Source organism: Aeromicrobium sp. WCS2018Hpa-31 (genome assembly GCF_031843905.1).
In the GTDB taxonomy this organism is placed as follows: Bacteria; Actinomycetota; Actinomycetes; order Propionibacteriales; family Nocardioidaceae; genus Aeromicrobium.
In genome coordinates, this window is the sequence record NZ_JAVTJF010000002.1 from 110934 (window position 1) to 216710 (window position 105777).

General features: G+C 70.9%; 142 protein-coding genes and 1 tRNA gene (2 of these 143 running past the window's edge). 49 read left to right on the top strand and 94 right to left on the bottom strand.

All coding sequences use genetic code 11. The annotated features are described in order from the left end of the window. Both cysS and rlmB read left to right on the top strand, forming a co-directional pair. On the top strand, nt 1–1434 hold the 3' portion of the coding sequence (cysS, locus tag RQG84_RS02485; protein ID WP_311208697.1) for a cysteine--tRNA ligase. 12 nt of this gene lie to the left of the window's left edge; the window shows 1434 of its 1446 coding nt (coding positions 13–1446); its start codon lies beyond the left edge, outside the window; its stop codon occupies nt 1432–1434. After that, nucleotides 1434–2381 carry a 23S rRNA (guanosine(2251)-2'-O)-methyltransferase RlmB gene (gene rlmB / locus RQG84_RS02490; protein ID WP_055963255.1) on the top strand — a complete coding sequence of 316 codons (948 nt, stop codon included), beginning with the start codon at nt 1434–1436 and terminating at the stop codon, nt 2379–2381. Before cysS ends, rlmB begins: the two co-directional genes overlap by 1 nt. Nucleotides 2382–2878: 497 nt before the next feature. Here rlmB and galE read toward each other — a convergent pair whose 3' ends face one another. Then, nucleotides 2879–3895 (bottom strand): UDP-glucose 4-epimerase GalE, encoded by a 1017-nt coding sequence (gene galE / locus RQG84_RS02495; protein ID WP_311208698.1) that lies wholly within the window; start codon nt 3893–3895, stop codon nt 2879–2881. Between the two features lie 65 nt (nt 3896–3960). Between galE and RQG84_RS02500 the strand changes: the two genes are divergently transcribed. Next, on the top strand, nt 3961–4443 hold the full coding sequence (locus tag RQG84_RS02500; RefSeq protein ID WP_311208699.1) for an SRPBCC family protein: 483 nt from the start codon (nt 3961–3963) through the stop codon (nt 4441–4443). Between the two features lie 25 nt (nt 4444–4468). On the opposite strand, the gene RQG84_RS02505 is transcribed toward RQG84_RS02500, so the two are convergent. Beyond that, on the bottom strand, nt 4469–5356 hold the full coding sequence (locus RQG84_RS02505) for a phenylalanine 4-monooxygenase (protein ID WP_311208700.1): 888 nt from the start codon (nt 5354–5356) through the stop codon (nt 4469–4471). 245 nt (nt 5357–5601) lie between these two features. Here RQG84_RS02505 and RQG84_RS02510 point away from each other — a divergent pair, with 245 nt between their 5' ends. Genes RQG84_RS02510 through RQG84_RS02525 form a run of 4 tightly spaced genes read left to right on the top strand, consistent with a single transcriptional unit; the run spans nt 5602 to nt 7875 of the window. Then, nucleotides 5602–5931 (top strand): PadR family transcriptional regulator, encoded by a 330-nt coding sequence (locus RQG84_RS02510; RefSeq protein WP_311208701.1) that lies wholly within the window; start codon nt 5602–5604, stop codon nt 5929–5931. Continuing rightward, nucleotides 5928–6293, top strand: a complete 366-nt coding sequence (locus tag RQG84_RS02515; RefSeq protein WP_311208702.1) for a DUF1048 domain-containing protein — start codon at nt 5928–5930, stop codon at nt 6291–6293. Before RQG84_RS02510 ends, RQG84_RS02515 begins: the two co-directional genes overlap by 4 nt. Then, on the top strand, nt 6290–7072 hold the full coding sequence (locus RQG84_RS02520; RefSeq protein WP_311208703.1) for an ABC transporter ATP-binding protein: 783 nt from the start codon (nt 6290–6292) through the stop codon (nt 7070–7072). The genes RQG84_RS02515 and RQG84_RS02520 overlap by 4 nt, the downstream gene beginning before the upstream one ends. Further along, complete coding sequence (locus tag RQG84_RS02525) at nt 7069–7875, top strand: ABC transporter permease (RefSeq protein WP_311208704.1); 807 nt, start codon at nt 7069–7071, stop codon at nt 7873–7875. The genes RQG84_RS02520 and RQG84_RS02525 overlap by 4 nt, the downstream gene beginning before the upstream one ends. A 54-nt stretch (nt 7876–7929) precedes the next feature. Here the strand turns inward: RQG84_RS02525 and RQG84_RS02530 are convergent, their stop codons facing one another. The 3 genes from RQG84_RS02530 to RQG84_RS02540 are packed head-to-tail and all read right to left on the bottom strand — an operon-like array spanning nt 7930 to nt 9089. Next, nucleotides 7930–8499, bottom strand: coding sequence for a DinB family protein (locus tag RQG84_RS02530; RefSeq protein ID WP_311208705.1), 570 nt, complete (start codon nt 8497–8499; stop codon nt 7930–7932). 44 nt (nt 8500–8543) lie between these two features. Beyond that, nucleotides 8544–8708 (bottom strand): hypothetical protein, encoded by a 165-nt coding sequence (locus RQG84_RS02535; protein ID WP_311208706.1) that lies wholly within the window; start codon nt 8706–8708, stop codon nt 8544–8546. A gap of 15 nt (nt 8709–8723) precedes the next feature. Next, nucleotides 8724–9089 carry a carboxymuconolactone decarboxylase family protein gene (locus RQG84_RS02540; RefSeq protein WP_056556326.1) on the bottom strand — a complete coding sequence of 122 codons (366 nt, stop codon included), beginning with the start codon at nt 9087–9089 and terminating at the stop codon, nt 8724–8726. Nucleotides 9090–9169: 80 nt separating this feature from the next. Between RQG84_RS02540 and RQG84_RS02545 the strand changes: the two genes are divergently transcribed. Further along, nucleotides 9170–9424 carry a metal-sensitive transcriptional regulator gene (locus RQG84_RS02545; protein WP_055963293.1) on the top strand — a complete coding sequence of 85 codons (255 nt, stop codon included), beginning with the start codon at nt 9170–9172 and terminating at the stop codon, nt 9422–9424. 5 nt (nt 9425–9429) lie between these two features. On the opposite strand, the gene RQG84_RS02550 is transcribed toward RQG84_RS02545, so the two are convergent. From RQG84_RS02550 to RQG84_RS02560, 3 genes are read right to left on the bottom strand one after another with little or no spacing between them, the layout of a single operon-like run. Beyond that, entirely contained in the window at nt 9430–10725 is a 1296-nt protein-coding gene (locus RQG84_RS02550; protein ID WP_311208707.1) for a D-arabinono-1,4-lactone oxidase, read from the bottom strand. Between the two features lie 19 nt (nt 10726–10744). Then, nucleotides 10745–11938: an amino acid deaminase/aldolase gene (locus tag RQG84_RS02555; protein ID WP_311208708.1), complete on the bottom strand. Its 1194-nt coding sequence runs from the start codon at nt 11936–11938 to the stop codon at nt 10745–10747. Nucleotides 11939–11995: 57 nt separating this feature from the next. Then, on the bottom strand, nt 11996–12406 hold the full coding sequence (locus tag RQG84_RS02560; RefSeq protein WP_311208709.1) for a hypothetical protein: 411 nt from the start codon (nt 12404–12406) through the stop codon (nt 11996–11998). A 90-nt stretch (nt 12407–12496) separates the two neighbouring features. Between RQG84_RS02560 and RQG84_RS02565 the strand changes: the two genes are divergently transcribed. After that, a tRNA-Thr gene (locus tag RQG84_RS02565) sits at nt 12497–12572 on the top strand. Nucleotides 12573–12731: 159 nt separating this feature from the next. On the opposite strand, the gene RQG84_RS02570 is transcribed toward RQG84_RS02565, so the two are convergent. The 29 genes from RQG84_RS02570 to RQG84_RS02710 form a co-directional block, all read right to left on the bottom strand. Further along, nucleotides 12732–13037, bottom strand: coding sequence for a hypothetical protein (locus RQG84_RS02570; RefSeq protein WP_311208710.1), 306 nt, complete (start codon nt 13035–13037; stop codon nt 12732–12734). Between the two features lie 82 nt (nt 13038–13119). After that, nucleotides 13120–13542 carry a hypothetical protein gene (locus RQG84_RS02575; RefSeq protein WP_311208711.1) on the bottom strand — a complete coding sequence of 141 codons (423 nt, stop codon included), beginning with the start codon at nt 13540–13542 and terminating at the stop codon, nt 13120–13122. Nucleotides 13543–13562: 20 nt separating this feature from the next. Then, nucleotides 13563–15422 (bottom strand): peptidoglycan-binding protein, encoded by a 1860-nt coding sequence (locus tag RQG84_RS02580; RefSeq protein ID WP_311208712.1) that lies wholly within the window; start codon nt 15420–15422, stop codon nt 13563–13565. A 64-nt stretch (nt 15423–15486) separates the two neighbouring features. Then, entirely contained in the window at nt 15487–16143 is a 657-nt protein-coding gene (locus tag RQG84_RS02585; protein WP_311208713.1) for a hypothetical protein, read from the bottom strand. Next, on the bottom strand, nt 16140–16481 hold the full coding sequence (locus RQG84_RS02590; RefSeq protein ID WP_311208714.1) for a hypothetical protein: 342 nt from the start codon (nt 16479–16481) through the stop codon (nt 16140–16142). The genes RQG84_RS02585 and RQG84_RS02590 overlap by 4 nt, the downstream gene beginning before the upstream one ends. Next, nucleotides 16474–16860: a hypothetical protein gene (locus tag RQG84_RS02595; RefSeq protein ID WP_311208716.1), complete on the bottom strand. Its 387-nt coding sequence runs from the start codon at nt 16858–16860 to the stop codon at nt 16474–16476. Before RQG84_RS02595 ends, RQG84_RS02590 begins: the two co-directional genes overlap by 8 nt. 56 nt (nt 16861–16916) lie before the next feature. After that, the gene (locus RQG84_RS02600; protein ID WP_311208717.1) at nt 16917–20222 is read right to left on the bottom strand and encodes a fibronectin type III domain-containing protein; all 3306 of its coding nucleotides are present in this window, start codon (nt 20220–20222) and stop codon (nt 16917–16919) included. After that, nucleotides 20222–21376, bottom strand: a complete 1155-nt coding sequence (locus RQG84_RS02605; protein ID WP_311208718.1) for a hypothetical protein — start codon at nt 21374–21376, stop codon at nt 20222–20224. Before RQG84_RS02605 ends, RQG84_RS02600 begins: the two co-directional genes overlap by 1 nt. Nucleotides 21377–21380: 4 nt before the next feature. Then, nucleotides 21381–22238: a hypothetical protein gene (locus tag RQG84_RS02610; protein ID WP_311208719.1), complete on the bottom strand. Its 858-nt coding sequence runs from the start codon at nt 22236–22238 to the stop codon at nt 21381–21383. Nucleotides 22239–22248: 10 nt separating this feature from the next. After that, the gene (locus tag RQG84_RS02615) at nt 22249–23097 is read right to left on the bottom strand and encodes a hypothetical protein (protein WP_311208720.1); all 849 of its coding nucleotides are present in this window, start codon (nt 23095–23097) and stop codon (nt 22249–22251) included. Next, nucleotides 23094–25202, bottom strand: a complete 2109-nt coding sequence (locus RQG84_RS02620; protein ID WP_311208721.1) for a hypothetical protein — start codon at nt 25200–25202, stop codon at nt 23094–23096. Before RQG84_RS02620 ends, RQG84_RS02615 begins: the two co-directional genes overlap by 4 nt. 10 nt (nt 25203–25212) lie before the next feature. After that, a complete protein-coding gene (locus tag RQG84_RS02625) occupies nt 25213–25515 on the bottom strand; it encodes a hypothetical protein (protein WP_311208722.1) in 303 nt (100 codons plus the stop codon). Between the two features lie 116 nt (nt 25516–25631). Next, on the bottom strand, nt 25632–26102 hold the full coding sequence (locus RQG84_RS02630) for a phage tail assembly protein (protein WP_311208723.1): 471 nt from the start codon (nt 26100–26102) through the stop codon (nt 25632–25634). Between the two features lie 106 nt (nt 26103–26208). Continuing rightward, the gene (locus tag RQG84_RS02635; RefSeq protein WP_311208724.1) at nt 26209–26802 is read right to left on the bottom strand and encodes a hypothetical protein; all 594 of its coding nucleotides are present in this window, start codon (nt 26800–26802) and stop codon (nt 26209–26211) included. A 121-nt stretch (nt 26803–26923) separates the two neighbouring features. Then, nucleotides 26924–27331: a hypothetical protein gene (locus tag RQG84_RS02640; RefSeq protein ID WP_311208725.1), complete on the bottom strand. Its 408-nt coding sequence runs from the start codon at nt 27329–27331 to the stop codon at nt 26924–26926. Then, entirely contained in the window at nt 27328–27711 is a 384-nt protein-coding gene (locus RQG84_RS02645) for a DUF5403 family protein (protein WP_311208726.1), read from the bottom strand. The genes RQG84_RS02640 and RQG84_RS02645 overlap by 4 nt, the downstream gene beginning before the upstream one ends. Continuing rightward, nucleotides 27701–28054 carry a hypothetical protein gene (locus RQG84_RS02650; RefSeq protein ID WP_311208727.1) on the bottom strand — a complete coding sequence of 118 codons (354 nt, stop codon included), beginning with the start codon at nt 28052–28054 and terminating at the stop codon, nt 27701–27703. The genes RQG84_RS02645 and RQG84_RS02650 overlap by 11 nt, the downstream gene beginning before the upstream one ends. Beyond that, entirely contained in the window at nt 28054–28473 is a 420-nt protein-coding gene (locus tag RQG84_RS02655; RefSeq protein ID WP_311208728.1) for a Gp19/Gp15/Gp42 family protein, read from the bottom strand. Before RQG84_RS02655 ends, RQG84_RS02650 begins: the two co-directional genes overlap by 1 nt. 23 nt (nt 28474–28496) lie before the next feature. Continuing rightward, complete coding sequence (locus RQG84_RS02660) at nt 28497–28934, bottom strand: hypothetical protein (RefSeq protein ID WP_311208729.1); 438 nt, start codon at nt 28932–28934, stop codon at nt 28497–28499. Continuing rightward, nucleotides 28934–29977: a major capsid protein gene (locus RQG84_RS02665; protein WP_311208730.1), complete on the bottom strand. Its 1044-nt coding sequence runs from the start codon at nt 29975–29977 to the stop codon at nt 28934–28936. The genes RQG84_RS02660 and RQG84_RS02665 overlap by 1 nt, the downstream gene beginning before the upstream one ends. A 3-nt stretch (nt 29978–29980) precedes the next feature. Beyond that, on the bottom strand, nt 29981–30388 hold the full coding sequence (locus RQG84_RS02670) for a head decoration protein (protein WP_311208731.1): 408 nt from the start codon (nt 30386–30388) through the stop codon (nt 29981–29983). Nucleotides 30389–30422: 34 nt separating this feature from the next. Further along, complete coding sequence (locus tag RQG84_RS02675; protein ID WP_311208732.1) at nt 30423–31265, bottom strand: hypothetical protein; 843 nt, start codon at nt 31263–31265, stop codon at nt 30423–30425. Between the two features lie 101 nt (nt 31266–31366). Then, complete coding sequence (locus tag RQG84_RS02680; RefSeq protein WP_311208733.1) at nt 31367–32380, bottom strand: hypothetical protein; 1014 nt, start codon at nt 32378–32380, stop codon at nt 31367–31369. Continuing rightward, entirely contained in the window at nt 32377–34032 is a 1656-nt protein-coding gene (locus tag RQG84_RS02685) for a hypothetical protein (RefSeq protein ID WP_311208734.1), read from the bottom strand. Before RQG84_RS02685 ends, RQG84_RS02680 begins: the two co-directional genes overlap by 4 nt. A 9-nt stretch (nt 34033–34041) precedes the next feature. After that, complete coding sequence (locus RQG84_RS02690) at nt 34042–35772, bottom strand: hypothetical protein (RefSeq protein WP_311208735.1); 1731 nt, start codon at nt 35770–35772, stop codon at nt 34042–34044. Nucleotides 35773–35775: 3 nt separating this feature from the next. Beyond that, nucleotides 35776–36255, bottom strand: coding sequence for a hypothetical protein (locus RQG84_RS02695; RefSeq protein WP_311208736.1), 480 nt, complete (start codon nt 36253–36255; stop codon nt 35776–35778). Then, nucleotides 36248–36505, bottom strand: a complete 258-nt coding sequence (locus tag RQG84_RS02700; RefSeq protein ID WP_311208737.1) for a hypothetical protein — start codon at nt 36503–36505, stop codon at nt 36248–36250. The genes RQG84_RS02695 and RQG84_RS02700 overlap by 8 nt, the downstream gene beginning before the upstream one ends. Before the next feature lie 50 nt (nt 36506–36555). Beyond that, complete coding sequence (locus RQG84_RS02705) at nt 36556–36849, bottom strand: HNH endonuclease signature motif containing protein (protein ID WP_311208738.1); 294 nt, start codon at nt 36847–36849, stop codon at nt 36556–36558. After that, nucleotides 36849–37031: a hypothetical protein gene (locus RQG84_RS02710; RefSeq protein WP_311208739.1), complete on the bottom strand. Its 183-nt coding sequence runs from the start codon at nt 37029–37031 to the stop codon at nt 36849–36851. The genes RQG84_RS02705 and RQG84_RS02710 overlap by 1 nt, the downstream gene beginning before the upstream one ends. Before the next feature lie 372 nt (nt 37032–37403). Here RQG84_RS02710 and RQG84_RS02715 point away from each other — a divergent pair, with 372 nt between their 5' ends. The 10 genes from RQG84_RS02715 to RQG84_RS02760 all read left to right on the top strand — a co-directional run bounded on the left by RQG84_RS02715 (nt 37404) and on the right by RQG84_RS02760 (nt 42463). Beyond that, nucleotides 37404–37673, top strand: coding sequence for a hypothetical protein (locus tag RQG84_RS02715; RefSeq protein WP_311208740.1), 270 nt, complete (start codon nt 37404–37406; stop codon nt 37671–37673). Continuing rightward, a complete protein-coding gene (locus RQG84_RS02720; RefSeq protein ID WP_311208741.1) occupies nt 37670–38035 on the top strand; it encodes a hypothetical protein in 366 nt (121 codons plus the stop codon). Before RQG84_RS02715 ends, RQG84_RS02720 begins: the two co-directional genes overlap by 4 nt. Then, entirely contained in the window at nt 38032–38487 is a 456-nt protein-coding gene (locus RQG84_RS02725) for a hypothetical protein (RefSeq protein ID WP_311208742.1), read from the top strand. The genes RQG84_RS02720 and RQG84_RS02725 overlap by 4 nt, the downstream gene beginning before the upstream one ends. Nucleotides 38488–38632: 145 nt before the next feature. Continuing rightward, a complete protein-coding gene (locus tag RQG84_RS02730) occupies nt 38633–39247 on the top strand; it encodes an LPD29 domain-containing protein (RefSeq protein WP_311208743.1) in 615 nt (204 codons plus the stop codon). Then, on the top strand, nt 39244–39549 hold the full coding sequence (locus RQG84_RS02735; protein ID WP_311208744.1) for a hypothetical protein: 306 nt from the start codon (nt 39244–39246) through the stop codon (nt 39547–39549). Before RQG84_RS02730 ends, RQG84_RS02735 begins: the two co-directional genes overlap by 4 nt. A 118-nt stretch (nt 39550–39667) precedes the next feature. After that, a complete protein-coding gene (locus tag RQG84_RS02740; RefSeq protein WP_311208745.1) occupies nt 39668–40294 on the top strand; it encodes a hypothetical protein in 627 nt (208 codons plus the stop codon). 120 nt (nt 40295–40414) lie between these two features. Next, nucleotides 40415–40732 carry a hypothetical protein gene (locus RQG84_RS02745; protein ID WP_311208746.1) on the top strand — a complete coding sequence of 106 codons (318 nt, stop codon included), beginning with the start codon at nt 40415–40417 and terminating at the stop codon, nt 40730–40732. Nucleotides 40733–40825: 93 nt separating this feature from the next. After that, nucleotides 40826–40954 carry a hypothetical protein gene (locus RQG84_RS02750; protein ID WP_311208747.1) on the top strand — a complete coding sequence of 43 codons (129 nt, stop codon included), beginning with the start codon at nt 40826–40828 and terminating at the stop codon, nt 40952–40954. 263 nt (nt 40955–41217) lie between these two features. Continuing rightward, complete coding sequence (locus tag RQG84_RS02755; protein ID WP_311208748.1) at nt 41218–41454, top strand: hypothetical protein; 237 nt, start codon at nt 41218–41220, stop codon at nt 41452–41454. Between the two features lie 547 nt (nt 41455–42001). Next, entirely contained in the window at nt 42002–42463 is a 462-nt protein-coding gene (locus RQG84_RS02760) for an SHOCT domain-containing protein (RefSeq protein WP_311208749.1), read from the top strand. Between the two features lie 218 nt (nt 42464–42681). On the opposite strand, the gene RQG84_RS02765 is transcribed toward RQG84_RS02760, so the two are convergent. From RQG84_RS02765 to RQG84_RS02930, 34 genes are all read right to left on the bottom strand, one after another. After that, on the bottom strand, nt 42682–42963 hold the full coding sequence (locus tag RQG84_RS02765; protein WP_311208750.1) for a hypothetical protein: 282 nt from the start codon (nt 42961–42963) through the stop codon (nt 42682–42684). Beyond that, the gene (locus RQG84_RS02770) at nt 42960–43850 is read right to left on the bottom strand and encodes a hypothetical protein (RefSeq protein WP_311208751.1); all 891 of its coding nucleotides are present in this window, start codon (nt 43848–43850) and stop codon (nt 42960–42962) included. The genes RQG84_RS02765 and RQG84_RS02770 overlap by 4 nt, the downstream gene beginning before the upstream one ends. Before the next feature lie 134 nt (nt 43851–43984). Further along, nucleotides 43985–44143, bottom strand: coding sequence for a hypothetical protein (locus tag RQG84_RS02775; RefSeq protein ID WP_311208752.1), 159 nt, complete (start codon nt 44141–44143; stop codon nt 43985–43987). Further along, a complete protein-coding gene (locus tag RQG84_RS02780) occupies nt 44140–44427 on the bottom strand; it encodes a hypothetical protein (RefSeq protein WP_311208753.1) in 288 nt (95 codons plus the stop codon). Before RQG84_RS02780 ends, RQG84_RS02775 begins: the two co-directional genes overlap by 4 nt. A 23-nt stretch (nt 44428–44450) precedes the next feature. After that, on the bottom strand, nt 44451–44678 hold the full coding sequence (locus RQG84_RS02785; RefSeq protein ID WP_311208754.1) for a hypothetical protein: 228 nt from the start codon (nt 44676–44678) through the stop codon (nt 44451–44453). Between the two features lie 118 nt (nt 44679–44796). Then, the gene (locus RQG84_RS02790) at nt 44797–45423 is read right to left on the bottom strand and encodes a hypothetical protein (RefSeq protein WP_311208755.1); all 627 of its coding nucleotides are present in this window, start codon (nt 45421–45423) and stop codon (nt 44797–44799) included. Between the two features lie 26 nt (nt 45424–45449). Continuing rightward, nucleotides 45450–45938, bottom strand: a complete 489-nt coding sequence (locus tag RQG84_RS02795) for a hypothetical protein (protein WP_311208756.1) — start codon at nt 45936–45938, stop codon at nt 45450–45452. Further along, nucleotides 45935–46375 (bottom strand): hypothetical protein, encoded by a 441-nt coding sequence (locus tag RQG84_RS02800; protein WP_311208757.1) that lies wholly within the window; start codon nt 46373–46375, stop codon nt 45935–45937. The genes RQG84_RS02795 and RQG84_RS02800 overlap by 4 nt, the downstream gene beginning before the upstream one ends. After that, the gene (locus tag RQG84_RS02805; RefSeq protein ID WP_311208758.1) at nt 46372–46659 is read right to left on the bottom strand and encodes a DUF3039 domain-containing protein; all 288 of its coding nucleotides are present in this window, start codon (nt 46657–46659) and stop codon (nt 46372–46374) included. Before RQG84_RS02805 ends, RQG84_RS02800 begins: the two co-directional genes overlap by 4 nt. Further along, nucleotides 46656–47057: a hypothetical protein gene (locus tag RQG84_RS02810; RefSeq protein WP_311208759.1), complete on the bottom strand. Its 402-nt coding sequence runs from the start codon at nt 47055–47057 to the stop codon at nt 46656–46658. Before RQG84_RS02810 ends, RQG84_RS02805 begins: the two co-directional genes overlap by 4 nt. Before the next feature lie 125 nt (nt 47058–47182). After that, the gene (locus tag RQG84_RS02815) at nt 47183–47443 is read right to left on the bottom strand and encodes a hypothetical protein (RefSeq protein ID WP_311208760.1); all 261 of its coding nucleotides are present in this window, start codon (nt 47441–47443) and stop codon (nt 47183–47185) included. Next, nucleotides 47440–47613, bottom strand: coding sequence for a hypothetical protein (locus tag RQG84_RS02820; RefSeq protein WP_311208761.1), 174 nt, complete (start codon nt 47611–47613; stop codon nt 47440–47442). Before RQG84_RS02820 ends, RQG84_RS02815 begins: the two co-directional genes overlap by 4 nt. Next, complete coding sequence (locus tag RQG84_RS02825; protein WP_311208762.1) at nt 47610–48041, bottom strand: hypothetical protein; 432 nt, start codon at nt 48039–48041, stop codon at nt 47610–47612. Before RQG84_RS02825 ends, RQG84_RS02820 begins: the two co-directional genes overlap by 4 nt. Beyond that, on the bottom strand, nt 48038–48334 hold the full coding sequence (locus RQG84_RS02830) for a hypothetical protein (protein WP_311208763.1): 297 nt from the start codon (nt 48332–48334) through the stop codon (nt 48038–48040). Before RQG84_RS02830 ends, RQG84_RS02825 begins: the two co-directional genes overlap by 4 nt. 2 nt (nt 48335–48336) lie before the next feature. Next, a complete protein-coding gene (locus RQG84_RS02835) occupies nt 48337–49209 on the bottom strand; it encodes a hypothetical protein (RefSeq protein ID WP_311208764.1) in 873 nt (290 codons plus the stop codon). After that, on the bottom strand, nt 49209–50021 hold the full coding sequence (locus tag RQG84_RS02840) for a hypothetical protein (protein WP_311208765.1): 813 nt from the start codon (nt 50019–50021) through the stop codon (nt 49209–49211). Before RQG84_RS02840 ends, RQG84_RS02835 begins: the two co-directional genes overlap by 1 nt. A gap of 18 nt (nt 50022–50039) precedes the next feature. Next, nucleotides 50040–50618: a hypothetical protein gene (locus tag RQG84_RS02845; RefSeq protein ID WP_311208766.1), complete on the bottom strand. Its 579-nt coding sequence runs from the start codon at nt 50616–50618 to the stop codon at nt 50040–50042. Then, complete coding sequence (locus tag RQG84_RS02850) at nt 50615–51115, bottom strand: hypothetical protein (RefSeq protein ID WP_311208767.1); 501 nt, start codon at nt 51113–51115, stop codon at nt 50615–50617. The genes RQG84_RS02845 and RQG84_RS02850 overlap by 4 nt, the downstream gene beginning before the upstream one ends. Beyond that, nucleotides 51112–51609 carry a hypothetical protein gene (locus RQG84_RS02855; RefSeq protein ID WP_311208768.1) on the bottom strand — a complete coding sequence of 166 codons (498 nt, stop codon included), beginning with the start codon at nt 51607–51609 and terminating at the stop codon, nt 51112–51114. Before RQG84_RS02855 ends, RQG84_RS02850 begins: the two co-directional genes overlap by 4 nt. Then, complete coding sequence (locus tag RQG84_RS02860) at nt 51606–52523, bottom strand: AAA family ATPase (RefSeq protein ID WP_311208769.1); 918 nt, start codon at nt 52521–52523, stop codon at nt 51606–51608. Before RQG84_RS02860 ends, RQG84_RS02855 begins: the two co-directional genes overlap by 4 nt. Next, the gene (locus RQG84_RS02865) at nt 52520–52738 is read right to left on the bottom strand and encodes a hypothetical protein (RefSeq protein WP_311208770.1); all 219 of its coding nucleotides are present in this window, start codon (nt 52736–52738) and stop codon (nt 52520–52522) included. Before RQG84_RS02865 ends, RQG84_RS02860 begins: the two co-directional genes overlap by 4 nt. Then, on the bottom strand, nt 52735–52938 hold the full coding sequence (locus RQG84_RS02870; RefSeq protein ID WP_311208771.1) for a hypothetical protein: 204 nt from the start codon (nt 52936–52938) through the stop codon (nt 52735–52737). The genes RQG84_RS02865 and RQG84_RS02870 overlap by 4 nt, the downstream gene beginning before the upstream one ends. Then, entirely contained in the window at nt 52938–53237 is a 300-nt protein-coding gene (locus tag RQG84_RS02875; protein ID WP_311208772.1) for a hypothetical protein, read from the bottom strand. The genes RQG84_RS02870 and RQG84_RS02875 overlap by 1 nt, the downstream gene beginning before the upstream one ends. Beyond that, on the bottom strand, nt 53234–54997 hold the full coding sequence (locus RQG84_RS02880; protein ID WP_311208773.1) for a DNA cytosine methyltransferase: 1764 nt from the start codon (nt 54995–54997) through the stop codon (nt 53234–53236). The genes RQG84_RS02875 and RQG84_RS02880 overlap by 4 nt, the downstream gene beginning before the upstream one ends. Next, nucleotides 54994–55401, bottom strand: coding sequence for a hypothetical protein (locus RQG84_RS02885; protein ID WP_311208774.1), 408 nt, complete (start codon nt 55399–55401; stop codon nt 54994–54996). Before RQG84_RS02885 ends, RQG84_RS02880 begins: the two co-directional genes overlap by 4 nt. Continuing rightward, the gene (locus RQG84_RS02890; protein WP_311208775.1) at nt 55395–55832 is read right to left on the bottom strand and encodes a hypothetical protein; all 438 of its coding nucleotides are present in this window, start codon (nt 55830–55832) and stop codon (nt 55395–55397) included. Before RQG84_RS02890 ends, RQG84_RS02885 begins: the two co-directional genes overlap by 7 nt. After that, complete coding sequence (locus RQG84_RS02895) at nt 55829–56185, bottom strand: hypothetical protein (protein WP_311208776.1); 357 nt, start codon at nt 56183–56185, stop codon at nt 55829–55831. The genes RQG84_RS02890 and RQG84_RS02895 overlap by 4 nt, the downstream gene beginning before the upstream one ends. A gap of 176 nt (nt 56186–56361) precedes the next feature. Continuing rightward, the gene (locus tag RQG84_RS02900) at nt 56362–57207 is read right to left on the bottom strand and encodes a DUF2303 family protein (protein WP_311208777.1); all 846 of its coding nucleotides are present in this window, start codon (nt 57205–57207) and stop codon (nt 56362–56364) included. Further along, entirely contained in the window at nt 57204–57590 is a 387-nt protein-coding gene (locus RQG84_RS02905) for a hypothetical protein (protein ID WP_311208778.1), read from the bottom strand. The genes RQG84_RS02900 and RQG84_RS02905 overlap by 4 nt, the downstream gene beginning before the upstream one ends. Beyond that, nucleotides 57587–57838: a hypothetical protein gene (locus RQG84_RS02910; protein WP_311208779.1), complete on the bottom strand. Its 252-nt coding sequence runs from the start codon at nt 57836–57838 to the stop codon at nt 57587–57589. Before RQG84_RS02910 ends, RQG84_RS02905 begins: the two co-directional genes overlap by 4 nt. 86 nt (nt 57839–57924) lie before the next feature. Continuing rightward, complete coding sequence (locus tag RQG84_RS02915) at nt 57925–58428, bottom strand: hypothetical protein (RefSeq protein ID WP_311208780.1); 504 nt, start codon at nt 58426–58428, stop codon at nt 57925–57927. A gap of 15 nt (nt 58429–58443) precedes the next feature. After that, entirely contained in the window at nt 58444–58680 is a 237-nt protein-coding gene (locus tag RQG84_RS02920; protein ID WP_311208781.1) for a helix-turn-helix domain-containing protein, read from the bottom strand. Further along, nucleotides 58668–59012, bottom strand: a complete 345-nt coding sequence (locus tag RQG84_RS02925; RefSeq protein ID WP_311208782.1) for a hypothetical protein — start codon at nt 59010–59012, stop codon at nt 58668–58670. Before RQG84_RS02925 ends, RQG84_RS02920 begins: the two co-directional genes overlap by 13 nt. Nucleotides 59013–59482: 470 nt before the next feature. Then, nucleotides 59483–59743, bottom strand: coding sequence for a helix-turn-helix domain-containing protein (locus RQG84_RS02930; RefSeq protein ID WP_311208783.1), 261 nt, complete (start codon nt 59741–59743; stop codon nt 59483–59485). Between the two features lie 98 nt (nt 59744–59841). Here RQG84_RS02930 and RQG84_RS02935 point away from each other — a divergent pair, with 98 nt between their 5' ends. Continuing rightward, nucleotides 59842–60234, top strand: coding sequence for a helix-turn-helix transcriptional regulator (locus RQG84_RS02935; protein WP_311208784.1), 393 nt, complete (start codon nt 59842–59844; stop codon nt 60232–60234). A 571-nt stretch (nt 60235–60805) separates the two neighbouring features. Here the strand turns inward: RQG84_RS02935 and RQG84_RS02940 are convergent. From RQG84_RS02940 to RQG84_RS02980, 9 genes are all read right to left on the bottom strand, one after another. After that, complete coding sequence (locus RQG84_RS02940) at nt 60806–62170, bottom strand: tyrosine-type recombinase/integrase (protein ID WP_311208785.1); 1365 nt, start codon at nt 62168–62170, stop codon at nt 60806–60808. Continuing rightward, nucleotides 62167–62784 carry a hypothetical protein gene (locus tag RQG84_RS02945; protein ID WP_311208786.1) on the bottom strand — a complete coding sequence of 206 codons (618 nt, stop codon included), beginning with the start codon at nt 62782–62784 and terminating at the stop codon, nt 62167–62169. The genes RQG84_RS02940 and RQG84_RS02945 overlap by 4 nt, the downstream gene beginning before the upstream one ends. A 188-nt stretch (nt 62785–62972) precedes the next feature. Further along, complete coding sequence (locus RQG84_RS02950; RefSeq protein WP_311208787.1) at nt 62973–63239, bottom strand: hypothetical protein; 267 nt, start codon at nt 63237–63239, stop codon at nt 62973–62975. Then, a complete protein-coding gene (locus RQG84_RS02955; protein WP_311208788.1) occupies nt 63236–63871 on the bottom strand; it encodes a hypothetical protein in 636 nt (211 codons plus the stop codon). Before RQG84_RS02955 ends, RQG84_RS02950 begins: the two co-directional genes overlap by 4 nt. Then, nucleotides 63868–64428 carry a hypothetical protein gene (locus tag RQG84_RS02960; RefSeq protein WP_311208789.1) on the bottom strand — a complete coding sequence of 187 codons (561 nt, stop codon included), beginning with the start codon at nt 64426–64428 and terminating at the stop codon, nt 63868–63870. Before RQG84_RS02960 ends, RQG84_RS02955 begins: the two co-directional genes overlap by 4 nt. Then, nucleotides 64425–64601 carry a hypothetical protein gene (locus RQG84_RS02965; RefSeq protein WP_311208790.1) on the bottom strand — a complete coding sequence of 59 codons (177 nt, stop codon included), beginning with the start codon at nt 64599–64601 and terminating at the stop codon, nt 64425–64427. Before RQG84_RS02965 ends, RQG84_RS02960 begins: the two co-directional genes overlap by 4 nt. 40 nt (nt 64602–64641) lie before the next feature. Further along, nucleotides 64642–64764, bottom strand: coding sequence for a hypothetical protein (locus RQG84_RS02970; RefSeq protein WP_311208791.1), 123 nt, complete (start codon nt 64762–64764; stop codon nt 64642–64644). Further along, a complete protein-coding gene (locus RQG84_RS02975) occupies nt 64761–65438 on the bottom strand; it encodes an SGNH/GDSL hydrolase family protein (RefSeq protein WP_311208792.1) in 678 nt (225 codons plus the stop codon). The genes RQG84_RS02970 and RQG84_RS02975 overlap by 4 nt, the downstream gene beginning before the upstream one ends. 374 nt (nt 65439–65812) lie before the next feature. Continuing rightward, nucleotides 65813–67027 (bottom strand): acetyl-CoA C-acyltransferase, encoded by a 1215-nt coding sequence (locus RQG84_RS02980; protein WP_311208793.1) that lies wholly within the window; start codon nt 67025–67027, stop codon nt 65813–65815. 134 nt (nt 67028–67161) lie between these two features. Between RQG84_RS02980 and RQG84_RS02985 the strand changes: the two genes are divergently transcribed. From RQG84_RS02985 to RQG84_RS03045, 13 genes are all read left to right on the top strand, one after another. Then, nucleotides 67162–68664 carry an AMP-binding protein gene (locus tag RQG84_RS02985; RefSeq protein WP_311208794.1) on the top strand — a complete coding sequence of 501 codons (1503 nt, stop codon included), beginning with the start codon at nt 67162–67164 and terminating at the stop codon, nt 68662–68664. Then, entirely contained in the window at nt 68661–69470 is an 810-nt protein-coding gene (locus RQG84_RS02990) for an SDR family NAD(P)-dependent oxidoreductase (protein WP_311208795.1), read from the top strand. The genes RQG84_RS02985 and RQG84_RS02990 overlap by 4 nt, the downstream gene beginning before the upstream one ends. After that, complete coding sequence (locus RQG84_RS02995) at nt 69467–70120, top strand: HAD family phosphatase (protein ID WP_311208796.1); 654 nt, start codon at nt 69467–69469, stop codon at nt 70118–70120. Before RQG84_RS02990 ends, RQG84_RS02995 begins: the two co-directional genes overlap by 4 nt. A 91-nt stretch (nt 70121–70211) precedes the next feature. Then, nucleotides 70212–71186, top strand: a complete 975-nt coding sequence (locus RQG84_RS03000) for a sugar ABC transporter substrate-binding protein (protein ID WP_311208797.1) — start codon at nt 70212–70214, stop codon at nt 71184–71186. 51 nt (nt 71187–71237) lie between these two features. Next, entirely contained in the window at nt 71238–72794 is a 1557-nt protein-coding gene (locus RQG84_RS03005; RefSeq protein ID WP_311208798.1) for a sugar ABC transporter ATP-binding protein, read from the top strand. Beyond that, complete coding sequence (locus RQG84_RS03010) at nt 72791–73795, top strand: ABC transporter permease (RefSeq protein WP_055963422.1); 1005 nt, start codon at nt 72791–72793, stop codon at nt 73793–73795. The genes RQG84_RS03005 and RQG84_RS03010 overlap by 4 nt, the downstream gene beginning before the upstream one ends. A 54-nt stretch (nt 73796–73849) precedes the next feature. Continuing rightward, nucleotides 73850–74668 carry an enoyl-CoA hydratase-related protein gene (locus tag RQG84_RS03015; protein WP_311208799.1) on the top strand — a complete coding sequence of 273 codons (819 nt, stop codon included), beginning with the start codon at nt 73850–73852 and terminating at the stop codon, nt 74666–74668. Continuing rightward, nucleotides 74668–75903, top strand: coding sequence for an acyl-CoA dehydrogenase family protein (locus tag RQG84_RS03020; protein ID WP_055963428.1), 1236 nt, complete (start codon nt 74668–74670; stop codon nt 75901–75903). The genes RQG84_RS03015 and RQG84_RS03020 overlap by 1 nt, the downstream gene beginning before the upstream one ends. After that, a complete protein-coding gene (locus tag RQG84_RS03025; protein WP_056579817.1) occupies nt 75900–76682 on the top strand; it encodes an SDR family oxidoreductase in 783 nt (260 codons plus the stop codon). Before RQG84_RS03020 ends, RQG84_RS03025 begins: the two co-directional genes overlap by 4 nt. 3 nt (nt 76683–76685) lie before the next feature. Further along, entirely contained in the window at nt 76686–77744 is a 1059-nt protein-coding gene (locus tag RQG84_RS03030) for a phosphotransferase family protein (protein WP_311208800.1), read from the top strand. Nucleotides 77745–77796: 52 nt separating this feature from the next. After that, on the top strand, nt 77797–78753 hold the full coding sequence (locus RQG84_RS03035) for a cyclase family protein (protein ID WP_056579818.1): 957 nt from the start codon (nt 77797–77799) through the stop codon (nt 78751–78753). Further along, complete coding sequence (locus RQG84_RS03040; protein ID WP_311208801.1) at nt 78750–79058, top strand: putative quinol monooxygenase; 309 nt, start codon at nt 78750–78752, stop codon at nt 79056–79058. The genes RQG84_RS03035 and RQG84_RS03040 overlap by 4 nt, the downstream gene beginning before the upstream one ends. A 67-nt stretch (nt 79059–79125) precedes the next feature. After that, a complete protein-coding gene (locus RQG84_RS03045; protein ID WP_055963443.1) occupies nt 79126–79794 on the top strand; it encodes a TetR/AcrR family transcriptional regulator in 669 nt (222 codons plus the stop codon). Between the two features lies 1 nt (nt 79795). Here RQG84_RS03045 and RQG84_RS03050 read toward each other — a convergent pair whose 3' ends face one another. Beyond that, entirely contained in the window at nt 79796–80800 is a 1005-nt protein-coding gene (locus RQG84_RS03050) for an NADP-dependent oxidoreductase (RefSeq protein ID WP_311208802.1), read from the bottom strand. A 2-nt stretch (nt 80801–80802) separates the two neighbouring features. Next, the gene (locus RQG84_RS03055) at nt 80803–81291 is read right to left on the bottom strand and encodes a MaoC family dehydratase (RefSeq protein ID WP_311208803.1); all 489 of its coding nucleotides are present in this window, start codon (nt 81289–81291) and stop codon (nt 80803–80805) included. 126 nt (nt 81292–81417) lie between these two features. Here RQG84_RS03055 and RQG84_RS03060 point away from each other — a divergent pair, with 126 nt between their 5' ends. The 10 genes from RQG84_RS03060 (at nt 81418) to RQG84_RS03105 (ending at nt 92071) form a co-directional block, all read left to right on the top strand. Then, complete coding sequence (locus RQG84_RS03060; RefSeq protein ID WP_311208804.1) at nt 81418–82233, top strand: alpha/beta hydrolase; 816 nt, start codon at nt 81418–81420, stop codon at nt 82231–82233. After that, nucleotides 82230–83018: an alpha/beta fold hydrolase gene (locus tag RQG84_RS03065; protein ID WP_311208805.1), complete on the top strand. Its 789-nt coding sequence runs from the start codon at nt 82230–82232 to the stop codon at nt 83016–83018. Before RQG84_RS03060 ends, RQG84_RS03065 begins: the two co-directional genes overlap by 4 nt. Before the next feature lie 89 nt (nt 83019–83107). After that, on the top strand, nt 83108–84067 hold the full coding sequence (locus RQG84_RS03070; protein WP_055963455.1) for a phosphotriesterase: 960 nt from the start codon (nt 83108–83110) through the stop codon (nt 84065–84067). Nucleotides 84068–84201: 134 nt separating this feature from the next. Then, complete coding sequence (locus tag RQG84_RS03075) at nt 84202–85401, top strand: GGDEF domain-containing protein (RefSeq protein WP_311208806.1); 1200 nt, start codon at nt 84202–84204, stop codon at nt 85399–85401. An 85-nt stretch (nt 85402–85486) separates the two neighbouring features. Then, nucleotides 85487–86842, top strand: a complete 1356-nt coding sequence (locus tag RQG84_RS03080) for a hemolysin family protein (RefSeq protein WP_311208807.1) — start codon at nt 85487–85489, stop codon at nt 86840–86842. Continuing rightward, the gene (locus RQG84_RS03085) at nt 86839–88248 is read left to right on the top strand and encodes an FAD-dependent oxidoreductase (protein ID WP_311208808.1); all 1410 of its coding nucleotides are present in this window, start codon (nt 86839–86841) and stop codon (nt 88246–88248) included. Before RQG84_RS03080 ends, RQG84_RS03085 begins: the two co-directional genes overlap by 4 nt. A gap of 93 nt (nt 88249–88341) precedes the next feature. Then, nucleotides 88342–89637 (top strand): glycosyltransferase family 4 protein, encoded by a 1296-nt coding sequence (locus tag RQG84_RS03090; protein WP_311208809.1) that lies wholly within the window; start codon nt 88342–88344, stop codon nt 89635–89637. 1 nt (nt 89638) lies between these two features. Beyond that, nucleotides 89639–90358: a bifunctional 2-polyprenyl-6-hydroxyphenol methylase/3-demethylubiquinol 3-O-methyltransferase UbiG gene (locus RQG84_RS03095; protein WP_311208810.1), complete on the top strand. Its 720-nt coding sequence runs from the start codon at nt 89639–89641 to the stop codon at nt 90356–90358. A gap of 7 nt (nt 90359–90365) precedes the next feature. Then, the gene (locus RQG84_RS03100) at nt 90366–91448 is read left to right on the top strand and encodes a prenyltransferase (protein WP_311208811.1); all 1083 of its coding nucleotides are present in this window, start codon (nt 90366–90368) and stop codon (nt 91446–91448) included. Next, nucleotides 91445–92071 (top strand): class I SAM-dependent methyltransferase, encoded by a 627-nt coding sequence (locus RQG84_RS03105; RefSeq protein ID WP_311208812.1) that lies wholly within the window; start codon nt 91445–91447, stop codon nt 92069–92071. Before RQG84_RS03100 ends, RQG84_RS03105 begins: the two co-directional genes overlap by 4 nt. A 184-nt stretch (nt 92072–92255) precedes the next feature. Here the strand turns inward: RQG84_RS03105 and RQG84_RS03110 are convergent, their stop codons facing one another. Further along, complete coding sequence (locus RQG84_RS03110) at nt 92256–93974, bottom strand: ATP-binding protein (RefSeq protein ID WP_311208813.1); 1719 nt, start codon at nt 93972–93974, stop codon at nt 92256–92258. A 129-nt stretch (nt 93975–94103) separates the two neighbouring features. Between RQG84_RS03110 and RQG84_RS03115 the strand changes: the two genes are divergently transcribed. Further along, entirely contained in the window at nt 94104–94889 is a 786-nt protein-coding gene (locus RQG84_RS03115; RefSeq protein WP_311208814.1) for a TSUP family transporter, read from the top strand. Between the two features lie 131 nt (nt 94890–95020). Here the strand turns inward: RQG84_RS03115 and ykgO are convergent, their stop codons facing one another. From ykgO to rpmE, 4 genes are all read right to left on the bottom strand, one after another. Next, entirely contained in the window at nt 95021–95143 is a 123-nt protein-coding gene (gene ykgO / locus RQG84_RS03120; protein ID WP_311208815.1) for a type B 50S ribosomal protein L36, read from the bottom strand. Between the two features lie 74 nt (nt 95144–95217). Continuing rightward, nucleotides 95218–95391, bottom strand: a complete 174-nt coding sequence (gene rpmF / locus RQG84_RS03125; protein WP_311208816.1) for a 50S ribosomal protein L32 — start codon at nt 95389–95391, stop codon at nt 95218–95220. 51 nt (nt 95392–95442) lie between these two features. Then, on the bottom strand, nt 95443–96573 hold the full coding sequence (locus tag RQG84_RS03130) for a GTP-binding protein (RefSeq protein ID WP_311208817.1): 1131 nt from the start codon (nt 96571–96573) through the stop codon (nt 95443–95445). Further along, nucleotides 96570–96869: a 50S ribosomal protein L31 gene (gene rpmE, locus RQG84_RS03135; protein WP_311208818.1), complete on the bottom strand. Its 300-nt coding sequence runs from the start codon at nt 96867–96869 to the stop codon at nt 96570–96572. The genes RQG84_RS03130 and rpmE overlap by 4 nt, the downstream gene beginning before the upstream one ends. Nucleotides 96870–96924: 55 nt before the next feature. On the opposite strand from rpmE, the gene rpmB reads away from it, so the two are divergent. Genes rpmB through rpsN form a run of 3 tightly spaced genes read left to right on the top strand, consistent with a single transcriptional unit; the run spans nt 96925 to nt 97636 of the window. Further along, a complete protein-coding gene (gene rpmB / locus RQG84_RS03140) occupies nt 96925–97161 on the top strand; it encodes a 50S ribosomal protein L28 (protein ID WP_055963502.1) in 237 nt (78 codons plus the stop codon). Next, entirely contained in the window at nt 97161–97331 is a 171-nt protein-coding gene (gene rpmG, locus RQG84_RS03145) for a 50S ribosomal protein L33 (RefSeq protein ID WP_311208819.1), read from the top strand. Before rpmB ends, rpmG begins: the two co-directional genes overlap by 1 nt. Next, a complete protein-coding gene (rpsN, locus tag RQG84_RS03150; protein WP_311208820.1) occupies nt 97331–97636 on the top strand; it encodes a 30S ribosomal protein S14 in 306 nt (101 codons plus the stop codon). The genes rpmG and rpsN overlap by 1 nt, the downstream gene beginning before the upstream one ends. A 19-nt stretch (nt 97637–97655) precedes the next feature. Here the strand turns inward: rpsN and RQG84_RS03155 are convergent, their stop codons facing one another. From RQG84_RS03155 to RQG84_RS03165, 3 genes are read right to left on the bottom strand one after another with little or no spacing between them, the layout of a single operon-like run. Continuing rightward, nucleotides 97656–98549 carry a glucosyl-3-phosphoglycerate synthase gene (locus RQG84_RS03155; protein ID WP_311208821.1) on the bottom strand — a complete coding sequence of 298 codons (894 nt, stop codon included), beginning with the start codon at nt 98547–98549 and terminating at the stop codon, nt 97656–97658. Then, nucleotides 98542–99408 carry a dihydropteroate synthase gene (gene folP, locus RQG84_RS03160; protein ID WP_257729122.1) on the bottom strand — a complete coding sequence of 289 codons (867 nt, stop codon included), beginning with the start codon at nt 99406–99408 and terminating at the stop codon, nt 98542–98544. The genes RQG84_RS03155 and folP overlap by 8 nt, the downstream gene beginning before the upstream one ends. Before the next feature lie 37 nt (nt 99409–99445). Then, nucleotides 99446–100342, bottom strand: coding sequence for a MerR family transcriptional regulator (locus tag RQG84_RS03165; protein WP_311208822.1), 897 nt, complete (start codon nt 100340–100342; stop codon nt 99446–99448). 114 nt (nt 100343–100456) lie between these two features. Here RQG84_RS03165 and RQG84_RS03170 point away from each other — a divergent pair, with 114 nt between their 5' ends. Then, a complete protein-coding gene (locus RQG84_RS03170; protein WP_055963520.1) occupies nt 100457–100747 on the top strand; it encodes a WhiB family transcriptional regulator in 291 nt (96 codons plus the stop codon). Nucleotides 100748–100867: 120 nt separating this feature from the next. On the opposite strand, the gene RQG84_RS03175 is transcribed toward RQG84_RS03170, so the two are convergent. Together RQG84_RS03175 and RQG84_RS03180 are read right to left on the bottom strand one after the other, a co-directional pair. Next, complete coding sequence (locus RQG84_RS03175) at nt 100868–102019, bottom strand: AI-2E family transporter (protein ID WP_311208823.1); 1152 nt, start codon at nt 102017–102019, stop codon at nt 100868–100870. After that, nucleotides 102019–102726: a uracil-DNA glycosylase gene (locus RQG84_RS03180; RefSeq protein WP_311208824.1), complete on the bottom strand. Its 708-nt coding sequence runs from the start codon at nt 102724–102726 to the stop codon at nt 102019–102021. Before RQG84_RS03180 ends, RQG84_RS03175 begins: the two co-directional genes overlap by 1 nt. Before the next feature lie 99 nt (nt 102727–102825). Between RQG84_RS03180 and RQG84_RS03185 the strand changes: the two genes are divergently transcribed. Next, on the top strand, nt 102826–104025 hold the full coding sequence (locus tag RQG84_RS03185; RefSeq protein WP_311208825.1) for an MFS transporter: 1200 nt from the start codon (nt 102826–102828) through the stop codon (nt 104023–104025). Nucleotides 104026–104070: 45 nt separating this feature from the next. Here the strand turns inward: RQG84_RS03185 and RQG84_RS03190 are convergent, their stop codons facing one another. Beyond that, nucleotides 104071–105507 (bottom strand): aspartate aminotransferase family protein, encoded by a 1437-nt coding sequence (locus tag RQG84_RS03190; RefSeq protein ID WP_311208826.1) that lies wholly within the window; start codon nt 105505–105507, stop codon nt 104071–104073. Next, nucleotides 105500–105777: the final stretch of an MFS transporter gene (locus RQG84_RS03195; protein ID WP_311208827.1), read on the bottom strand. It continues 1054 nt past the right edge of the window; the window shows 278 of its 1332 coding nt (coding positions 1055–1332); its start codon lies off the right edge, out of view — the gene reads right to left on this strand; the stop codon is at nt 105500–105502. Before RQG84_RS03195 ends, RQG84_RS03190 begins: the two co-directional genes overlap by 8 nt.

Sequence of the window (105777 nt, forward strand, 5' to 3'; positions counted from 1 at the left end):
CTGTACGACACCGCCACCCGGCAGCAGCGCGACCTCGACCCGGTCGTGCCCGGCAAGGTCGGCATCTACCACTGCGGCCTCACGGTGCAGGGACCGCCGCACATCGGGCACATCCGCAAGGAGGTCGTGTTCGACGTCCTGCGCCGGTGGCTCGAGCGCGCCGGCTACGACGTCACGATCGTCGCGAACGTGACCGACATCGACGACAAGATCCTGGCCAAGGGCGAGGAGCAGGGCCGACCCTGGTTCGCGGTGGCCTACGAGAACGAGCGGGCGCTGCACGCCGCCTACGAGGTGCTGGGCTGCCGGCCGCCCACCTACGAGCCCCGCGCCACGGGCGTGGTGCCCGAGATGATCGAGCTGATGGAGACGCTCATCGAGCGCGGCCACGCCTACCCCGCCGCGGACGGGTCGGGTGACGTCTACTTCGACGTCCGCTCCTGGGCCGACTACGGCGAGCTGAGCAACCAGAGCGTCGACGACATGCAGGCCGCCCCCGACGCCCCGGCCGACGGGAAGCGCGACCCGCGCGACTTCGCGCTCTGGAAGGGTCACAAGCCCGGCGACCCGGAGTCGGCGTCGTGGCCCACGCCGTGGGGCCGTGGGCGCCCGGGATGGCACCTCGAGTGCTCCGCGATGGCCGCCAAGTACCTCGGCACCGAGTTCGACATCCACGGCGGCGGGCTCGACCTGCGCTTCCCGCACCACGAGAACGAGATCGCCCAGTCGCGCGCCGCCGGACAGCCGTTCGCGCGCCTGTGGATGCACAACGCGATGCTCAACCTCAGCGGCGCGAAGATGTCCAAGAGCGTCGGCAACACGCTCATGGTGAGCGAGGTCGTCAAGCGGGTGCCGGCCATCGCGCTGCGGTACTACCTCGTGGCGGCGCACTACCGCTCGATCATCGAGTTCACCGAGGAGTCGCTCGCCGAGGCAGCCGTGGCGTTCGAGCGCATCGAGGGCTTCGTGCGGCGGGCCGACGAGGCCGTGCGCGCGGCGGGCGGCGACGTCGAGCCGGGTGAGGTCGGCGACGCCTTCGCCGCCGCCATGGACGACGACCTGGGTGTGCCGGCGGCGCTCGCGGTGCTGCAGTCGGGCGTCACGCAGGGCAACACCCTGCTCGCGTCGGCGGCCGACAGCCCCGAGCTGCGCACCGTGCTGGCCACGGTCCGCGCGCAGCTCGACGTGCTCGGGCTCGACCCGCTCGGCGAGCACTGGACGTCGGCCCAGGGTGCGGGGTCGGGCGCGGCCGAGGGTGCCCTGGCGCCGCTCGTCGACGCCCTGCTCGAGCAGCGCCAGGAGGCGCGGGCGGCGAAGGACTTCGCCACCGCCGACCGAGTACGTGACCAGCTGGCTGCGGCCGGCATCGAGATCGAGGACACAGCGCAAGGCCCCCGGTGGTCCGTGCAGAGCTGGTCCGTGAAGGGACGATGATGGCCGGCAACAGCCAGCGCCGAGGCGCGATCAAGAAGACCGGCAAGGGCAACCCCACCGCCGGGTCCGGCGGCCGACGCCGCAAGGGCCTCGAGGGCAAGGGCCCCACGCCGCGTGCCGAGGAGCGCCCCAACCACAAGGCGTACAAGATGGCGCGCGCCACCGACAAGCGCGAGGCCGCGCGCCCCAAGCGCAAGAACAGCGACGGCGGCCCGGAGTGGGTGGCCGGACGCAACAGCGTCGTCGAGCTGCTCCGTGCCAAGGTCCCGGTGGCCGGGCTCTACATCGCCGAGGGCGCCGAGCGCGACGAGCGGATCCGCGAGATCTTCAAGCTGGCCGCCGACCAGCACGTGTCGCTGCTGGAGATCGGCCGCATCGAGATGGACAAGCTCACCGGTGGTGCCGTGCACCAGGGCGTGGCCGCCAAGCTCAACGCCTACGACTACGCGCACCCCGACGACCTGCTCGCGCGTGCTGCCGAGCAGGGCGTCCCACCGCTCATCGTCATGCTCGACGGTGTCACCGACCCCCGGAACCTCGGAGCCGTGGTGCGGTCGGCGTCGGGCTTCGGAGCCCACGGCGTCGTCATCCCCGAGCGTCGGGCCGCGCAGATGACGGCCGCGGCCTGGAAGACGTCGGCCGGGGCGGCGGCGCGGGTTCCCGTGGCGCGTGCCACCAACCTGACCCGTCAGCTCAAGGCCTACCAGGAGGCCGGGCTCATGGTCGTCGGCCTCGCTGCCGACGGCGACGTGGCCCTGCCCGACCTCGACCTCGCCGACGGTCCGCTCGTCGTCGTGATCGGCAGCGAGGGCAAGGGCATCTCCCGCCTCGTCGGCGAGACGTGCGACCAGATGGTCTCGATCCCCATGGCCTCGAGCCTGGAGAGCCTCAACGCCGGTGTGGCCGCGGGCATCGCGATGTACGCGATCGCGCAGCGGCGGGTCTGAGGGCCCTGCGGCTGCGCTGCGGCGGGTCGGTGAGGTCCTGCGGCTGCGCCCCGTCGGGTCGTTCTCGGCCTGCGGCTGCGCTCCGTCGGGTCTGAGGTCCTGCGGCTGCGCTGCTGCAGCTCGTCGTGGGGGCGGTCTCCGAAAGGGCCTCGACGGAACGGGGGCGCCGGGCTCGATCGGGCTTCCCGGCCGCGGGTCCACGCGATCTGACGACTTCGTGTCGATTCCGCGCCGAGAAATCGACACGAACTCGTCAAAACGCGTGTTCTGGACAGTTCCGGGGCATCTGGACCCCGATCCGTGCCCCGGACGTGTCCGAAACGGGGTGACGGCCCGGGGGCTCGGTCGGGGCGCTAGGTCCGCTCCGTCGAGGCCCTTTCGGAGGCCGCCCAGGGCGCCGGCCGAAGCAGCGCAGCCCCGACCCCGCGTCTCGGACAGGTGCGGGGCACGTGGACCCCAGTTCTTGCCCCGGAAGTGTCCGAAACGGAGTGACTTGGTCAGGCGTCGTAGCCCTGGGGGTTCTGCGACTGCCAGGTCCAGGTGTCGCGGCACATGTCGTCGACGGTACGCGAGGTCGTCCAGCCCAGCTCCTGCTCGGCCTTGCTCGGGTCGGCCCAGAAGGCGGGCAGGTCGCCGGGACGGCGTTCGACGACGTCGTAGGGGATCTCGCGTCCGCTGGCGCGTTCGAAGGCGTGGATCATCTCCAGCACCGACGTGCCCTGACCGCTGCCGAGGTTCCAGGCGTGCACGCCCGGCTCGTCGGCGAGGATCGCGTCGAGGGCGACCACGTGGCCCTCGGCGACGTCCTGCACGTGGATGTAGTCGCGCTCGCACGTGCCGTCCGCCGTGGGGTAGTCGCCGCCGAAGACCGACAGCCGCTCACGTCGGCCCACCGCCACCTGGGCGATGAACGGCACCAGGTTGTTGGGGGTGCCCTGCGGGTCCTCGCCGATGCGGCCGGAGGGATGGGCGCCCACCGGGTTGAAGTAGCGCAGGAGCGCCACCCGCCAGGCGGGGTCGGCCGCGGCGACGTCGGTGAGGATGCGCTCGGTCATCACCTTCGTCTGGCCGTAGGTGCTCGAGGAGTCCAGGGGCTCGAAGTCCTCGACGTAGGGGACCGGTGCCTTCTCGCCGTACACGGTTGCCGAGGACGAGAACACGAGCGTGCGCACGTCGTGGGAGCGCATGGCCTCGAGGAGGGTGAACGTGGATCCCATGTTGTTGGCGTAGTACTCGAGCGGCTTCTGGGTGCTCTCGCCGACCGCCTTGAGCGCGGCGAAGTGGATGACGGCGTCGAACCCGCGTGCCAGCACCGCATGCGTCGCCGTGCGGTCGGTCAGGTCGACCTCGTGCAGAGCGACGTCGCGACCGGCGAGCTCGCCCACGCGACGCACCGCCTCGGCCTTGCCGTTGACGAGATTGTCGACCACCTCGACGTCGTGACCCTGCTCGAGGAGGGTGAGGACGGTGTGGGAACCGATGTAGCCGGCACCGCCGGTGACGAGGACACGCATGCCGCCACGCTACCCAGACGTGTCACCGACGCGCGCGGCCACGGTTCAGCAGGCAGGATCGACCCATGACCTGGTTCTCGGCGAAGCGCACGTCGTCCGCGGTCGTGACCGCCGACCGGGAGCGGGTGTGGGCGGTCTTGAGCGATCCCGACGCCGTGGCCGCGATGACGCCGCTGGTGCGGCGCATCGAGGTGGACGGTGACCACTGGAGATGGTCGATGGACGAGGTCCCGGGTGTCGGGGTCAGCCTCGCGCCGGCGTTCACCGTGCGCATGGAGGCGGACGAGCCGACGCGGATCGCCTTCACCCACGACCCACCCGCCGGCTCGCGGGAGCGCGCCGGGGTCGACGGCACCTACGTGCTGACCGAGCACGCCGAGGGGACGCTGCTCGACATCGAGCTCGAGGTCCGCGTGGATCTCCCCCTCTCCAAGCTGGCGAAGCCCGCGGTGAAGGCAGCGATGGACGGCGTGCTCGCGAGCATGGGACGCGGCTTCGGCCGTGCCCTGCTGGCCCGGCTCGACGCCCGCGAGGTCCCCCAGGGCTGACGCGCGACCCTCTCCCGGCGACGCCTCAGGCGGCCGTCGCGCGCAGGGCGGTGATCGAGTCGTCGGTGCAGGTGTCCCAGAACCCGCCGACCGCGTCCTCCACGTGGGCGAAGGAGTCCGCCGCGAAGAGCACGTCCTGGTAGTGGGTGATGTCGTAGTCGGTGGTGCCCATGGCCACGACGTCGAGCGGCTTGATCGTCATGCCGCGGAACTCCTCGATCTCGCCGGGGCTCGACAGGATGCCCGCGCCGAAGGCCTTCAGGCCGTCGGGCTCGTGCACCACGCCGAACTCGAGGGTGAACCAGAAGACCCGGCTGACGAACTCGAGCGCCTCGGCCGTCTCGACGCGACGGGCGGCCTGGCCGGCGGCCTCGTACAGGCGGGTGAACCGGGGGTCGGCGAGCGTGTTGCCGTGCCCGACGACCTCGTGCAGCACGTCGGGCTCGGGCGTGTAGAGCGGGACGGAGTGGTGGCGCACGTACTGGGTGGCCCAGAAGGCGTGGTCGGCGAGAGCGCCGTAGAAGTCGCGCAGCGGCACGAGCCCGGCGGCGGGGCGGTACCGGAAGCCGGTGATCGGCTCCAGCCGGTCGGACAGCTCCTCGAGCTGCGGCACGCGGTCGAGCGGGAGGTCGAGGGCGGCCTTGCCGTCGAGGAACTCGCGGCAGGCGTAGGTCTCGTGCTTGGCGAGGAGGTCCTCGCTCACGACGCGCCACACCTCGTGCTCGGCGTCGGTGTAGGGCGCCTCGGGGGCGGGCTCGCCGGGCTGCCACCGGTGGGCGAGCGTGGCCAGCAGGTCACGGCGCTCGCGGTACTCCGGGTCGTGCAGCCCGGGGTGGTCGGCGCCCAGCTCGACGGTCATGCGGCCGTCGTCGGTCTGCTTCACGGGGGCGAAGTACTGGCCTTCCTCGAACACGGGTCCTCCTGTCCGCGGTCCGTGGGTGCGGACCGCTGCGGGTGGGTGCGACGGCCGGGGTGGGGCCGTCGCGCACGCGGAGCAGGTGTGCGCCACGTCACAGCCCATCCAACCACGCGTCGCCGGGGCAGGGACTGCCGAGCGAGGTGGCGGTGAGCGAGTGAGCCCGGGAGGGCCTTGCCCGGGGCGGTACTCACTGTTACGTTGTACCGGTAGTCAGTGTCACTGAGTAGTGGGAGCGACGAATGGGCAAGCAGGAGACGGAGATGCTCAAGGGCATCCTCGAGGGCGTGGTCCTCGCGGTCCTGGCCGGGCGCCCGGCCCACGGGTACGACATCCGGGCCGACCTGCGGGACCGCGGCTTCAGCGACGTCGCCGAGGGCACCATCTACGCCCTGCTGCTGCGTATCGAGCAGCGCGGTCTCGTCGACGTGGAGAAGGTGCCGTCGGAGAAGGGCCCCCCGCGCAAGGTGTACGCGCTCAACCCCGAGGGCCGGTCGGCGCTCGAGGACTTCTGGCGGACGTGGACCGACCTCGCCGCCCGGCTGGACCGACTTCGTGAGGAAGGTGCATGACCGTGTGGATCGAGAGGATCGTCGGCGACCTCGCCGGCAAGAAGCAGTACCTGCAGTACAAGGCGCGGATCAAGGCCCTGCCTCCGGCCTACCGGACGGCTGCCAAGGGGCTGGAGCGCTACCTGCTCCACCTCGGCCCGTCCGACGACGGCGCGAGCCTCGTCGCGATGCTCGCCGATCTCGCCGACCTGCTCGAGCAGGCCTCGGCCGCTGGCACGCCGGTGCGCGACGTGGTGGGGGAGGACCCGGTGGAGTTCGCCGAGACCTTCATGCAGAACTACGGCGGTGGCAGCTGGATCCGCAAGGAGCGGGACCGGCTGGGCCACACCATCGACGAGGCGGTCGAGGAGGAGTCCCGATGACCTCCGTGGCCACGGAGGTCGCGATCCGTGTGCGTGGGATCAAGAAGTCGTTCGGCGAGGTGGTCGTGCTGCGCGGCGTCGACCTCGACGTCGCGCCCGGGTCGGTCACCGCTCTCCTCGGCTCCAACGGTGCGGGCAAGACCACGCTCGTGCGCATCCTCGCGACGCTGCTGCGTGCCGACGCCGGTCGAGCCGAGGTGGCCGGGCACGACGTCGCCTCGGACCCGGCCAGGGTGCGCGGGGCGATCAGCCTCACCGGCCAGTTCGCGGCCGTCGACGAGGTCCTGACCGGACGTGAGAACCTCGTGCTCGTCGCTCGGCTGCGACACCTGCCCGACCCCGGGCGCGTGGCCGACGAGCTGCTCGCGCGGTTCTCCTTGACCGAGGCCGCCGGGCGACGTGCCGCGACCTACTCCGGCGGCATGCGGCGCCGGCTCGACATCGCGATGAGCCTCGTGGGTGACCCGACGGTCGTCTTCCTCGACGAGCCGACGACGGGCCTCGACCCGCAGGCGCGTCGCGACGTGTGGGGTGTCGTCCGCGACCTCGTGGCCGGCGGCACCACCGTCCTGCTGACCACGCAGTACCTCGAGGAGGCCGAGCAGCTGGCCGACCGCGTCGCCGTGCTGCACGGCGGGCGGGTCGTCGCCGACGGCACCCTCGCGCAGATCAAGGCGCTCGTGCCGGCGGCCACCGTCGAGCACGTCGAGAAGCAGCCGACCCTGGAGGACGTGTTCCTCGCGCTCGTCGGCGACCACCCCGGAGGAGCCCGACCATGACCACCGACGCCGCCGTGCCCGTGCCGCCGGGCACCCTCGTCCGGCACGCCCTCCAGGACGTGACCACCCTGCTCGGTCGCTCGCTGCGGCACGTGGCCCGCAGCCCCGACACCATCGTCACGACGGCCGTGATGCCGGTGATGTTCCTGCTGCTCTTCGTCTACGTGCTCGGCGGGGCGATCGAGACAGGGACCGGGCCCTACGTCGACTACCTGCTGCCCGGCATCTTCGTGGTGACGATCGCCTCGGGGGTGGCGTACACGTCGTACCGGCTGTTCCTCGACGTGCAGTCGGGCATGGTGGAGCGGCTGCGCTCGATGCCCACGGCACGATCGGCCGTCCTGTGGTCGCACGTGCTCACGTCGGTCGTCGCGAACGGCGTCTCGCTGCTGGTCGTGCTCGGCGTGGGCCTGCTCATGGGGTTCCGCTCCTCCGCAGGCGTCGGGGCGTGGGCCCTGGCAGTCGGCCTCCTCCTGCTGCTGACGCTCGCCCTGACGTGGCTCGCCGTCGCGGCCGGCCTGGCCGCGTCGTCGGTGGAGGGCGCCAGCGCCTTCTCCTATCCGCTGGTGTTCCTGCCCTTCCTCAGCTCCGCCTTCGTGCCGACCGACGCCATGGCCGCACCGGTGCGGTGGTTCGCGGAGAACCAGCCGGTCACCGCGATCGTCGACGCGCTGCGCGGCCTGCTGGGCGAGGGCGCGTCCGGTCGTGAGGTGCTCGTGGCGGCTGCCTGGTGTGGCGGGATCCTGGTGCTCGCGCAGGTGCTCGCACTGCGGGTCCATCGGCGACGCATCGGCCACGGCTGAAACGGTCGGGGCTCGATCGGCCGGGGCTCGATCGGCGGGAACGGGTCGTTCGGCCTACTCGCCCGTGCTGCCGTCGATCGCCTCGCGCAGGAGGTCGGCGTGGCCGTTGTGGCGGCAGTACTCCTCGATCATGTGCACGACGATCCATCGCAGGGAGAGCGGCTCTCCCGTGCCGCGCCAGGGGCGCACGGCGAGGGTGTCGAGGCCGTCGGTCGCCGCCTCGAGCGCGGCGTCGGACCTCGCGACGGACTCCGTCCAGAGCGCCAGGACGTCGGTCGGGTCGTCGTCGACGGCCGAGTGCCAGTCCCAGTCGGCGTCGGCCCGCCAGTCGGTGCTCCGCCAGGGCTCGGACGGCTCGTGTCCGAGGAACACCTCCCCGAACCAGGAGTCCTCGACGTAGGCGAGATGCTTGAGCATCCCGCCCAGCGTCATGGTCGAGGGAGGGTGCGTCGCGGCCAGCTGGTCGCGGGTCAGCCCCTCGAGCTTCCACGCGAGCGTGCGGCGGTGGAAGTCCAGGAAGCCCCGCAGCGTCGACATCTCGTCGCTTGCGAAGGGCGGGTCCAGTCGGCCGTGTTGATCGGCCGCCCGCGGCCCGGCACCTCCGCCGTTCTCTTCGATGGTCACGGCCCACCTCAGCACGAGGCCGAGGGGCACGGCAAGAGGCCGGGTCAGCGACCGAGGAGGCGGCGCAGCATCCCGCCGCCGCGAGGCTCGTCGGGATGCCCGGCGCACCACTGGTCGTCGGGGACCATGGCGCGCACCTGGGCGACGTGCTGGCCGCAGCCGGCCCAGGTGGTCTTGGAGCAGGTGGAGCAGGTCACGGGTCGGCACATGTCGGGACTCCTGGGTCAGGGGGTGGTGGGTGCGGGCTCGTCCTCGGGCGCGAACTCGCAGAACGCGTCGTAGGCGCGCGGGCCGTGGATGGTGGCGGGGCCACCGTGCATGAGGAACGTGACGCCGATGGCCTCGGCGGCCTCCTGGCGGGTGGCGCCGGCGCGGGCGGCGGCCTGGGCGTGCGACGCGATGCATCCGTCGCACCCCTCCACGACGCCGATCGCGAGTGCGATCAGCTCCTTGGTGCGGACGTCGAGTGCGCCGTCGGCGAAGGCCGCGCGGTGCAGCTCGCCGAAGCCTGCGTAGACGTCGGGGACAGCGCGCCGGAGGGCGCGGTGCAGGGGTGATAGCTCGTCGAGCACGGCCTTTCCGTGGGTCATGACGAATCTCCTCTCTATCCCCTGGGGGGGATTTCGTCAGGAGGCTACCACATATCCCCCTGGGGGGTTAGGATGTGAGCATGCACCTGGAGCCCGAGGACACCAAGGCCGTCGCCCTTCGCATGAAGCGCGCCCACGGCCACCTGGCCAGCGTCATCCGCATGCTGGAGGAGGGCGCGGAGTGCGAGGACGTCGTCACGCAGCTGGCCGCCGTGAGCAAGGCCCTCAGTCGCAGCGGCTTCGCCCTCGTGAGCACGGGGATGCAGAAGTGCGTCACCGAGGGCGAGGACGTCGACGTCGCCCGGCTGGAGAAGGTCTTCCTGTCGCTCGCGTGAGGCGCTTACCCGAGCACGCGCTCGAGGTAGGGGTTGGAGAACACGCGGTGCGGGTCGAGCTCGTCGCGGATCGCGACGAAGTCGTCGAAGCGGGCGTACCGACCGCTGAGGTAGTCGGCCCCGAGCGTGTGCATCTTGCCCCAGTGCGGTCGCCCCTCGTGCGCGGTGAACACGTCCTGTGCGGCCGCGAAGTACGTCGTCGGGTCGAGCCGGTGGTACTGGTGCACCGCCACGTAGCAGTTGTCGCGCTCGTGCCCCGTCGACATCCACACGTCGTCGGCGGCCGTGAACCGGACCTCGATCGGGAACGACACGGTCTCGTGTCCCGCGCCGAACCACCCCTGCAGCGACGCGATCACCTCGGGCAGGGCCGCCCGCGGCATGGCGAACTCCGACTCGCGGAACCGGACCCGCCGGGGGGAGACGAACACCTCGTGGGAGTGGTCCACGTACTCGCGGGCCGACAGCGCCGACCCGCTCAGGTGGTTGATGCGCGGGACGAGTGACGGCACGCGACGCCCCACCCGGTTGGCCACCTCGAACAGGCCGTTGCTCAGGAGCTCGTCGTCTACGAGGTGCCGCACCCGCCCCACGGGTGCGCGCTCGGACCCGTCCGGCACCCGGTTGTTGCGCTTGACGAGCGCCTTCTCCGTGTGCGGGAACCAGTAGAACTCGAAGTGGTCGTTCTCCTCGACGAGCTCGGGAAGCCGGTCCAGCACCTCGGGCAGAGCCATCGGCTCCTCGCGGGCGTGCAGCAGGAACGCGGGCACGCACTGGAGCGTCACCTCGGTCACGATGCCCAGCGCGCCGAGCGTGACGCGGGAGGCCCCGAACCACGGGTGCTGCTCGTCGATCTCCACCACGTCGCCGTCGGCGGTGACGAGCTGCACCCCGACCACCGCTGCGGAGATGCCGTGCAGTCGGTGGCCCGTCCCGTGGGTGCCCGTGGACACCGCGCCCGCCACCGACTGGGGGTCCACGTCGCCGAGGTTCGGCAGCGCCAGCCCCAGCGCGAGCAGGCGTGGGTTGAGCGCGTGCAGCGAGATGCCCGCCTGCACCCGCACCCGAGACGTGACGGCGTCGTGGCCGAGCACGGCGTCCATCCGGTCGAGCCGCAGCATTACGCCCTCGGTGGCCGCGATCGGCGTGAACGAGTGGCCGGCGCCGTAGGCCTTGACCGGCAGTCCCTCGGCGCGTGCCGCGCGCACCGCCTCGACCACCTCCTGCGTCGACGCCGGGTGCAGCACCCGCCGCGGGTGCGCTCGGACGCTGCGGGCCCAGTTCTGCCACAGGACGCTCATCGCGCCGCCGACCGCTCGCTCATCCGAAGTTCTTCCCTTCTCCGCGATACGTGGGCACCGTCTCGGCGCGGCCGGCGTCGTCGACCAGGGTGACCGCGTCGAAGCGCTCGCACATCTCGCCGGCCTTGGCGTGGCGGAACACCACGCGGTCGCCGATGCGCAGGCCGCGGGCCGCCTTGCCCTTCACCGGGGTCTGCACCTCACCCACGCCCTCGGTGCCGAGGAGCGTGAGCCCCTCCGGCCACACCGGGGTGGGCATGCGGTTGGCCTGCGCCGGCCCGGACGCCGTGTAGCCGCCGGCGAAGCACGTGGCCACGTCCTTGGCCGGCCGGCGGACGACGTCGAGCACGAAGTAGGCCGCCGGGTGCGCCTCGAACGCGTCGTAGCCGTCGAAGAGCGTGGGGGTGAACAGCCCCGAGCCCGCCGTGAGCTCGGTGATGGCGGGATCGGCGCCGGTGACCTCGAGGCTGCCGGTGCCGCCCGCGTTCACGATCTCGAGGTCGGCGTGCTGCGAGACGGCGCGGACGACGTCGCCTCGACGGTGCGCGAGCTCGGTGCTGGAGATCCGCTTGACCATGCGGACGGCCGGCGACGTGTCCGGCAGCCCCGCGACCTGCGCGTCGTAGAACATGACGCCGACGAGGTCGAAGCCGTCGCGGCCGCCCACCTCGCGGGCGACGACGGCCGCCTGCTTGGCCGAGTGCACCGGAGAGCGCCGCACGCCCAGGTGCAGCGGGTGGACCCCGAGGGCGCCGGGGCGCAGCGACGCGTCGACGTCGAGGCAGACCCGCAGTACCGGGTGGGAGATGCCGGCCACGGCGTCGATGACGTCGAGGGCTTGGGTCGAGTCGATCATCAGCGTGATCGCCGCCCGGCGCCGCTCGCCCTCGATGCTGAGTTCGGTCAGGGCGAGCAGGCCGGCGCGGTCGACGGTCGGGTAGGCCAGCAGCACGTCGTCGGTCACGCCCTGGTCGACGAGCCAGCAGCTCTCCGCCAGCGAGTAGGACATCACGCCGGCGAAGCCAGGACGGTCGAGCGTGCGCTCGATGACCGACCGCACCCGCACCGACTTGCTGGCCACGCGGATCGGCACGCCGGCCGCGCGCCGCACGAGGTCGTCGGCGTTGGCCCACAGTGCCGGGGCGTCGAGCGCGGCGAGGGGAGCCGAGAGGGGAGCGGTGGCCGAGAGCAGGCGTGCGAAGGGTGCGCTCACCCGCTCAGGATGGCACGACCTGGAGGGTCAGCGGGAGGGTCACGCGCAGGCTCGTGCTCAGTCGCCGAGCAGGGGGCCGAGCAGGCCGTCGAGCAGGCCGGGAGTCGCGCTGGGCTCCGGCGCGGCGCTCGACGGAGCGGGAGCGGGGCGCTGGGTGGTGGCTGCCGGTCGGGGCGCGCTGGTGCGAGGAGTCGACGTGCGCGGGGCCTTCGACGGCGCCTCCGTCGCGCGGTCCGACGGCTTCGGGTCGGCCGGCTCGTCGGTGCCGTCGGACGACTTCGTGGGTCGCGGCGTGGGTGACGGCTTCGTCGTGGGCGGCGTGAGTGACGTGGTCGGGACCCCGGCCGGCGCGTCGCTCGCGCTCGACCGGTCGCCGCCGCCCGTGGCGGACACGAGGGCGACCGTGCCCACGGTGAGCATGGCCATCACCGCGAAGGCAGTGGTCAGGCTGACGGTGCGAATGCGCATGGGGTCCTCGATGATCGGCGGCGTCGTCCACGGTAGAGGAGGACGTGCACCCCTGTCTGTGACGGCAGTCGCCCTACGATGGGTCGGTACGCCTCCGTAGCTCAGTTGGTAGAGCGCCTCACTTGTAATGAGGATGTCGCGGGTTCGACTCCTGTCGGAGGCTCCAAGGATACCAACGAAACCGACGACAGCGGCCGGTCGCCGTGTAGCCAGAGTGGTAGCCAAGTGCTCGCAGTCTCATTCGCCGCACACGCTTGCGGGCGCGCCGAACCGACGGGGAAGAACGACTCGAGGTTCTTTCCCCCTGCAATGACAGCGCGGAGGGTCAGCGCGGCCGTGTGTCGGAGTCCTCGAGCCACACGCCCCGGGCTCGGACTCGAGGGTCGTTGAGCTGCTCGACGAACACGAAGCGGCCCCACCGCCGGGTGACGACGCCAGGCAGCACTTCCTGCCCGTCGTCCTTCCAGACGATGCGTGCCTCGACGAGCGTGTGCTCGGTGTTGTCTCTGACGTCGCGGGCGTGGAAGCCGGTCTCGTCGCGCTGCGGCCAGGACTCGTTGAGGATCGACTGCCACCGACCGCCCGGCCGGGGCATCCCGGCGTTGGTGTGCGGCTGGATGGGCTCGGCCATGGCGTGAGCGTAGGTCCCGGGAACGACAGAAAGGCCCCCCGACCGGCCGAAGCCGGTCGGGGGGCAGCTCTGCAGTCGGGCGTTACTTCCGGTAGCGGTGCTCGCTCATCCGCAGCTGCTCGGCCACCTGCTCGGCGTCGACCTCGGTGTCGAGCGCGATCGACCCGTGCAGCGTCCGGTTGCTGTTGATGGCCACGCTCGAGCGCGTGTCGGCGTTGAACGCGTAGACCTGCCCGTCGCTCACGAGCACCTCGCTCTCGTTGAGCGTCTTGATCGGCGCGACCTTCTGGCGGGCATACCAGCCCGCGATGAGCGGCGCCACGAACGCGACGAAGCCGAGCACGGCGTCGACCTTCTGCGGCAGGTCGCCGACGACGAGTCCGATGCCGGACAGCATCGTGAAGAACGCCGCGACGAGCGCGGCCGTCACGGCGGGCTCGTAGCCGGTGGCCGCTCGGCCGACGAAGTCGACCACGGCGCGGATGATGCGTGCGAGACGGGACATGGGTGCCTCCTGGTTGGTGTTCACGCCCGCACCTTGCGGACGACGAGGATCGGGTTGTGGTCGGACGTGTCGGGGTCGAGCTCCTGGCTCGCGGACACGACCTTGGCGTCGTGGCGCAGCAGCACGAGGTCGAAGTGCCCGGCCTCGACCAGCTCGTCACGCCAGTTGGTGTGCGTCGCGTACTGCGCGTTCTTCGTCGACGCGGCCAGGTCGAAGCTCGAGCGCCAGTTCATGCGCTCGGCCTCGTCGAGCGCCCACTCGTAGGAGTTGCCGTCGACGCCGAGCGCCTGGTTGCTGAGGGGCACCTTGTGCGGGGCCGCGACCTTGTGGACCAGGAAGACGAGGTTCTCGCGGATCTGGCGCCGGCGGATGATGTCGGCGTCGAGGCGGGTCTTCTTGTCGATGCCGTCCTGGTTCTCGTTGTGCGCGGCCACGACGGCACGCGGCGTCCCGCCACCCTTCGGCCCGTAGACCACGCCGAGCATCGGCTTGTCGTCGCCGTTGAGCATCGTGGTGACGTTCCCGAACGACACGTCCTTGATGACGAGCGCGTCGCGGCGGACGTAGACCTCGCGGCCGGCGCCGTTCGCATCGTTCGCGTCGCGGCCGTCGCGGAGCGCACGCTGGTACTTGGGCAGGCCCTTGTCGAGCGCGGCGAGCATGGCGTGGGACGCCTCGACGAACACGAGCACGTCGGGGGCGACCTTGTTCGCGTAGGCGCAGATGGCGGGCACCCGCTTGAGCGCGGTCGCCTTCCCGCGGGCAGCGTTGTAGCCGGCGAGGTTCCAGAACAGGATCGACTCGTCGACCCACTCGATGTCCTTCGGCGGAACCGGATCGGGCTCGACGGGCTCGGGCACCGGGCACACCGGGGGGATGACCTCGGGCTCGACGATCGAGAGCTGCTGCCCGACGTGGATGACGTCCGCGTCGCTGAGGCCGTTCCAGCGGACGAGGTCGTCGACCTCGACGCCCTCGAGCCGTCCCGCGATGCTGTAGAGCGTGTCGCCCTCGAGCACGGTGTAGTGCGTCTCGACCTCCTCGACGGGGTCGGGGACCGGGGTCGGCGCGGTGACGGCAGGCCACTTCGCCGGGGAGTCGGCGAGACGCTGCAGCGTGACCGGGCCGGGGTAGCCGTCGGCGTCGTCGCCGGTCCAGCCCTGGCCCTCCTGGAACAGGCGGACGGCCTCGCGGTCGGTGTCGGACCAGCCGGGGCCGGGGCCCACGGCGTAGGGCACCTTGATGCCTGCGGCCTTGAGGTGGAGCACGAGCCGCTCGCCGAGCCACGTGATGTGCTCGCCGGCGGACGGGCCCACGGGCGGGTAGGACGCTGCGGCCATGCGGTCGGGGGGTCCGACGATGCCTCCGCCGGGCGCCTGGGCGAGCGCGCCGGACCGGTTCAGGGCCATGAGCGGCTGCCCGGGGCACGAGGTGCTGTTGCCAGGGACCTGCTGGTGGCCCTGCACGAGCGTGGCCTTGGTGAACTTCTTGCGCTTGTCGGCGCGGAGAGCGCGGAACGCCTCGATCGCGGCCTGGCTGATTGGCTCGTTGTTGCCGACGACGAACAGGACGCCGATGCCCTTGGTGTTGCCGGTGACGTTGGCGTGGGCGCCGATGTTGTCGCCGGTCAGGAACCAGATGCGGCCCTTCTGGTCGATGGCGTAGTTGTAGCCGATGTCGGCCCACCCTCGGTTGAGGTGCGCCTGCCGGTAGGCGCGGAGCTTCGCTGCGACCTGCGCCTGCGTCAGGTTCGCGTAGACGACGTTCCCGTCGGCCGGGTAGTGGTCGACCATGCGGTCGACCTTGCTGACGGACAGGGCGCGCCCGGCGCGCCCGTTGCTGGTGGGGGTCCATGCGGACCGGGGCAGGTAGGTGACCATGCTGTTCTCCTCGTGGCGTGGAAAGACCCCCGCCGGTCTCGGCGGGGGTCTCGGTGGTTGGGTGCTACTCGGTCGGTTCGGGCTCGGGCTCGGGCTCGGGCTCGGGTTCGACGGGCTCGAGCTGGCCGCACGTCACGTCCTCGCTCGACCCGTCGGAGTACGTGATGGTGAAGGTGATCGGCGTGAGCCCGCCTGTGCAGGCCACGGCCGCGATACCGCGCCCGGCAGCGCCACGGTCTCCGGTGTCGCCCTTGTCGCCCTTGGCTCCGGTGTCGCCCTTGTCGCCCTTGTCGCCTTTCGCGCCGGGTGCCCCGGCGGCGCCCGCTGCACCGGTCTCGCCGACAGGCCCTTCGCCGCCGGGCAGCCCACGCAGCCCGCGCTTCCCCGGGACGGGTACGTAGCGCAGCTGCTGCGGCACCGGAGCGTCCGGTTCGACCTCGGCAGGGGTGACCACTGGCGTCTCTCCCAGCGACTCGACCTGGCTGACGACCGCCTCAAGAGCGGCCTGCGTGCGCGCCTGGTCGTCCTCCTGCTCCTCGACGGTCTCTTGGAGCTGGCGCCGTTCCTGCAGCGACGTCGCGTCAGCGTCGTCGAAGGTGTCGAACTTCGCGTTGACAGCGACGCCAAGCCCGATGAGCGCACCGATCGTGACGAGACCGACGACCGTCCACACGATCGCGAGCGCTCGAGTCGACGGGACGGGAACACGGAACCGCTTCATGCGGGACCACCTCCCAGGAACCATCCAGCGACCGACAGCACGATCGACCCGACGAGTCCGAGCGCGGCGCCGGCAGCGACGAGCGAAGCCTGACGCCGGAACGCCTTGTCGGCAGCGTCCCTCTCCTGCGTGGCTTTCTGCAGCTGGTCCAGGTCGCGCACCACGTCGGTCACCGCAGCCTGGTCGGCAAGCCGCTCCGCCAGGTAGACGTCACGGCGCACGTACGTCGCCGATGCGTGCGCACGGTCCTCGCGCATCTCTCCGGCCAGCGACGCGATGGTCCGCACGAGCTCGTCGAGTCGACGCATCACCTCGCCGAGAGTCGGTTCGTCAGCCACGCTGACCGTCCTTCGCCATGCCCACCTGCCGCAGCGAGTGGTGGACGATCCACAGGTTGTCGATCCCGGAGTTGAAGACCGTCGAGTTGGCCGGGATGCGAGTGTGCGGAGCATATGGACCGAGCTGCTTGGACGACGATAGGGCGTATCGGGTGAGGGCCGCGCCGCCGGACGCGCCGGCGCTCACGCCCTTGACCGCGAGCGTGGCGTCCACGGCGGCGGTCGCCGACAGGCACCTCTCTCGTGCGGGATCGAAGTCGGTGTGGACCTCGAGATAGCCGTCGACGACGTTGATGCTGGTGACGCCGAGGCTGGCGTGGTTGGTGTCGGTGTGGAGCCAGAAGTCGGGGCCCACGCGCACGATGGCCGTGCGGATCACGAGCTCCCAACCTTCGGGTGCGAACCCGTCGCTTGGGAGAGCGAACTGCTGAGACATCATGCTGCTGCCTTTCGAGTGATGGCGACGCCGGATGCGTTCGCGACTTGGAGGGTGGTGCCGGAACCAGCGGTGTGCAGAGCGCCGATGGAGAGGACGTCGCCTGGCGCGCAGCGCACCGGGACTGTGAGCGACATGAAGATGCTCGACGTGTTGCCGACCGTGCCGACCAGCCCGCCGGGCACCGTGACGCCGTTGAGCTGCACGTAGAGACGACGCACCCCGTTGGCGTTGGCGCTGAGTGCCACCGATGCTGCAACCTCGTACAGGCCGCCGATTTTCACGGTGAAGTCGCCGCTCGCGTAGGCGATGTCGTCGGCGCTGGTCGGCTCGTAGTGCCGCGTCGAGGCGTCGACGAGGTCGTCCCATGAGGTGATCTTGGTGACCGTGTTGTGAGAGATGTTGGTCTGCGCCGGTGGGCTGCTCTGTCGGCGAGACGTGAACGCCGTGACGAGCCCCTCGAGACGTGCATAGCCGTTGCCTCGGATGAGACCGCCGCCGGACTGCGTGCGCACCTCCCCGGGGTTGCCTGAGGCTGTGAACTGCGAGGCCGTCGGTGGCGTTGCTCCGCTCGTGGGCAGCGCCTCCGTTCGACCCGTGGGACTCGTGGTGAGCGACCCGAACATCCGCATGGCAGAGACCGCGGGCTCGGAAGCGCCCGACCCGAGGTACACGCCGTAGTGGCTAGTCTGCGACGCCTTCTGGGGCGCGTTCCACGACAGGTAGTGCCCATCGGGCACGAGGATCGAGCCGGCCGGGGACGCGGCGGTCTGCTTCGTGGACGGCGTGGTCACGGCGTTGGTGATCCGAGCCCACCACCGACGGTTGGAACTGTTCAGCGCGCCGAGCCAACGAGAGTGCTGGCGGAGCGTTCCGTTGCCGAGCGAGGAGTAAAATCGGGTGCCGTCCCACGCCACGCCTGTGGACGTGCCGGTGTCGATGATCCGCTCAGGTGGGGCGTCGGGGGTGGTGCCCACGTACACGCGGACTTCCGTCGACGTCGCGACGACCCATCGGTTCACGCCGAAGTGGAAGGTGCCGCGACCAGCAAACCGTGTCGTGCGCGAGTCCCATCCCTGCGGATCGTCGAGGAACACGGTGCCCGTGGTGGTGGGGAACGCGCTGCTGACGTCCAGCTCCTCCAGCTGCGGCCAGGTGGTGTCGGCGACCACGACGCGGGTCGCCGAGGTTCCGGGACCAAGGCTGGGCCGCTCGCCGCTGCGCCACCCCCACCTCTTGTACTCGCTGCGGGTGAGGTGGCCACCGGAGAGGTTGTGCTCGAACAGGTACCAGTCGTAGTAGTCATCCAGCACGAGCGTGTAGTAGGACGACCCGACACGGATCGTGTTCGAGCAGTCCAGCACCGCACGGACGACACCCGGACGGGCCAGCTGCACGGACCCGGCGACGCTGCCGTCTGCAGGGTTGATCCTGCGCACGATGATCGTCTTTGTGCTCGAGCTGATGATGGTCTGCAGCCAGTGCCCGATCGTGGCGTCCCACGTGACGCCACGTTCGGTGTAGCCCGACGGTGGCGTGGCAAACGGTCGAGCGATCGTGCCCGTCGACATGGTGGGCGCGACCTGCGGGTTCGGGATGGAGTCCTCGAGCGTGAGGACCGCATTCAGCGCGACCGTGTTTGCGGCGCCCTGCAGGAGGGCGCCGTTGAGCACACTGATGTCGTCAGCGATGACCCGTCCACGGAACGTCGACGGCTGCCCGTCGAGACGCAGCTCCACAAGCGGCGTGACGCCGTCGAGACCGTAGAGCACCATGCCCACGAGCGGGTCAGCGGTGATGTGCGCGCCCAGCTCGTCGCCGATTGTGAGTGCGCCACCGACCCACGCGATGTCGGCGGTGATCTTGCCGCCGGCAATCTGGTTCGCCTCGATGGTGCCGATGTAGGCGTAGAGCGAGGAAATCATGTCGCCCGTGATTTCTTCGGCGTTGACGATTCGCGCAAGCAGCGTGTCGACCGAGGCGAGCATGGCGGTCAGATACCCGACGTCGAGTCCGGCGAGCGTTTCGACGTTGATCGGCTCATCGACCCACACGCCCGTGACGAGGCGCTGAATCTTCGTCACCTGTCCCGCCTTCTGGCCGGTGCCCACCACGTAATGGAGGTCGCCCTCGACACGACCGGTCGTCGCCGGCGACGCGACTGAGGAGCGGGTGTTCTTGTTCTTGCCGTTGGCGGTGCTCAGCGCGGTGGTCGCCTGGCTGGCGGCGGTGTCGGCGGCGGACTTCGCTGCGGCGGCTACTGCGGCGGCGTCGACCACGGCCTTCTCTGTGATCGCGACCCACCCCGTCCCGTCCCAGCGCTTCGGGACGTTGCCGGGCGCGGAAGGGTTGCCGATCGCGGTCGTGTCGATCCAGAGGTTCTGCGAGAGCTGGTCGGCGGCGTCGGGCGCGGCCGACTGGACAATGACCCTGCCCTTCGCTTCGGCGACGTTGAGCGCGGCGCTCGCGGCAGCTTCGCCAGCATCACGGGCGGCGTCGGCCTTCGTGGTGGCGTCCGACGCTGCAGCCTCGATGGCGGAATCGCGTGCGGCCTCCACGTCGGCGGGCGTTGCCTTGCTGGCCGCAGCGTTCGCAGCATCGAGGGCGGCGGCTGCAGCAGCAGCAGCTTCCTCCTGGGCAGCGACCGCCTTGTTGTCAGCCTCGGCGATGTCGTCGCGAATCTGCTGCGACACAAGCTCGAAGTCGACGAGGCGGGGCTCAGCCGATGCCCACGCCGTCCAGGGGCCGGGGCCGTCGAGGTCGACGGCGCGCACGCGCAGGTGCACGGTCTCGCCCGGCGTGAGCAGCTCGCCACCAATGGACGAGACCGGGATGCGGGTGGAGCCGGCGCGGAACGTCTCCGCAGCCTCGTCGGGCTCGGGGGCGGATGCCTGCAGGTCGTAACCAAGGATGGGGTCCGCGTTGGCCGGCGCGAGCCAGGACGCCTCGACGGCGCCGACGGAGAAGGGGCGCACGGCAAAGTTCGTGGGCGCCTCCACCGGCGGGATGCCATCGCTCAGCTCGACCTCGGGCACCATCTCGATGACGACGTCCTCGATTGGACGCCAGTCGCCGTCGGGGTTCTCACGGACCTCCACGCCGCCGCCGGTAAGACGGGTGGCTCGGCCGTCGTCCTGCTCGGTCTCGACCGATGCGGTGCCGGCGAGCCTGATCTTCCCGGAGGTGAGCACCGCGGACGAGAGGCCGAGCGACGACCGGATAGCGTCAAGCTGCGAACGCAGGTCGCGGACCTCGACCCGCAGAGCATCCACGCCGTCCTTCGGCGCCCGGTAGCCGGAACCCATCAGTAGTCTCCCATCCGTGGTGCCATCGAAACCTCGACGGGATCAGTGCCCCGTGCGCCGATGGCGACGATTCGCATTCCGTAGTCCCCGTCGGGGATGTAGATGTGGTCGCGGACCCGCACGACGCACCAGTCGCCAGCGCGGTAGCGACCGACGTGCGGTTCAGCGTCTCGGTCGACCTTGAGCGTCCAGGTCTCGATGGGCTTGGCGCGTGCCGCGAGGTCCGTGCGGGCGTGCCCGCGCAGGGTCGACTCGACCGACACCGTGTCCAGTGAGCTCACCTCGGACTCGAGCAGCGCCCACCCCTCACCGGTCACTCGTGAGAGGTCCTGCTCGTACACGATCGGACGGCCTTCGCCTTCACCCTGCCCAGGCGCCCACGAGCGGAACGACACGACGGAGCCGTCGATGTCGACGTCGATGTCGGTGATGGGGGACTTCGGGACGCTGCGGTCGAACACCCACTCGCCTGCCCCCTGGTCCAGCAGCATCCCGGAGTCGGCCGTGCCGAGCCGCATGTACCACTCCATGAAGCGCGGGTCGTCGGCTCGGCGACGAGGCTCGAACTGAAACTCGGGACCACCGATGACTTCACTGAGCTGGCGCAGGCGAGTTCCGACCCACCCGAGCTCGTAGCCGAGGTAGTTCCGTACTCGCTCGGTCCCCTCACCGCCGAGCTCCTCGTCGGTGGGGAACACGATGGGCAGGTCACCACCGACGTGTGCTCGGGAATCCTCGATCAGACGCTTTGCGATGAGTTCGAGCCGGGCCGTCTCGTAGTTGGTGTGCGCCTTCGCCGGATTGGCGCTGGCCGCGAGAACCGGCATGACCTTGCGGTGATCGAAGTAAGACGACAGGGCGGCAGCGCCGAGCGTCAGCGTCGAGGCGGCGTCGTTGAACTTCGCCGTCCAGATGGGTCCGCCGGCCTTCCAGTGTTCGGCGCCGAAACCGTCGACGTACGCCACCGCGAGGAAGCACTTGCCCGGGGCAGCATCGGCTCGCGACCAACGCCACTCGCGTGAACTCAGGTCAGCCGTTCCCCCGAGCGACCCGTCGTCCTCGATGTCCGTCGACCAGTCGCCGCTCGGCAGGTCGATCGTGCGGTTGATCTTCCCGGTGCGAAGGTCTCCAACGACCCATCGGTAGTGAGCCACGCCGTCAGTCCTGGATCGCGGTCCAGGAAAAGGAGATGGGCTGCGCGTAGGCCGACGAGCGCATGGCGTAGAGGCGCGCACCAGTGGTGGTCTCGTCCTCGACCCAATAGCTCAGGACCGACGTGGACGCCTGGGGCGTCCGCAGGGTGACGTTGACGTCGGGCACCTGCGAGAACCGTCCGGCCGGAAAGTTGATCGCGACTGAGCGGGAGGTGTTCGCGTTCGGGAGACCGCTGGAAAGCGTGACCTTGCCGCGGGCGACGCGGCCGATGGGACGCCAGAGGTTCCCGTCCCACCATGCACCGCCACCTTGGCCGTCGGGCACGATGCCGCCGTTCGCGACGGTCCAGTCGTGGTCGCGGGTGAACGCGAGTCCGCTCGTTGAAGTGACGCCAGCGGTGACGAGCGCACGCCCAAGCGGAAGGGCGCCGGCGGGCAGATTCGGAACGGCGGGTGTCGCGGACGGTGCCCCTTGCACGATGCCAATCTCGGCGTCGACGGTCGGGTCGGACCCGCCGTCACCGGAGACGAGGTGCTGGCGGACGTACAGCCGATCCCAGCGCGAGCCCGATCCCGGCGAAGGGGTGGTCGGCACTGTGACGGTGGCGTCGTTCGGGACGATGACCGGGCCGTTCGCGCCCGACGTCATGGTGACGGCGCGGAACGGTCGAACCTCGTAGGCCATCGCCCCGGTGCCGGACACGACGGGGTCCAGCGTGTCGGCGAACACGCCTCGCCGGACACCGAGGTGGGAAACGCCGTCGGGGGCAATGAGCCCTCCCGTCGCCAGGCGGGTGCTCTTGGGGTCGCTGCCGTTGCCGTTGCTGTCGCGAGCGACGGGCCAGCCAGTGCGTGCGGTCATTCTTCCTCCATCACCAGTAGGTCGCCGTGGTCTCGGCGGTGAGCGTCGCGGTCGTGAACCCGGCCAGCGACTCGAACGTGAACGTGCTCTCGGCTCCGGGCGCGAGCACCGGCCATTCGTCAACTACGACGTCGCCGCTGCGGTCAGCGACGTCGTCGAGGGTGGCGTTGCCGGTCTTTCCGTCGATCACGAGCTGCGAGCCAGCAGGGACGCCCGACAGGAATGACAGGGTCTTGCCTGTCCCGGACTCGACGATCTGGAAACCAAGCTCCGGTGTGGGCCCGTCGACGATGAACCGGACCGACGAGGGCGCCTTGCCGGCGTTGCGGATCGTCAGATCATTGGGGGTGCCGCGGGCGCCGAAGTCAGCGACGCGGTCGGGGAACGCCGGCCACACGAACCCGCCGCCCGTGACGGGCTCCGCGAACGTGGTGCTTGCGGTGCTTGTCTCTCCGTACTTGAAGGAGTCGAGCGCGAGAAGACTGATCTGGAACTCGAGCATCCGAGGGTTGTCCCAATCGGTCTCGATGGTGCCGGTGAGCTGTACCGGCACCCACCGGTCGCCGAGGTCGACGTCGTACACACGGAAGATGCCGGTCTGGCCGTCGGCGAGAAGCGACTCGAGCTCCTCGACGAGGGGAGCCAGCTCGGCTCGCCTGCCAGCGCGCCATCCGGTGACGGACAGTAGCCGCGCTCCGCGGCGACCGGGTCCGCCGGTGGCTCCGTGGCCGGTCCGGTCGGTCTGGCGGACCGTAATGGGCGCGCCGCCGTACCAGCCGGACCAGTCCTCGAAAACCCATTCGTCGGTGGACTGGTTGAACGTCATGCCGTCGAGGTCGAGGGTGACGGGCGCGATCATCGGCGGTTCCTCCATGCGAACTGATTCCCGACGTGCTGGGCGAGGGTCTGCTCGTCCATGCCCTCGGACGGGTGGACGTCGATGTAGGTGTTGCCGTCACCACCACCGGCGCCGCCGGGTCCAGGCGAGTCGAAGTCGGTGGGGTCGAAGTCGTACGGGGCGAAGTCGGGTGCCGGGACCGACGGGACGACGACCATGTTCTGGATCGCCTGGTCGAGTCGGGGCAGGCTCTTGGCGATGCCAGCGACGATGCCGAGCGGAATCCACTTGCCGACCTCGTCGCGGAAGACACGGGACGGGGAGTTGATTCCGAGCAGCGACTTCGCACCGGAGACAGCGCTTTTGGCGACACCCTTCGCTGCGTCGACCGCCGCACCGGCCATGTCCTTGATGCCGCCGATGAGGCCGCGGATCATGTCTCGCCCGGCAGAGGTGAGGAGACCGCCGAGGTCGCCGAGGCCGGACTTCACCTTCCCGGGGACACCGCGCACGAACGACAGGAGCGACTCGAGTCGGTCGGCGGCGCCGGACCGCAGCCGGCCGAAGAACCCGATGACGGTCGTGACGACCCCGGCGATCCCGGCAAACGTCGCCTTCATGGCCGCGACGCGGCTCGAGACGAACGCGGCGACGGCCGACATCGCGGCCGACACCCCGGCGCGGAGCACCTTGAAGATGGCCACGACCGATGCGACGGCGACGACGCCGAGCTTGAACGCTGCGACCACCACGCTGATGACGCCGCTGACCACGCCCATGACGGACGCCATCACGCCCTGCACGACCGCCCGGAACCACCCGAACTCGGAGTACGCGACGATGACCGCGCCGACCACGGCACCGATGGCTGCGGCGATGATCGCGGCCGTCGAGGACATGATGAGCCCGACCACGGCCATCACGCCGAGCACGACACCGGCGGCAAGAGCGAGGCCCGCGAATGCGCCGGCGAGAAGCTTCACGGTCTGCTGGTGCTCGGACATGAACGTGAACAGAGGGGTCATGGCGTTGAGGACCACGCCGAGGACTTCACCGATCGACCCGAAGGCGGCGACGACGGCCGGTGCTGCAGCGAACAGGGGCGGGAAGATGTCGCGGATGAACTTGCCGACGGTCCGCAGCGCGTGCCCGAGAATCTCCATCGACTCGGTGATGGCCGAGGACGCGTCCGCCCCCTCGAGCCAGCCAGCGAAGTTCTCGGTGACCTGCAGGATGGCCTCGGACATCATCTGCAGCGCGGGCGCGGCGGCGGTGCCGAGGCGCAGGAAAACCTCAGACAGCGGCCCGGCCAGCTGGGTGAGCGGCTGCAGTGCCGTGGTCATCGCAACGAGAAACCCGGCGGTGAGCTCCATGCCCTTGCTGCTGTTGAAGAACTCGAGGAAGTTGCGGGCGGCGGCGTTGATGAGCCCGGACACGGCCGTGAGCCCGTCGACGAGGATCGGCACGAACGACGACGCGAACTCGCTGATGAGCGGCTTGAGCCCTGCGGTGAGGACGAGCCCAATCTCCTTGCGGACGTCCGCGAACGCCTCCTTGATCGGGGCGACGACGTCCTTCACCTGCTCCCACCCGAGAGCGATCGCGCCCACGCCGAGAGCGACACCACCGACGAGCGGGATGAGCGCGGCCAGCGCCGGTGCGATGCCTGCGATGAGCGACGCCGCTGCGAAGATCAGCGGCGCCCATAGGGCGATCTGTCGCCCCACCCCCCCGGACGCCTGCCCCGTGGTCCCGAGCATCGTCTGCAGAACGGCCATGCCCGCGATGGCGCGGGTGCCGTCGACGTCCGGGCGGATCGTGGGCCGGCCGGCCCGGGCCATGACCTTGAGCTGCGCGAGCAGCTCGGCCATGAGGACCCGGGTCCGGACGGTCTCGACGTCGGGCTTGACCTCGATCTCGACGTCGGGCTTGGTGGCCTCGAGCTTCGTCGAGAGCGCGGCCATCTCGGCGGTGATGTTCCGCGTGTCGAGCGACGTCGGGATGCGGACCTGGACCTGGCGCTCGATGCGTCCCACGTACGCCTTGAGGGAGCGGCCGAACTGCGTGGTGTCGGGCAGCACCTTGAGGTTGAGGCGACCGACCTCCTTGCCACCGGGTCCAGCCATGACGTGCCTCCTATGGGGGTAAGTGCGCAGCGAGTTGCGCGACGGTGACGACCGCCTTATTGGGCCGTCGCTGCTGCTGCTTCTTGCTCGCGGCGGCGAGCTCGTCCGGTCCGGGCACGTCGGCGGGGACCGGCATCTTCTTGCCGCGCTTGCCCTGCTGGGCTCGAGCGGTCAGCCACAGGTGCTTGCGGAGGACGTCGAGGATCGACTGGCCGAAGTAGCGGTCCATCGACCAGCCGTAGTGCTGGCGCCCTCCGGCCAGGGACGCCGCGAGGGGTCCGTCGTCGGGGAGCCACTGCACCTTGGCGAGCACCTCAGCGGGGGTGTGGACCTTCGCGTCGTCGTACTGCGTGAGGTCGCTGATGACGTACCGGAATGGGGTCTTGTAGAACGAGTCCCATCCCGCGAGGAGGGCCCCGCCGTGCTCGTCTACGAGGCGGGCGAGGCCGAGGCTTCCCCCGCCTGGGTGTCCTTCGCGTACATCTGGAACGCGGTCATGAGGGTGGCGAAGTCGTCGCCGAAGTGCTCGAGCAGCTTCTCGATGTGGACGGTGCGCCGGCCGACGATGCGGAACAGGTCGCGGAGAATCTCGAGGATTTCCTCCTGCAGGCGCTCGGCCTCGGCCTCGGCGGCGGCGCGGGCCTCCTCGCGCTCGGCGTCGGTGAGGTTCTTCTCGCTGTCGTCGTCGCCGTTCTCGATGCTGTCCTGGATCGCGTCGGCCTTGTCCTGCAGTGCGCTCATCTCGCCCTGCTTGGACGAGAACTCGGTGCGCTCGGCCTGGGTGAGTCGCATGATCGGGTGGAGCAGCGCGTAGCTGTCGTCGGGCAGCGGGATGCGGACGGGGCCGTAGAGTTCGTCGACGCGGGTCGCGATGTCGTCGAGGGTGATGGTGCGGGTCATGTTGTGGTGCCTTCCGTGCGGTGGCGTGGTTGCGCGTGGATGTGACCTCTCCGTGGGCGGCATCCACGCCGACCGCCCACGGAGAGGTGTTCAGGTGCCCCCGGGGTCAGGGGGCGGTGGGCGTGCCGAGACCGGCGCGGAAGAGACCCATGAGGCCCTTCGCGCTGGACTCCTCAAGCACGGTGGCGAGCAGCGGGAACTCCATGAAGTTCTCCGGGTCGAACTCGGGGGCTCCGTCGCCCGCCTCGATGGCGACCTTGGGCACGCCCCAGCCGAAGCGAGCCGGGCCGTCGACGAGCACGATGCCGAGCGCACGCTCGGTCACGGTCTCCACGAACGGCGTGTAGAACGCGTCGGGCTCGGACGCGTCGCCGCCTCCGAAGTAGAGGCTGAGGACGTCGTTGCTGATCTGCAGCGCCGGGATGTTGAACGCCCACACGACCGTCGGGTTGGTCTTGCGGAGGGCGGGCTTCTGGTAGGAGCCCTTGGTCTCCCCGCCCTCGGTCTCGCGGCTGAGCGCGATGTTGTTCTCCGAGGAGGTGTGGCCGAGGTTGACCCATCCGTCGCCGACGACGTCGGCGGTGAGGTCGAGGGCCGCGAGGGCGGACTGCGTGGTGAACGGGAACTCGGCGCCGATGTCCTCGTTCGTGAAGAGGTGGCCGCGTCCGGGGAGGAAGACTGCGTTGTCGTCCTGGCTCATGATGATCCTGCTTTCTGCTGGTGTGGGTGAAGGGGTGCGATGGCGCACCTCGACGTGACGTCGGGTGGGCGCGCCGACAGACCCCTCGCCCTGTCGGCGCGGGGTTGGTCTTGCGGGTCGGTCAGCTGGTGGCGTGAGCGCGGAGCAGCAGCCGGTACTCGGCGGTCGAGCGGTTCGTGATCGACGACTCGAGCGGGTCGTCAAGATCGAATGGCGGGAGCAGCACCTCGAGCTGGCTGATGGACACGCCCTCGCGGACGGTCTGCTGCTCCCACGCGGCCAGGAGCGCGTCGTGCGCCCACGCGGCCAGGTCGTGAGGGTCGTCCTCGTGCGCGGTGTAGGCGTCGACGGTGACCGACGCCCACGACGCGTATCGCGGGTGCATCCCGGACCCGGCGACGTGCCGGGCGTACACGAGCGGGAGCTTCTCGCCGAGGTCCGCCGGCCGCTTCGTGACGAACGTGGTCCCGGCCGGGGCCTGGTCCTTGAGCAGCAGCCGCAGGAAGCGGTTGACGTTGATGGCGCTCATGCCTGCTCCCATGCCCTTCGGAGGATGTGCTTGCCGGGGAACCCGGCGATGTAGGTGCCCTTCGGCACGAACCGGCCCTTGGGGAACTTGTCGTCCGGGGGCATGAAGATGACCTTGGTCGACACGAACGGGTTGCGGCCGAACTCGACGGCCTCGACGAACGGGCCCGAGAAGTAGATGTAGGAGTCGGTGATCCCGGCGCGCAGCCCTTGGGTCACGCGGTGGCCCTTGGGGATGCCCTCGGCGGCGGCGATGGCCTTCGCGATCGACGTGACGCGGCGCGCTTCGTCAGCCACGGCGTTTTTCACGCCGGGCAAGTGCGCGATGTAGTCCTCGAGCGAGACCCCGTTGATCGTGCTGTAGACGCGGCTACCCGCCATGGCGCGGCCCGGGCGTCTGCGCCACGAGCGTCATGGCGTTGTGCTGCGTCGCGGCCGAACGGTTCTTCCGTCCCACGTCGCCCTGCACGTCCCACAGGCGTCCACGAGCCTCGACGACGGAGAACGGCCCGGCAGGCAGCTCCGAACGCGTCAGGACCCGCGCCACGGTCGTGACGTGCTGTCCCTCGACGACGGCCTCGGTGGTGTCCGGCGTCTTCCACCGGACCCACACCTCGACGCCGTTCTCGAGGTCGGGCACCACAGTGGGGTTGTCGTTGTAATCGACGCCGTCGATGTCGGGGTAGACGGTGATCGGCTCGAGGTCCTTATCGAGCAGGCTCATCAGCAGCCGCCGGTCATGTTGCGGGGCGAGTCGTCCGGCAGGCTCATGCGGATGCTGCGGGGGCCGCGGCGGCGTGTGCTGACACCCAGGAACATCCAATCGTTGCCGGTGGCGACGACCTCGCCTGGCTCGTGGCGGGACGAGCGGCGCGAGTAGGAGTACTCGCCGTCGGTCTCGGAGTCGTACCCGGACGGGTTCCGCAGCACCCTGTAGACCATGCGGCTGACGACGACCTTGAGCCGGGTCTTGGCGTCGTCGGGGTTCTCCTGCCGCTCGGCCCACTCGACGATGGGCCCGATGCGGGCCGCGAGCTCGAGCTCGGCCTCCATGATCTTGCGCTCGACCCACGCCTCCTGAGAGGAGAGGATCGGCGACTCGTAGCCGCTCTTGACGAACGCTGTATCCGTGAAGTTGGCCATGAGTCGCCGATCCTCTCTCTCGCTCAGTCCTCGAGCGTGGCCTCGACCGCAGCGATGATCGCGTCGCGGTCGGCCCCGTCAGGGATGGTCACGCCGATGCGCTCGGCGTACTCGGTCCACGCCTTGATGCCCGAGCCCTTGCCGGACTTCGGCGGGGCGGGCGGACCCGCGGGTGCCTCGTCCTCGTCCTCGTCCTCGTCGGGCTCCGGCTCGGGCGTCGGCTCGGGCGTCGGCTCGGGCTCCGGCGTGGGCGTCGGCTCGGGCTCCGGCGTGGGCGTCGGCTCGGGCTCCGGCGTGGGGTCGTCGGCCCCCGCCGCGTCGTCGGACGTGTCGTCCTCGAACGCGGCGGGGTTGGTGACGATCTTGGCCGCCCACTCGGGCAGGGTCGACTCGGCCGTGAAGACGTGAGCCTGACCCTTCGCGTCGGTCACGTAGACCGTCTGCTTGAGGCGGCGCGCCATCACAGCACCTTCGCGACGAGCAGCTTCTTGGCGTTGCTCAGGATCGGCAGCGCCACCGCGTCCACGAACGTGAACTTGCGGTACGGCGGGCCGATCTTGTCGATGACGCCGACGATGCCCGACGCGTCACCGAACTCGAGCTCGGACTCCTGGGCCTCGACCAGCTCGAGCGCGGTGGCGGTGACGCCCCACGCCGTGTAGCCGAGCTCGCGGATGTTCGCCGGGGCGAACCAGACCGTGCCGGGCTCGATCACGGGCGTGGCGACGCCGTCGACCTCGACCTGGCTGTCGGTCGTCTCCTGGATGACCGGCAGCGACTCCTCGCGGAGGTAGTCGTTGAGGTCGGACAGCTTGGCCCGCGTCTTGCCCTGCGTCGCGCCGTAGAGGTCGTCGATGACCTCCTTGTTGCGGAGCACGTGACGCAGGGTGACCGTGTCCATGCGGACGGCGCCGGCCGGCCCGGCGAGCTTCTTGTACTCGTCGTGCCAGATGGTCAGGTCGGTGATGACCTTCGCGTTGTCGTGGTCGGACCACGCGACGGCCGGGGTGACCTTATGGGCCGCGGGGACACCGAAGTCGGCCGTGAACCCCTTGAGTCCGTTGCCGGACTCGTTGATGGTCAGCGCACCCTGGTTGCTGATGAGCTGGCCCCAGGCGAGCTGCATGCGGTTGAGCATGTAGCGCGTGAGGTTCTCGGCGTCGTTGTAGATGGCCCGCTCGAGGGCGGACACGTTCGTGCCGCCCGTCTGCGCGAACTGGCGCTGCAGGCGCTCGTACTCGGTCTCGTTGAGCGAGTCCGAGAGCGGCATCAGCCGCACACGCTTCTCCGACCCGGCGTCACGCTCGGTGACGTGGATGGAGCCGTCGAACGAGCGGAACTGCGCCGTGCGGTTGCGCCGCACGATCTCCGCGAAGTCGACGGTGTTGGTGTCGAGGTACTCGGCCGGGAAGAGGTTGAGCAGGTTGAGGTTCTGCTCGATGGGGACCTCGCGGACGAACGCGGTGAGCGCGTCCGGGTGGACCGGTGCGTCGAAGAGGATCATGGGTCAGGCTCCCGTCAGGATGAGGTGCTTGAGGTCGGCCTTCGCGTCGGCGTCGAGTCCGCCGATGCCCGTGTAGGGCAGCTTGGACTCGTTGACGAACGCGTGGATGACCCGGGCGTTGAAGCGGCCGGCCTTGTTGCGGACCGTGGAGAAGCTGTTGACCAGCAGGCCGACAGCGGTGGCGCGGCCATCGGTGGCCGCGGGGTCGTAGGGACCGTAGGTGTCCGTGCCGGTGACCTTGCCGAGCACGCAGCCCGACTTGATGACCTCCGCGAACTTCGCGTCGCTGAACTTGGACAGGTCCAGCGTGGTGCTGGGCGTGGTGCCCGGCTCCATGCCGTGCGGGCCCGCGAGCCACGCACGCTGCTCGGCGACGTACTCGCCGATCGTCTCGACGGCGTTCTCCGTCATGATGATTCCTTTCGAACGGGGTGGGTGAGGTACTTCAGTTGCCGGTCGACTGCTGCTTGTTCTGCTCGAACCGGCGAGCGGCCTCGGCGCGACCTGCGTCCATGCCGGACGTCTTCGCTCCGCCTCCGCGGTGCCCCTGCCCCATGTCGGGCCAGCGCTGGGTGGTGCCCGGCCTGTTGCCGAGCGCACCGCCGATGACGTTCGCGACCCTGTCGGTGTCGATGTCGCCTTCTGCGGTGATGAACTTGGAGAGGTCGAGCGACTCGAGGAAGTCCTTGTGGTCCTCGCGCTTCGCCCCCTGGATGTTGAGGAAGCCGTCGATGTAGCCGTCGACGAGCTTGAGCGTGTTGTTCTTGCCCTCGGCGGCTGCAGCCTCACGGCCGGCGCGCTCGCCCTCGGCGCGAGCGTCGGCGATGGCCTTCTCGGAGTCGCTCATCGTCTTGCGCTTGAGCTCCTCGTTCTCCTCACGGAGGGCCTTGACCTCGTCCGGGGTCATGTCGACGAGGCTCTTGGACTGCCACGCCCGCTCGTGCTTCTGCGCCAGGTGCTTCCAGTACGCGGCCTGCTGCTCGGCGCTCATCTCCTTGATCGGGGTGTCCTTCGGGAACCCGAGGTCGACGCCGTCGTCGGAACCGCCGGCGTCACCACCCGAACCACCCGAGCCACCGGCGTCTCCGCCCTGGCCGCCAGCGTCACCACCGGAGCCGCCAGCGCCACCGGCGTCTCCGCCCTGGCCGCCGGCGTCGCCTCCGGCGGCGCCGTTCATCTGCATGTCGCCGAAGACGGAGTGGTGGAACTTGAGCAGCGCGTCGATCGCGCCGGGCGCCCTGAGGTCGGTGGGCTTGGTGAACATGACGGGGGTGGTGGGTGTCTGCATGGGTGTCTCCTTGACGTAGACCGGGGTGTGCGTGGATGGCCGCGTGTCGCGGCACCTCGCGCCCCCTTGAGCGCGAGGAGAGTGGGAGACCCGTACGTGGGTCAGACGGCGACGGAGTCGCGGGCGGGATCGTCGGCGGGGAGCTTCTTGGTCCACGTCGCGAGCCATGCGCGGTGCTGGTTGAGGCGCTGCTGGTTAATCTGTCGTCCCGCCGCGAGGTCTGCCTCGAGCCGGGCGATGGCGCGCTTCTGCGCGGCGACCACTCGGGAAGCGTCGAGGCCCTCGTCGCGACGACGCGCTGCCTTGCTCGCCGAGAGCGCGTTGCCGTCGGCGTCGACGAGGATCGGGCCGAGCTCACCGTGCTCGAGGACCTCCACGCGAAGACGCTGCAGCTCAGCGCGGCCAGTGCCGCCCGCGGCGTCGTAGTACCGCTGCAGGTCGGCCGCGTTCATCGTCTGGCCGGGGTCGAGCGCCTTCGTGACCGGCAGCGAAGTGCACCAGCAGCCGCCGTGCAGCGGCTTGAGGTCGCCCGTGCCGTAGATGCGGTCGGCCGCGATGATGCACAGTCCGCACGGCCCGGTACGGGACAGCTCGGGGTGCAGGATGCGTCGGTAGCCGATGATCTGCTCCGAGACGCCCCACCGCTGCCGCTCGGCTTCACGTCGAGCGAGCGCCAGGTCCATGCGCGCCTGCTGCTCGGCGCGGCGCAGCGCCTTCTCCGCGGCCTCGAAGTCGTCGATGCCGTCGAGGAGCACCCCGACGCGGGCGTCGCGTGCCGGACGGTCCCACGTCAGCTCGTCGACGATGCCCTCGTGCAGGTTGTTGGGCAGGCGGACGGGAGCGTTGACGAGTGCCGCGTTGACGTCGATCCCCAGCGTCCCGAACACCTCGTCGAGGTAGGACTCGGTCAGGTCGGCCACGGCCTCTTGCGCGGCGCGCACCACCTCGTACAGGTCACGCCGTGCCTGGTTGGTGGTGGCAGCGCGCCACCAGTCACCGGCGATGGACGCGAGGATGGCGCGGACCTGCTCGAGGAGGTTGGTCTCGATCTGCGCGTACTGCGCGGTCTCGGCTGCGATGAGCGCGGCGAGTGCTGCCTCCTGTTCGGGAGTCATCGCCGTGCGGGCGGTCCGGGCGCGGGCGTGGGCGCGGGCTGCCGCGGCCGGTCAAGGTTCCGACTCAGCTCCTCGACCGGGTCAGCTGCCGCGGGCCGTGCGGGCGCCGGCTGCGCTGGCGTCGCCTCCCGGGCCCCGCCCGTCGTCGGCAGCGCGTACAGGCCACGGAGCGCGTCGGTCTGCCGCTGCTTCTTGTACCGCAGCCACGTCTCGGGACTGAGCTGCAGGATGTCCTCCACGATGCCCTGCAGCGGGATGCCGACTTCCTTCGCGTCGCGGGCTGCCTGGGTGCGCTGGCTCAGGGAGTAGGTCTGAGACGGCGTCCACACGAGGTCGAGCTCGTCCTCTTCGGTGAGGTTCTCCCCGGCGATGGCGAGCGCGGCCTGGGCCACGAGCAGGAAGGTGCGCGTCTGCCGCTTCTTCCACGAGTTGGCCTTGAAGACCTGACCTTCGCGGGCGACCTCCGCGCCCTCAGCCGAGCCCTGGATGGCGTCGGGCATGAACACGTAGAGCGGTGTGCGCGTCGACGTCGCGAACTCCTTCACGTCGTCGCGGACCGACAGGAGGATGGGCTGCAGGTCGGCCGGGGTCGACTCCCAGATGTCGTACCCGTAGGGCAGCTCCCACAGCGAGCCGGGATCGGCCTCGAACACCTTGGAGTAGTCGATCTTCTCGCCGGTCTTGGGATCGTTCTCGGGCATCCGCTCGTCGGGCCCGCGGTGGTCCTCGGGGTCGACCGTGTCGCGGAGCGCCCGCTGGCGGAACACCTGCAGCTTCGTGATCCAGAGCCGGTCGACGATCATGTTGTTGATGCGCGCCAGGAGGTCCAGGTGCGGCTCGAAGTCGCCGAGCCCGTGCGGGGCGCGCACGTGGTACACCGGGATGCCGCGACCCTGCGCGGCGGGCGGCAGAGGCTTTGCGTCCTCGGCGATCCAAGCCTGGGCGTTGAATCCTCGGGTGAGGTACGAACGGCTCGACGGGCGCCGCATGATGACCACCCGGACGGGTCGCTTCTCGGTGTCGTCGCCGCGGTCGATGTGCCCGCCGGCAGCGATGACGTCGTCGTCCGCAGGGAGCACAACGTGCGCGACTTCCTCGTTCGTGAGGTTGTCGCGGTACAGCTTCATGGCGGCGAGAGCGATGCTTGGGTCGATCGGGCTGTCGATGGTGACGCAGTTCTGCGGCTTCTCGGCAGTGATGAGCGGCAGGCCGTCGGCCTGCGGCTCGCCGACCCACAGGTAGCCGTCCTTCATCACGGACGCGTAGAGCATCGCGTCCTCGAACGCGGACGAGTACCGCTTCATGATGCGTCGCCCGGCGCGGTCGATCTGCTCCTGGCGCTTCTGGTCGTTGTCGTCGACGCTCACGCGGAACCCGGCGAGCTCGACGCGGTCCATCTTGGACTCGACGGCGAGCTTCGCGAAGTTCGCTCGACCCATCCGCAGCACGTCGGCGGACGCCTTCCCCCGCCACCCTTCGGTGTGAAGCGGCAGCGGCGGGTTGCCCTCGAACCAGGACCACAGATGGTCTGCCCAGGCCGATCGGCTGAGGTTCTTGCCGTTCGGCCGGGGCTCGCTGGCGTGGAACTCCCGGAACAGCCGGGAGAACCACCACTCGTCGCTGTACGGCACCTTCGTGAGGGCGTCGTCCATCGTGGTCTCCTATCTGAGGCGTTGCGGCTGGCGGCGCGGTGCGCGCTTCTTGCCCACGCCGCGGGAGAGGGCGATGAGGCGGGCCTGGTAGGCGAGGACGGCCGCGATGGCGGCGTCGATCTTGTCGGGGCTGTCGGGGTTCGCCTTGTTGATGCCGAACCCGACCTTGTTGGGCCGACGGTGGGCGTTCATGATGTGCGCCGTGAGCGTCTCGTCACCGGAGTGCGTGAGCTGCTTCTCGACGACGGCGTCGACGAACGACTGCAGCGCCTCAGCGACCTTCCGGTTCGCGGCGCCGATCATCCACCACTCGATCGGGTGCTGGCTCGAGGACTTGATCTTGAGCTGCTTCGCGAAGTCGCGCTCCCACGCGGCCACGTACGACTCCCACTTCGCGGGATCGGCGAAGAACCCGACGACGTAGTACTCGTCCATGACCTGCCGCACGAACGCGTCGACCTCGGTGTGCGGGATGGACCACGGGATCGGCTTGCCCTCGCCGTCGCGCTTGAGCCGGTCCGGCTGCGCCCACACCTTGAGCGGCTGCAGGTGCCCGTCCTCGACGCGGCACGCAACGAGGGCGGTCGCGTCCGTGACGCCTCGAGCGCGCCGGCGGGAGCCGTCGAACCCGAGCACGATCGCGTCGTCCTTGGTGATCGGCTTGGTGGCGTCCTTGACGCCGTCCCACCACTCGCGGCGGATGAACGCAGCCGAGTGGGTCGTGCGGGCGTTCAGGAAGTACCGGCGCGAGTCTTCCTCGTCGTTGCGGATGTCGTAGAAGTCCTCGACGAACCCGTCGATGTCGTTGTACTCGGCGGCGTCGCCGTACGCCTCGACGATGGCCTCGCGCAGCTTCTTGCGGTCGGTGATGTCGTCGCACTCGCCCCACCGCCAGTCAATGAGCTGGGTGGGCTTGGCGCGGGAGCGGCCGTCGCGGATGGCCTCGGCGAACTTGAGGGTCTGCTCGGCGATGCTGTTCTCGCCCTCGCCGAACATCGTCGTGGACTCGAAGAACCACGTCTCGGCGGTCTTCTTACGCTTGCGGAGGTTTCGGCTGACCGTCTTCCACATGCGCCGCAGCTCGGGCGTCGTGTAGAGGTGCGTCTCGTCGAAGTCGACGAACGTCTCCTTGCCGCCGTCCTTGGACGACGCCGACGCCGTCGACGGGGTGATTTCGCCGCGGTTCGGCAGGAGCACGCGGGTGAGGCCGCAGTCGTTCTTGTGGTTGAGCGCGCCGGCCAGGAGCCCGTCGGTGAGGTTGAAGTAGACGGTGTCGTAGACGTTGCCCGTCTGGCCTTCCTCCGTGGCCATGCAGCGCACGAACGGGGTGGTGACGTGCCGACCCATCGGCTCGCCCTCGCGGTACACGTACCGGAAGCCGAGCCCCCATGGGTCGGTGTAGACCTCGCCGCCCTCGGCGATCCCGAAGAACCGGCAGGGGCCGAACGCCTCGAAGAGACCGAACCGGGCGCCCTGGCCCGACTTGTCCGCGCCCTTCGGCCGGCAGTAGAACACCGAGTCGTACAGGCGTCGGCCAACCTGCGACGGCGCCGACTTCCCAGGCGGGTGCAGGGCGTACGCGTCGACGGTGAGCCCGGTGAGCTCGTCGCCGAGCACCACCGGTTCGCCCATGACGTCGCCGTCGCCGTGCAGGCAGAAGAACTCCATCCAGGCGACGGCGAGCCACCCGAGCGAGAAGTTCCGGTCGTGGTTGGGGGCCCGCACCTTGAGGTGCGGCATCGGCTACTCGTCCGTGAGGCGAGCGCGCCGGTCGTCGAGCGACGTGACGTTACCGTCGGTGCCGGTCGCGGCCAGGCCCTCGTCGTCCTCCTCACCCGTGGGCACGACGACCTCGAGCCCGTTCCGGCGCAGGTCGCCGGGGGTGATGAAGTACGACGCGAAAAACGCCCGGAACTCGGTGATCCGCATGGCCCGGCCACGCGACCCGCCCCACCAGGCGTCGTTGTAGACGACCATCGCGGCGAGCAGCGTCTCCCACTGCACGTCCTCGGTGACGCGCTGCGCCATCGGGGACCGACGGAACGCCTCCCACCACCGCTCGACCATCGGGTGCCATGCGACAGCCCGGCCGGTGTCGTCGAAGATCGTCGCCTCAGGTAGGGGGAACCCGCGCACGACGTCGTCCTTGACGAGCTCCTCGCGGGCGACCGTGTCGCGGGGACGCTGGCGCTGGTCCTGCTGCAGCGGCCCGCGGCTACCCACGGTCGTCCTCGTCGTCGTCCTCGAGCGACTCGACGAACGCGGCCAGCTGGGCGCGGTCCTCGTCGGTCACCTCGAAACACCCGTGCGCCGCGAGCGCGGCCTGCGCGTTGTCCGTGATCTTGAAGACGAGGGTCGCGGTCGACGGCTCGTTCGTCTCGACGTCGACCAGGAGGACCCGCTCGACCTCGAGCTCCACCGCGATGCCTTCGTCGCAGCCGGGACAGTCGATCGTCAGTGTTCCTGCGTGCATTCCAGTACCTCCCCTGTCGGGAACCACCGGCCGACCCCTGGCGGGCCGACCTACAAAAGTCCGGGGTGCGGCGGGACCGGCACCCGGGCGCGGGCGTGCATCGCCCGGATCGCGTCGGCCGACTGCTGCTTCGTCCGCTCGCTGTGGCACTCCGAGCACACCGACCGCAGGTTCACGAGCCGGTGATCGGCGTTGCCGTCGATGTGGTCGACCTCGGTCGCGTGCCCGGTACAGATGCCGTCGTACGCGAGCTGGCACCGGCGCCGGTCACGGCGGAAGACCCGCAGGCGGCGCTTCTGCCAGTCCCGGGGGAGCGGGGGCCGGTCGGCCGTCCACTGAGCCATCAGGACCAGTGCGTCCGGTCGGGCATGTCGAGCTCGGCGGGGACGGCCGGCGGACGGACGAACCCGGTGTGGGTGCCGGTCACGTCGTCGAGGTGCTCGTGCTCGTCCTCGTCGACGTCGCCGCTCGGGCCGATGGCGACGGAGAGCAGCTCGACGCCGAGCACGTGGATGGTCAGGTGCATCGGGTGCCTCCTCGGGCGGCTCGAGCCCGCCCGGGAGCGCCGTCGAGGCGCGGAGGGCGGGCCCGGGCGAAAAGGTCTGGAACTCGCGCACATCGCGATCTGCCGAACGGGACGTTCGGGGGGTGGAGGCCGGGGGGAGGGGGTCCCCCCGCCCCTGGGTGCCCCGTGTGCGGGCTCGTGGGCGTGTGGGTGCGCGTGGGTGCGCGTGGGCGTGTGCGTGCGTGCGCGTGCGTGTGTGGGCCGTCTGAGGGCAGCCGGCGCGAAGAAAGTTGGTGCTGTTCTGCCCATTCGACTTGACACCTTGCCGGGTCACCCGGCAAGGTAGTGACCACAAGGGCCGACCATCACCGGCCCACGACGAACGGAGACACCATGGTCAGCACACTCATCGCCGCGGTCATCGCGCTCGGCTCGACGCTCGGCGCACCCACCGTGTCGGGCGAGCTGCTCGAGGACGAGTACGGATGGAACTGCTGGGTCGACGGCAACGGCGCGTGCGGTGACGGGCTGGATGAGGTGGAGCCCGGGTGTCTGTCGAACCCGGACGACATCGTGCCCGGCTACACCATGTGCGCTGACGGCCGCGTCTACACGCTCACGAGCAACGGCCCGGCCGACGTGGTCGTGCGGGTGCTGTCGTGAGGCGCCTCGCGATGGCCGGCGCCACGGTCGCGGCCGTGGCTGCGGGCCTGGCCACGGGCGCCGTGGTCACGCACGTGGAGCCGAACGACGCGACGCACCCGTGGCACGCGGTGTCCGGCGCGCTGCCGGTGCTGCTGCCCGTCGAGGTGGAGGTCGAGAAGCGCGTCGAGGTGCCCGTGGTGCAGCGTGTGCGTGTCGAGGTGCCGGTCGAGGTGCCCGTCGAGCGCGTGGTCGAGAAGCGCGTCGAGGTGCCTGCCGAGACGCTGCAGTGTCCGGGTGGGTTCGTCGCGTGGGATCAGCGTCGCGGGGGCGGCGAGTGGGCGTACTGCGAGGACGGCGCACGTCCGGCGGGTGCGCGATGAGCCGGGAGGAGCGTCGGGGCCGCAACAAGCGGGCCCACGCCCTCCGGCGGGCGATGACTGAGGCGGACGTCCGGCAGGCGCGGGCAGCGGGGCAGCCGCTCACGTGGCGGCAGGTGTGGGACGTCTACGCGGCGATGAGCGTCGACGACGTGCTCGCCCTGGATGCCGAGCACGCCGAGTCCGCGGGACCGCAGCTGAAGTCCACGACGGGCCGTCGGCAGGCTCCCCCGCACGTGCAGGCCGCGACAGAGGCGTACCGGCTCGCCCGCGCCGCGTGGGAAGGCGGGCTGGCTGAGGCGTTGGCCGGCGCGAACCCGGACGGGCGACCGGCCCGCGGCGAGCGGTACATCGACGAGGAGCGGGACTACCGGGACGCGCACCCCGCGCCCGTGTTCCGGGACTTCCTCGCCGACGTGAACGCGTCGCAGCGTGAGGCACGAGCCGCAGCCTGAGGCCGGGCCCGGGCAGGCTGCGAGCAGCCGCCGGGCAGAAACCCGGGAGAAATCTTCCCAACCCACTTGACACCTTGCCGGGTCACCCGGCAAGGTAGTGACCACAAGGGCCGACCATCACCGGCCCGCCACGAACGGAGACGCCATGAACGACACCGACGACCTCAAGTTCGAGCGCATCGACTACACCGTGAAGGAGACGGGCGCGGCCATCCGCCGGGCGCTCAAGGCAGCGTTCCCCGGCGTGAAGTTCTCGCTGCGCGGCAGCCGCGGGACCGGCTACGGCTGGTTCTCCCTGTCGTGGACCGACGGTCCGACGACGTGGGCCGTCGACGAGATCACGAACGGGTTCCGGTCGTCCTACTTCGACGGGATGGACGACTCGACCCGCCACATCCCCGCGACGATGGCCGTCGAGGACGACGGCGTCATCCGCGAACACCGCTGGTCCTGCAACGGCGTGAACAGCGAGCGGAACTACACCGACGAGGCGCGGGCCTGGTCGCGGGCCTACGTCGACGCGCACGGCGGCGCCGAGGTCTGGAACCGGGGCATCGCGCTCAACGACGGCGAGTCGATGGCGTGGCGGGTCCTGCAGGGCGTCGACCTCACCGGCATCGACTGGACCGCGGTCGCCGACCCTGCGGTGAGCGGGGGCGGGAGCCGGATCAAGGCGTGCCACGTGCTCGACGAGGGCCCGCGGCGCGGCGTCGTCGCCGAGCCGAAGCACCGCGCCGAGACCGCCGGGCGTGCAGCATGAGCGCCGCGACCGTGGTGCGCGTCGAGCGCATCGGCTGGCGGACGCTCGCCGACGGCGCGTGCCCGTGGGTCGAGGTCGACGGCGTGGCCGTCGACTGGACCGCGGCCGGCGCTCCGGTCCTGCCGATCGTGTCCCGCGGGTGCGACGGCTGCGCCGGGCGCGGCGTGCTCCCCGCCAGCGACGGCCCGCACGGCGTCCAGCGGTGCGACGAGTGCCAGGCGTACGGCGGCGACTGCGAGGCAGCTGAGGTCGTCGCGGCGCTGCTCGGCGGCGTCGCGTACGTCGAACTCGACGAGGACTGACGCGGGCGTAACGCGTCGGACACGGAGGTGCCAGGGGGCGCACCGTGTCCGGCGTGAGTCGCCCGACTCACCACCACCACGGCCCGACCATCACCGGGCCACCACGAACGGAGACACCATGACCACCACCACGACGCTGACGGAGCAGGCCAACCGGCAGGAGACGGCCGTCATCGAGCGCGAGACCGCCTACATGCGGACCCTGGCCGGCGTCATCGCCACGACGGTGCGCGAGGCGTACCCGACCGCGGCGACCGTGCTGCTCGGGTCCGTGTACGACGACGACGGCGACGAGCAGATGCGGTTCAAGGGCGTGCAGGATGCCGACGGCGTCGCGCTGCTCGACCTCGACGAGGCGGACCCGACGGACGCGCTCGAGGCGATGGAGTGGACCTACGTGACGCGGCTCAACCTGCACGGGCCCACGGTCGACGGGTGGGCGCAGTCGGCCGACATGATCGTTCCGCCGTCGCGTCGCACGGATGGCACCTGGCGGCTGCGTATCGACGACGCCATCGCGGCGGCGTCGCGGGTGGACCCCGTCGCGGCTGCGGTCGACGCGCTCACGGCGGACCGGGACGCGTTCGCGGCGCTGCTGTCGGTCGCGGTGCTGACGCTCGGCGGGATCGACGAGGACGAGGCCGACGCGCTCGGCCTGAGCGTCGACGTCGTCGAGCGGGCCGCAGCGGTCGCGCAGGGCGCCGAGCGGCTGCTCATCGGCACCGGAGCCCCGGTGAGCGTGTGAGCGACCCGCAGGCGGGCGTAACGCGTCCCGCACGAGCCCCGCGCTCGTGCCGGGCACGAGTCGCCCGACTCACCACCACCACGGCCCCACCATCACCGGGCCACCACGAACGGAGACACCATGCGTTGTTCTGACTGCTACGGGGCGCGAGTGCTCGCGGACCCGGTCGCCGCGGCCGACCTGGACCCGGACTACGCCGGGCCCGACATGGGCGACGGAATCCCGTTCTGCCCGGGCACCTGCGTCGACTGCGGCGCGACGTGCATCGTGTTCGGCGAGGACGAGACCGTGGCGGCGCGCATCGCGGCGAGCACGGAGTACGCCGAGGGTTACGAGGCCGGCAAGAGGTCCACGATGCTCGGGATGCTCGTGCACCTCTGCGAGGAGCTCCACGCCGCGACGATCGCGGCCGGACACGAGCAGGGGGCCCGAGCATGAGGTTCCTTCGACTCACCGCGTTCGTGCTCGTCGCCGGGTTCGTCATCGGCTGCCTGCTCGTCACCGGCGCGCACTACTGAGGCGGGCCTGACCATGGACGATATCGAGCCGCTGGCGTTCTACTGCTACGCGCTGCGGGTCGCGGCGTGGACGATCACGGCGAGCGTGCTGCTCGTGGCGCTGGTCGCGCCGCACGTGCCCTACACGCTGACCTACCCGTGACCCGGGCGTAGCACGTCCCGCACCGGCAAGCCAGAACCAAGCCGGTGCGGGGCGTGAGTCGCCCGACTCGCCACCACCAACAGACGGCCCGACCATCACCGGGCCAGAACGGAGAAACCATGAGCCGCACAGACCACGCGAGGCCGGCGAAGCGGCCCGAGCACGGGGACAAGGCGCCGAAGCGTCAGCCGCGACCGAAGCCGCGCCGGGAGGCGCAGCGCGTCGCCGCTGAGGCTGCGACCGCGACGCGAGAGGATGTGCCCATGACGAGCGAGCCCGATGACCTCATCACCGCGAGCGAGGCCGCGGACATGGCGAAGGTCGATGTCGAGACGTTCCGGACGTACGAGCGTCGCGGGTACGCGCCGGCGCGGGTGAAGATGTTCGGCCGGACGCCGGTGTACTCGCGTGCAGCGGTCCGGAAGTGGCTCGAGACGCGCCCGGGGGCCGGTGCTCGCACGGACCTGCGCCGTGGCGACCCGCAGGACGAGGCCAAGTAGGCTGCGTCCTGCGCGTCAGCACGGCGGGCGACTTGCTGTGATGGGCCGGTGGTCCGTGGATTCGCGTTGGCGTCGCAGCGCGCCGTCCCTTCCCGGTTCTCTCCGTTCTCGGGTGAGGGGCGGCGCGCCAGCGCCAGGGTGGGCGGTGCAGGAGAGTGCCGGGGCCGCGCAGGTGTGCCTCATCCGACGCCGGGGGACATGCAGTCCACCGGGCCGGGTCGTGAGCATCCTTCGTCACCGTGGCCGGACGTTGACGCGTGCCCGGCGCTCTCCTGCGCCGCTCAGCCGGGGCCGAATGGGTTCTGGCCCTTGCGCTCGCCGGGCCAGATGCCGAACACGTCTTTGAACCACTGCGACGCGATGCGCTTCGCTCGTGCGGAGCCGACGTGCTTGCGGAGCTGCCGCTAGAGCGCGGTCCAGGGGTGCGGCTTGGTGACCCACTTCGCGAGGCCGCGGGGGTCGCGGGTCCAGTAGTGCTTGAGGTTGTTCCCGGGGTTCAGGTCGGCCATGCTGGTGCACCTCCTCCACGACGACGACAGGGAGCACGATGGGCAAGAGCAAGCCACCGTTAAAGGTGTCCGGCTGGATGGGTTCGGCGATGTGGGTCGAGGGTGACCGGCTCGTGATCCGGCGGCCACCGGCGGGCAAGACTGAGGTCCCGCTGCGGATGGTCGAGGGGTTCGTGTCGGCGAACGCGGCCATCGGGCAGCGCGGGTACCGGGCGGTCGTGGCTGGCGGGTCGTTCCACCAGTCGACGCCGGGCCCGTCGCTGTCGGTGTCGTCCGACCCGTACCTGTTGCCGTTGAAGCCGGGCCGCAAGCACCTGCGTGAGGCTGAGGCGTTCGGCGCGGCCGTGATGGCGCTCAAGGCCGAGCAGGCGCCAGCCGAGCCCGGCGCAACGGCGCCGGGTGGTGCGGACCGGCTGCGTGACCTCGCGGCGCTGCGGGACGAGGGGATCGTGTCCGACGAAGAGTTCGAGGAAGCCAAGCGGCGGTTCCTCGCGGGCTGACGCCGGGCGGCGCGGCCGGGTGATGGGCGAGAGGCGCGGATGCTGGTCAGTCCGTCGCCGTGCTCGTGGGCCGTCACCCGGCCACGCGACCGATGCTCGACCGGTCACCGGAGCCCGGTCAGCACCGCAAAAGTGGCCCTAGAACGCAGAAAACCGACCACGCGGGCCGGTTTTGGGTGCAGTTCTTCCACCTGCGGAAGATGCTATCAGTCGACGGATCACTCGGGAGCGCGTTCCTCGACCTTCGCGGGTGGTCGTGTCGTCTTCCGCTTCCATCCGTGGTGCTCGGCCGCGGCGAGCACGGTCGGGACGTGGAACAGGTGCGCGCCGCCGGGGGCGGTCCCGACCGGGTGGATGTGGCCGGCGGCGACGGCCCGTCGCATCGTGATGATGGGCCAGCCGTAGACGTCGGCCAGGGCCTGCATGGTGGCGTACTGCAGGATCGACGCCTGGTCCCACGTGACGGGCGGGGGGACACGTCGAGCGGTCGAGGTGGTCACGCGGTCTTCTCCTTCGGGGTGAGGCGTCGGGTCACGAGCGGTCGTCGTGCGCCGGGGGTCAGCTCATCGACGCCGTACCGGCGATGGCACCGGGTGCAGACGACGCCGAACGTGTCGCGGAGCGCGAACATGGGCCCGCCGCACGTGTACGGGGGCTCGTCTGTGTCGGGGTCGTCGAGCAGGGTGTCGCAGAACGCGATCGGTCGACGGCGCTGGATGCCGACGGCGTCGAGGACCCGGGACTGGACCTTCCGCAGGTCGTGGAACATGGACGGCGCCCACGGCCGCGAGAGCGCGTAGTCGAGGTGGTCCTCGACGTACCCGAGCTCGGTGTCGAGCGTCGGCCGGTCCGGGCCCGCGCTGTTGCGCTCGACGCGCATCTGCTGGGCCCACCGCTGCACCACGCCGGTGACGCCACGCACGTTCGCCAGCGGCGGACGGGCGGGGTCCATGTGCCGGTGTCGGCCGTCTTCGTCGACTTCGACGACCCGCAGGTGCCGGGAGTCCGTCAGGTCCACGACCGCGACCCGTAGCGGGACGACGGAGTGGTCGTCACGTGGGCCCGCGGGTGTGTCCGGGTCGACCTCCGCCGAGCCCGGGAGGATGAACCCGTCGAGCCGGGGGTAGTGCTGGCCGATGGTGTCGACGAACCCGAGGACCCGTTCGACACACGCGTCGCACACGACGTAGGGCGGGTGGGTACGGACGGGCTCGAGGCGCCCGGCCGCGGTGTCGAGACGCTCGCACCCGTTCATGCACGGCTCACCGGTGGGCGGGCTGTCGCGCTCGATCGTGGGCCGCTTCGGGACGTACGGCTCGGGCGCCGGGGTCGGGGTCTGCCGCAGGTGCTCGACGCCGAGCGAGACCCACCCAAGCTCGACGCTCACCAGCGTCCCGTCAGCGATGACCCGGCGCATCGCCTCTGCGCGTTCGTCGACGCTCACCTCGCTGGCGCGGTAGTCGGCGCACGCCGTGCAAGAGCACGTCCGGCGGGGGAGGTCGGACCAGGTGCAGTACGGGATCATCGGACGTCTCCTGTGTCGAGTACGAGCCACGTGGTGATGACGGCGAGGACGCCCCACCCGTGGTCGCCGAGCAGCGACGCAACGAGGGCCAGCACGAGGATGGCCAGCGCGAGCGCCCGCTGCGGCGGGCTGGGCACGAGGTTGCTTCGGGTCACGCGGTGTCCTCCATCGACTCGTCGGGCTCGACCTCGTCGGGGTAGTCGAGAAGCAGCACCCCCGGTGGTGGAGTCCATCCCTGCTCGATGAGCCACGTCATGACTGCCCCGGGATGGTGAGGCATGGCGCTTCCGAACTTCATCCGCTCCCTGAACGCGGACAGCGCTTCGAGGTGAGTCGTCACCTCGTCGAGTTCCGCCTGCACTTCGGCGGCTGTCTCCGCGGCCCGGTCGCCGAGCACGGCGAGCGTGGTCCGCAGCTCGGACGCCCGGTACTGGGACACGTCGCGCACCACAGGTCGCGCCGTCATCGGGACTGCTCAAGCAGCTCGGCGATGCCGCGCAGCGTCTCGGCCGACAGGACGCCGGGGAAGAACGGCGCGGGTTGGAACCCGAGGCCGTCGCCGAACGTGGCGAAGCGTCCCGCCTCGATCGTGCGCAGGTCGGCGGGCGCGTCGGGGCTGGAGAGGATGACGAGCTCGCCGGCCGGTGACGGCTCGGTGGTGATGGTCGTGCCCGTGCTGGTCGTGATCATGGGGTCTCCTCAGTGGTCGTGGGCCGCGGGGCGGATGGCTTCATCCACCCGGTCGGGTTGCATCGCGGGCACTCCGACGCCCGATGCTCGGGGAGGGCTGCGAACTGGCACGCCACGGTCAGGACACTTCGCTGTAGCCGAGCTGCCACACAGTCCAGGGCAGAGGAAGCGCGTCGAGGGGCAGAGGTCCGATGGGCCGGTTGATGTCTTCGTCGGGGCCGTGGCCGTCGTCCTCGTTCCGGGGGCGGGTGACGTACCAGTCGCCGTCTTCGGTGGACCACGCCTGCCACTGTTCGCCGCCGTTGTCGCGGATCACGACGGTGTCGCTCGGCTCGGCCCCGTAGAACGCCTCCTCGGTCTCGTAGAGCGCGACCGTGGTCGGGTGGTCGACACGCTCCCGGAACACGAGGCCGGCATTCTGCATCCGGTTGATCAGGTCGGTTGCTTGCTGCCTGGACAGGTAGACGTAGTCGCTGCCAAGCAGCGCCTCATAGACCTTGTTGAGGGTGTTCTCGTCGTGCGTGGTGATGGCGTGCATGGTTCCTCCGGTGTGGTGTGGACGTGCTCTGCCGTCTTGCAGGGCGCGGGCGTAGTCGTCGGGGTAGTAGTGGGCCCACGCGTTGAGGAAGGACCGCCGGCCGTGCTCGGTGCCTCGGTCGGCGTGGGATGGGGCGTCAGCGAGGAACGCAGCGAACCTGCGCACCTCGTCGGCGTCGTGGACGGTGATCCGGCCGTCGGCCTGCATGCGCTCGAGCTGCTCGTCGAGGTCGCTCATGCCGCGGTCCGGCGCGACGTGGCGGTGAGCATCGGCATCGGCTGCGGCGCCCGGTCGAACAGGCCCTCTTGGACCAGCTCGACCTCGACCTCGGTCTCGTCGTCGGTGATGATCCCGAGCCCGGACGGGTGCGGGTCGTGGACGAGCTGCAGGTCGCGGTCCATGAGGACGCAGTGCCGCCACGGGCCGCGGGGGCTGGGCCCGGTCACGATGAACCAGGCGCCCTCGTCGAGGTCGTCGCGGAGGTTCCGCAGGCCCTCGACGCCGCCGATGACGTAGCCGTAGTCGTAGCCGCGTGCGCGGAGCCACCGGCGGGCCTCGTCCATCCACGAGCGGTAGCGGACGAAGTTCGGGACGGTCGACGGGTGGACGCCGAGCATGTTCGCGATGCACGTGCGCCAGCAGTCGCCCGGCTCGCCGGTGACGTCGTGGCCGTCGCCGCGGTCGGGCGACGCGAGCACGAGCTGATGGACGAGCGTGCTCACTGCGCCTCCTCAGGTGCGCGTGGCACCTCCCCACGCAGCAGACGGGCGCCGTCACGGATGCCGTTGACCCAGTTGCCGAGCAGGCCGGGCGAGCCGTCCCATCCGGTGCGCTCGGCTTCGGCGTCGGCGTGCGCGTCGATGTGCAGCGCGGCCGACTCCTGCCCGCGGGCGAGGAGCGTGTCGCGGATGAACTCGACGACCGCTCGGGCGGCGACGACGTCGTCGCCGCGGTGTGCGCGGCCGAGCTTCTGTGCGATGACGGTCGCGAGCAGCGCGGCGCACGTCCGATCGTGGGGGCGGATGAGGTGCTGCCGCTTCTCGTTCACGTGCAGGGTCCACGGCGAGGCGGGCAGCCCGTTCACGAGCGACAGCGGCTCAGAGCACTCGCCACAGATGGCGAGAGTCCACGTGATCCCGTCGAGGTCGAGGGTGCTCATGCGTCAGGCAGACGGTCGCGGTCGCCGTGGCCGTGTGGGTCACGCTCGAACTCGGCCTTGCACGGTTCGCACACGGGCCGGGGTGCCGGGTCGTGCTGGGGGACGAAAACGTACCCGCAGAGCGCGACGATGGGAAATCCCTCGATCCGGGCGCGCATGACGTACGCGTGCGGCGTCTCGTCGGGCTCGCCGGCGGGCGTCTGCACGATGTGCGTCGCGTCGACAGGGTCGGTGGTCGTGTTGGTCTCGACAATGGGTCGGTCGAGGGTGGCCGCCGCGCTCACTGCGCGTCCCCGCTGGTCTGCAGGTCGATGTCGGGGACGATCGACTCGGGACGGAACACGAGCTTGTAGCGGAACGGGTCGACGTCGGACGTCTCGACCTGCTCCGAGACGTAGGTGACGTTGTCGGAGAGCCCGAGGGTGTTGCGCTTGTACTGGCCGTCGCCGACCTTGCAGATGACGTCGACCTTCCGGCCGTCGTTCTCGATCGAGCATCGGCCCTGGATGGTCAGGAGGTACTTGTCGGTGATGCCGTTGACGAACACGATGCGGCGTTCGACCTTGAACCCCTCGGCCTCCTTCGACAGGTTCTCGTTGACGGTGTCGGCCTCAGTGGTGCAGGCCGCGGCGCCGAGGAGCAGCGCGAGCACGGCGGTGATGGTGGTGAGCTTCTTGGTCATGGTGGATCAGTCCTTCGTGAGTGGGTGGGAAGTGGTGCAGCGCCAGCAGATGACGGCGCCCGACGTTGGCCACCAGTCGTGACCGCGTCGGGCGCAGATGAGTCGAGCGATGAGCAGCCGGCGCACTACGGCACCGCCTCGGTGTCCGAGGCGGTGTGCAGCAGGCGGACCCACTCGCGCTCGCCCTTCCCCGCCTTGAGCGCAGTCGGCGACGTGTGGGTGTCGAGGGTGACCGCGGCGAGCGCGAGCGTCGCGTGAACCTGCGCCCGGGCGGCGAGCACGGACGCAACCGAGGCCGACTCCCACGTCTCGACCGACGCCTCGCCGAGGAGCCTCTCGGCCTCGCGGAAGTGGTCGGGGCCGGACATCGCTGCGGGGGTGCTCATCCGAGCCCCCACACGGCGACCCACACGAGGACCGCGATGACCCACGACATGAGCATTGCGCCGGCGCCCGCGTCGCCGAACCGACGTTGCGCGAGGGCGACGCTCCCAAAGAACAGGATGACGAGCAGGAGCAGCGCGGCGGTGACGCCGAGGATGTTGCGGAGGATCATGGGGTGGGCCTTTTGAGTCCGAGGTCGTCGTAGATGTCCTGCACGTGCTGGTCGAACCAGTCGCGGGCTTCGGCCAGCTCGCGACGTTTCACGGCCCGCAGGTAGGCGGCGTCGTTCATCTGCCGCCCGACGCTCTCCATCCGTCGGATGAAGGGCTGCACGTCGGCCACGACCGTGATCTGCGCTTTGAGGGCCTGCCGGATGCCCGCGGCCCACCGCTCGACGTAGTCGCGCAGCGCCGGGTTCGCGAGTTGCTCGGCGGACGGTGATCGGACGCCGAACGTGTCGCGGACGCGCATGCCGAGCCACGACAGCCCGTGGGCATCTCTCGAGCCGTCGAACCCGGCGATGAGCGGCGACGCTGTCGGGCGGCGCCGGCGGGCCGCGGTGCGGATGATGTCGCGGACCGCGTCGACCACGCGTCTCACCGGCCGTCCTCGGACGGCGTGACGGCCTCGACGTGTACGGGCTGGTCGATCATGGACTCGGGCACCGCGATGACCGCGTTCGGCAGCAGCGGCGCGAACGCGCTGTCGGGCACCTGCAGCTGCAGCTTCACCACGACGGTGTTCGGGTGGACCGTACGCGGGTAGGTCTGCGTGACCCGCTCGACCTTGATCGAGTCGACGGGCCGCAACCCGGTGTCAGGGTGGGCCGTTCCGTAGCGGCGGCGCTCGGCTCGGACGACGGCATAGACGGTGGCGATGTGGGTGGCGGTCATGGTCATGCACTCCTCGGTTGGAAGACGTGTCGGTCGTTCTTCGGCTGGGTGGATGCGGCCAGCTCGCACGACCGCTTGGACTGCCCGCACACGTCACACGTGACGGCCGGGCGGGTGGCCTCGACGGCTCGAGGAGCGCCGATGGCCTCCCACGTGCCGATGAACGCAGACGCGAAACGCGGGGGCGGGTTCTGGCAAGTCCGCAGCGCCCACTCGACGAGCCGGTCGTCGCCGTGGCGTGCGATGAGCGCGCTGATGGCCTTGAGCCGGTCGTCGTCGATGTCCCACCGGAGCCCTGCCAGGGCGACGTGAGCAGCCATCTTCGACCGCAGGATGTCCACGTCGCCCGGAAGAGGTCGCGGAGCATCGCCGCCGCCGCTGCGCTCGCGGTCTGCTGCGGCAGCAGCAGAGGGTCGGGTCGGGCCGGGCTCGGGCCGGGGTTCACGAACACCTCGCGAAGTTCGCTCCGTGTTCGCACGAACATCTGACTCACGTTCGGGGGACGTGCGCTGGCGCTGACGGTGTCGTGCCATCCGGTCCCGAGCCTCGGCGCGCTTCGCCTCGACGTCGGCCTTCGTGGGCTGGTGCTCGGACCAGTTGACGAACTGGTAGCCGGGCTCGCCGTCCTCGTCGGTCGCGTGCTGCCAGAACCCGGCCTCGACGAGACGTTCGGCCAGGGCCTCCCCGTCGTCGTCCCATCGGTCGAGCTCGTCGGCGGGCACGAACCCGTCACGCAGGTGGTCCGACGACCACGTGCCCGCGAGGGTCCACAGGCCGATCGCGGCGGCGTCGCGCTTCTTGGGCTTCGCGGAGCGGACGGCACGTCGGGTCTTGCGGTGGTCGTGGAACTTGTCGTCGGTCCGGAACCAGGGCATTACGCGGCCTCCTCTTCCGGCTCAGCGGTGTAGCGGTGCGGGTTCCACCCGGTCGCCTTCGCGAGCTGGGTCAGCGACTTCCCGGACTCGCGGTACGCCGCGACGACTGCCCGGCGCTCGGCCGGGGTGGTCGGCACGACGACGCCAGCGAGCAGCCGCTCGACGACGACGCTGTCGACGTAGGTCGCGTCGTCGAGGACGTCGAACGTGTCGTGGATGTCGGCTAGGGAGCCGGGGTCATCCCATGCGATCGGAGGGAGGTGCCCGGCGTTGCGGGCCCGCGCCGCGGTGTGTGCGGACGGTCCGACCACGAACTCGTTGGCCTGGAAGAACTCTCGGATGGTGCGCGCCATCTGGACCTGCACCTTCGGTCGATCCCGCCACGTGCCTCGGGGGTTCAGCGGCATGTCCTGCTGCTTGATGCCGCCGGCCATGAGGGAGTAGATGCGGCGGCGTGTCAGGTCGGAGTTGACCAGCGCGGTGTCGGGCAGGTCGTCCTCGGTGATGTCGCGGAGCTTCGCGAAGGTGCCGCGGTTGACGGGGCTCTTGAGCCGGAACGTCTGCGCGAGGTCGGTCCGCGCCAGGCCAGCGGCTTCGGCGAGCGCGTGTGGCGTGAGGCCCTGCTGCAGCCAGTACCCGAGCACGGCGAGAACCTCGTCGTGGGTGTGGCGGCAGGAGCCGTAGCGACTCCGGTGCAGGGTGCGTTCCTTGTTCGCTCGGAAGTGGGCGAGCGCGCAGCATGGGGCGCGGCACCCGGCGACGTAGCCGGAGTTCAGGCCGTGGCGGGGGTCGTTGGTTGCGATGGTGGTCACGGTGGGTCTCCTGATGGGTCAGTAGAGGCCCGCGAGCAGGCACGAGCAGACGACCGTCGGGGTCGGGCTCGTGGGGTCGCGGGCGAGGTTGCGCCAGGCGTGGAACGGGCACGGGTCGACGAGCTGCTCGCCGGTCTCGTGGCGGGCGATGACCTCGTCGCCGGTGTGCCAGCCGCCGACGGCCCGCAGAGGCGCGAGCGCACCGCAGGTGAGGCACCGGGCCACACGAGTGCGCGGCAGGGCCTCGTAGAGCCCACGCCAGCCGGGACACGTGTCCGGGCGGTCGATGGTCCACGGCTGGAAGATGAGGCCGTCGTCGCCCGCGTACCCAGCGCGTCGACCGGCGCACGTCCCGCAGGCGGGTTCGCCGTCGGGTGGGGTGTCGCAGGCGACGGCGTGCTCGAGGTCGTTGATGTGCTGTCCGCACCACAGGGCCACGACGGTGCGGTCGACGCGGTCGATGCGGTAGCCGGACCTCGGCTGGTGCCAGCGGCCCATTCGTCGGGTCCGCAGGTACGGGCGCGCTTCGGTGAGAGGTTCGCCGGGCCACGCGCCCCCGCCCGACGTGAGCGGGGGCAGCAGCGCGACGGTGCTCACGACTCGATGGCGAGAGTGTCGGTGACAATCTCGCGGACGTGGTCGCCGATGCGGCCATCGCGGAACGCCTCGGCGAGCGCGGCGAGCTGCGCCGGGCTGATGCGCGTGGACACGGTCGGGTCGCCGACGCGGCGCTCGACGCCGGGCACGAGCTCGCCGGTGTCGGTGTCGACGGCGCCGTGGTCGCCGACGTCGAGCCTGTCGAGGAACGACTTCTCCCACGCGGGCGACACGTTCTTGGTGGTGACGATCGCGGTCGGGTAGTTGTCCTCGACCCACGCGAGGAACGTCTCGCGGCCGACGACCTTCGTCGTGCCCTTCGGATCGGACACGGACACGGTCGCGACGTCGGTGTCGTCGTCGAGCCGGGCGTGCTTCCGGTCTCCTCGGTCGAGGTGCTCGGTGACCTCGGCCTTGACGACGGTCTCGGCCGCACGCAGCTGGTCGATGAGGAACTTGATGATGGCGGCGCGGACGGCCGCGTTGCGGGCGCTCACCGGGGGTTCTTCGCTGCGTAGTGCGCGTCGGTCGCGGCGAGCGTCTTGAGGAAGTGGTCGACGACGTCGAAGTAGAGCCTGCCCGGGGAGAGGTTCCGGTCGTGCGCCGGGATGTAGTGCCCGGCCTCGCGGTGCGAGTTCACGAGCGACTCGATCAGGGCCTTGTCGACGGCGACCACGGGGGTGAACCTTGTGACGGCGGCGATGGGGATGCCGGTGCTGCCCCCGATCATCTGCTGGCGGAACACAACCCACTCGGCCACTTCCGCGAAGGGGCGCCCGTCGAGCTGCCACTCGAGCCGTCCGAGCGTCAGCTCGGACGGGAGACTGTCGGCGACGGGATGGCCGATGCGGAACAGGTTGCCGGACTCACCAGGCTTCTGCTTCTCGTTGCCGGTGGCGCGGTACTCGCGGGCGAGCCCGTCGATCGTGGTCGACTCCCAACGGATGAGGTCGCCGGGCCGGATGTCCTCGGTGGTGATGGGCTGCTTCATGGGGTCGGTCCGTTCTGTCGGGCAGCGGCGGCGCGCTGCATCTGCTGGTGGCGGGCGATGACGAGGTCGATGAGCCGGACGGTCTCGCCGTGCTGGTCGCGCACGGGCGCCTCGGTGAGGCCGTGCTGGGTGATGTAGAACCCGGCCGCGTTGACGACCTCGGGGTCGTCGGTGTTGAGGACGCGGTCGCGGACCTCGGTGGGGGAGTCGACGCGGACGCCGTCGGCGCACCACGTCGTCAGCGCGCCCGTGAACGCGGGCGACGCGGCGTCCGGGTAGCGGCCGGCGGGCACCTCGGGGACGCGGGACTTCGTGACCTGCAGGTGGTGCTGCTCGTCGAGGTCGGCGACGATGTCGAACTCGTACTCGATGCCGTCGCGCTGCTCGGGCTTGAGGCCGATGACGCGGGCGACCTTCCGGCCGTCCTCGGCGACGTCGACGACGTGCTCGGTCTTCACCCGGTGGGTGACGATCACGTGCCCGGGGTAGGTCGCGAGCGCGTTGAACATCTGCCGCTCGATGGGCCGGGCCTCGTTCCATCCCGACCGGACGTCGTTGCGGGTCTTGAGGCTGTCGGCCAGCTCGAGCATCCCGTCGGGCCCGGACCAGTACTGCGTCAGTGAGTCGACCACGACGACGTCGTGCCCGGACTCGGCCGCGTCGCCGAGGAGCTGGGTCAGCGACCCGGGCGCGAAGAACGGGGGAGCGTGGTGGTCGAACGACCACCCGTTGACGCCGACGTACGTGCCGGCGGAACGGCGCTCGGTGTCGATCACCGCGATGCGCTCTCCGAGCTGGTGAGCGATGAGCAGCGCGGTGTACGTCTTCCCGGACCCGGACGGGCCGGACAGCGCCACGCGGGCGTGGCGGGCTTCGCGCACGGCGGGCAGGAACAGGGACGGACTGTCGGTCACGGTGTGTCCTTCTTGGGGGGTGGTGTGCTGAGGAGCGCGTCGATGGCCTCCTCCTGGTTCGGCCACGACTTGCTCGTGAACTCGCCGCCGGGACGAGCGAAAATCCATCGCCCGGTGCGCAGCCGGATGACCTTCCCCTGGCGGTGTCCGCCGACGATCACGACGCCGTCGTCGGTCACGACCCGGTTCGACGTGTTGCCGTTCATGGCCCTCACGGGAGGTACTCCTGCATCACGTGCGCGGGCGCGTGGTCGGGGCAGAACCCGCCGACCTCGCCGAGCTGCGTGCAGCCGAACCGCTTGCACGGCGGGTAGTCCTGCCAGTACTCCTCGGGCACGACGTCACGCGGTGCACTCGCCCGGCGCATGGCGTCACGCTCCGCGCCCTCGAGCCGCTCGAGGTAGGCGTCGGCCATCACTCGACGCTCTCGTCGTGGCGACGGGCGGACGCGGCGTCGTGAAGTCGCGCCCTGGCCCACTCCTCGTTCTCCGCGAGCGACGTCTTGCACGGACCGGACAGCCATGCGGCCCACGAGCGGGTCGCGGACCTCTCCTCGGACGCCGCAGCGAGGTCGGCGCGGTGCGCTCGGACCTCGTCGGCTTCGTGCTGAGCGAACGACACGATGAGCACGCACACGACGGCGGCGACGACGATCACGATGATGACGAGGAAGGTGAGCGCGAGCGCCTCGGGCAGGTTCGACGTTGAGTTCATGCTGCTGTGGCCTCTTCCTGGTGGGCGACCTCGGCGATGGCGCCGATGAGGTCGCGTGCGGCGGGCGGGGTGACGGCGTTGCCGTAGCCCTTGACCTGCTGGCGGCGGGTGCCGAGCACGATGTAGTCGGACGCGAACGCCATCCCGGCGCCGACCTCGTGGGGCTCGAGCATCCGGAACAGGCAGTCGTCGACCTGGGCCGCGGCGGCTTCGATGTCGCCCGGCGTGAGCAGTGACGGGATCGGACCCGACGCGGTGAGCGTCCGCAGGTGCTCGTCGGCCGGGGTGGTGTGCCGGGCGGGGTGTCCGCCGCGGACGCCGTTGTTGCGCATGATGAGCGCGTACCGGTCGCGGGTGGTGAGCGTGCCGACCGGGTCAGCGACGGGCTGGGCCGTCTCGCTGTTGCCGTAGTACGGCGCGAGGAGCGACTGGTGGCCGGCGGTCGTGAGCGTGCGGAGGTACTCCGACGCTGGCGTGACCATTTCGCCGCCGGCGCCCCTCGACCCGTTGTTCCGCATGACGAGCGCGTGGTGGTTGCCCGACGCCGTGACGGTCGACATCGGGTCTGCGGTCGACCGTGCCTTCGAGCCGCCGCCACGCAGTTCCGCGATGAACGGCGGGTAGGCGAGGGCGAGGTCGTGGCGGGCGGTCTGAGTCCGGAACGGGTCCGACAGCGGCTTCGCGGACTTCCCGTCGCGGCCCTCGAGCGGCACCGCGAGCGCCTTCGATGCCGTGGTGTGCAGGGACCGCAGGACCTGGTCGACCGGCCAGGACCGGTAGTAGCTGTTCGGGTCGCCGTGCCCGGGGTGGCGATGGTTGGTGGCGTCGTAGGTGTTCCCGGCAGCCTCGACGACCTGCGGCAGCGACCAGTACTTCGCGATGCCGGCCGTGATGCGGGCGCGGGTCTTGTCGGCTAGGGGCCGTTTCCGGTCGCCGATCCGCTTGCCGGGCAGCGACCAGTCGATCGCGGCGGCGGCGGGCAGGTAGCCGGGCTCGACCTGAGTGCCGCACCCGGGCGTCGTGCACAGGTAGACGTACTGCTGGCGGTACTTGCCGACGGTCCGGCCGTTCTTCCACGCCTGGAACGTCTCCACGACGGTGTCGCAGCGCGAGCAGTGGCCGCGGGGGCGCATGAAGCGGTCGACGTCGGGGGCGGGCTGGTCGTTGCGCCAGAACACGACGTAGAGCCGGTCGCGGGACTGCGGGGCGGGGTCGCCGAGCGCCTGGGCGTGCATGCTGTTGAGCGACACGACCCGGTAGGAGTAGCCGAGGTTCGTGAGCCCGCGCTGCCACGCCTCCCACGCGGGCCGGTACGCGGCCTTGGTGGCGATGTCGACGACGTTCTCGACGACGCCGTACCGGTAGCGGTGGTGGTCGACGAACCGGAGGACGTCGAACATGAGCAGGCGGGAGCGGGTCGCGACGTCCTCGTCGGCGTCGACCTTGAGGTCGTCGTCGAGGTCGTCGAACAGGGACCAGCCGCCGAGGATGGGCGCGAGGTCGGCCTTCTTGCCGTTGGCCTGCGACCACTGCGTGCACTCGGGCGAGGCCCACAGGATGTCGGTGGTGGGGAAGAACGACGGGTCTTCGAGGTGGAGGTCGACGTGGGCGTGGTCGGTGTCCTGGTGGTTCGCGGTGTGGACGTCGACGGCGAGCTGCCAGTGGTTCGCGGCCATGGCGACGCGCACCCCCTGGACGAGGATCGCGCCGGACGAGGCGCCGCCGAATCCGGCGAACAGATCGGTCACGGTGAGGGTCATGAGTGGGGTTCCTCGGGGACGACGGCCACGGGCCGCTCGGTGAACGTGAAGGTGAGGACGACGGACTTCGGGACGCGGGCGATGTAGGTCCGCAGGTCCGGGCCGGTGAGGTGGGCGTCGTCGTCGTCGGGCAGCAGGTCGGCGTCGACCATCCCGTCGATCAGCGCCTTGAGCGTGAGGACCAGGTTGTGGGCGTCGCGGCGTTGCCGGTTCGGCCACCCGATTCGGACGGTCAGGTCTGCGCCCGTGAGCGCCGGGACGCGGTGCTGACGGATGGCGAGCCGCCCGATCTGTCGCAGGACCTTGATCTTCCGGGCGCCGTCGTAGCGGCGGTTGAGTCGGTCGTTGAGGGTGACGACGTTGGCCATCGGGACCACGAGCACGAACTCGTGCACGGTCACCACGTCGACCAGCCGAGCGTCTTCTGACCGTTGATGACGATGCGCTCGAGTCGGTCGCGAACATCGACTGCGAAGGTCTTTCCGTCGGTGCCGTGCTTGCCCTGGTAGGCGTCGAGGACGAGCGTGATGAGGGAGACCACGAGTGGCCGGTCACCGAACCGGCTCGCGTTGATGAGCCGACGGATCGTGGCGTCTGCGCGCCCGGTGTCCTCGGAGACCTCGAGCGGCTTCCCCTGGTGCATCGCGCACCCGCAGGTGACCCGCATGGCGATGTCGGCGGCGAGCGTCGTGAGGAACCCGAGGACGAACGCCTGCGCCTCGACAGTGGGCGCGTGCTCACGCCACCACTCGATCCGCTGGGTCTTGCCGGGGCCGTCGGGCAGGGTCCGCATGAGCTCCACGTAGTCGACGAGCGCCTCGCTGGCCGGGATCACGTCGCCTCGCCGGTGGAGAGGATCGCGGCGGCGATCACGCGGACGACGGAATCCGTGAGCATGGCGGGCATGGAGCCGTCGGACCACATGAGGCCGATGGACCCGTCGGGGAGCACGACGGCGTCGGGGTGACCCTGCACGGTGAGCGTGGGGACGTAGACCTGGTGGGCGATGATCCTGTGGGACCGATCGATGGCGGCGACGGCCCCCGACTGCGCCTCGTCTGTGCGGGGTCGGCCAGCCATGGACACGTCCTGGCACGGGGGCGCCTCGCGACGTCGACAGAGGTCGTCGATGCGCTGCTGGTAATCGGCGATGGCTTCGTCGATGTCGGCCTGCGTGAGGTCGCTCATCGTGCGCGGCGTCCGTTGAGGGCGGCGACGATCAGGTGTGCGAGCGGCCACGCGGCGAGCACGGCGAGGAGGGTGTAGCCGTTGAACATGGGGTCTCCGTTCAGGGGAAGCACGAGGGCCCGTCCGACGTGATGGTTCGGACGGGCCCTCATGGGGGTGGTGCGGTGCGCTGCAGGTCAGCCGATCGACCCGCGGGTGATCTGCGCGTCGTCGGGCAGCGCGGTGCCGAGCGCGACGATGACGTCCTCGAACGCGTGGACGAGGACCTCGTCGGGGCGGTCGAGGCGGACGCCGAGCGTGAGCTGGCCGTTGCTGATGCGGTAGCGGAACCGCGCCTCGACCTTGTAGAGGCCGGCGCCCTCGAATGGCCGCAGGGCCAGCTCGAGCTTCTCGGGGACGACGAGGTCTCCGGTCTGCCCGGCGCGGGCTGTCGCGGTCTCGCTGTAGGCGAACTTCCGCTCGCCGTTGGAGGTGCGCTGGCTCGACTGCCACTCGACGCCGGTGTAGCCCTCGAGCGTCTGCGCGACCTCGAGCATGACGGCCGCGTCGGGCACCCGGATGTCCTGCGCGTTGTCCTCGAGGAAGTCCGCGAACTCCTTCTGCGGGATCAGCTTCCCGTCGACGGCGAGCCACGCCTTCCACGGGTCGGTCGGCTTGGCCTCGAACACGACGCGGTGGTCGCGCCATCCGGCCGCGCCGGCGGCGCCGTTGGCGTGGCCGTTGAGCACGCCGGTGATGCGACGCTGCAGGATGTCGGCCCACACCTCGGCGTCGGCGGGCTCGTAGTGTCGGGCGAAGTAGTCGGCGAACCCGTCGATGTCGTGGACGTGGACGGTGCCCTTCTTGCGGCGCGGGTGGTTGCGGAACTCGTCGCGGTCGAGGTCCAGCTCGGCGAGGCTGGCACCGGCGGGCACGACCACGGCGTAGCGGCTGCCCTCCCACACCTCGACTGGCTTCGCGGCGTGCTCGGCGAGGCTGGTGATGGACGCGACGGTCTCGTCGTCCAGATGGGTGATGCTCATGCCTGGTTCTCCTTGATGTTCTTGACGGGCTCGTCCTTCGACGCGACCGCCTTGAGCGGCTCATCGAACGTGAGCTGGTTCGGGTCGGACCGGGTGAGGTTGCCGTTCTCGTCCGGGAAGAACAGCGACGACTTCCGGTCGTGCTGCGGCGCCTTGACGACGACGGTGTCGTCGACGAGGAGCATGTCGACGTTGCCCTTCATGGGCTTGATCGTGAGCGTGAGCTGCAGCTTCCCGGCCTTGCCGGTCTCCCGGACGGCCGCGACGACGTCGGCGAGCTTCTCGGTGAGCTCCTCGTGCGTCCGGCCGTTCTGCACCTCCCGCAGCCACGCGGTGAACGGGCGGTTGTGCTGCTCGTCCTCGGCCAGGTCGTCGGCGCTCACGACTGACCCTTGCCGAGCGACTCGCGGAGCGACTGGCCCTTCGTGAGCGTGGCGACCTTCGCCCCGTGCTCGAGCCCGTACTCGACGGCCTCGAGTCGGGTACCGAACACGACGATGTCGTCGAACGACGTGGTGTTGTCCGACTTCGCGATGGGGACGTAGGCGACGTGGAGCAGGTCGCGGCGCGTCGCCTTGGGCCCCTCCTTGGCGGGCGGCGAGGCCGCGGTCTTGGCGGTCTGGTTGGGCATGGTGTTCCTTCCGGTGATGGTGTGGTGATGCCGCAGGGGCCCGGCTCGCGGGGAAGTGCGAGCCGGGCCCCTGGTCTTGGGGTGGGTCAGGACGGCGTGGTGAGGCGCTCGATGAGCGTGTTCACCTCGGCGGTCGAGTAGGTGCGGTCGAGGTTCGACGACGACGTCGCGGCGACCTTGCCGTCGGCGTCGAGCACCCTGACGCGCCAGGAGGTGACGGACGCGGCGGACGACTCGTCGAGCGTCGCGAGCGCCTTCGGCTTGGGCGCCGGGTACTGCCACACCCGGACGGTGCTGCCGGTGTCCAGGGCGTACGTGAACGTGAGCCCAGCGGGCGTCATCGCGAACGTCCGCCCCGGCCCGTCGGCGAGCACGGTCCTCTCGTCGGGCTGCTCGGGGTCGTCGACCGTCCACGGCCCGCGAGGAGTGAGGAACACGGCGTCGACGGCGGCGATGATCGTGTCGCGGTCGGCGTCGTCGGCAACGGTGATGCCGTGGTCGGCCGCGAACGCCGCCCACGCCTCGGTGCTCGATCCCTTGCCGCTGCGCGGCGGTAGCTGGGGTGCGGTGCTGGTCTCGTTCGTCTCCATGGGTGGCCTCCTGGCTCACGTGGTTGGGGTGGGACGTTCGTCGGGCTGCGCGTCGATGTAGGCGAGCAGCGACTCGCGGGTGATCCGTGCGGAGCCGTTCTTGCCGCCGACCCACTTCTCGCGGAGCTGACCGGCGTGGATGAGGCGGATGACCTCGCGCTCGGACATGGACAGCTCGAGCGCGGCGCGGCTGCGCTTCATGAGCAGCGGCAGGTACTCGGCGTCCGCGTCGTCGGTGGTCACTGCAGCCATTCGGCCAACCTGTAGACGCCGACCTTGCGGCCGTGGGCCGACGGCACCTTCGAGGACCGCCAGCCGGTCTCGACCAGTCGCCCCTCGGCCTTGAGCGACGCGAACACGCGGCCGATGCGGTTCATGTTCACCATCGGCAGGTGCGGGCGGATGTCGTCGGAGGTGAACTCGCCACCGTTGGCCGCTCGGCCGGTGGCCAGGATCAGCTCGCGGAGCAGGGGCGTCTCGGCGTCGGCGCGGGCACCGCCGTCGAGCTGGGCGAATGCTGCGAGCCGCGCCTCCATGCCGTCGTCGACGGTGGGTGAGGGCTGCTCGACGGAAGGTGTCGACATGGTGTCTCCGTTCGGTCGTGCTGGTGTGATGGAGTGCCGTGGCCCGGCTCGACGGGCTGCCCGCCGGCCGCATGTCGCGGCGTGCGAGGCACGGCTGTACCCGGCATCTGTGACCCGTCCCCCATGTCGGGGGTGCGGGCGTGCCGGGCTCCTGCCGTCGTCTTTGACCCAGTGATCCGCTCGCCCCGGAGGGGTCGTGGCGGTGGGCGCGACGCAGGAGGTTTCGGTCGTTGGTGGTGGTTGACGGGCCGCGTCGAGGGCCGCACGTTCCGGTGGCGGTGACCTCTTGGTCCGCGACAGGCCAGGACCGCCGCAGAGGAGTGCCCTGCGTTCCTTGGATTGCCTGTCGATTCCGGCCCCGGTGTGGGGCCTCACGCTGTCGAGTTGTGATGGGTGCGAGCCCGCATCGGGGCGTAGTGCGCCAGACCCACGTCCCGGCAGGGGCGTGCGTCTGAGTCGGTGGGAGACCGTCAGCCGGTGGCGGCGAGGTCTCGCTGGGCAGCGAGGTGGCGACCGATCGTCTCGGTGACGATTCGGACCCACCCGTCGGTGACGTTGACCAGACCGTTCTCGGCCTGGGACAGGTAGCGCAGGCTGACGCCCGCTTCGAGGGCGAGCTCACGCACGGTCATGTCGGCGCTGAGCCGAAGGGCCCGCAGCGCGACGCCGAGTCGCTCGGCCTCCTGCTGCCTGGCCTCGGCGGGCCGTCCCCGCTTCGCTGTTTCCCTCATGGGAATGAATCTAGACGGTTTCTTCCCATTCGCAAGGACGACACGCGAATGTTTCCCATTGACTAGGCAAATGGGAAACATGCCGCTACGTTGAGGGCATGGAGAAGGATCACCGTGGCTCATGGGGGCCCGCAATCCGCGACGCTCGACGTCGTGCGGGGATGAGTCAGGACGACCTTGCCGAAGCTGCGGGCACCACGCGCCGCACGATCGGGTCGCTCGAGCGCGGGCATACCAACCCGCAGCCCGGCACCCTCGGTCGCATCCTCAAGGTCCTCGGCCTCGACGCCGCGCCCGCGTTCGACCAAGAGGTCGAGACCTACCTGTCGTCGATCATCGGACCGCTCCTGCAGCAGGTCCCCGCGGCACAACGCGGCGAGGCCCTCCGTCGGGTCGTGCTCGAGCTCAGCCGGGCCATCGCGCAACCGACGACGCCCTCGCCGTCCGCGGGCGGCGAAGCGTTCGGCCTTGAGGTCGTCTCCGAGAACTGACGCGGTCTACCACATTCGCAGCCCTGTGGAGGGCAACTCGCGAGTACGGCGTGGCGGTGTTGGGATGGAGTTGGCCGGACGTCCAATTACGTCCGGCTCGCCGACATCCCGCTCGTCGGCGGACCTGTCCCATCCACCGAACGAAAGCGGGCCTCCCCCCATGAGCACGACCATGTCGACCGTCACCGCCGTCTTCCTGCCGATCATCTTCACGGCAGCGTGGGAGCCGTGGCGCCAGCAGCGCACCCGGCGAGCACTGACCCTGACCGTCCACGAGCACGGACCCCGCAGCCGTCTCAACGTGCTGCGGAACGTGGTGAGCCTGCGCGTCGACCTCACCAGCGCGGAGTCGCGGTGCGCGCTCGGCCGGCACCTCGTCGAGGTCGAGCAACCGACCGTCACCGCGGCCGGACGAGCAGCTCGCGCCGACTACGTGCGCGCCGAGACCGCCCGACGGCTCATGCCGATCCTCGAGCTGGTCGACGCGCTCGCCGCAACGAGCAACGCGGCCGACGCCGCCGCCAGGCTGAACGTCGACCGCGCCACCTTCACCGACCGGCTCAAGACCCTCTCACTCGCCGAGCGGGCTCTCCTCGACGTCGCCCTCGACGACCTCCCCCGCCACCGGCTCCCGATCGTCCGACCGCGGACCGGCCTCGAGCACGCCGGCCAGCGGGGCGCCCGCGACACGCTCGTGCAGGGCGCTCATAGCCTCGCGAGCCTCCTGCAGCACGTCGGCATGCAGGTAGGCCCTCGACGAGTTGATCGACGCGTGCCCCAGGATCGCCGTGAGCACGTCGTCGGACACGCCGAGCTCGCGGAGCAGGGTCGCCGTCGTGTGGCGTCCTTCGTGGAGGACGTAGGACTCGCGGCTGGCTGACGCGTGCTGGACCCCGGCCGACCGCTGCATCGCCTTCCACTCGGCGAGCACGTCGACGGGGTCCAGCGGCCCGCCGTCCGGGCGGCACCACACGAGCCCGTGCTCGGACTCCGGGGCGACCTCGAGCCACGCGATGAGCGCAGCACGGAACCACGGCGTCATCGGCACCCACCTGCGACCCGTCCGGGTCTTCGGCCGCACGAGGTGCCACCGGCCTTCCAGGTGCCGGGAGACGAACCCGTCCGGCACCCTGAACCCCAGGTGCTTGTTCCGGTTGTCGATGTACGGGAGCGCCTGCAGCTGCCACGACACGTCGATCATCGCGTCGTCGAGGTCCGCGCACTCACGCGTCAGCCCGAGCAGCTCCGCAGGACGGAGACCCTGGAACAGGACCCCCATCCACCGGGACGGGTCCGGCGCGTTCGCGACCTCAGCGAGCATCTTCGCCAGGTGCTCCGGCGTCAGCGACGTCCGGTCCGACTCACCCACCTCAGGCGCGGGCATCGCGAGGACGCTCGCGGGCACCGGGTGACCCTCAGCCTGCGCGTCCTTGAGCATCTTCACCAGCACCGTGTGGGTGCGCCGCAGGGTCGCGGACGACCGGCCCGCCTGCCGCTGCGCGTCCTGCACCGCACGCAGGTGCGCACGGGTCAGCCGGTCGAGCCGCTGCCGCCCGATCGTGGGGATGACCCACTTGTTGATCGACCCCTTCGTGGTCCCGAACGACTTCGGCCGCTGCGTGTGCACGATCGTGTCGAGCCACCGCTCAGCCCACCGCTGCACCGTCAGCGTCGTCGACGCCGACGGCACCCCGTCGCGGGCGATGGCGCGCTGCTTCTCGACGAGCTTCGCCTTCGCCTCGGACTTCGTCTTCCCGTAGACCGGCAGCCGGCGCCGGGTCCCCTTGTCCGAGATACCCGCCTCGACCGTGCCGACCCACCTGCCCTTGCACGGGTGCTCGGGCCGCTCGCCGGACTTCTTGTCGACCGGGGGACAGGACGGGTGGTCGTGGCGCTGGTACACGCCACCGGTCCCATGCGGACGTCGGGTGCTCACGTGGCCTCCTGGCTGGTCGTCTCGGGCGAGGCGTCCTCGCCGTAGAACTTGGTGTCCGGCCCGTAGTAGGGCGGGCGAGCGACGCAGACCCACTCGCCGTCATCATCGGACCGCTGGCCGGCGTTGGCCTCGTGGTCGTCGCAGTCGCAGCACCCGCACGCGTGAGGGTCCTTCTCGACGTCGTGGCCACGCGGCAGGTCGCAACCGTGGGTGCCCCAGAAGGTCCGGCACTGGACGTCGGCGCGGCCGCGGAGCCGCTCCTCGAGCGTGTTGGCAGCAACCGTGATCGCGAACCGGCAGAGTCCGGTGAGGTTCGTCGGGTCGGCGCCGCGTTCGTCGCGCACGGTGTAGCCGGCCGCGATGGTCCGCAGCTCAGAGACAGCCTCCCGCGCCGCCTCTTGTCGCTCAGCAGTGCGGATCGGGGCCAGGGCGGCGAGAGCCGCATCGGCCAGCCGGTAGCCGTCGACCTTCTCGTACTCGGGCAGCGTGTCCCAGGGGTCGACCGCGCTCCTGGCCCACTCGACGTGCCGCTCGAGCCAGAGCGTGTGCGCAAGGTTCTCGCGCACCACCTCCACCTCCCGCGCCTGCTCGGGGGCGTTGTCGTCCGCGCTCACTGGTCGGCCTCATCAGTCGGTTCGATGTCCTCCACGGCGTGACACGGGCAGGCGCACCTGGGCGTGCTGCAGGTGTCGTGGTCGGCCGGGTAGCCCGGTCCGCAGACCCCGCGAGGCCAGCCCGTGCACGCCGTGCTCACGATGCGATCCCACTTCTTGCGGTGCGGAAACAGGATGACGACCACGGGCTACGCACCCCCATCGGTCAGGGTGACGAGGTCGGTGGGCGCGAGGTAGTACGTCTGCACGAACGGCCGTTCGCAGGAGGGCGGGTAGTGCCAGAGCCGAACGGTCGTCCTCTCGGCCTGGTGGTACACGTGGTTGAGCTCCCCGCGCCACCGGTCCGGCGTCTCGGCTGCCCACTGCGCTGGCACCTCTACCTCCCACCCGATGTGCACCCCCGACAGCGTCCGCGCCTCGACCTGCACGCCACGGTCCTCGCTGCGGGCGGTCACGGGGTGCCGTCCAGGGCCGTGAGAAAGTCGGTCACGGCGCGGCCGTAGGTCAGCGCACGGAAGGAGGTCATCCGGCCGGAGTCCGGGTCATCGGCTGCAACCTTCCGCAGCGTCTCGACCGCCTCCCTCGGCACCCGCACCGTGTCGTCGCCGTCCTCCGGGACCAGGCGGTAGCCAGCGTCCAACAGGACGTTGGCGAGGTGCCAGACTCCCCACCTTCCCGGGTAATCACAGGCGCACTTGGTGGTGTGGCGGGGCCTGTCGCTGCGGACTATCGGCGTGTGCTGCCGCAGGAGGTGTACCAACTCGTTGCGCGCCTCGCTCGGCAGCGGGGCCACGACGGGCTCGGGGCGGGGGGCAACGTTGAGCGATGCCTCGATCTTCTCGAGCAGCTTCACGTACTCGCCATTCGTCCGCTGCGAAACGTCGCCGCGGATCAAGTCGCAGAGCGCCTTGAGTTCGTCTGCCGAGAACGTCTTTACCTCCTGCGAATCGGGGCGCGCTGGCCCACCCAGGTGCTCGTTCACCACAGCCATGTCGGCCGCGTGCATCTTCTGAGCCAGCGTCCGCGTGTCGGGCCGGCGCAACTCGTCCGGCGTTCGCCCGGAGGACTCGCGGCCGTTCGTAGTCATCGGCGCGTCCGGAAGAAGATGCCGGCGTTCTGCATGGCGGTGATGAGGTCTGTGGCGTAGTCGTCGCAGTCCTCGCCGACGTCGATCCGGACACTCTCGGCGAGTGCGTGGTGGACCTTGGTGATGATGTCGCCGTCGTGGAGCTCCTGGGCGTTGAGACGGTCCCCGGGCTCGATGGTGACGGTCACCCGCTCGGGCCGGCCCATGTCGTTGTAGTCCTGCTCCGACATGCTGAGGCCGCGCCGGATCAAGCCGTTGTCCTCGTCGCGTGAAGTGAAGGTCGGGGAGGTGTCGAAAGCGCCGTCGAGGTCGAGGACACTGCGGGCCTTGGTGAGGTTGACGGTGGTCATGTTGTTCTCCTTCGTGGGGGTGGTGGTGTTGTTCGGGTGGGCGTGCGCGGGGATGGTGTCGCCGTCGATGAGGTCGGGGACCGGCTCGAGCGGGCCCCACTTCCGCTCGACGCGCTCGCGGGTGGCCGGCTGGGTGTCGGGTGTGTGCATTAGCCCGTCGTCGCCCTCGGTCCAGATGTCGCCCTGGCTGTCGCGCCACGCGGTCATCGGGGTGCTCCCGGGCGGGCGTGGCGCATGGTGCGCAGCAGCATGGCCACGGCGGGCGTGGGCTCCCAGCCGTCACCGGCTCCGGTGGTGGTGGTGCCGTCATCGGCCGTCATGACGACGATGACGCCGAGCTCGGGGTCGTTGATCGCGACTCGGGTGTGCGTGTTCTCCACGGTGTTGCTCCGTTCGGGTGGGTGTGATGGGGCGAGAGGGTCAGGGGCAGGTCTCGGAGTAGGCCGGGTCGCAGACGTACCCGGGGCCTTCGGCGGGCTCGGTGAGCAGTAGCGCGAGTGCCAGCGTCGCGATGAGCAGCGCGAGCGCGATGCGCCGCTTCACGAGGGCATCCCGGCGAGGAAGCGCGCCGCCATGTTGAGGTTGCCCGGGCGGTTCTGGTGGACGGTGTCGACGGTCTGCTCGCGGTCGTTGAAGCGCATGGTCGTCACGTAGGTGAACCCGAGACGCTCGGCGACGGCCTTCTGCTCGCGCCACATCCAGTAGTGGACGTCCATCTTCGAGCTGCCCCACGGGGTCGTGACGTAGACCGTCGAGCGGTCGAGGCCGGCGGCGTCGACGCGGGCGGCGAGCGCGGTGAGCGCGATGTCGACGGCCCGCTTGGACGACGACTCGTAGATCGGGACCTTGCGGTTGTTCGCGTCGCAGCCGTGGTCGTCGTTGAAGCCCATCGCGACGATGATGATGTCGGGGCGGACGCGGCCGACCTCGCCGAGCCGGTCGGCGAGGCGGGTGCCCTGGCACTTGTTGCCGCGGGCCCACATGCCGGACCCGTGCTCGGCGGACAGGGTGACGTCGGCGCCGAGCTGGCGGGCCACGATCGCCCACCACCCCTCGGACGGGGAGCCGGGCTCCTCGTTGTACCAGGACGACGTCGAGTCGCCGTAGACGAGCATCTTGGGTGAGGTCGTGGACTGTGCCGTGGAGGGCCAGCAGGCGACGCCGAGGGCGAGCGCCGCGGCGGTCAGGATCGGGATGAGGGTGCGCAGGAAACGCATGGGAGGTTCTCCGTTCGGATTCTTCCCATGGCTCAGGCGCTACTCCCGGGTGATGGTCCGGGGTGATGGTGTAGCCAACCCTGTAGCCATGGTGTGTCATGGTGTGTCATTACTGTGCAGTCGGTTTCGCTGTCTTTCCAGCGTTCTTCCTGCGATGGGAAGGACTGTACCACGTTCTTTCTCACTTGTAATGAGGATGTCGCGGGTTCGACTCCTGTCGGAGGCTCTGGTCCGATGGCGGATATGAGCGCGCCCCACGTGTCATGAGGATGTCGCGGGTTCGACTCCTGTCGGAGGCTCTCCTGTAAGGCGCGTGGATATGAGTGCGCCGCACGTGTCATGAGGATGTCGCGGGTTCGACGCCCGCGGGCCGGCTACGGCGCGACCTCGAAGAGGCCGGCTGCGCCCATCCCACCCCCGACGCACATCGACACGACGACGTAGCGCGCACCGAGCCGACGCCCGGCGAGGAGCGCATGGCCCACGCCGCGGGCCCCCGTCATGCCGTAGGGGTGGCCGAGGGCGATCGCGCCACCGTCGACGTTCATCCGGGCGGGATCGATGCCCAGGACGTCCCGGCAGTGGACGGCCTGCGAGGCGAAGGCCTCGTTCAGCTCCCACACCCCGATGTCCTCCACGGCGAGGCCGTGCTGCTCGAGCAGCCGGGGGACCGCCGTCACCGGACCGACGCCCATCTCGTCCGGCTCGCAGCCGGTCACCGCGATGCCGACGTAGTAGCCGAGCGGAGCGATGCCGCGGGCCTCGGCGAGCTCGGCGTCCATCAGCACGTTGGCCGAGGCGCCGTCGCTCAGCTGCGAGGCGTTGCCGGCCGTCACGGTCGGGTGGGCCGTGACCTCGCCCGGCTCGAGCACGGTGCGCAGGTCGGCCAGGCCCTCGGCGGTCGTGCCGGCGCGCACGCCCTCGTCCGCGGAGACCGTCTGCTCGACCTCGCTCGTCTCTCCCGACGCCTTGTCGAGCACGAGCGTCCGCACGGTGATGGGAGCGATCTCGTCGTCGAAGTGACCGGCCGCCTGCGCAGCCGCCGCGCGCTGCACCGACTGCAGCCCCATCTCGTCCTGGCGCTCACGACTCACGCCGTACCGCGCCGCCACGTTCTCGGCGGTGTGCAGCATCGGCATGTACAGGCCCGGCACGTGCTCACGCAGCCACGGGTCGCCGGCGCGGTGGGTGTTCATGTGCTCGTTCTGGACCAGGGAGATCGACTCGACCCCGCCGCCGACGGCGACCCGCTGGCCGTCGACGAGGATCTGCTTGGCGGCGATGGCCACGGCCATGAGACCGGACGAGCACTGTCGGTCGACGGTCGATCCCGGCACCGTCACGGGCAGCCCGGCGCGCAGGGCCGCCTGACGCGCGACGTTGAAGCCGGACGAGCCCTCGGGGAGGGCGCAGCCGAGGATCACGTCCTCGATCTCAGCGGGTGAGACGCCGGACCGCTCCACCGCGTGCGAGATCGCGTGGCCTGCCAGCTCGGCGGCCGGGGTGTTGTTGAAGGCGCCGCGGTACGCCTTCCCGATGGGGGTGCGGGCGGTCGAGACGATCGCGGCACGAGGGGCTGGACGGCTCACGGGAGCGCTCCTGGGTCGGCGGGGAGAGATTTTTCCGCAACCTACTTGAACCTGAACCCGGATTCAACTAGCGTCCGTCGCGTGAGTCAGGTCACACCGATCCCGACCGAGGAAAGTGGCAGCGCATGGTGAACGTGGCAGCAGACGTCTGGTCCATCGCGGATCGTGACCCCGAGCGGGTCGCCCTCCGTTCCCCGCGGGGAGGGCTCACGTACGGCGAGCTCAAGGAAGCCAGCGCCCGGTTCGCCGGCGCCGTCGTGGCGGCCCGGCTGCGACCGCTCGACCGCGTGGTGCTGATCGCCCCGAGCATCGTCGAGTTCCCCGTCGCCTACCTGGGACTGCACGCTGCGGGCATCAGCGTCATCACCATGAACACGATGGCGACGGGCCCGGAGATCGGCTACGTCCTCGACGACTCCGAGGCGTCGCTCGTCGTCGCCTGGCACGAGTGCCAGGACGCCGCGTCCGCTGCCGCGTCCGAGCGCGGCATCGCGTTCTGGCGCCTCGACGAGGGCGCTCGTCTGGACGCCGAGCCGGTGCCCCAGGCGCACGAGCACGCGCCGGACGACACGGCGATCATCCTCTACACGTCGGGCACCACCGGCCGCCCCAAGGGCGTCGAGCTCACGGCGACGAACCTGGTCGACACCACCGCGTCGTTCATGCCCGTGCTCAACCTGACGCCCGACGACCGCTTCGGCACCGGTCTCCCGCTCTTCCACGTCTACGGCCAGGCCGTCGTGATGAACACGGTGCTGGTGCAGGGAGCGTCGCTCTCGCTGCTCGCGCCGTTCGAGCCGACGCAGATGCTGGAGATGGTGCGCCGCGACCGCCTCACCGTGCTCGCGGGCGTGCCGACGATGTGGAACGCGATGCTGCACGCCGCCACCGACGAGTTCGGCCCGTCCGACTTCGAGCAGCTGCGGCTCGCGACCTCGGGCGGCGCCTCGCTGCCCGCCGAGGTCATGCGCGCGTTTTTCGACCGGTTCGGCTGCACGATCCTCGAGGGCTACGGGCTCACCGAGTCCACGGGTGCCGCGACCTTCAACGACATCAACCGCCCCCAGAAGGCCGGGACGGTGGGACCCGCCCTGCCGGGGACCTCCATCGAGGTCCGCGCCGTCGACGGAGGCGTCCTCGAGGCCGGGGAGGTCGGCGAGGTCTTCCTGAAGGGGCCGACGATCATGAAGGGCTACCGGAACCGCCCCGACGCGACCGCCGCCGACCTGCAGGACGGCTGGCTCAAGACCGGTGACCTCGGTTCGCTCGACGACGACGGCTACCTCAGCATCGTCGACCGGGCGAAGGACCTGATCATCCGTGGCGGCTACAACGTGTACCCGCGCGAGGTCGAGGAGGTCCTCTACGAGCACCCCGACATCGTCGAGGTCGCCGTCGTCGGCGTCCCGGACGACCACTTCGGTGAGGAGGTGGCGGCCGTGGTCTCGTTGCGCCCCGGTGCACGGCTCACCGGGGAGGAGCTGCGGGCCTGGGCCAAGGTCCAGCTGTCCGCCTACAAGGTGCCCCGGCTCTACCAGTTCGTCGAGGTCCTGCCGAAGGGCGCGACCGGCAAGATCCTCAAGCGGGAGATCGACCGGGACGCGATCCGGGTCGCGGCCGCGGAGGTGACCGCATGAAGGTCCAGGGGCGGGTCGCCGTCGTGACCGGCGGCGCCGGCGGCATCGGCGCGGCCCTGGCCCAGCGGCTGCTGGAGCACGGTGCGAGCGTGGTGGTCACCGATCTCGACGACGTGCGCGTGAAGGACGTCGTGGAACGGCTGGACGGCGTCGCACCAGGTCGCGTTGCGGGAGTCGCGGGGGACTGTGCCGACGAAGGCGACATCCGCCGCGTCCTCGACCTCGCGGCCGAGCGCTTCGGCCCGGTCGACCTCTACGCCGCCAACGCCGGGGTGGGCCTCGGCCAGGGACTCGAGGCCACGGAGTCCGAGTGGGACACCTCGATCGACGTGAACGTCCGGTCCCACGTGCGGGCCGCCCGTCTGCTCGTCCCGGGCTGGCTCGAGCGGGGCGAGGGCTACTTCCTCAGCACCGCGTCGGCGGCCGGCCTGGTCACGCAGATCGGCTCGGCCACCTACTCGGTCACGAAGCACGCCGCGGTCGCGTTCTCGGAGTGGCTCTCGGTCACGTACGGGTCGCGGGGCGTCGCGGTGAGCTGCCTGTGCCCGATGGGGGTCAACACCGACATGCTCAACGGTGGCGCCGAGTCCGACGACGAGACCGCGCGCCGTGGCGCCAAGGCCGTCACGGAGGCGGGCGGGGTGCTGGAGCCGCTGGAGGTCGCCGACATCGTGCTCGAGGGCATCGACGCCGAGCGCTTCCTCATCCTTCCCCACCCCGAGGTGCTGGAGTACTTCCGGCGCAAGGGGTCGGACTACGACCGATGGATCGCCGGCATGCGGCGCTACCAGGAGTCGCTCGGATGAGCGCCCGGAGCGCTCGTCGCGCGGTGCTGTTCGACTTCGGTGGGGTGCTGACCTCGAGCGTCCTCGACGGCTTCGCCGCCTTCGGCCGCGAGGAGTGCGGCGACGAGACGCTTCCCATGCGCCTGTTCGCCGAGGACCCCACCGCCCGGCAGCTGCTGGTCGACCACGAGGAGGGGCGCCTCGGGCACGACCCGTTCGAGGCGGGACTCGCCGAGCGCCTTCGCGCCCAGGGGGTCGAGGTCGAGACCGAGGGACTCATCGGTCGGATGCAGGCACGCCTGGTCCGCGACGAGGCGATGGTCGAGCTCGTCGCGACGCTGCGGGAGGACGGTGTGCCGGTCGGCCTGGTGTCCAACTCGCTCGGACGCGACTGCTACGCGGGATTCGACCTGCCCGCGATGTTCGACGCCGTGACCATCTCGGGGCAGGAGGGCGTGCGCAAGCCGTCACGCCGCCTCTACGAGATCGGGTGCGAACGCCTCGGCGTCGCGCCCCACGAGGCCGTCATGGTCGACGACCTCGCCCAGAACATCGTCGCTGCCGAGCGTCTCGGGATGGCCGGCGTCGTGCACCGCGAGGCGGAGGAGACCGCGGCGCAGCTCTCGCAGCTGCTCGAGGTCGGGGCGAGGAGGACCTCCACCGTGCAGTGATCGGGGGATCGAGCAGCACCCCGGCGCGGCCGTCCGGTCGTTCCGACAGCACTGTCTGCCCACCCGGGCGGACCACCCTCAGGAGGAACCCATGAACGTTCGACGCTTCGGCATCGGTCTGGTCGTCACCGCGGCCCTGACCGTCACCGCTGCCTGTGGCAGCGGCGACTCGGGCGGGTCCGGCGACGGAGGCGACGACAGCTACTCGATCGGCATCGTCAAGTTCGCCTCCAGCGACCAGACGTCCGAGCAGGCCATCGCCTCCTTCCAGGCGTACGCGAAGAAGCAGGGCTGGGAGACCAGCGCGGTCGATCCGCAGGGTGCGGTCGACAAGGCCAACGGCGCGATGCAGGACTACGTCCAGAAGAAGGTCGACCTCATCGTCACGGCGGTCTTCGACAGCAACACCCTGACCGCCGGCGCCCAGGCTGCGAAGGCCGCAGGCATCCCGGTGGTCTCGATCTCCGGTGGCACGGCCGACGGCATCACCGCCAACCTCGACGCCGGCGTCTCCAACGGTGAGCCGGTCGCCAAGCAGCTCGTGGAGGACATGGGCGGCGCGGGCGACCTGCTCGTCCTGGGCTACAAGAGCGGCCTGCCGTGCATCGGCCGCGAGGAGGCGCTCGACACGGCGCTGAAGAGCACCGACATCGAGACCACGCGCAACGAGGTGCCGATCCCCGGCCAGGTCGAGGGCAGCACGCAGTTCACGCAGGCCTGGCTCGCCAAGCACCCGAAGGGCAGCGGCAAGCTCGCGGTCTGGGGATGCTTCGACGACCCGGCCCTCGGCGCGATCGCCGCGCTCAAGTCGGCCGGCCGTGACGACGTCCTCGTCTACGGCATCAACGGACAGCCGGGTGCCGTCAACGCGATCAAGGCCGGCGACATGCGGGCCACCGTCTTCCTGCTGGCCGACCAGGCCGGCGAGGACTTCGCGAAGCTCGTCCCGGAGTTCGTGGAGGGCGGCGTCGACGCGGAGCCGCAGGAGGTTCCTCTCACCAACGTGCTGGTCACGACCGACACGATCGACGACTTCCTGGCCGAGTACCCCGACTCGACCAAGTAGTCCCGTCCACGTCCTCCAGGGCCGGCGCCCTGGAACCCCAGAGGAGTGTGCATGAGCGAAGCAACAGCCCTCGACGACCGCGAGGTCGCCCCGGTGCCCGAGCCGACGTGCCTGGAGATGTCCGGCATCTCCAAGCAGTTCGGTGGGCACCAGGCCCTGGAGGACGTGTCCATCAGCCTGCGCCCCGGGCGGGTCCTCGCCCTGTGCGGGGCCAACGGGGCCGGGAAGTCGACCCTCGTCAGGGTCCTGGCCGGGGCGGAGTCGGCCGACGCCGGCACGATCCACGTCCACGGCGAGCAGGTCTCGATCCACGCGCCGCAGGACGCGACGCGGCTCGGCCTGAGCTTCATCCACCAGGAGCTCAACCTGGTCCCGAAGTTCACGGCCCTGCAGAACATGGCGATGGGCGCGGACCACCACCGCTCCGGTGTCATCGACCAGCGCGGCCTGCGTCGCAAGGCCCTGGCCGTCCAGGAGCGCATCGGCTACCGCGTCCCGCTCGACACCAGGGTCGAGGACCTCGCCGTCTCCGACCGCTGGATGGTCTCGCTCGGCCGCTCGCTCATGCGGGACGCGACCATCGTCGCGATGGACGAGCCGACGGCGTCGTTCACCCAGGAGGAGGCCGAGCGGCTCTACGGCATCATCGACGAGCTCACGGCCGACGGCGTCGGGATCCTCTACATCTCGCACCGCCTGGAGGAGGTGCTGCAGGTCGCCGACGACGTGACGGTGCTGCGCAACGGCCGACTGGTCGGGAGCTTCGCCGCGGCCGACCTGGACGTCCCCGCGCTCACCCGCCACATCGTCGGTCGGGACGTGGAGGAGGTCACCCACCGCGAGACGGAGGGCGACCCCACGCAGGCTCCTGAGCTCCTGCGCGTGCAGGGCCTGACCCGCCTGCCGCGGGTGCACGACGTCGACCTGACCCTGCACCGGGGGGAGATCCTCGGCGTGGCCGGCCTCGTCGGGGCGGGTCGCACCGAGCTGGCGCGCATGCTCATCGGGGCGGACCCGGTCGGCTCCGGCTCGATGACGCTCGACGGACGCCCGTACGCACCCCGCTCGCCCTTCGAGGCGATCCGCGCCGGTGTCGCACTCGTGCCCGAGGAGCGTCGTTCCCAGGGCCTGATCCTGCGCAACTCCGTCAGCTCCAACCTCAACATGGCCTCGTTGCGCGACCCCGAGAAGCGGCTGGGCACGTTCAGCCCGCGCAGGGCGGCGCGCATCGCCCGCGACGCGGTGTCCCGGTTCGGCGTCAAGGCCGGCTCCGTCCACGAGAAGGTCGGTGAGCTCAGCGGCGGGAACCAGCAGAAGATCGTCGTCGGCAAGAACGTGCTCGCCGGCCCACGCCTGCTGATCCTGGACGAGCCCACCGTCGGCGTCGACGTCGGCGCCCGCAGCGAGATCTACGACATCATCCGGGCGCTCGCCGCCGAGGGGACCTCGATCCTCATGATCTCCAGCGACTTCGAGGAGCTCGCCATCTGCGACCGCGTCGTCGTGATGCGCGAAGGAACCATCACCGCCACGGTGCCCGCCGCCCGGGCCACGAAGGACCGTCTCACCTCGCTCTGCTTCGGCTCGACAGAACAGGACCTCGCATGACCGTCACCGCGCTCGACCCCACGGCCGTCGTCGCCACCCCCTCCACCAGCACACGCGTGTGGAAGTGGTTCGGCCGCTACGGCGCCCTCCTCGTCCTCGCCGTCCTGGTCGTCAGCACGAGCATCCTCGAGCCCGACACCTTCGCGACCTGGGACAACTTCATCAACATCCTGAACCAGAGCGCCCTGTCGGCGATCATCGCGATGGGGCTGACGTTCGCGCTGGTCACGGGCGAGTTCGACCTCAGCATCGGCAACGTCGCGAGCCTGTCCGGCGTCATCTGCCTCTCGGCGATGGTCGACCAGGAGATCGGGGTCGTCGCCGCGCTCGTGCTGGCCGTCGTGATCGGTGCCGTGGTCGGACTCGCGAACGGCCTGGTGGTCACGCTGCTGAACGTGAACGCGCTCGTCGCGACCCTCGGCATCGGCACGGTCGCGGTCGGCATCAACTACGCCGTCGCCGGTGGCACGCCGGTGGGCCTGCCGGACCCGGCCGGCTTCATCCAGCTGACGCTCGGCCGCTTCCTGGGGATTCCGTACCCGGTGTTCATGATGCTCGGCCTCGCCGCCGTGCTGTGGTTCATCCTCAACCGCACCGTGCTCGGGCAGTCGATGCAGGCGGTCGGCGGCAACGCCGTGGCCGCCCAGCTCTCGGGCATCCGCGTCGACCGGGTGCGTGTCTTCGCCTTCGTCATCTGTGGCATCTGTGCCGCCCTCACCGGCATCCTGCTGGCGTCGCGCACCGGCAGCGCGGCGGTCTCCGGCGGCGACAGCTACCTGCTCGCCGCGTTCGCCGCAGCCTTCTTCGGGTCCGCGGTCCTGCGCGACGGCGAGTTCCACGTCATCGGCACGCTGATCGGTGTCGTCACGGTCTCGGTGGGCTTCAACGCCATCGCCCTCGTGGGGCTCGAGACCTACTGGCAGTACCTGTTCCAGGGTCTGCTCCTGATCCTCGGTGTCGGGGTGGGCTCGCTGGCTCGCCGCCGTGCCTCGATGGCCTAGCGCGGGCAGGACCAATTTTATGAAGTTGAACTCAGATTCATGTAAGGTCGAGTCATGACGACGACGTCCCCGGAGGAGACGAGGTCCGAGCCGACCGTGCTCTCCGAGCGACGCGGTGCGGTGCTCGTCCTCACCCTCCACCGGCCCGAGCGGCTCAACGCCTGGACCAACGCCATGGAGGACGCGTACTTCGCCGCGCTGCTGGCGGCCGACGAGGACCCCGACGTGCGCGCGGTGGTGGTCACCGGTGCAGGCCGAGGCTTCTGCGCCGGCGCCGACATGGGCGACCTGGCGGGCGCGGCGGACGCCACCGACGCCGAGATCGACCGCCCGCTCCCGCGGCACCTGCCGCTCACCCTCCGCAAGCCGCTCGTGGCCGCGGTCAACGGGGCCGCGGCCGGTCTCGGCATGGTCGAGACGCTCTACTGCGACGTGCGCTTCGCCTCGCCCGACGCGGTGTTCCTCACGGCCTTCTCGCGTCGCGGTCTCGTGGCCGAGTACGGCATGGCCTGGCTGCTCCAGCGGCTCGTCGGGCCCGGACGCGCGGCGGACCTGCTGCTCTCCGGACGACGCGTCGACGGGGACGAGGCGCACCGCATCGGGCTCGTCGAGCACCTCGTGCCCGCCGACGAGCTGCTCGAGCGGGCCGTCGCCTACGCCGCCGACCTCACGACGTCCTGCTCCCCGTGGTCGATGGCCACGATCAAGTCCCAGCTGCTCCTCGACGCCGAGCGCAGCTTCGCCGAGTCGGTGCAGGCCGCCGACGTCCTAATGCGCGAGTCCTTCCGGGGCTCCGACATCGCCGAGGGCGTCGCGAGCTTCACCGAACGGCGCCCGCCGGTGTTCGCACCGCTACCTCGCAAGGAGATCTGATGGAGTTCGCACCGAGCCAGAGGTCCGTGGAGTACCAGGAGAAGCTCCTGGAGTTCATGGACGGCTACGTCTACCCCGCCGAGTCCGTCTACGCCGCCCAGATGGCGGAGTCGGGCAACGCCAACTTCCACCCGCCCATCCTCGAGGAGCTCAAGACCGAGGCCAGGAAGCGTGGTCTGTGGAACCTCTTCCACCCGCACGAGCGCGAGGACTGGGGAGCCCCCGGCCTGAGCAACCTCGACTACGCGCCCCTCGCCGAGATCACCGGGCGCAGCCCCTACATCGCGCCCGAGGCGATCAACTGCAACGCCCCCGACACGGGCAACATGGAGGTGCTCGAGCTCTTCGGAACCGACGAGCACAAGGAGAAGTGGCTCAAGCCCCTCCTCGCCGGCGAGATCAACTCCGCCTTCTGCATGACCGAGCCGGAGGTCGCGAGCTCGGACGCCACCAACGTCCAGCTGCGCATGGACGCCGACGGCGACGAGTACGTGCTCAACGGCCGCAAGTGGTTCGCCTCCAACGCGCTGCACGCCAACTGCAAGGTCCTGATCGTCATGGGCAAGACCGACGTCGAGGCCGCGAAGCACCGCCAGCAGTCGATGATGGTGGTCCCGCTCGACACTCCCGGCATCACGATCGTCCGAGGGCTCCCGGTCTTCGGCTACATGGACCGCGAGGGTCACGCGGAGATCCTGTTCGAGGACGTCCGGGTGCCCAAGACCGCCCTGCTCGCCGGCGAGGGTGACGGCTTCATGATCAGCCAGGCCCGCCTGGGACCCGGTCGCATCCACCACTGCATGCGGTCGATCGGCATGGCCGAGCGCGCCCTGGACCTGATGATCGAGCGCGCGCAGAACCGAGTCACCTTCGGCGAGCCCGTGGCCAACCGGTCCAACATCCAGGACTGGATCGCCGAGGCGCGCATCGACATCGAGATGATCCGTCTGCTCACGTTCAAGACCGCGTGGCTCATGGACACGGTGGGCAACCAGAAGGCGCGCACCGAGATCGCGGCGATCAAGGTGGCCGCTCCGGCCGTCGCGCTCAAGATCATCGACCGCGCGATCCAGGTGCACGGCGGTGGCGGCATCACCGACGACTTCCCGCTCGCCAGCTTCTACGCCCACCAGCGCACGCTGCGTCTGGCCGACGGCCCGGACGAGGTGCACAAGCGCACCATCGCCCAGGTCGAGCTGCGCCGGATCAACGCCGACTGGAACAAGAAGAGGTGAGCGAGCCGCTCGCGGGTCGCACCGCGATCGTCACGGGCGCCTCGCGCGGCATCGGCCTCGCGGCCGCGGCGGCGCTGCACGACGCAGGCGCCAACGTGGTGCTCACGGCGCGGACGGAGGAGGCGGCCCGGGCGGCCGCCGACTCCGTCGGCCCGCGGGCGCTCGGGATCGGGGCCCACGCGACCGACGAGGACCTCGCCCGTGCGTGCGTGGAGCGGACGATGGAGGCGTTCGGCAGTGTCGACGTGCTGGTCAACAACGCCGGCACCAACCCGGCCTACGGCCCGGTGCTCGCCCAGGACCACGGCCGCTTCGCCAAGACGCTCGACGTGAACCTGTGGGCGCCGATCCTGTGGTCACGCCTCGTGGTCGACGCCTGGATGGGCGAGCACGGCGGCTCGATCGTGAACACGGCCTCCATCGGCGGCCTGTCGGTCGGTCCCGACCTCGGGATCTACCACGTGTCGAAGGCCGCCCTCATCCACCTGACGAAGCAGCTGGCGATCGAGCTCGCACCGTCGATCCGGGTCAACGCCGTCGCGCCGGGTGTCGTGCGGACGAAGCTGGCCGAGGCGCTGTGGAAGGAGCACGAGGGAGCCGTGGTGGAGCGGACGCCGCTCGCCCGGATCGGCGAGCCCGACGACGTCGGGGCGGCCGTGCTGTTCCTCGCGTCGTCCGCGTCGTCCTGGATCACCGGGGAGACGCTCGTCATCGACGGCGGCCAGATGATCGGGTCCGGTGCGGCGGCCGATGCCCTCGCGGCGCGGGTCGAGGGCTGAGTCGTGCCCGGGACCGCGACCGACGTCGCGCTCGACCTGGACGTGCTCGCCGCGCTGCTGCGTGCCGACGGCCACGAGGTGCAGGGAGGCCTCGTGGCCGACCGGGTGGGTCGTGGCCAGTCGAACCTGACCTACCTCGTGCGCGACGAGCACGGCGCTCGCTGGATCGTCCGGCGCCCGCCACGTGGCGAGCTGCTCGCCTCGGCGCACGACGTGCTGCGCGAGCACCGGATCCTCGCGGCGCTCTCGGACACCGACGTGCCCGTGCCGCAGGTCCTGGGACGCTACGTGGACGACGCCCTCGCCGAGACCCCGGTGGTGGTCATGGAGCACGTCGACGGGCTCGTCGTCGACCGCGACGAGGTGGCGGAGGGGCTCGGCCTCTCGCTGCGGGCCGCGATCGGACCGTCGCTCGCACGCACGCTCGCGGCGGTGCACGAGGTCGACGTCGACGAGGTGGGGCTGGGTGACCTCGCGAGCCGCTCGCCGTACGCCGCCCGCCAGCTCAAGCGCTGGTCCCGGCAGTGGGAGGCCTCGCGCACGCGTGACCTGCCCCGGCTCGACGCCATGACCGAGCTCCTGCGCCGGCGCATGCCCGAGCAGTCCACGCACGGTGGGCGCGACGTCGCCCTCGTGCACGGTGACTTCCACCTGCGCAACGTCATCGTCGACCCCGAGCTGGGCGACGTGCGTGCCGTGCTCGACTGGGAGCTCAGCACCCTCGGCGACCCGCTCGCCGACATCGGCAGCCTGCTCGCCTACTGGCCGGAGGCCTCCGACGGTGCGACCCACGCGTTCGCCGCGTCGGCGCTGCCGGGCTTCTCCTCGCGCGAGCAGATCGCCAGGACCTACCTGGAGGCCTCGGGCCGCGAGCGGTCCGACCTCGACTACTGGCACGCCCTCGGCCTCTGGAAGATCGCCGTCATCGCCGAGGGCGTGATGCGGCGGGCCCTGGACGAGCCGAGCAACGCCGCCGACGGCGGCCCACCCGTGCCGGAGGCCATCGACCAGCTGGTCGAGCGCGCCTGGGTCGTCGTCGAGACCGCCGGTCTCGACCGCTGACCGGCCCACCCATGATCCGACCCCACCCGATCCACGACCGAAGGAGCACGACATGACCGAGACCCCCTACGTGGGCGACTTCCTGAAGGACTCCCCGAGGAACTGGGGCAAGTGGGGGCCCGACGACGAGGTGGGCTCGTTGAACTACCTCACGAGTGCGGAGGTGCTCCGCGGCGTCGCCGAGGTCCGGTCGGGCGAGGTGTTCACGCTGCAGGTGCGGATGGGCGATCCGTCCGGCGACCCGGTGTGGCCGGGCCGCGAGAGCATCCAGCGCACGAACGTGATGGACGAGGGCTTCTTCCAGCGGGGCGAGGGCGTGGAGACGCCCGGCGGAGCGCACTACTCCGACGACGTCGCGACGCTCTACCTGCAGGCGTCCACGCAGTACGACTCCCTCGGCCACGTCTGGTACGACGGCCAGATCTGGAACGGCTACGACGCCGCCACCACCGACGGCGCGATGGAGAAGGCGTCGGTCCTGCCCATCGCCGAACGCGGTGTGGTCGGGCGCGGCGTGCTGATCGACGTCGCGCGTCACCGGGGCAAGGCGGCGCTCGACAAGGGGGAGACCTTCACCCACGAGGACCTGCTGGAGATCGCTGCCGCGCAGGGCTGCACGATCGAGAAGCACGACATCCTGGTCGTCCGCACCGGCTTCGTCGGGTCCTTCTACCGGCAGAGCGCCGAGGAGTTCTACGACGGCTTCCTCGAGCCGGGCCTCACCTACAGCCCCGAGCTCGTCGAGTGGTTCCAGGCGATGGAGATCCCGAACCTCGTCACGGACACGATCGCGAACGAGGTGACGCTGGAGCCCTCGAGCGGCGTCACGCTGCCGCTGCACAGCGCCCTCATGCGCAACCTGGGCGTCGCGTTCACGGAGATCGCGTGGCTGGAGGACCTCGCCGCCGCCTGTGCCGCGGACGAGCGCTGGACGTTCCTCTACACTGCCGCACCGCTCAAGGTCGTCGGTGGCACGGGCGCCCCCGTGAACCCGGTGGTCGTGCGATGAGCGCGTTCGACGTGGTCGCGACGATCCAGGCGCAGGAGGGGCGCGGTGACGAGCTCGCGGAGATCCTCCAGGCGTCGCTCGTGACGGTCCGTGGCGAGGAGGGATGCCTGCGCTACGACCTGCACCGGGTGCGACGTCGACCGGACGAGCTCGTCATGCTCGAGCGGTGGTCCTCGGTCGAGGCGCTCAAGGCGCACGGAGCGGCCGAGCACTTCCAGGAGACCTCGGCCAGGCTGGCGCCCCTGCTCGCCGCGGCGCCGGTGGTCCGGGTGCTGGAGGCGGTCGACGTCGCGGACCCCTCATGAGCCCCGAGGGGCTCTGGAACGGCGACACCGGTTTGCACCGCCACGCCGTCGCCAGTAGAACAGCACCATGAGCGAGCAGCCCGCGGCGAGGAAGGACGTGGTCCCGGCCCTGGCGGACACCTCCGGCCTGAAGGAGCCGCCGACCACTCGCCGCGGTCTGCGCACGCGGGCGGCACTCGTGGCGTCCGCGCGGACGGTGTTCGAGCGCGACGGCTTCCTCGCCTCGAGGCTCACGGACATCACCGCCGAGGCCAGCTGCTCGACCGGGACGTTCTACACCTACTTCAACAGCAAGGAAGAGATCTTCCTGGCGGTGATGGAGGCGGCGCGCGACGAGATGCTCCACCCGGGCATGCCCCACGTCGAGGAGGCCGACGACCCCGTCGCGGTCATCGAGGCGAGCAACCGCGCCTACTTCGAGACCTACAAGCGCAACGGTCGGTTGATGCGCCTGCAGGAGCAGGTCGCCACGATCGACGACGACTTCCGTCGGCGCCGGCTCGAGCGCGGCGAGGCGTTCGCGCGCCGCAACGCCAAGAGCATCCAGAAGCTCCAGGAGGACGGCCGGGTCGACGCCACGCTCGATCCGATGATGACGTCGCGGGCGCTCTCGGGCATGGTCAGCCGGCTGGCCTACTCGAGCTTCGCGCTGGGGGAGAACTGGTCGGTCGACGACCTCGTCGAGACGTCGACGCGGTTGTGGGCCAACGCGCTCGGGCTCACCACCGAGCGCTGAGTCAGAGCGCCAGCACGAGCTTGCCCGTGTTCGCGCCGCTGAACAGCATCAGCAGGGTGTCGCCGAACGCGTCGATCCCCCCGGTCACGACGTGCTCGCGCGCGATCAGCGAGCCGTCGGCGATCATCGCGCCGATGCCGTCGACCGCCTCGCCGTACCGGTCCTCGTAGTCGAAGACGAGGAAGCCGGCCATCGACGCACGGTTCACCAGGAGCGACATGTAGTGCGCCGGTCCGGGGGCAGGCTCGGTCGCGTTGTACGTCGAGATCGCGCCGCAGATCGCGACGCGTGCGCCGAGTCGCAGGGTGCGGAGCGCAGCATCGAGGACCACGCCGCCGATGTTGTCGAAGTAGACGTCGATCCCGTCGGGCGCGGCCTGACGCAGGGCGCGGTGCACCGCGCCCTCGCGGTAGTCGACGGCGGCGTCGAAGCCGAGCTCGTCGGTGAGCCACGCGCACTTCTCGGGACCGCCGGCGATGCCGACGACGCGACAGCCGCGGGCCTTCGCGAGCTGGCCGACGACGGAGCCGACCGCACCGGCCGCACCCGAGACCACGACCGTCTCGCCCGGCTGGGCTCGAGCGACGTCGAAGAGGCCGAACCACGCCGTCATGCCCGGCATGCCGAGCGCACCGAGCCAGGTCGGGGCCGGGGCCACGGCGAGGTCGACCTTGGTGAGGTCGGCTCCCGCGACCACCGCGTGGTCGGTCGCTCCGATCGTGCCCATCACGGTGTCGCCCGGCGCGAGGCCCTCGACGCGCGAGGTGACGACCGTGCCGATGCCGAAGGCACGCATGACCTCGCCGATCCCGACGGGTGGGACGTAGGACCGGACGTCGTTCAACCAGCCGCGCATGGCCGGGTCGAGCGACAGGTGGGATACGGCGACGTGCACCTCACCGTCGGCGGGGTCGTCGAGCCGGTCGTCCGACACGTCCCAGGTGGACGCGTCGGGCAGGCCGACGGGGCGCGCGGCGAGGTGGACCCTGCGGGCGGTGATCGGCACGCTCAGACCTCCGTCGGGTACTCGGTGAACTGGCCGATGGACTGCGCGACGCAGATCGGCTTGTCGGACCCCTCGCGCTCGAAGGTCTGCACCGTGACGATGCGCGCGGCTCCGTTCCCGACGTCGTCGACCGAGACGATCTCGGCGTGCATGCGGATGCGCGAGTCGACGGGGTTGGGAGCGGGGAAGCGGACCTTCTCGTACCCGTAGTTGAGGCTGTGGGCGAAGCCGTCGAAGGCCATGAGGTCCTCCATGAACCGTGGACCCATCGACAGGCTGTAGAGGCCGTGCGCGATGGTCGACCCGAACGCGCTCTCCTTCGCACGCTCCGGGTCGACGTGGATCCACTGGTGGTCACCGGTGAGGTCGGCGAAGGCGTCGATCCGGTCCTGCGTGACGTCGTGCCACGCGGTGGGGCCCAGGCGTGTCCCGACGAGGTCGACCAGGTCCTGGATGGTCGTGGGTCGGATGGGGGCGGTGGTCTCGGTCATGACGTCCTCCGGAGGGGGCCAGCGTGATGGGGATCACGGTATGCACCGAAACGTACTTGAACCCGAAACCGGGTTCAAGTAGCGTGCAGGTAGCGTGACCGCCATCACACCCCCCAGGAGTCCGACATGGCCATGATCGACGTCAACGGCACCACCCTGCGCTACGAGGACGAGGGACCTCGCGACGCGCACGCCGTGGTCATGAGCCCGTCGATGTTCTTCGACGTCCGCATGTTCCGGCACCAGGCCGAGGCGCTCGGCAACCGCTACCGGGTCGTGCGGTACGACCACCGCGGTCAGGGGGAGAGCGCGCGCGACGTGCGCGAGAACCTCGACATGGACACGCTGTCCGAGGACGCGGCCGCCCTCATCGAGGCGCTCGACCTCGGGCGGGTCACCTTCGTCGGCAACTCGATGGGCGGCTTCGTCGGGCTCCGCCTCGCGGCCCGCCGGCCCGACCTCCTGGCCTCCGCGGTGCTGATGGGCACGTCGGCCGACGTCGAGGAGCAGGCGGACGACATGGACGCCCTCGTGGACGTGCTGGCCGAGCAGGGCATCGAGCCGGTCCTCGACGGCGTCCTCCAGTTCATGATGGGTGACACGACGCTGACCGACCCGTCGCGCGCCGACGTGCTCGCCGAGGTCACCGCACTGCTGCGGAGCCGCACGCCCGAGTACGCCGACGCGGCCTGGCACATCGCCCACCGCAAGCCGGTGCTGGACGAGCTCGGCGGCATCGCCGTCCCGGTCGTGGTCGTCGCGGGCACCGAGGACCACACCTACCCGCCGCCGAAGTCGCAGCAGATCGTCGACCTCACCCCGGGAGCGACCCTCGTGACCATGGAGCGCACGGGTCACGTGCACGCGCTGGAGAACCCGGTGGAGGTGACCGAGCTGCTCGAGCGGCACCTCGCGTCGCTCGACACGGCGGTCTCGTCGTGAGCGCGGCGCTGCACGTCGTCGACTCCGGCGAGACCGACCTGCCGGTCGTGCTCTGCCTGCACTCGCTGTTCCTCGACCACACGATGTTCGACGCCTTCGCCGAGGCGGTGGAGGGTCGCCTCCGGGTCGTGCGGCCGGACTTCAGGGGCCAAGGTTCCAGTCCCGCCGCCGACGCCACGGTGACGATGGAGCAGTGCGCCGACGACGTCCTGGACGTGGTCGACGCGCTCGGCCTGACCCGCGTCCACGTCGTCGCGCAGTCGATGGGCGGCGACGTCGCCGTCCGGGTCGCGGCACGACGTCCGGGGCTGGTCGACCGTCTGGTCATGCTGGGGTCCTCGGTGCGCGCGGAACCTCCGGAGCAGCTCGAGGCCTTCCGTCCGATCGCCGACGAGGTCGAGCGCTCGGGCTTCCAGGGCGACCTGCTCGAGATGATCATGCAGATCATGCTGGGCGAGTCCTGTCGCAGCGACCCGGGGAGAGCAGCGCTCGTCGCGGAGTCGCGGGCCGCGTTCGCGGCACTCCCGCCGACCCTCGTGCACGCGGTGCGCGGCGTGGTCGAGCGCCGCAGTGCCGTGGACCTGCTCCCCGCCGTGACGGCCCCGACGCTCGTCGTCAGCGGGGGTGAGGACGTCGCGCGCCCGCCGGAGTGGTCGCAGGAGGTCGTCGACGGCGTGCAGCACGGCGAGCTGTGGAGCCTGCCCGACGTGGGCCACAGCGTGATCCTCGAGCGGCCTGCGCTCGTGATCCCGCGGGTCGTGGACTTCCTGACCGATCCGTCCTGAACCCCCGACCCCTGCCGTCGGCGTGACGCCGGACGGCCGACCCCAGACCGACACATCCCCAACCCCGACCACGACAACCAGGAGCCTTGATGACGACCATCCCCACCGCACGCGGCACCATCGACTCGAGCGAGCTCGGCAGGACGCTGGTGCACGAGCACGTCTTCGTCCTCAACACCGAGTACAACCAGAACTACCAGGACGACTGGGACGAGGAGGAGCGCATCAGGGACGCCGTCGAGAAGCTCACCGAGCTCAAGGGCGTCGGCATCGACTCGATCATGGACCCCACCGTCCTGGGACTCGGTCGCTACATCCCACGCATCCAGAAGATCGCCGCCCAGGTCGAGCTCAACATCGTCGTGGCCACGGGCCTGTACACCTACAACGACGTGCCTCACCAGTTCGAGCACCGCGGACCGGGGCTGCTGGTCGACGTCCCGGAGCCCCTGACCGAGATGTTCGTCAAGGACATCCGCGAGGGCATCGCCGGGACCGATGTTCGCGCGGGCATCCTCAAGTGCGCCATCGAGCTCGCCGGGCTGACCCCGGGCGTCGAGCGCGTGATGCGGGCGGTCGGCCAGGCCCATGTCGAGACCGGTGCCCCGATCACCGTGCACACCAACCCGGCCAACGAGTCCGGGCTCGTCGCGCAGCAGGTGCTGAAGGAGGAGGGCGTGGACCTGTCCAAGGTGATCATCGGCCACTCCGGCGACACCAACGACGTCGACTACCTCTGCAAGGTCGCCGACGCCGGGTCGATGCTCGGCATGGACCGGTTCGGTCTCGACCTGTTCAACCCGATGCAGGAGCGGATCGGCACCATCATCGAGCTCGTGCGGCGTGGCTACGTCGAGCACGTCACCCTGGCGCACGACGCCAACTGCTTCATCGACTACTTCAGCCCGGACGCCAAGGCGCACGCGGCCCCGAACTGGCACTTCCGCCACATCAGCGAGGACGTCATCCCGGCCCTGCTCGAGGGTGGACTCACCGAGGCCGACATCGAGACGATCCTCGTGGCCAACCCACGACGTCACTTCGAGTGAGCCGCCGCGCGGACCGGTGGCGAGGTCGTCGCCGGTCCGCGGACGTGGCCGCGACCTGCCTGGAACCACGGTCGTGCAGGCAGGTCCCTGTGCGAGGATGACCGGTACCTCAGTGCCGACCGACCAGGGGCGACATGCTGGACCCGATCTCGTTGCGCGTCTCGTTCGCCATCGTGGCCGTCACCCTGCTCGCGCTCTTCTACTTCGTCGCCTACCGCTCCACCCGCTCGGCCTACGCCGGCTGGTGGTGCGCAGCGCTCGGGCTGTTCCTCGCCGGCTCCGCGGCCTACCTGCTCGACGGCACGTCGCAGCAGTGGTGGGCGAACCCGGCCGGCAACGTGTGCGTCGTCGCGGGTGCCGCGGCCGTGTGGTCGGGCGCGCGGGCGGTCGAGGGCCGGTCGGTCAGCTGGTGGCTCGTCGGCGCCACGCTCGTGGGGCTGCTCGTCACGTCGGCGCTCGACGACCCGGGCACCAACGAGTGGTCCGGTGCGCCGGTGTTCCTCGGCCTCATGACGATCTTCATCGCCCTGGCCTCGGTGGAGCTGTGGCAGTCGGGTCGCAGCGGGTCCTTCGGTCCGGGCCCTCGTGAACGGATGTACCGGCCGATCCTGCGCTCGCTGGCGGTCATGTCGACCGGCCTGTCGACCTTCTACGGCCTGCGCCTCGTGGCCTACCTCCTGGTCGGCCAGGACGGACGCGCGTTCGCGGTCTACCTCGGCACCGAGGTCACGACGCTGGTCACCACGGTCATGCTCGCGACCGTCTCGTTCAGCATGACGGCGCTCAGCTACGCCGACGACACCCTCGAGCTGCAGGCGCGAGCCACCCGTGACGGCCTCACCGGCCTGCTGAACCGCGACGAGCTGGTGCGCCTGGTCGAGCGGCGCTGGCGCGGCCACCGTCGTCGTCAGGTCCACGGCGTGCTGGTCATGGCCGACCTCGACCACTTCAAGCAGATCAACGACACGTACGGCCACCCGGCGGGCGACGTCGCCCTGCAGGTCTTCGCGGCGGCCTGCCGCAGCACGGTCGGTCGTGCCGACATCGTGGGCCGCTTCGGCGGCGAGGAGTTCGTCCTCTTCCTCGACGAGGCGACCGTCGAGGAGGCGCACGACGTCGTGCGGAGGATCACCGTCGGGCTGGAGGCCACGTCGCTCCCCGGCGGCGTGGTGCTGCCCACGGTCAGCTACGGCATGACCCTCGTCGGTCGCGGCGACGACCTCGCCGACGTCGTCGCCCGGGCCGACGGTGCCCTTTACGCGGCCAAGGACGCCGGTCGGGCGCGGGTGGTCGTGGCCGACGGCGCCACCGCCGACCGCTCCACCTCGCCGTGATGGGGAGCCTCCCTAGAATGAACCTCGTGGACCAACCTCCGAGTACCTGCCAGGCCCTCCTCCGCTGCGTCGCCAGGAGGGCCTGATGGACACCGACACCCTGCTCAACCTCGGCCTCGTGATGGTCTTCGTGCTCGTCGGCGGGGTGTTCGCGGCCACGGAGCTGGCCCTCGTCTCGTTGCGCGAGAGCCAGCTGAACCAGCTGGAGAAGACCGGTTCACGTGGGTCGAAGGTCGCCACGCTCGCGCGCGACCCCAACACGTTCCTCGCGGCCGTGCAGATCGGCGTCACGGTGGCCGGCTTCCTGTCCGCCGCCTACGGTGCGTCGACCCTCGCGCCCGACGTGGCGCCGACCTTCGAGGCGCTGGGCCTGTCCGAGAGCGCCGCGTCGAGCGTCGCGCTCGTCGCGATGACGCTGCTCATCGCCTACCTGTCCCTCGTCTTCGGCGAGCTCGTGCCCAAGCGGTTCGCCCTGCAGAAGTCGGCGCCCATCGCGCTGGCCGTCGCGCCGCCGCTCGCCCGGTTCGCCACCCTCATGCGACCGGTCATCTGGCTGCTGTCGAAGTCGACCAACATGGTCGTCCGTCTCCTCGGCGGCAACCCGCACGCCGCGGGCGAGGAGATGAGCGAGGACGAGCTGCGTGACCTCGTCGGCGCCCACGAGAGCCTCGAGGACGACGAGCGGCAGATCCTGCAGGACGTGTTCACCGCCACCGACCGCACGCTGCGCGAGGTGATGCGTCCGCGCGGAGCCGTCGACTTCCTCGACGGGGGCATGAGTCTCGCCGAGGCCGCCGGCGAGGCGCTCGCCATGCCGCACTCCCGCTACCCCGTCACCCGGCGACGCTCGACCGACGACGTCATCGGGTTCGTGCACGTCCGCGACCTGCTGGCCGTGCCCGAGGGCGCCGGCACCGGGTCCGTCGCCGACATCGTGCGCGAGATCCCCGTGCTGCCCAGCACCAACCGCATCCTCCCGGCCATGGCGCAGATGCGCAGCGAGGGCGTGCACATCGCGCTCGTGGTCGACGAGTACGGCGGGACCGACGGCATCGTCACGCTCGAGGACATCATCGAGGAGCTGGTGGGCGAGATCCGCGACGAGTACGACCTCGCCGAGGTGGCCGAGCTGCTGCACTCCTCCGACGGCGACGACATCGACGCCGCCATGCACCTCGACGACTTCGTGGAGCTGACGGGCCTGGAGCTCCCCGACGCCCACTACTCGACCGTCGCCGGTCTCGTGCTCGACCGCCTCGGTCACATCCCGGTCGAGGGCGAGGTCGTGGACCTCGACGGCTACCGGCTGACGGTCACCGCGGTGGAGGGGCGTCGCATCATGCGGCTCCACCTCGTCACGGTGACGGCGGGCGGGCCGGGTCACGACGCGGCGGAGGCGAGCGAGCTGGAACCTGCCGACGGGTCGTCCGAGCGCCCATGAGCCGGCACAGCACGGTCTTCGAGCGGCAGCCTCCCCGCGAGGCGGCCATCGATGCCGCGCTGCGACCGAGCCGGCTGGGCTCCTACTGGCTCGAAGACGCTCCCGGAGCCGGTCACCCGCAGCTCACCGCCTCGACCACGGCCGACCTCGTCGTCGTCGGCGGCGGGTACTGCGGCCTGTGGACCGCGGTGCTGGCGAAGCGCCGCGACCCGGGGCGACGCGTGGTGCTGCTCGAGGCCGAGACCATCGGCTGGGCGGCGTCGGGACGCAACGGCGGCTTCGTGGAGGCGAGCCTGACCCACGGCGAGGTCAACGGGCGGGCCCGGTGGCCCGACGAGTACGACACCCTCCACCGCCTCGGTCGCGAGAACCTCGACGCCCTGGAGCGCGACGTCCTCGACCTCGGTCTCGACGTGCAGCTGGAGCGCACGGGCACGCTGTCCGTCGCCTACGAGCCGCACCAGGTGCGCTGGCTCGAGGAGGACGAGACCGGCGACTGGCTCGACGAGTCCGCCGTGCAGGCCGAGATCCACAGCCCGATCTACCGTGCCGGTCGCTGGGAGCGCGACGAGACCGCCCTCGTCCATCCGGCCCGGCTGGCGCACGAGCTCGCCCGGGTCGCGGGCGAGCTCGGCGTGGAGGTCTTCGAGCACTCCCGCGTGACGGGGCTGTCCTCCGGCCGTGCGGGTGGGGTGCGGGTGAGGACCGAGCGTGCCGTGGTCCGCGCCGGTGCCGTGGCCCTCGCGACGAACGTGTTCCGGCCCCTCCTGCGCCGCACGCGCCTGTCCACCGTGCCGGTCTACGACTACGTCCTCATGACCGAGCCGCTCGACGCCGCGCAGAAGGCGTCGATCGGCTGGGACCGTCGCCAGGGCGTCGCCGACCTGGCGCACCAGTTCCACTACTCGCGGCTCAGCGCCGACGATCGGATCCTCTACGGCGGCTACGACGCGATCCATCGGCGGCAGGTGAGCCCGGAGCACGAGGACCGCGACGCCTCCTACCGTCGGCTGGCCTCGCACTTCCTCACCACCTACCCGCAGCTCGAGGGCGTCGCGTTCACCCATCGATGGGCGGGCGCGATCGACACCTCCACCCGCTTCTGCGCCTTCCACGGCCTCGCCCGCCGCGGTCGCGTGGCCTACGCCTCCGGCTTCACGGGCCTCGGTGTCGGTGCCACCCGGTTCGCCGCGGAGGTCATGCTCGACCACCTCGCCGGTGACGACACCGAGCGCACCCGGCTCGCGATGGTGCGACGCCCGGCCGTGCCCTTCCCGCCCGAGCCGTTGGCCACGATCGGCATCGAGGCCACCCGCTGGTCGCTCGATCGCGCCGACCACGACGAGGGTCGCCGCAACCTGCTGCTGCGCACCCTCGACCGGCTCGGCCTCGGCTTCGACTCCTAGCGGGCACGACCGGCGGGGGCGATCGGCGGTGATTCGGATACCGTTGGTCTCTCAACGGTCGCTGTCGGTGCGACGTCACAGGAAGGTGGTCACGTGCGCGTCGCCCTGTTGTCGTACCGCAGCAAGCAGCACGTGGGTGGCCAGGGCGTCTACGTCGAGCACCTCAGCCGGGGTCTCGTCGAGGCCGGCCACGACGTCGAGGTGATCTCCGGACAGCCCTATCCCGAGGGTCTCGACCCGCGGGTGCGACTGACCAGGCTGCCCAGCCTCGGCATCTACGACGAGCCCGACCCGTTCAAGCCCCCGGCGCCCTGGACGCTGCGCAGCGTCCCCGACGTCGTCGAGTGGCTGCTCAGCGTCACCGGCGCCTTCGGCGAGCCGCTCTCGTTCACGTTGCGCGCCGACCGTCACCTCAGGGACCGGCTCGACGACTTCGACGTGGTCCACGACAACCAGAGCCTCGGCTGGGGGCTGCTCGCCCTGCGCCGACGCCTGCCGCTCGTCGTCACGATCCACCACCCGATCAGCCGGGACCGCATCGTCGAGCTCGAGGCTGCCCGTGGGTGGCGCAAGCTCTCGGTCGCTCGGTGGTACTCGTTCGTGGGCATGCAGGCCCGCGTCGCCCGGCGGCTGCCGTTCGTCGTGGGCGTCTCCACGGTGGCCACCGACGACACCGTCACCGACTTCGGCATCGACCCGGCCCGCATCCGCGTGGTGCCGCTCGGCGTCGACACCGAGACCTTCGGTCCTGTTCGCCGCCCACAGCCCGGCACCCCCGCCGATGCCGCTGCCGCGGCCGAGTCCCGCGTGCCCGGCCGCATCGTGGCCGTCGCCAGCGCCGACAAGCCGCTCAAGGGCGTCGCCCACCTCCTCGACGCACTCGCGAAGGTGCGGGTCGAGCACCCCGACGTCGAGCTGCAGCTCGTCTCGAGCGTCGAGCCGGGCGGCGCCACGGACCGCCGCATCGACGCGCTCGACCTGCGCGACTGCGTGACCACCCACAGCGGCCTGGAGTCCGAGCAGATCGCCGAGCTCCTGCGCTCGGCCGAGATCATGTGCGTCCCCTCGCTCTACGAGGGCTTCTCGCTGCCGACGGTCGAGGCGCTCGCGAGCGGCACCGCGGTCGTCGCGAGCCGCGCCGGCGCCATCCCCGAGGTCGTGGGCGACGCCGAGGGCGGCGAGCCGTGCGCGGTGCTCGTCGAGCCGGGCGACGCCGAGCAGCTGGCCGCCGCCGTCTCCTCCCTGCTCGACGACCCCGACCGCCGCGCGGCCCTGGGTGCCGCCGGCCGTGCCCGTGCGCTCGAGCGCTACAGCTGGACCTCGGTGGCCAAGGCCACCGCCGACGTCTACGACGAGGCGATCCGCAGGTTCGCCGGCAAGGAGCAGTGACGTGCTGACCGTCGACTTCGACCGCCTCCGGGTGGGCGCCCGCACCCGATTCATCGACGTGGGTGCCGGCGCCGGCCGGCACAGCTACGAGGCCCTGCGCCGCGGTGCCGACGTGACCGCGTTCGACCTCGACGAGGTCGAGCTCAAGGGCGTCGACGAGATGTTCGAGGCGATGCGGGTCGAGGGGCAGGTGCCCAGGACCGGGCGTGGTGCCGTGCAGGCCGGGACCATCCTCGACATGCCCTACGCCGACGCCTCCTTCGACGTCGTGCTCGCCTCGGAGATCCTCGAGCACGTGCCCGAGGACGAGCAGGCCATCAGCGAGCTCGTGCGCATCCTGGCGCCCGGCGGCACGCTGGCCGTGACCGTCCCGCGCTTCTGGCCCGAAAAGGTGTGCTGGATGCTGTCGGACGAGTACCACGCCAACGAGGGCGGGCACATCCGCATCTACAAGGCCAGCGAGCTCGACGCGAAGCTGCGTGCCGAGGGCCTGGTGCACACCCACACCCACCACGCGCACGGCCTGCACGCGCCGTACTGGTGGATCAAGTGCGCCGTGGGCGTGGAGCGCGACCAGCACCCGGCCGTGCGCGCCTACCACCAGCTGCTCGTGTGGGACATGATGAAGGCGCCCCGCACCACCCGCGTGGCCGAGAAGCTCCTCGACCCGGTCCTGGGCAAGAGCGTGGCGCTGTACTACACCAAGCCGCTCGCGGTCTGAGGTCGCCGTGACCCCCGCCGTCACCGGATCGCCGGCCGTCCTCGCGCTGCCCGGCGTGCTCGACGCCGCCCAGGTGCAGGCCACGGCCGACACGATCGCGGCCGTGCAGACCAGCGACGGGGCGATCCCGTGGGAGGCCGACGGGCACCTCGACCCGTGGGACCACCTCCAGGCCGCCATGGGGCTCGCCGTCGCCGGACGCCGCGAGGAGGCCGAGGCCGCCTACGCCTGGAGCCGCTCGCAGCAGCGACCCGACGGCACGTGGGCCACCAAGTACGCCGGGGGCGAGGTGGTCGAGCCCGCCACCGACGCCAACTTCACCGCCTACGTGGCCACGGCGGTCTGGCACCACTGGCGGCTGACCGGCGACCGGGCCTTCGTGAGCTCCATGTGGCCGTCGGTGCAGGGTGCGCTCGACGCCGTGCTCGTCCTGCAGGACGACGCGGGTCCGGTCCGCTGGTCGCGTGGCGCCGACGGGTGCGTGGCCGACGAGGCCCTCGTCACCGGGAACGCCAGCATCCACCTCAGCCTGCGGTGCGGCGTGGCGCTGGCCGACGTCGTGGGGGAGCGGGTGCCGCGCTGGGAGGACGCGGCGGTGCGGCTGCGCCACGCCCTGGACCACCACCCGGACCGGTTCGCCGACAAGGCCCGGTTCTCGATGGACTGGTACTACCCCGTGCTGGGCGGGGCGCTGCCGCGCGCCGTCGCCCTGGCCCGACTGGAGCGGCGCTGGGACGACTTCGTGGTGCCCGGCTTCGGCGCGCGGTGCGTGGACGACAGCCCCTGGGTCACCGGGGGCGAGACGTGCGAGCTCGTCCTGGCGCTCGACGCGGTGGGCCGTGGCGCGGACGCCCGGGCGCTCCTCGCCGACATCCAGGTCCTGCGCCGCGAGGACGCCACGTACTGGACCGGCTACGTCTATCCCGACGAGACCTACTGGCCGATCGAGCAGACCACCTGGACGGCGGGCACCGTGCTCCTCGCCGTCGACGCCCTGACCCGGACCACACCCGCCAACGGGCTGTTCCGCGGGGAGGGCCTGCCCCTCCTGGCCGCCGACGGGGAGTGCGACCAGCCGTGCGTGGCATGAGTGCGCCGCCGCTGCCCGAGGCGCTGCAGGCGGTGGCCGACGAGGTGCGCGGCTTCCTTCCGGCCGACGAGGCCGATGCCCTGCGGGCCGCGGCCGCCGCCCACCTGCGCGCGGGCGGGGTGGCCGTCGAGATCGGCAGCTACTGCGGCAAGTCCGCGGTGCACCTCGGCCACGTCGCACGCGAGCGCGGCGCGCGGCTCGTGACGATCGACCACCACCGCGGCTCGGAGGAGCAGCAGGTCGGCTGGGAGTACCACGACGAGACCCTCGTCGGCACCGACGGCCGGATGGACACCCTGCCGTTCCTGCGCGAGACCCTCGCGCGCGCCGGCCTGGAGGATGTCGTCGACGTGGTGGTGGCCCGCTCGCCCGACGTCGCGTCGTGGTGGGGCCGCGAGCTCGACCTCGTGTTCGTCGACGGCGGGCACACCGACGAGCACGCCCAGGGCGACTACGAGGGCTGGGCCGGGTGGGTGCGGCCGGGCGGCGTGCTCGTCATCCACGACGTCTTCCCCGACCCCGCCGACGGCGGGCAGGCGCCCTACCGCATCTACCTGCGCGCTCTCGACGACGGCTTCACCGAGGTCGGCCACACCGGCTCGCTGCGCGTCCTGCGTCGCTGAGTACCGGATCCGTCGCGCTGGATCGTGGCGGGTGGTCTCGATACACCTCCCCTCGCCGGCGCTCGTGGAGGCACTCGACCAGCGGGAGTCTCTCCTGCTGATCGAGTAGTCGGGACGGCGAGCGCCAGCGAGCACGTGTCGACGTATCGAGATCAGCCGGAGACGCAGCGGGCGCGCCCCTCGGTCAGAGCAGGGCGTTGAGCCGGTCGATGAGCTGCTGGAACCGCTTCTTCGTCTCGGCGTCGACCGAGGCGAGCGCCTGCGATCGGTTGCGCAGCAGGTGGCCGGCGGGCTGGAAGCGGTCGTAGGCGCCACCGATCACCGTCTCGGCCTGGTGCACGATGCGCCGACGAGGCGGCTTGCGCAGGAACCGCTTGCCGGTGATCTTGCGGTGCGAGACCTTCGGCCCGCCGGACTCCTCCAGGAGTGCCACGTACCAGGAGGAATCGAAGAGGTCCTCCAGGTCGGCGTCGAGGGTGCCGGTGATGTCGGTGAGCGGGACGATGTGGTCGGACGAGATCGCGCCTCGGTTCACCAGCTCCTCGACGGCGCCCCGCGCCCCCGCCGGCCCGTCCATGAGCACCGTGGCAGAGACGGCCGTGGTGCCCAGGAGTGCGAGGATCGTCGGGATGCCGGAGGCGCCGCCGACGGGCGTCAGGTTCCAGCGCGGGTCGAGCGCGCGTCCGCCCTCGGAACGGAGCAGGTCACCCATGACCGTCAGGTACGTGATGTCCGACGGTGACGAGACGAGCAGCTGGTGCGGCCCGCTGACCAGCTTGCGCGTGAGGTCCGCACCGAGCGCCGCCAGCAGGGGCACCGTGGTCTCGGACCCTGCCCGCCACAGGTCGGAGCTGATCTTGCTGCCCTCGTCGCCGACGTTCTCGAGCACGCGGCAGCGGCTCAGGCGACCGGAGTCGATGAGGTACGGCGAGTGGGTGGAGTAGACGACCTGGTGGAAGGGGCCGAGGTGCTCCTTGATGTAGCGCAGCAGATCGGCCTGGGCGTTCGCGTGCAGGTTCATGCCGGGCTCGTCGAGCAGGATGACGCGACGGTCCTGGTCGGCGAACTCCGAGAACGCCGCGAGGAAGGAGAAGAACCAGATGAAGCCCTTGGAGCGCTCCGCCACGTTGAGGCTCATCCGCTGGCGGTCGTCGCGCACCCGGATGTGCAGCCACGGGTCGGGCGAGGAGATGCCCATCGTCTCCAGGTCGAGCTCGATCGACAGCTCGCGGTTCTGGCTCCAGTACTCCAGCAGCTGGTCCGACAGCCGTGCGGCGGCGGCCTCGAGCGCGGCCTTGCGGACCTCGTAGTCGTCCTCGTCGAACGAGGCGTCGGCCACGCCGGCCAGCCTCAGCAGCGCCAGCGCGGTGCGCTCGGACGGGTAGAGGTCGGCCGAGTCCATCTCCTGCAGACGCCGGATGGACACGCTGCCGGGGAGCACGTTGTGGTCGTCGAAGTACTGGAAGCCCGGCAGCATCGCGGTCAGCCGGGCAATCGCCTCGGGCGACGCCTCGAGCGGGGTGCCCTCCTCGTCGGACGCCCAGTGCAGCTCGCCGTCGCCGTACGAGCGGCTCACGAACAGCGGGGTCGTCGGCAGCAGGGCGCCGGCGCGCTCCAGGACCTGGCGGTCGTCGTAGTCGAGCTCGATCTCGAGGGTGACGGGGCGGACCTGGTCGATGACCTCGCGGTCGCGCCCGAGGTCGCGTCGGGGGTAGTCGCGTCGTGCGGTGAACGCGGTGACGTGACCGCTCGGCAGCGGGTTGGCCCGGTACAGCGCCTGCAGCATGGCCGTCTTGCCCGACTCGTTCTTCCCGACGATGGTCGTGATGCCCTCGTCGAGCGCCAGACGTCCGGAGTCGTGCACCGACATGACCTTGCGGACGCGCGCAGCGATCAGTCGCATGGGGCCTACTTCCGTGGAGGGGCTCTGGCGGGACTCAGGCTACTGGTCCCGACGGTGAGGAGTGCGCTGGTCGTTCCTCATGACGTCGCCGCCTCGTGGCCGGGTCCGGCCGGTGCGTAGCCTGACCGGGTGGAGGAGCTCACCGGGGGAGTGCTGCTGTTCCTCGGCGTGGCCGCGTTCCTCGCCGGATGGATCGACGCCGTCGTGGGTGGTGGCGGGCTGGTCCAGCTGCCCGCCCTCATGGTGGCCTTCCCGCAGGCGGCCCCGGTCCAGCTGCTGGCCACCAACAAGATCGGCTCGATCGCCGGCACGACGACGTCGAGCATCACCTACCTGCGACGCGTCCGGCTCGACCTGCGCACGGCCGCGCCCCTGGCGGGTGCGGCGTTCGTGGGCTCGTTGCTGGGTGCGGTCGTGGCCTCGTGGATCCCGCGCGCCGCCTTCAACCCGGCGATCCTCGTGGTCCTGGTCGTCGTCGGTGCCTTCACGGTGCTGCGCCCCGACCTCGGCCAGGTTGCGGCCATCCGCTTCACCGGCCGGCGCCACTACGGGGCGGCCATGCTCGTCGGGGTGTCCATCGGCTTCTACGACGGCGCCCTCGGGCCGGGGACCGGCTCGTTCCTCGTCTTCGCGCTCGTGGGGGTGCTCGGCTACGGGTTCCTGGAGGCCAGCGGCAAGGCGAAGCTGGCCAACTTCGCGACCAACCTGGCCGCCCTGGTCGTGTTCGTCCCGCAGGGTGCGGTCATCTGGAAGGTCGCCGCGGTGCTGATGGTCTGCAACGTGGCCGGCGGCTACCTCGGCGCACGCCTCGCCGTGGCGCGCGGCAACCGGTTCATCCGCATCGTGTTCATCGTCGTGGTGTCGGCGTTCGTCGTGCGCATCGGCTGGGACACCTGGCAGCAGCTCGTCGGCTGAAGTCCGTCCCACCGGCCCCACGATTCCCATCACCTGATGGGAATCGCGAACCCACCACGGTCCTGTCCCACTCACCATGGCGTGCACGCCATGGTGAGTGGCAGGGAACCGTGGTGGGTCCGGGGGCGTCGTCAGCCCTGGCGGGCCTTCAGTCGCGGGTTCTGCTTGTTGATCACGTAGGTGCGCCCGCGTCGGCGCACGACCTGCGAGCCGGGATGGTTCTTGAGCGAGCGCAGGGAGTTGCGGACCTTCATGGTTCCTCCTGTGGGTGGGATGGGTTCGGGCCCCCGACCCTTCGACAGGCTCAGACAGGCTCGGGGGCGGTGGGTCAGAGACGGTCGACGTCGACCAGGCCGCGGTGCACGGCCCTGACGAGCCGGCGCGGCACCTGCACCGTGCGGCCCTCGACGGTGACGGGCACGAGGTCGGCGGGCGTCGCCTTCCACTGCGACCGCCGGTGGCGGGTGTTGCTGCGTGAGGTCTTGCGCTTGGGGACGGCCATAGGGGGCTCCTTCGATCGGGGTGAGCGGCGACAGGTGGCGTCGAGTCCAGCTCAGGCGGCGCGGCGGACGTCGCCGAGCCAGGGCTCGAGTCCGTCGGAGGCGACCTCCCAGTACGGGCCGCGGTCGGCCAGCTCGGCGTCGCTGAGCAGGCAGTGCTCGAAGGCCTCCTGCACGTCGTCGGGGCTGCTGGCGAGCGGTCCCGACGCCAGGCCGTGCACGACGATGCGGGTCAGGGGCGTGTCGGTGCCCCACGGGGAGGCCGTCCCGACGCTCAGCTGTCCGCCCGCCCCGTCCCACACGCAGACGTCGGCGGGGCGGCTCGGCAGCCAGAACGAACCGCGCGAGCGGCGTGGCCCGCCGCCGATCTTCTCGATGCTCTCGAGCAGGCGTCTGGGGTGGAACGGGCGGTCGGAGCGGAGGTCGAGCGTCCACACGTAGGGGGAGCCGTGCAGCGGCAGCTCGTCGCGTCGCACGACGTCGACCCACGCCTCCGTGACGTCGTGGCGGTGTGCTCCGGCCACGAGCGGGGTGGCGTCGAGCGCCGACGGGTCGTCGACGACCGTGACGCCCGGACGGACGAGCGCACGCAGCAGGTCCAGCCCGGCGGGGTCGCACGGTCCGGTGAGCGCCACGGCGTCGGCGTACTCGACGATCGCGGCGGCCGTCTCGGCGACGCCGCGGGAGTCGTCCTCGCTCGTGTGCAGGTCGCGCTCGTGCAGCAGGTCGTCCCCGAGCAGGTCGGCGAGCACGGTCTGGCCGTCGAGGGCTGCGACGACGGCCGCCACGTGCACGTGCGGCGCGGCCTGCACGTAGGTCTCGATGACCCGGCAGGCCTGCAGGGCCTCGGCCGCCACCGGCAGGTGGGCGACCACCGCGCCCCAGCGACCGCTGGCTGCGAGGCGCTCCATCGTGGGCACCACGTCCTCGCGGAGGGCGCAGGCCACGCAGGCGTGCTCCAGCTCGTGGACGTGCCGCTCCAGGACGCCGGTGCAGTCGCTGACCACGCGCACGAGCCTCTGGGACTCGACGTCGAGCACGTGACGCACGACGACGGCCGAGGGAAGGTCGAACTGCAGGCCGACGGTGACGGCCTCCATGGCCACCTCGTCGACGCCGGTCACGAGCACGGCGGGGGTGGTGCGCGACAGGACGCGCCGGCGTCCGCGGCCGACGGGGCTCATGCGTCGACCTGCCCGTAGCGCCGACGGAAGCGCTCGACGCGTCCCTCGGTGTCGACCACGCGGCCGCGGCCGGTCCAGAACGGGTGGCTCGCGCTGGAGACCTCGACGTCGACCACGGGCAGGGTGCGGCCGTCGACCTCGACCGTCTCGGCAGGGGTGCCGGGCCCTGGGCGGCCGTGTGCACCGTGGTCGGCAGGGAGGCGCTCGGGCAGGGTCGAGCGAGTCACGAGCAGGAGGTCGCCCGAGCGGTCGCGGAAGGCGACCTCGTCGTAGCGGGGGTGCTGGTTCTTCTTCACGTCACGTCTCCGGTAGGCTGATGAGAACGATTGTCATTCTACACAGGAGGTCGCCATGTCGCGCACCTGCCAGGTCACCGGGGCCACCCCGGGCTTCGGCCACCACGTGTCCCACTCGCATCGGCGCACCAAGCGGCGCTTCGACGTCAACGTCCAGAAGAAGCGCTACTGGGCGCCGACCCTCGGCCGGCACGTCACGCTCACGCTCAGTGCCCGAGGGATCAAGACCGTCGACGTGCGCGGCATCGACGCCGTGGTCGCCGACATCCTCGCTCGAGGGGAGCGGCTCTGATGGCGAGGCGAGGCAACGACGTCCGCCCGATCGTCAAGCTGCGGTCGACCGCCGGGACCGGCACCACGTACGTCACGCGCAAGAACCGTCGCAACGACCCCGACCGGCTCGTGCTGAGCAAGTACGACCCGAGGATCCGCAGGCACGTCGAGTTCAAGGAGGAGCGCTGATGGCCAAGCGCAGCAAGATCGTCGCCAACGAACGCCGCAAGGAGGTCGTGGAGCGCTACCGGGAACGACGTGACGCCCTGCGCGCCGCGTCCCGGGACACGTCGCTGTCCATGGCCGAGCGCATGGAGGCCTCGCGTGCCCTGGCCAGGCTGCCGCGTGACTCCTCCCCGTCGCGGGTGCGCAACCGCGACCAGGTCGACGGCAGGCCGCGTGGCCACCTGCGGGTCGCCGGCCTCTCGCGCATCCGGTTCCGCGAAGGAGCGCACCGGGGCGAGCTGCCGGGCATCACGAAGTCGAGCTGGTAGCCCCGGCGAGGTTCCGGGCTCAGGCGACGGGCGGGGGGAGCAGGCGCGTCTCCACCCGCTCGGCCACCAGGGTCGCGGCGCCGTCGGCGTCACGACCGGGCACCCAGCGCTCGTCGACCACGACGTCGCGGTCGTCGAGGACCAGGTCGAACGCCGCACGCACCTGGAGCGCCATCCGTCCGAGGGCGCGCAGGCCCTGGTGGTCGTGCTCGCGGCGGCCCAGGTCGGCCTGTGCCGTCGCGTCGAGGCCGTGCTTGCGCACCGCCTGCAGCAGCATGCCGACGTCGACGCCGTAGCCGCTGACCACGGGCAGGTCGACGAACGCGTCGAGGACGAACGCGCACTCCCCGGCGAGCGGCTGCACGAAGCCGGCCAGCTCGGGTGCTCGTCGCGCGATCTCGGGCCGGGCGGCCAGCTCCGTCACCCGTCCACCGCCGCCGTCGTGCGTCGGGCGGTCGTAGAACGCCTTCACGAGCACCAGTGAGGGGTCGGTGAGCAGGGGTCCGACGAGTCGTGCCACGAAGGCGGGGTCGAAGCCGCGCACGTCGGCGTCGAGGAAGACGCCGACGTCGCTCGTCAGGTGGGCCATGCCGGTGCGCATGGCCGATCCCTTGCCACCGTCGAACGCGGGATCGGGGTCCTCGGCGGTCACGACGACGGCGCCGGCCTCGCGTGCCGCGGCGGCGGTGTCGTCGCTGGAGCGGGAGTCGACCACGACCACCTCGTCGACGAGCGGCACGAGGTCGCACCAGGCGGTGCGGACGCGTCGCACGATCTCGCCGATCGTCGCGGCCTCGTCGCGGGCGGGCAGCACCACGCCGACGCGGCGTCCACGCTTGGCCGCCACCAGGTCGCCGAGCGGGGCGGACGCGGCGTGGGTATGGGTGGCGAACCAGGGCTGCAGGTCAGGCAAGGCCGCGCACCGCCCTGGTCGGCGGTCGCTCACCGCGCAGCGTGGCGGTCATCTCCAGCACGCGCCGGGTGGCCGTCACGTCGTGGGTGCGGAACATGGCGCACCCGGCGGCAGCCGTCAGGGCCGTGGCCGCGAGGGTGCCCTCCAGCCTGTCGTCGGGCCCGAGCCCGAGCGTCTCGCCCACGAAGTCCTTGCGGGACAGGGCCATGAGGACCGGCCAGCCGGTGGCGACGAGAGTGTCGGCGCGGCGCACCAGCTCGAGGCTGTGGAACGTGTTCTTGCCGAAGTCGTGGGTGGGGTCCACCAGCACGCCCTCACGTGGCACGCCGGCCTCGACCGCGGCCTCCGCCGCCCGGGTGGTCGTGGCGACGACGTCGGCCACGACGTCGTCGTAGCGGACGCGGTGGGGGCGGGTGCGGGGGAGCGCCCCGCCGGTGTGGGAGCAGACGTAGCCGAGACCGTGTCGAGCGGCCACGGCCACCACGTCGGGGTCGTGCCCGGCCCACGTGTCGTTGAGCAGGTCGGCGCCGGCTGCGGCGGCGGCGTCGGCCACCTCGGCGCGCCACGTGTCGATGCTGATGACGACGTGGGGCGCGGTCTCGCGCACCGCCTCGATGAACGGGATGGTGCGCCGCACCTCCTCGGCGGCGTCGACCGCGTCGCCCGGGCCGGCCTTCACGCCGCCGATGTCGACGACGTCGGCGCCGTCGTCGACCGCGCGCCGGACGGCGTCGAGCGCGACGGCGGGGTCGTACGTGGCGCCGCGGTCGTAGAAGGAGTCGGGCGTGCGGTTGACGATCGCCATCACGAGGGCCCGGTCCTGGACGACGCGGCGTCCGCGGAAGGTCAGGTCGGCCACGTCGTCAATCGTGTCAGAACGGCGGGAGGGGCGCCGGTCACGCGTCGACGGGGTGCAGGGCGATGGCGTTCTTGACGGCCGTGACGGCGTCGGCCAGGTCGCCCACGACCGGGAGGCTGTCGACGCTCCACCCCGGTCCGCCGAGGATCAGCTCGGACTGGCCGCCGGCAGCGTCGACGACCGACGACAGGGCGCCCGCGTCGAAGTGCACGATCGAGGCCCAGAGGAAGACGGCCGCAGGTCGGAGCCGCAGGGTCATGGCCGAGATGGCGCTGAACGGCGTGCGCTGGCCGAGCATGTGGCAGCCGACGCCTTCCTCGGCCAGCGCGCACTGCAGGGCGAGCAGGGGCAGGACGTGGTGCTCGTCCTCGGCGCAGGCCAGCAGCACGGGTCGGTGGTCCTGGTGCCGGAGGCGTCGGGCGGCGAAGCGGGCCCGCAGGGCGGTGTGCAGCGCGTCGCTGACGAGGTGCTCGCCGTCGACGCCGATGGTGCCCTGGTACCACTCGTCGCCGATGCGTCGCATGCTCGGGGCGATGTGGTCGCTCCACGCGTGGAGGGTGCCGAGGTCGTCGAGCTTGCGCGTGAACAGCGTGCGCAGGCCCTCGGCGTCGTACGCCCGGGTGGCGGCCACGATGGCGTCACCGAAGTCGGCGGCATCACCGTCGACCTCGACCGGGTCACCGCTGAGCGCGGCACGCGCCGCGGCCGCGGGCCCGAGGCCACTGCTGATGAGCAGGTTCATGCGCTCGAGCCGCTCGATGTCGGTGGCGTCGTAGCGACGGTGACCGCCCGCGCTGCGAGCCGTCGGACCGAGCTCGTACCGGCGCTCCCACGTGCGCAACGTGGAGGCGGGAACCCCCAGACGAGCCGCGACCTCACCGACGGACAGGAGGATCTCCTCCCGCTGTGCAGTGCTCGGATCGGGCGGTGTCATGCCCCCACTATAGAACTTGTTCACCCGCTTGCCAAGGTGAACAAGTTCGGGGTACGTTCTGAACAACCCCGGACGGGAGACCCGATCCCGTCCCCGCAGCGAAGGAGCTCCACCATGGCGAACCTCAAGAACCTGCCGCTCCCGCTGCAGGAGGTCTACGAGTGGCAGTACCAGGGCGCCTGCCAGGGCCTGGAGTCGGCGCGATTCTTCTCGCCCGATGCCGAGCGCGGCTCGCGACGTCGCGACCGTGAGGCCGCGGCCAAGGCCGTCTGCGGCACCTGCCCCGTGATCACCGAGTGCCGCGAGCACGCCCTCGCCGCGCGTGAGCCCTACGGCGTGTGGGGCGGACTGACCGAGCACGAGCGCACCGCGATCCTGCAGCGCTCCGCCGACGTCCCCGCCTGACGCCCCGCGCCCCGCGCGCGAGCACGACCAGGCAGCACTGACGAGCCGACCCCACGCATCGGGGTCGGCTCATCGGCGTTCAGGGCTACGGCCGGCGTGGGCGCGCCGCCGACCGACCCGTCAGCCCACGTCGTCGGCGACCTTGCCCTCGGCCAGCAGTGCCGCGGCGTGGGAGTCCTCGGGCGGAGCCTCGGGGTCCACGCCGTCGTCGATCTGCTCGTTGACGTAGCGCAGCAGCACGGCGGTGGTCGCCGCGACCGGCACGGCCAGGAACGCGCCCGTGACCCCGAACAGGGTGCCGCCGGCGGTGACCGACAGCAGCACCACCCCGGCGTGCAGGTTCATGTTCTTGCCCTGCAGCCACGGTGACAGGACGTTGCCCTCCAGCTGCTGGACGCCGAGCACGATGAGCGCGGCGATCACGGCGGCCTTGAAGTCGTTCGTCACCAGCGTCACGAGCACCGCGAGGATGCCGCTGACGAAGGCACCGACGATGGGGATGTAGCCGCCGAAGAACGTGATGACCGCCAACGGGATCGCGAGCGGCACGCCCAGGATCGCCAGGCCGATGCCGATGATCACGGCGTCGATGAAGGCTACGAGGGTCTGGGTGCGGATGAACCCGCCCAGGGTGTTCCAGGTGCGGCTGAGCAGCTCGGTCACGTGCTCGCCGGCCCGGCGGCCGCCCAGCGTGGCCAGCCACGGGAGGAAGCGGTGGCCGTCCTTGACGAAGAAGAACGTGAGCATCAGGACCAGCACCAGGTTGATGACGGCGTTCGTCGCGGCGCTCAACGTCGAGAAGATGCCCGAGCTGATGGCCGCGGCGCTCTCCTGCAGCTTGTCCTGGACGGCGCTGATGGCCCGGGTGATCTGCCCGTCGGACAGCTGGAGCGGCCCGTCGGTGAGCCAGTCGCGCACCCGCTGCAGGCCGTCGGAGGCCTGCGACGCGATGGCCGGCGCCTGACCTGCGACCTGGGGCGTGAGCACCGCGATCGCAGCGACGATCGCCGCGATGAAGCCGATCATGACGAGGGCCGCGGCCAGGCCGCTCGGCACCTTGTGCCGACGCAGCCAGGTGACCGGGGGCGCCAGGACGGTGGCCACGAGCAGGGCCAGCGACAGCGGGAAGAACACCATCCAGAGGTGCCCGACGATCCAGCCGAGCACGTACACGGCGGCGGCCAGCACCACGAGGCGCAGCCCCCAGCGCTGGAGGACGGCGAACGCCTGGTCGATGACCACGGCGCGATCGCGAACGGTCGGAGTGCTCATCAGTGAAGCGTAGGCGCCGCGGTCGGTGGGGTCTGCGGGACCCGCCAGTCGACCGGGGTGCTGCCCAGCTCGACGAGGTGCGCGTCGACGCGGCTGAACGGCCGCGAGCCGAAGAACCCCCGCGACGCCGAGAGCGGGCTCGGGTGGGCGCTCGCGACCACGGGGGTGTCGCCCAGCAGGGGCTGCAGGTTCTGGGCGTCCCGCCCCCAGAGCACCGCGACGAGCGGGCGGCCGCGGGCCACGAGGGCCCGGATCGCCTGCTCCGTGACCCGCTCCCAGCCCATCCCGCGGTGGCTGGCCGGGGCGCCGGTGCCCACCGTCAGCACCCGGTTGAGCAGCAGGACGCCCTGCTCGGACCACGCCGTCAGGTCACCGTGGGGCGCGCGGGGGATGCCCAGGTCGGCCTCGAGCTCGGTGTAGATGTTGGCGAGGCTGCGGGGAAGGGGGCGCACGTCGGGGTGCACCGAGAACGACAGACCCATGGCGTGACCGGGCGTCGGGTACGGGTCCTGGCCGGCGACGAGCACCTTCACGTCGGCGACCGGTTCCTGGAACGCCCGGAGGATCGCGTCGCCGTGGGGCAGCCACGGTCGGCCGGCCTCGGTCTCGGCCCGCAGGAGCTCGCCCATCCGGGTCACGTCGTCGGCGACCGGCGCCAGCGCCTCGGCCCAGTCGGGTGCGACGAGCTCGTGCAACGACTTCGGCATGGCCTCACCCTAGGCAGGATCGGGACGTGGTCGCCCGTCCGGCGACCTCGTGAGGGCGATGGCGTTCCGAGAACGGCGCGCCCTAGACTCTGGGGCGCAGTGTCAGCCATCACCGCGTACCGCACGCTGCTGCGGATCGTCGGGCCCGCCTACGTCGTCGTAGCCTTCCTCGGGCGAGTTCCGCTTGCCATGAGCCAGATGGGCACGCTGCTCCTCGTCAGCGGGGCCACGGGTCGCTACGCGCTCGGCGGTGCGGCCGCCGGTGCCCTCGCCGTGGCGAACGCCGTCGGTGCGCCGTTCTTCGGGTCGTTGGCGGACCGCATCGGTCAGCGTCCCGTCGTGCTCGCCCAGTCGTGGGCCGGAGGGACAGGACTCGCGGCGATCGTGTGGACGACGCAGTCCGACGCGTCGCCTGCCGCCATCATCGTGGTGGCGGCCCTGGCCGGGCTCGCCACGCCCCAGATCGGTCCGCTGGCTCGCGTGCGGTGGCAGCCGATCACCCGTCGAGCTCCCGACCAGCGCCGGCTCATCGACGCTGCGTTCTCCTACGAAGGAGCGGCCGACGAGGTCTCCTTCGTGCTCGGCCCCGCCACGGTCGGGCTGCTGGCGGTCGTGGTGGCCCCGGGCGACGCGCTGCTGGTGGCTGCGGGGCTGCTCGTGGCCTTCGGGTCGTGGTTCGCACTCCACCCCACCGCCGCGCTCACCCGACCCGAACCGGGGGCCGTCCGGTCCGACGCGCCCGTGATCACCGGGGTCCTGGTGGTGCTCGCTCTCGCCCAGATGCTGATCGGCATGCTGTTCGGTGCCACGCAGACGGGGTCCACCGTTCTGGCCACCGCCGCGGGCGAGCCCGGCCAGGCCGGTCTCATCCACGCGACGCTCGGGGTCGGCAGCGCGATCGCCGGCCTCGCGATCGCCGCCCTGCCCGAGCGCATCGGCTACCCGACGCGCATGGTCGCGTCCGCGTCCGCGCTGCTCGTCCTGTCGGTGCCGCTTCTCCTGGTGCAGACCATCGGGCAGCTCGTCGCCGTGATCGCCCTGCTGGGCTTCGCGGTGGCGCCGTACATGATCAGCAACTTCGCGATGGCGGGATCCGTGGTCGAGCCCGAGCGCGTCGGCACCGCCATGACGCTGCTCGCCGGTGCCACGGGCATCGGGTACGCGCTCGGCTCGACGGTGGCGGGCCGACTCGCCGACCTCGGCGGCCACACCCCGGCGTTCGCGGTGACCGTCACCGCCACGGCGCTGGCCCTGGTGCTCTCCCTCGCCTTCCGCGCGCGGCGCGGGTCGTCGTCCTGAAGGTGCCGGGGCGGCGTTCCCTGGGGTCGGACCCCGGTCCATGTCTCAGCGGGTGAGGCGGTCCAGGAACGCGACGAGCAGGGCCTCGCGCAGGCGCGGGGGCGCGACGTCGAGCAGGGCGTTCACCGGCGCCATCTCCTGCGGCACGGACACCTCGCCGCTGCCGTCACCGAGGCCCGCGGTCTGCAGGAGCAGGTCGAACGTCGCGTCGTCCAGCGTGGCCGGGTCGAGGGACTCGGCCACGGCGCGCAGCTCGGCGTCGACCGTCACCGGACCGGCCGCGACCGCGTCGGCCGTCGCGGCGGCGAGGTCCTCCAACAGCTGCGGGACCTGCGGGGCGGTGGCGGCGCACATCGTCAGGTGCAGCGTGGCCGACTCGTCGCGCCACGACATCTGCGGCTGCACGAACCAGCCGCGGGCGAGCATGCGGTCGCTCAGCGTGAACACGTCGAGCGCGTCGTCGGCGCCGACGCACAGCAGCGTCGAGTCCGGAGGCACCACCACGTGCAGGTGGTCGATCGCGTCGATGCCGTCGGCGAGCGTCCGGGTGGCGTCGACCGTCTGGCGCACGAGCCGGGCGTAGCCGTCGGCACCGAGGTAGCGGACCACGGCCCACGCCGCCGCGAGGGGTCCACCGGACTTGGTGGACTGCACGGTGGAGTTGAGCATCGTGTAGCCGGGCCAGTCGGCACTCGCGTAGAACTGCGCCCGCCGGGGTGCGGGGTCGGCGAACAGCAGCAGCGAGACGCCCTTGGGTGCGTAGGCGTACTTGTGCAGGTCGACCGAGACGCTGGTGACACCGGGGACCGCCAGGTCCCACGCCGGTGCGTCGTCCACCCACGGGAGCACCCAGCCGCCGATGCAGGCGTCCACGTGGAGCCGCAGGCCGCGAGCGGACGTCTCGGCGGCGATCTCGGGGACGGGGTCGACCACGCCATGGGCGTACGACGGGGCCGAGACCGCCACGAGCACCACGCGGTCGCCGAGCCGGTCGATCGCCTCGACCATCGCGCCGACGTCGGCGCGGCGGGTCCGCGGGTCGACGTCGACCGCTACAAGCTCCACCCCGAAGTAGTGGGCGGCCTTGTGGAACGCGGCATGGATGGTGGTGGGCACGACCATGGCGGGGCGGTCGACGGGCGAGGCGTCGCGCGCGGCCTTGACGGCGAGCAGGATCGACTCGGTGCCGCCCGACGTGACGGTGCCGACCGTCTCGGGCGGTCCGTGCAGCGCGTCGCGCGCGAAGGTCACGAGGTCGCGCTCCATGCGCAGCAGGCTCGGGAACGCGGTGGGGTCGAGCCCGTTCGTCGCTCCGTACATCGCGAGTGCCCGGCGGCCGAGCTCGTCGGCCTCGGCGATGCCCGAGTCGTAGACGTACGCCAGGGTCCGGCCGCCGTGCGTGGGCAGGTCGCCGGACCGCAGCTCCTCGAGCTCGGCGATGACGGCCTCGGGAGTGGGATGGCTGGGGGAAGAGTCAGGCACGGGAGAGCTCCTCGTCGAGGCGGTAGCGGCGCAGCAGCAGGAGGCTGGCCGCGATGATCGCGGCGGGGACCAGCGAGAACCCCAGGGTGATCGCGGTGAGGGCCGAGTCGGGCTGCACGACGTCCTGCCCGCCCGTCGACGACACGTAGCCGCCGACGGCGAGGACCACGGCGAACAGCCCCGGTCCGAGTGCGAGGCCGAGCGTCTCGCCGGCCGTCCAGACACCGGTGTAGACGCCGATGCGGTTCTGCCCGCTGCGGCTGGCATCGC

Excerpts from the sequence above, each read along its gene's own strand:
- RQG84_RS02915 (WP_311208780.1), bottom strand. The coding sequence starts at position 58,428 with ATGGAGACGAACGAGACCAGCACCGCACCCCAGCTACCGCCGCGCAGC.
- RQG84_RS02585 (WP_311208713.1), bottom strand. The coding sequence starts at position 16,143 with ATGAAGCGGTTCCGTGTTCCCGTCCCGTCGACTCGAGCGCTCGCGATC.
- RQG84_RS02705 (WP_311208738.1), bottom strand. The coding sequence starts at position 36,849 with ATGGCTCAGTGGACGGCCGACCGGCCCCCGCTCCCCCGGGACTGGCAG.
- RQG84_RS03040 (WP_311208801.1), top strand. The coding sequence starts at position 78,750 with ATGAGCGCGTTCGACGTGGTCGCGACGATCCAGGCGCAGGAGGGGCGC.
- RQG84_RS02575 (WP_311208711.1), bottom strand. The coding sequence starts at position 13,542 with ATGTCCCGTCTCGCACGCATCATCCGCGCCGTGGTCGACTTCGTCGGC.
- RQG84_RS02715 (WP_311208740.1), top strand. The coding sequence starts at position 37,404 with ATGGTCAGCACACTCATCGCCGCGGTCATCGCGCTCGGCTCGACGCTC.
- RQG84_RS02535 (WP_311208706.1), bottom strand. The coding sequence starts at position 8,708 with ATGTGCCGACCCGTGACCTGCTCCACCTGCTCCAAGACCACCTGGGCC.
- RQG84_RS02510 (WP_311208701.1), top strand. The coding sequence starts at position 5,602 with ATGGGCAAGCAGGAGACGGAGATGCTCAAGGGCATCCTCGAGGGCGTG.
- RQG84_RS03075 (WP_311208806.1), top strand. The coding sequence starts at position 84,202 with ATGCTGGACCCGATCTCGTTGCGCGTCTCGTTCGCCATCGTGGCCGTC.
- RQG84_RS03000 (WP_311208797.1), top strand. The coding sequence starts at position 70,212 with ATGAACGTTCGACGCTTCGGCATCGGTCTGGTCGTCACCGCGGCCCTG.
- RQG84_RS02800 (WP_311208757.1), bottom strand. The coding sequence starts at position 46,375 with ATGAGCACCCTCGACCTCGACGGGATCACGTGGACTCTCGCCATCTGT.
- RQG84_RS02525 (WP_311208704.1), top strand. The coding sequence starts at position 7,069 with ATGACCACCGACGCCGCCGTGCCCGTGCCGCCGGGCACCCTCGTCCGG.
- RQG84_RS03020 (WP_055963428.1), top strand. The coding sequence starts at position 74,668 with ATGGAGTTCGCACCGAGCCAGAGGTCCGTGGAGTACCAGGAGAAGCTC.
- RQG84_RS02790 (WP_311208755.1), bottom strand. The coding sequence starts at position 45,423 with ATGCAGGCCGACGGCCGGATCACCGTCCACGACGCCGACGAGGTGCGC.
- RQG84_RS02725 (WP_311208742.1), top strand. The coding sequence starts at position 38,032 with ATGAGCCGGGAGGAGCGTCGGGGCCGCAACAAGCGGGCCCACGCCCTC.
- RQG84_RS03110 (WP_311208813.1), bottom strand. The coding sequence starts at position 93,974 with ATGCGACTGATCGCTGCGCGCGTCCGCAAGGTCATGTCGGTGCACGAC.
- RQG84_RS02815 (WP_311208760.1), bottom strand. The coding sequence starts at position 47,443 with ATGAGCACCCCCGCAGCGATGTCCGGCCCCGACCACTTCCGCGAGGCC.
- RQG84_RS02620 (WP_311208721.1), bottom strand. The coding sequence starts at position 25,202 with ATGGCTGGACCCGGTGGCAAGGAGGTCGGTCGCCTCAACCTCAAGGTG.
- RQG84_RS03015 (WP_311208799.1), top strand. The coding sequence starts at position 73,850 with ATGACGACGACGTCCCCGGAGGAGACGAGGTCCGAGCCGACCGTGCTC.
- RQG84_RS02995 (WP_311208796.1), top strand. The coding sequence starts at position 69,467 with ATGAGCGCCCGGAGCGCTCGTCGCGCGGTGCTGTTCGACTTCGGTGGG.
- RQG84_RS02930 (WP_311208783.1), bottom strand. The coding sequence starts at position 59,743 with ATGAGGGAAACAGCGAAGCGGGGACGGCCCGCCGAGGCCAGGCAGCAG.
- RQG84_RS03080 (WP_311208807.1), top strand. The coding sequence starts at position 85,487 with ATGGACACCGACACCCTGCTCAACCTCGGCCTCGTGATGGTCTTCGTG.
- RQG84_RS02875 (WP_311208772.1), bottom strand. The coding sequence starts at position 53,237 with ATGAACTCAACGTCGAACCTGCCCGAGGCGCTCGCGCTCACCTTCCTC.
- RQG84_RS02560 (WP_311208709.1), bottom strand. The coding sequence starts at position 12,406 with ATGCGCATTCGCACCGTCAGCCTGACCACTGCCTTCGCGGTGATGGCC.
- RQG84_RS02730 (WP_311208743.1), top strand. The coding sequence starts at position 38,633 with ATGAACGACACCGACGACCTCAAGTTCGAGCGCATCGACTACACCGTG.
- RQG84_RS02925 (WP_311208782.1), bottom strand. The coding sequence starts at position 59,012 with ATGTCGACACCTTCCGTCGAGCAGCCCTCACCCACCGTCGACGACGGC.
- ykgO (WP_311208815.1), bottom strand. The coding sequence starts at position 95,143 with ATGAAGGTCCGCAACTCCCTGCGCTCGCTCAAGAACCATCCCGGCTCG.
- RQG84_RS03180 (WP_311208824.1), bottom strand. The coding sequence starts at position 102,726 with ATGCCGAAGTCGTTGCACGAGCTCGTCGCACCCGACTGGGCCGAGGCG.
- RQG84_RS02870 (WP_311208771.1), bottom strand. The coding sequence starts at position 52,938 with ATGGCCGACGCCTACCTCGAGCGGCTCGAGGGCGCGGAGCGTGACGCC.
- RQG84_RS02960 (WP_311208789.1), bottom strand. The coding sequence starts at position 64,428 with ATGACCGCGTGGCGCGACAGCCAGGGCGACATCTGGACCGAGGGCGAC.
- rlmB (WP_055963255.1), top strand. The coding sequence starts at position 1,434 with ATGGCCGGCAACAGCCAGCGCCGAGGCGCGATCAAGAAGACCGGCAAG.
- RQG84_RS02755 (WP_311208748.1), top strand. The coding sequence starts at position 41,218 with ATGACGAGCGAGCCCGATGACCTCATCACCGCGAGCGAGGCCGCGGAC.
- RQG84_RS02640 (WP_311208725.1), bottom strand. The coding sequence starts at position 27,331 with ATGAGCGCCATCAACGTCAACCGCTTCCTGCGGCTGCTGCTCAAGGAC.
- RQG84_RS03010 (WP_055963422.1), top strand. The coding sequence starts at position 72,791 with ATGACCGTCACCGCGCTCGACCCCACGGCCGTCGTCGCCACCCCCTCC.
- RQG84_RS03085 (WP_311208808.1), top strand. The coding sequence starts at position 86,839 with ATGAGCCGGCACAGCACGGTCTTCGAGCGGCAGCCTCCCCGCGAGGCG.
- RQG84_RS02835 (WP_311208764.1), bottom strand. The coding sequence starts at position 49,209 with ATGCCCTGGTTCCGGACCGACGACAAGTTCCACGACCACCGCAAGACC.
- RQG84_RS03105 (WP_311208812.1), top strand. The coding sequence starts at position 91,445 with ATGAGTGCGCCGCCGCTGCCCGAGGCGCTGCAGGCGGTGGCCGACGAG.
- RQG84_RS02600 (WP_311208717.1), bottom strand. The coding sequence starts at position 20,222 with ATGGGTTCCGGCTACCGGGCGCCGAAGGACGGCGTGGATGCTCTGCGG.
- RQG84_RS02820 (WP_311208761.1), bottom strand. The coding sequence starts at position 47,613 with ATGATCCTCCGCAACATCCTCGGCGTCACCGCCGCGCTGCTCCTGCTC.
- RQG84_RS02895 (WP_311208776.1), bottom strand. The coding sequence starts at position 56,185 with ATGAGCGACCTCACGCAGGCCGACATCGACGAAGCCATCGCCGATTAC.
- RQG84_RS02935 (WP_311208784.1), top strand. The coding sequence starts at position 59,842 with ATGGAGAAGGATCACCGTGGCTCATGGGGGCCCGCAATCCGCGACGCT.
- RQG84_RS02570 (WP_311208710.1), bottom strand. The coding sequence starts at position 13,037 with ATGGCCGAGCCCATCCAGCCGCACACCAACGCCGGGATGCCCCGGCCG.
- RQG84_RS02740 (WP_311208745.1), top strand. The coding sequence starts at position 39,668 with ATGACCACCACCACGACGCTGACGGAGCAGGCCAACCGGCAGGAGACG.
- RQG84_RS03070 (WP_055963455.1), top strand. The coding sequence starts at position 83,108 with ATGACGACCATCCCCACCGCACGCGGCACCATCGACTCGAGCGAGCTC.
- RQG84_RS03035 (WP_056579818.1), top strand. The coding sequence starts at position 77,797 with ATGACCGAGACCCCCTACGTGGGCGACTTCCTGAAGGACTCCCCGAGG.
- RQG84_RS02955 (WP_311208788.1), bottom strand. The coding sequence starts at position 63,871 with ATGACTACGAACGGCCGCGAGTCCTCCGGGCGAACGCCGGACGAGTTG.
- RQG84_RS02550 (WP_311208707.1), bottom strand. The coding sequence starts at position 10,725 with ATGAGCGTCCTGTGGCAGAACTGGGCCCGCAGCGTCCGAGCGCACCCG.
- RQG84_RS02855 (WP_311208768.1), bottom strand. The coding sequence starts at position 51,609 with ATGAAGCAGCCCATCACCACCGAGGACATCCGGCCCGGCGACCTCATC.
- RQG84_RS02545 (WP_055963293.1), top strand. The coding sequence starts at position 9,170 with ATGCACCTGGAGCCCGAGGACACCAAGGCCGTCGCCCTTCGCATGAAG.
- RQG84_RS02515 (WP_311208702.1), top strand. The coding sequence starts at position 5,928 with ATGACCGTGTGGATCGAGAGGATCGTCGGCGACCTCGCCGGCAAGAAG.
- RQG84_RS02690 (WP_311208735.1), bottom strand. The coding sequence starts at position 35,772 with ATGCCGCACCTCAAGGTGCGGGCCCCCAACCACGACCGGAACTTCTCG.
- RQG84_RS02670 (WP_311208731.1), bottom strand. The coding sequence starts at position 30,388 with ATGACGGAGAACGCCGTCGAGACGATCGGCGAGTACGTCGCCGAGCAG.
- RQG84_RS03055 (WP_311208803.1), bottom strand. The coding sequence starts at position 81,291 with ATGACCGAGACCACCGCCCCCATCCGACCCACGACCATCCAGGACCTG.
- RQG84_RS02500 (WP_311208699.1), top strand. The coding sequence starts at position 3,961 with ATGACCTGGTTCTCGGCGAAGCGCACGTCGTCCGCGGTCGTGACCGCC.
- RQG84_RS02785 (WP_311208754.1), bottom strand. The coding sequence starts at position 44,678 with ATGATCACGACCAGCACGGGCACGACCATCACCACCGAGCCGTCACCG.
- RQG84_RS02750 (WP_311208747.1), top strand. The coding sequence starts at position 40,826 with ATGGACGATATCGAGCCGCTGGCGTTCTACTGCTACGCGCTGCGGGTC.
- RQG84_RS03170 (WP_055963520.1), top strand. The coding sequence starts at position 100,457 with ATGGCGAACCTCAAGAACCTGCCGCTCCCGCTGCAGGAGGTCTACGAG.
- RQG84_RS02735 (WP_311208744.1), top strand. The coding sequence starts at position 39,244 with ATGAGCGCCGCGACCGTGGTGCGCGTCGAGCGCATCGGCTGGCGGACG.
- RQG84_RS02710 (WP_311208739.1), bottom strand. The coding sequence starts at position 37,031 with ATGCACCTGACCATCCACGTGCTCGGCGTCGAGCTGCTCTCCGTCGCC.
- RQG84_RS02830 (WP_311208763.1), bottom strand. The coding sequence starts at position 48,334 with ATGACCGCCACCCACATCGCCACCGTCTATGCCGTCGTCCGAGCCGAG.
- rpmB (WP_055963502.1), top strand. The coding sequence starts at position 96,925 with ATGTCGCGCACCTGCCAGGTCACCGGGGCCACCCCGGGCTTCGGCCAC.
- RQG84_RS02900 (WP_311208777.1), bottom strand. The coding sequence starts at position 57,207 with ATGAGCATCACCCATCTGGACGACGAGACCGTCGCGTCCATCACCAGC.
- RQG84_RS02615 (WP_311208720.1), bottom strand. The coding sequence starts at position 23,097 with ATGATCGCGCCCGTCACCCTCGACCTCGACGGCATGACGTTCAACCAG.
- RQG84_RS02580 (WP_311208712.1), bottom strand. The coding sequence starts at position 15,422 with ATGGTCACCTACCTGCCCCGGTCCGCATGGACCCCCACCAGCAACGGG.
- RQG84_RS02685 (WP_311208734.1), bottom strand. The coding sequence starts at position 34,032 with ATGGACGACGCCCTCACGAAGGTGCCGTACAGCGACGAGTGGTGGTTC.
- RQG84_RS02645 (WP_311208726.1), bottom strand. The coding sequence starts at position 27,711 with ATGGCGGGTAGCCGCGTCTACAGCACGATCAACGGGGTCTCGCTCGAG.
- RQG84_RS02655 (WP_311208728.1), bottom strand. The coding sequence starts at position 28,473 with ATGGCCAACTTCACGGATACAGCGTTCGTCAAGAGCGGCTACGAGTCG.
- RQG84_RS02635 (WP_311208724.1), bottom strand. The coding sequence starts at position 26,802 with ATGAGCCAGGACGACAACGCAGTCTTCCTCCCCGGACGCGGCCACCTC.
- RQG84_RS02660 (WP_311208729.1), bottom strand. The coding sequence starts at position 28,934 with ATGGCGCGCCGCCTCAAGCAGACGGTCTACGTGACCGACGCGAAGGGT.
- RQG84_RS02675 (WP_311208732.1), bottom strand. The coding sequence starts at position 31,265 with ATGCAGACACCCACCACCCCCGTCATGTTCACCAAGCCCACCGACCTC.
- RQG84_RS02975 (WP_311208792.1), bottom strand. The coding sequence starts at position 65,438 with ATGCGTTTCCTGCGCACCCTCATCCCGATCCTGACCGCCGCGGCGCTC.
- RQG84_RS02910 (WP_311208779.1), bottom strand. The coding sequence starts at position 57,838 with ATGCCCAACCAGACCGCCAAGACCGCGGCCTCGCCGCCCGCCAAGGAG.
- rpmG (WP_311208819.1), top strand. The coding sequence starts at position 97,161 with ATGGCGAGGCGAGGCAACGACGTCCGCCCGATCGTCAAGCTGCGGTCG.
- RQG84_RS02920 (WP_311208781.1), bottom strand. The coding sequence starts at position 58,680 with ATGGCTGCAGTGACCACCGACGACGCGGACGCCGAGTACCTGCCGCTG.
- RQG84_RS02810 (WP_311208759.1), bottom strand. The coding sequence starts at position 47,057 with ATGACCAAGAAGCTCACCACCATCACCGCCGTGCTCGCGCTGCTCCTC.
- RQG84_RS03165 (WP_311208822.1), bottom strand. The coding sequence starts at position 100,342 with ATGACACCGCCCGATCCGAGCACTGCACAGCGGGAGGAGATCCTCCTG.
- RQG84_RS03045 (WP_055963443.1), top strand. The coding sequence starts at position 79,126 with ATGAGCGAGCAGCCCGCGGCGAGGAAGGACGTGGTCCCGGCCCTGGCG.
- RQG84_RS02630 (WP_311208723.1), bottom strand. The coding sequence starts at position 26,102 with ATGACCCGCACCATCACCCTCGACGACATCGCGACCCGCGTCGACGAA.
- RQG84_RS02700 (WP_311208737.1), bottom strand. The coding sequence starts at position 36,505 with ATGCACGCAGGAACACTGACGATCGACTGTCCCGGCTGCGACGAAGGC.
- RQG84_RS03005 (WP_311208798.1), top strand. The coding sequence starts at position 71,238 with ATGAGCGAAGCAACAGCCCTCGACGACCGCGAGGTCGCCCCGGTGCCC.
- RQG84_RS03175 (WP_311208823.1), bottom strand. The coding sequence starts at position 102,019 with ATGAGCACTCCGACCGTTCGCGATCGCGCCGTGGTCATCGACCAGGCG.
- RQG84_RS03130 (WP_311208817.1), bottom strand. The coding sequence starts at position 96,573 with ATGAGCCCCGTCGGCCGCGGACGCCGGCGCGTCCTGTCGCGCACCACC.
- RQG84_RS02650 (WP_311208727.1), bottom strand. The coding sequence starts at position 28,054 with ATGAGCCTGCTCGATAAGGACCTCGAGCCGATCACCGTCTACCCCGAC.
- RQG84_RS02540 (WP_056556326.1), bottom strand. The coding sequence starts at position 9,089 with ATGACCCACGGAAAGGCCGTGCTCGACGAGCTATCACCCCTGCACCGC.
- RQG84_RS02520 (WP_311208703.1), top strand. The coding sequence starts at position 6,290 with ATGACCTCCGTGGCCACGGAGGTCGCGATCCGTGTGCGTGGGATCAAG.
- RQG84_RS03060 (WP_311208804.1), top strand. The coding sequence starts at position 81,418 with ATGGCCATGATCGACGTCAACGGCACCACCCTGCGCTACGAGGACGAG.
- RQG84_RS02990 (WP_311208795.1), top strand. The coding sequence starts at position 68,661 with ATGAAGGTCCAGGGGCGGGTCGCCGTCGTGACCGGCGGCGCCGGCGGC.
- RQG84_RS02760 (WP_311208749.1), top strand. The coding sequence starts at position 42,002 with ATGGGCAAGAGCAAGCCACCGTTAAAGGTGTCCGGCTGGATGGGTTCG.
- rpmF (WP_311208816.1), bottom strand. The coding sequence starts at position 95,391 with ATGGCCGTCCCCAAGCGCAAGACCTCACGCAGCAACACCCGCCACCGG.
- RQG84_RS02680 (WP_311208733.1), bottom strand. The coding sequence starts at position 32,380 with ATGACTCCCGAACAGGAGGCAGCACTCGCCGCGCTCATCGCAGCCGAG.
- RQG84_RS02610 (WP_311208719.1), bottom strand. The coding sequence starts at position 22,238 with ATGACCGCACGCACTGGCTGGCCCGTCGCTCGCGACAGCAACGGCAAC.
- galE (WP_311208698.1), bottom strand. The coding sequence starts at position 3,895 with ATGCGTGTCCTCGTCACCGGCGGTGCCGGCTACATCGGTTCCCACACC.
- RQG84_RS02665 (WP_311208730.1), bottom strand. The coding sequence starts at position 29,977 with ATGATCCTCTTCGACGCACCGGTCCACCCGGACGCGCTCACCGCGTTC.
- RQG84_RS02880 (WP_311208773.1), bottom strand. The coding sequence starts at position 54,997 with ATGACCCTCACCGTGACCGATCTGTTCGCCGGATTCGGCGGCGCCTCG.
- RQG84_RS02745 (WP_311208746.1), top strand. The coding sequence starts at position 40,415 with ATGCGTTGTTCTGACTGCTACGGGGCGCGAGTGCTCGCGGACCCGGTC.
- rpsN (WP_311208820.1), top strand. The coding sequence starts at position 97,331 with ATGGCCAAGCGCAGCAAGATCGTCGCCAACGAACGCCGCAAGGAGGTC.